Annotated in this window: 90 protein-coding genes and 1 rRNA gene (1 of these 91 running past the window's edge); 50 read left to right on the top strand and 41 right to left on the bottom strand. The window is 47.2% G+C overall.

What is annotated here, in order from left to right; all coding sequences use genetic code 11:
- Positions 1–4,946 carry the 5' portion of an alpha-2-macroglobulin family protein gene (locus tag HB364_RS18910; protein ID WP_167289858.1) on the bottom strand. 469 nt of this gene lie to the left of the window's left edge, so 4,946 of the gene's 5,415 nt are visible here — the first part of the coding sequence; it begins with the start codon at positions 4,944–4,946; its stop codon lies beyond the left edge, outside the window.
- 311 nt (positions 4,947–5,257) lie between these two features.
- Here HB364_RS18910 and pbpC point away from each other — a divergent pair, with 311 nt between their 5' ends.
- Entirely contained in the window at positions 5,258–7,579 is a 2,322-nt protein-coding gene (gene pbpC, locus HB364_RS18905; protein WP_208420019.1) for a penicillin-binding protein 1C, read from the top strand.
- Positions 7,580–7,593: 14 nt separating this feature from the next.
- Here pbpC and HB364_RS18900 read toward each other — a convergent pair whose 3' ends face one another.
- Entirely contained in the window at positions 7,594–8,313 is a 720-nt protein-coding gene (locus tag HB364_RS18900; RefSeq protein WP_167289856.1) for a head GIN domain-containing protein, read from the bottom strand.
- Positions 8,314–8,424: 111 nt separating this feature from the next.
- On the opposite strand from HB364_RS18900, the gene guaA reads away from it, so the two are divergent.
- From guaA to HB364_RS18865, 7 genes are all read left to right on the top strand, one after another.
- Entirely contained in the window at positions 8,425–9,957 is a 1,533-nt protein-coding gene (guaA, locus tag HB364_RS18895; protein WP_167289855.1) for a glutamine-hydrolyzing GMP synthase, read from the top strand.
- 114 nt (positions 9,958–10,071) lie between these two features.
- Positions 10,072–11,277, top strand: coding sequence for an amino acid ABC transporter substrate-binding protein (locus HB364_RS18890; protein WP_167289854.1), 1,206 nt, complete (start codon positions 10,072–10,074; stop codon positions 11,275–11,277).
- 102 nt (positions 11,278–11,379) lie between these two features.
- Entirely contained in the window at positions 11,380–12,744 is a 1,365-nt protein-coding gene (locus tag HB364_RS18885) for a c-type cytochrome (RefSeq protein WP_167289853.1), read from the top strand.
- A gap of 53 nt (positions 12,745–12,797) precedes the next feature.
- Positions 12,798–15,278, top strand: coding sequence for a ligase-associated DNA damage response DEXH box helicase (locus HB364_RS18880; RefSeq protein ID WP_317170716.1), 2,481 nt, complete (start codon positions 12,798–12,800; stop codon positions 15,276–15,278).
- 75 nt (positions 15,279–15,353) lie between these two features.
- Positions 15,354–15,812: a heme-binding domain-containing protein gene (locus HB364_RS18875; protein WP_167289852.1), complete on the top strand. Its 459-nt coding sequence runs from the start codon at positions 15,354–15,356 to the stop codon at positions 15,810–15,812.
- A gap of 31 nt (positions 15,813–15,843) precedes the next feature.
- Complete coding sequence (pdeM, locus tag HB364_RS18870) at positions 15,844–16,506, top strand: ligase-associated DNA damage response endonuclease PdeM (protein ID WP_167289851.1); 663 nt, start codon at positions 15,844–15,846, stop codon at positions 16,504–16,506.
- On the top strand, positions 16,503–17,417 hold the full coding sequence (locus HB364_RS18865) for a histone deacetylase family protein (protein WP_246228551.1): 915 nt from the start codon (positions 16,503–16,505) through the stop codon (positions 17,415–17,417). The genes pdeM and HB364_RS18865 overlap by 4 nt, the downstream gene beginning before the upstream one ends.
- Before the next feature lie 149 nt (positions 17,418–17,566).
- Here HB364_RS18865 and HB364_RS18860 read toward each other — a convergent pair whose 3' ends face one another.
- Positions 17,567–18,319 carry an XRE family transcriptional regulator gene (locus tag HB364_RS18860; RefSeq protein ID WP_167289850.1) on the bottom strand — a complete coding sequence of 251 codons (753 nt, stop codon included), beginning with the start codon at positions 18,317–18,319 and terminating at the stop codon, positions 17,567–17,569.
- Positions 18,320–18,556: 237 nt separating this feature from the next.
- On the opposite strand from HB364_RS18860, the gene HB364_RS18855 reads away from it, so the two are divergent.
- The 9 genes from HB364_RS18855 (at position 18,557) to HB364_RS18815 (ending at position 29,032) form a co-directional block, all read left to right on the top strand.
- Positions 18,557–19,531 (top strand): c-type cytochrome, encoded by a 975-nt coding sequence (locus HB364_RS18855; protein WP_167289849.1) that lies wholly within the window; start codon positions 18,557–18,559, stop codon positions 19,529–19,531.
- A 313-nt stretch (positions 19,532–19,844) separates the two neighbouring features.
- Positions 19,845–23,165 (top strand): preprotein translocase subunit SecA, encoded by a 3,321-nt coding sequence (secA, locus tag HB364_RS18850; protein WP_167289848.1) that lies wholly within the window; start codon positions 19,845–19,847, stop codon positions 23,163–23,165.
- A 137-nt stretch (positions 23,166–23,302) separates the two neighbouring features.
- Positions 23,303–24,253, top strand: coding sequence for a nitrilase family protein (locus tag HB364_RS18845; RefSeq protein ID WP_167289847.1), 951 nt, complete (start codon positions 23,303–23,305; stop codon positions 24,251–24,253).
- A 34-nt stretch (positions 24,254–24,287) separates the two neighbouring features.
- A complete protein-coding gene (gene bla, locus HB364_RS18840) occupies positions 24,288–25,025 on the top strand; it encodes a BlaB/IND/MUS family subclass B1 metallo-beta-lactamase (protein ID WP_167289846.1) in 738 nt (245 codons plus the stop codon).
- Positions 25,022–25,939 carry a UbiA prenyltransferase family protein gene (locus HB364_RS18835; RefSeq protein ID WP_167289845.1) on the top strand — a complete coding sequence of 306 codons (918 nt, stop codon included), beginning with the start codon at positions 25,022–25,024 and terminating at the stop codon, positions 25,937–25,939. Before bla ends, HB364_RS18835 begins: the two co-directional genes overlap by 4 nt.
- A 241-nt stretch (positions 25,940–26,180) precedes the next feature.
- Positions 26,181–26,804 carry a helix-turn-helix domain-containing protein gene (locus HB364_RS18830; protein ID WP_167289844.1) on the top strand — a complete coding sequence of 208 codons (624 nt, stop codon included), beginning with the start codon at positions 26,181–26,183 and terminating at the stop codon, positions 26,802–26,804.
- A 74-nt stretch (positions 26,805–26,878) separates the two neighbouring features.
- Entirely contained in the window at positions 26,879–27,826 is a 948-nt protein-coding gene (locus HB364_RS18825; RefSeq protein WP_167289843.1) for a hypothetical protein, read from the top strand.
- 54 nt (positions 27,827–27,880) lie between these two features.
- Entirely contained in the window at positions 27,881–28,555 is a 675-nt protein-coding gene (locus HB364_RS18820; RefSeq protein WP_167289842.1) for a hypothetical protein, read from the top strand.
- Positions 28,556–28,591: 36 nt separating this feature from the next.
- Entirely contained in the window at positions 28,592–29,032 is a 441-nt protein-coding gene (locus HB364_RS18815) for an NUDIX domain-containing protein (RefSeq protein ID WP_167289841.1), read from the top strand.
- 64 nt (positions 29,033–29,096) lie between these two features.
- Here HB364_RS18815 and HB364_RS18810 read toward each other — a convergent pair whose 3' ends face one another.
- Together HB364_RS18810 and HB364_RS18805 are read right to left on the bottom strand one after the other, a co-directional pair.
- Complete coding sequence (locus tag HB364_RS18810) at positions 29,097–30,410, bottom strand: amidohydrolase family protein (RefSeq protein ID WP_167289840.1); 1,314 nt, start codon at positions 30,408–30,410, stop codon at positions 29,097–29,099.
- 21 nt (positions 30,411–30,431) lie between these two features.
- Positions 30,432–33,491 (bottom strand): amidohydrolase family protein, encoded by a 3,060-nt coding sequence (locus HB364_RS18805; RefSeq protein ID WP_167289839.1) that lies wholly within the window; start codon positions 33,489–33,491, stop codon positions 30,432–30,434.
- Between the two features lie 162 nt (positions 33,492–33,653).
- On the opposite strand from HB364_RS18805, the gene deoC reads away from it, so the two are divergent.
- The 4 genes from deoC (at position 33,654) to HB364_RS18785 (ending at position 37,896) form a co-directional block, all read left to right on the top strand.
- On the top strand, positions 33,654–34,328 hold the full coding sequence (deoC, locus tag HB364_RS18800) for a deoxyribose-phosphate aldolase (protein ID WP_167289838.1): 675 nt from the start codon (positions 33,654–33,656) through the stop codon (positions 34,326–34,328).
- Between the two features lie 19 nt (positions 34,329–34,347).
- Positions 34,348–34,770: an SPOR domain-containing protein gene (locus tag HB364_RS18795; protein WP_167289837.1), complete on the top strand. Its 423-nt coding sequence runs from the start codon at positions 34,348–34,350 to the stop codon at positions 34,768–34,770.
- A 29-nt stretch (positions 34,771–34,799) separates the two neighbouring features.
- Positions 34,800–35,987 carry a M20 metallopeptidase family protein gene (locus tag HB364_RS18790; protein WP_167289836.1) on the top strand — a complete coding sequence of 396 codons (1,188 nt, stop codon included), beginning with the start codon at positions 34,800–34,802 and terminating at the stop codon, positions 35,985–35,987.
- Between the two features lie 94 nt (positions 35,988–36,081).
- On the top strand, positions 36,082–37,896 hold the full coding sequence (locus tag HB364_RS18785; RefSeq protein ID WP_167289835.1) for a CocE/NonD family hydrolase: 1,815 nt from the start codon (positions 36,082–36,084) through the stop codon (positions 37,894–37,896).
- A 126-nt stretch (positions 37,897–38,022) separates the two neighbouring features.
- Here the strand turns inward: HB364_RS18785 and HB364_RS18780 are convergent, their stop codons facing one another.
- The 10 genes from HB364_RS18780 to HB364_RS18735 all read right to left on the bottom strand — a co-directional run bounded on the left by HB364_RS18780 (position 38,023) and on the right by HB364_RS18735 (position 45,075).
- Positions 38,023–38,457 carry a hypothetical protein gene (locus HB364_RS18780; protein ID WP_167289834.1) on the bottom strand — a complete coding sequence of 145 codons (435 nt, stop codon included), beginning with the start codon at positions 38,455–38,457 and terminating at the stop codon, positions 38,023–38,025.
- 41 nt (positions 38,458–38,498) lie between these two features.
- Positions 38,499–38,927 carry a hypothetical protein gene (locus HB364_RS18775; protein WP_167289833.1) on the bottom strand — a complete coding sequence of 143 codons (429 nt, stop codon included), beginning with the start codon at positions 38,925–38,927 and terminating at the stop codon, positions 38,499–38,501.
- A gap of 200 nt (positions 38,928–39,127) precedes the next feature.
- Positions 39,128–40,273, bottom strand: a complete 1,146-nt coding sequence (locus HB364_RS18770; protein WP_167289832.1) for a TlpA disulfide reductase family protein — start codon at positions 40,271–40,273, stop codon at positions 39,128–39,130.
- A gap of 23 nt (positions 40,274–40,296) precedes the next feature.
- Positions 40,297–40,509, bottom strand: a complete 213-nt coding sequence (locus HB364_RS18765) for a hypothetical protein (protein ID WP_167289831.1) — start codon at positions 40,507–40,509, stop codon at positions 40,297–40,299.
- A gap of 29 nt (positions 40,510–40,538) precedes the next feature.
- On the bottom strand, positions 40,539–41,303 hold the full coding sequence (locus tag HB364_RS18760; protein ID WP_167289830.1) for an ABC transporter permease: 765 nt from the start codon (positions 41,301–41,303) through the stop codon (positions 40,539–40,541).
- A 2-nt stretch (positions 41,304–41,305) separates the two neighbouring features.
- Positions 41,306–42,217 carry an ABC transporter ATP-binding protein gene (locus HB364_RS18755; RefSeq protein WP_167289829.1) on the bottom strand — a complete coding sequence of 304 codons (912 nt, stop codon included), beginning with the start codon at positions 42,215–42,217 and terminating at the stop codon, positions 41,306–41,308.
- A 1-nt stretch (position 42,218) separates the two neighbouring features.
- Positions 42,219–42,950 (bottom strand): hypothetical protein, encoded by a 732-nt coding sequence (locus tag HB364_RS18750; protein ID WP_167289828.1) that lies wholly within the window; start codon positions 42,948–42,950, stop codon positions 42,219–42,221.
- 9 nt (positions 42,951–42,959) lie between these two features.
- A complete protein-coding gene (locus HB364_RS18745) occupies positions 42,960–43,340 on the bottom strand; it encodes a GntR family transcriptional regulator (protein WP_167289827.1) in 381 nt (126 codons plus the stop codon).
- Positions 43,341–43,359: 19 nt separating this feature from the next.
- Positions 43,360–44,232, bottom strand: coding sequence for a hypothetical protein (locus HB364_RS18740; protein WP_167289826.1), 873 nt, complete (start codon positions 44,230–44,232; stop codon positions 43,360–43,362).
- A 9-nt stretch (positions 44,233–44,241) separates the two neighbouring features.
- The gene (locus tag HB364_RS18735; RefSeq protein ID WP_167289825.1) at positions 44,242–45,075 is read right to left on the bottom strand and encodes an ABC transporter ATP-binding protein; all 834 of its coding nucleotides are present in this window, start codon (positions 45,073–45,075) and stop codon (positions 44,242–44,244) included.
- A 544-nt stretch (positions 45,076–45,619) separates the two neighbouring features.
- On the opposite strand from HB364_RS18735, the gene HB364_RS18730 reads away from it, so the two are divergent.
- The 4 genes from HB364_RS18730 (at position 45,620) to sucD (ending at position 50,601) form a co-directional block, all read left to right on the top strand.
- Positions 45,620–47,947: an NADP-dependent malic enzyme gene (locus HB364_RS18730; RefSeq protein WP_167289824.1), complete on the top strand. Its 2,328-nt coding sequence runs from the start codon at positions 45,620–45,622 to the stop codon at positions 47,945–47,947.
- Positions 47,948–47,988: 41 nt separating this feature from the next.
- Complete coding sequence (locus tag HB364_RS18725) at positions 47,989–48,732, top strand: MlaE family ABC transporter permease (protein ID WP_167289823.1); 744 nt, start codon at positions 47,989–47,991, stop codon at positions 48,730–48,732.
- A 74-nt stretch (positions 48,733–48,806) separates the two neighbouring features.
- The gene (locus HB364_RS18720) at positions 48,807–49,616 is read left to right on the top strand and encodes an ABC transporter ATP-binding protein (protein WP_167289822.1); all 810 of its coding nucleotides are present in this window, start codon (positions 48,807–48,809) and stop codon (positions 49,614–49,616) included.
- A gap of 109 nt (positions 49,617–49,725) precedes the next feature.
- Entirely contained in the window at positions 49,726–50,601 is an 876-nt protein-coding gene (gene sucD, locus HB364_RS18715) for a succinate--CoA ligase subunit alpha (RefSeq protein WP_167289821.1), read from the top strand.
- A 131-nt stretch (positions 50,602–50,732) separates the two neighbouring features.
- On the opposite strand, the gene HB364_RS18710 is transcribed toward sucD, so the two are convergent.
- Positions 50,733–51,527: a DUF4476 domain-containing protein gene (locus HB364_RS18710; protein WP_167289820.1), complete on the bottom strand. Its 795-nt coding sequence runs from the start codon at positions 51,525–51,527 to the stop codon at positions 50,733–50,735.
- 282 nt (positions 51,528–51,809) lie between these two features.
- On the opposite strand from HB364_RS18710, the gene HB364_RS18705 reads away from it, so the two are divergent.
- The 3 genes from HB364_RS18705 (at position 51,810) to HB364_RS18695 (ending at position 59,583) form a co-directional block, all read left to right on the top strand.
- Complete coding sequence (locus HB364_RS18705; protein ID WP_167289819.1) at positions 51,810–57,911, top strand: alpha-2-macroglobulin family protein; 6,102 nt, start codon at positions 51,810–51,812, stop codon at positions 57,909–57,911.
- 117 nt (positions 57,912–58,028) lie between these two features.
- Positions 58,029–59,084: an NAD(P)/FAD-dependent oxidoreductase gene (locus tag HB364_RS18700; RefSeq protein ID WP_167289818.1), complete on the top strand. Its 1,056-nt coding sequence runs from the start codon at positions 58,029–58,031 to the stop codon at positions 59,082–59,084.
- Between the two features lie 73 nt (positions 59,085–59,157).
- Positions 59,158–59,583, top strand: a complete 426-nt coding sequence (locus tag HB364_RS18695) for a hypothetical protein (RefSeq protein ID WP_208420018.1) — start codon at positions 59,158–59,160, stop codon at positions 59,581–59,583.
- An 11-nt stretch (positions 59,584–59,594) separates the two neighbouring features.
- Here the strand turns inward: HB364_RS18695 and HB364_RS18690 are convergent, their stop codons facing one another.
- Together HB364_RS18690 and HB364_RS18685 are read right to left on the bottom strand one after the other, a co-directional pair.
- A complete protein-coding gene (locus tag HB364_RS18690; protein WP_167289817.1) occupies positions 59,595–60,398 on the bottom strand; it encodes a zinc-dependent peptidase in 804 nt (267 codons plus the stop codon).
- A 217-nt stretch (positions 60,399–60,615) separates the two neighbouring features.
- Positions 60,616–61,446: a zinc-dependent peptidase gene (locus HB364_RS18685; RefSeq protein WP_167289816.1), complete on the bottom strand. Its 831-nt coding sequence runs from the start codon at positions 61,444–61,446 to the stop codon at positions 60,616–60,618.
- A 196-nt stretch (positions 61,447–61,642) separates the two neighbouring features.
- Here HB364_RS18685 and aspS point away from each other — a divergent pair, with 196 nt between their 5' ends.
- Positions 61,643–63,472, top strand: coding sequence for an aspartate--tRNA ligase (gene aspS, locus HB364_RS18680; protein WP_167289815.1), 1,830 nt, complete (start codon positions 61,643–61,645; stop codon positions 63,470–63,472).
- A 136-nt stretch (positions 63,473–63,608) separates the two neighbouring features.
- On the opposite strand, the gene HB364_RS18675 is transcribed toward aspS, so the two are convergent.
- Entirely contained in the window at positions 63,609–64,268 is a 660-nt protein-coding gene (locus HB364_RS18675) for a response regulator transcription factor (RefSeq protein ID WP_167289814.1), read from the bottom strand.
- Between the two features lie 901 nt (positions 64,269–65,169).
- Here HB364_RS18675 and HB364_RS18670 point away from each other — a divergent pair.
- From HB364_RS18670 to HB364_RS18650, 5 genes are all read left to right on the top strand, one after another.
- Positions 65,170–65,541 carry a hypothetical protein gene (locus tag HB364_RS18670; RefSeq protein WP_167289813.1) on the top strand — a complete coding sequence of 124 codons (372 nt, stop codon included), beginning with the start codon at positions 65,170–65,172 and terminating at the stop codon, positions 65,539–65,541.
- A gap of 182 nt (positions 65,542–65,723) precedes the next feature.
- Positions 65,724–66,308: a hypothetical protein gene (locus HB364_RS18665; protein ID WP_167289812.1), complete on the top strand. Its 585-nt coding sequence runs from the start codon at positions 65,724–65,726 to the stop codon at positions 66,306–66,308.
- Between the two features lie 34 nt (positions 66,309–66,342).
- Positions 66,343–67,182, top strand: a complete 840-nt coding sequence (locus tag HB364_RS18660; RefSeq protein ID WP_167289811.1) for a sensor histidine kinase — start codon at positions 66,343–66,345, stop codon at positions 67,180–67,182.
- 214 nt (positions 67,183–67,396) lie between these two features.
- Entirely contained in the window at positions 67,397–68,053 is a 657-nt protein-coding gene (locus tag HB364_RS18655) for a response regulator transcription factor (protein WP_119051708.1), read from the top strand.
- Positions 68,054–68,224: 171 nt separating this feature from the next.
- The gene (locus HB364_RS18650; protein ID WP_167289810.1) at positions 68,225–68,890 is read left to right on the top strand and encodes a hypothetical protein; all 666 of its coding nucleotides are present in this window, start codon (positions 68,225–68,227) and stop codon (positions 68,888–68,890) included.
- On the opposite strand, the gene HB364_RS18645 is transcribed toward HB364_RS18650, so the two are convergent.
- From HB364_RS18645 to HB364_RS18610, 8 genes are all read right to left on the bottom strand, one after another.
- On the bottom strand, positions 68,891–69,550 hold the full coding sequence (locus HB364_RS18645; RefSeq protein WP_167289809.1) for a 3-oxoacid CoA-transferase subunit B: 660 nt from the start codon (positions 69,548–69,550) through the stop codon (positions 68,891–68,893). It lies immediately after the preceding gene.
- 44 nt (positions 69,551–69,594) lie between these two features.
- Positions 69,595–70,293, bottom strand: coding sequence for a CoA transferase subunit A (locus HB364_RS18640; protein ID WP_167289808.1), 699 nt, complete (start codon positions 70,291–70,293; stop codon positions 69,595–69,597).
- Positions 70,294–70,325: 32 nt separating this feature from the next.
- Positions 70,326–70,757, bottom strand: a complete 432-nt coding sequence (locus HB364_RS18635) for a DUF4296 domain-containing protein (protein ID WP_167289807.1) — start codon at positions 70,755–70,757, stop codon at positions 70,326–70,328.
- The gene (gene porD / locus HB364_RS18630) at positions 70,754–71,677 is read right to left on the bottom strand and encodes a type IX secretion system protein PorD (RefSeq protein ID WP_167289806.1); all 924 of its coding nucleotides are present in this window, start codon (positions 71,675–71,677) and stop codon (positions 70,754–70,756) included. The genes HB364_RS18635 and porD overlap by 4 nt, the downstream gene beginning before the upstream one ends.
- The gene (gene coaBC, locus HB364_RS18625) at positions 71,667–72,866 is read right to left on the bottom strand and encodes a bifunctional phosphopantothenoylcysteine decarboxylase/phosphopantothenate--cysteine ligase CoaBC (protein WP_167289805.1); all 1,200 of its coding nucleotides are present in this window, start codon (positions 72,864–72,866) and stop codon (positions 71,667–71,669) included. Before coaBC ends, porD begins: the two co-directional genes overlap by 11 nt.
- A 77-nt stretch (positions 72,867–72,943) precedes the next feature.
- Positions 72,944–73,285: a DNA-directed RNA polymerase subunit omega gene (locus tag HB364_RS18620; protein ID WP_167289804.1), complete on the bottom strand. Its 342-nt coding sequence runs from the start codon at positions 73,283–73,285 to the stop codon at positions 72,944–72,946.
- A complete protein-coding gene (locus HB364_RS18615) occupies positions 73,260–74,087 on the bottom strand; it encodes an outer membrane protein assembly factor BamD (protein WP_167289803.1) in 828 nt (275 codons plus the stop codon). The genes HB364_RS18620 and HB364_RS18615 overlap by 26 nt, the downstream gene beginning before the upstream one ends.
- Positions 74,088–74,228: 141 nt before the next feature.
- Complete coding sequence (locus tag HB364_RS18610) at positions 74,229–75,887, bottom strand: OmpA family protein (protein ID WP_167289802.1); 1,659 nt, start codon at positions 75,885–75,887, stop codon at positions 74,229–74,231.
- A gap of 206 nt (positions 75,888–76,093) precedes the next feature.
- On the opposite strand from HB364_RS18610, the gene HB364_RS18605 reads away from it, so the two are divergent.
- The 5 genes from HB364_RS18605 to HB364_RS18585 all read left to right on the top strand — a co-directional run bounded on the left by HB364_RS18605 (position 76,094) and on the right by HB364_RS18585 (position 82,492).
- Complete coding sequence (locus HB364_RS18605; protein WP_167289801.1) at positions 76,094–77,056, top strand: polyprenyl synthetase family protein; 963 nt, start codon at positions 76,094–76,096, stop codon at positions 77,054–77,056.
- 15 nt (positions 77,057–77,071) lie between these two features.
- Complete coding sequence (gene recJ, locus HB364_RS18600; RefSeq protein ID WP_167289800.1) at positions 77,072–78,778, top strand: single-stranded-DNA-specific exonuclease RecJ; 1,707 nt, start codon at positions 77,072–77,074, stop codon at positions 78,776–78,778.
- Between the two features lie 93 nt (positions 78,779–78,871).
- Positions 78,872–80,032 (top strand): TlpA disulfide reductase family protein, encoded by a 1,161-nt coding sequence (locus HB364_RS18595; protein ID WP_167289799.1) that lies wholly within the window; start codon positions 78,872–78,874, stop codon positions 80,030–80,032.
- Between the two features lies 1 nt (position 80,033).
- Entirely contained in the window at positions 80,034–81,737 is a 1,704-nt protein-coding gene (locus tag HB364_RS18590) for a sensor histidine kinase (RefSeq protein ID WP_167289798.1), read from the top strand.
- Positions 81,737–82,492, top strand: a complete 756-nt coding sequence (locus HB364_RS18585; RefSeq protein WP_167289797.1) for a LytR/AlgR family response regulator transcription factor — start codon at positions 81,737–81,739, stop codon at positions 82,490–82,492. Before HB364_RS18590 ends, HB364_RS18585 begins: the two co-directional genes overlap by 1 nt.
- Before the next feature lie 150 nt (positions 82,493–82,642).
- Here the strand turns inward: HB364_RS18585 and htpG are convergent, their stop codons facing one another.
- On the bottom strand, positions 82,643–84,535 hold the full coding sequence (gene htpG, locus HB364_RS18580) for a molecular chaperone HtpG (protein ID WP_167289796.1): 1,893 nt from the start codon (positions 84,533–84,535) through the stop codon (positions 82,643–82,645).
- Positions 84,536–84,806: 271 nt separating this feature from the next.
- On the opposite strand from htpG, the gene HB364_RS18575 reads away from it, so the two are divergent.
- Positions 84,807–88,073 (top strand): Ig-like domain-containing protein, encoded by a 3,267-nt coding sequence (locus HB364_RS18575; protein WP_167289795.1) that lies wholly within the window; start codon positions 84,807–84,809, stop codon positions 88,071–88,073.
- Between the two features lie 80 nt (positions 88,074–88,153).
- Complete coding sequence (locus HB364_RS18570) at positions 88,154–89,002, top strand: alpha/beta hydrolase (RefSeq protein WP_167289794.1); 849 nt, start codon at positions 88,154–88,156, stop codon at positions 89,000–89,002.
- Positions 89,003–89,030: 28 nt separating this feature from the next.
- Here HB364_RS18570 and HB364_RS18565 read toward each other — a convergent pair whose 3' ends face one another.
- Entirely contained in the window at positions 89,031–91,742 is a 2,712-nt protein-coding gene (locus HB364_RS18565) for an alpha-L-rhamnosidase (protein ID WP_167289793.1), read from the bottom strand.
- Positions 91,743–92,114: 372 nt separating this feature from the next.
- On the opposite strand from HB364_RS18565, the gene rpsF reads away from it, so the two are divergent.
- The 7 genes from rpsF (at position 92,115) to HB364_RS18530 (ending at position 98,360) form a co-directional block, all read left to right on the top strand.
- Entirely contained in the window at positions 92,115–92,471 is a 357-nt protein-coding gene (gene rpsF / locus HB364_RS18560) for a 30S ribosomal protein S6 (protein ID WP_167289792.1), read from the top strand.
- A gap of 3 nt (positions 92,472–92,474) precedes the next feature.
- A complete protein-coding gene (rpsR, locus tag HB364_RS18555; protein WP_119051724.1) occupies positions 92,475–92,741 on the top strand; it encodes a 30S ribosomal protein S18 in 267 nt (88 codons plus the stop codon).
- 91 nt (positions 92,742–92,832) lie between these two features.
- Positions 92,833–93,279 carry a 50S ribosomal protein L9 gene (gene rplI / locus HB364_RS18550; protein ID WP_167289791.1) on the top strand — a complete coding sequence of 149 codons (447 nt, stop codon included), beginning with the start codon at positions 92,833–92,835 and terminating at the stop codon, positions 93,277–93,279.
- Between the two features lie 132 nt (positions 93,280–93,411).
- Positions 93,412–95,037, top strand: a complete 1,626-nt coding sequence (locus tag HB364_RS18545) for a L,D-transpeptidase family protein (protein ID WP_167289790.1) — start codon at positions 93,412–93,414, stop codon at positions 95,035–95,037.
- Between the two features lie 291 nt (positions 95,038–95,328).
- Positions 95,329–95,697, top strand: coding sequence for an RNA recognition motif domain-containing protein (locus HB364_RS18540; protein WP_167289789.1), 369 nt, complete (start codon positions 95,329–95,331; stop codon positions 95,695–95,697).
- A gap of 376 nt (positions 95,698–96,073) precedes the next feature.
- Positions 96,074–97,450 carry an HAD-IB family phosphatase gene (locus tag HB364_RS33555; protein WP_167289788.1) on the top strand — a complete coding sequence of 459 codons (1,377 nt, stop codon included), beginning with the start codon at positions 96,074–96,076 and terminating at the stop codon, positions 97,448–97,450.
- Between the two features lie 43 nt (positions 97,451–97,493).
- On the top strand, positions 97,494–98,360 hold the full coding sequence (locus HB364_RS18530; RefSeq protein WP_167289787.1) for a universal stress protein: 867 nt from the start codon (positions 97,494–97,496) through the stop codon (positions 98,358–98,360).
- 54 nt (positions 98,361–98,414) lie between these two features.
- Here HB364_RS18530 and HB364_RS18525 read toward each other — a convergent pair whose 3' ends face one another.
- Positions 98,415–99,275 (bottom strand): diacylglycerol/lipid kinase family protein, encoded by an 861-nt coding sequence (locus tag HB364_RS18525; RefSeq protein ID WP_167289786.1) that lies wholly within the window; start codon positions 99,273–99,275, stop codon positions 98,415–98,417.
- A gap of 93 nt (positions 99,276–99,368) precedes the next feature.
- On the opposite strand from HB364_RS18525, the gene HB364_RS18520 reads away from it, so the two are divergent.
- Entirely contained in the window at positions 99,369–100,682 is a 1,314-nt protein-coding gene (locus tag HB364_RS18520) for a Gfo/Idh/MocA family protein (RefSeq protein ID WP_167289785.1), read from the top strand.
- A 29-nt stretch (positions 100,683–100,711) separates the two neighbouring features.
- Here HB364_RS18520 and HB364_RS18515 read toward each other — a convergent pair whose 3' ends face one another.
- From HB364_RS18515 to HB364_RS18505, 3 genes are all read right to left on the bottom strand, one after another.
- On the bottom strand, positions 100,712–101,287 hold the full coding sequence (locus HB364_RS18515) for a hypothetical protein (RefSeq protein WP_167289784.1): 576 nt from the start codon (positions 101,285–101,287) through the stop codon (positions 100,712–100,714).
- Between the two features lie 82 nt (positions 101,288–101,369).
- The gene (locus HB364_RS18510) at positions 101,370–102,281 is read right to left on the bottom strand and encodes a hypothetical protein (RefSeq protein ID WP_167289783.1); all 912 of its coding nucleotides are present in this window, start codon (positions 102,279–102,281) and stop codon (positions 101,370–101,372) included.
- 42 nt (positions 102,282–102,323) lie between these two features.
- The gene (locus tag HB364_RS18505; RefSeq protein ID WP_167289782.1) at positions 102,324–102,755 is read right to left on the bottom strand and encodes a MarR family winged helix-turn-helix transcriptional regulator; all 432 of its coding nucleotides are present in this window, start codon (positions 102,753–102,755) and stop codon (positions 102,324–102,326) included.
- A gap of 285 nt (positions 102,756–103,040) precedes the next feature.
- Between HB364_RS18505 and HB364_RS18500 the strand changes: the two genes are divergently transcribed.
- The gene (locus HB364_RS18500; RefSeq protein ID WP_167289781.1) at positions 103,041–104,300 is read left to right on the top strand and encodes a DEAD/DEAH box helicase; all 1,260 of its coding nucleotides are present in this window, start codon (positions 103,041–103,043) and stop codon (positions 104,298–104,300) included.
- Positions 104,301–104,391: 91 nt separating this feature from the next.
- Here HB364_RS18500 and HB364_RS18495 read toward each other — a convergent pair whose 3' ends face one another.
- The 8 genes from HB364_RS18495 to rrf form a co-directional block, all read right to left on the bottom strand.
- A complete protein-coding gene (locus HB364_RS18495) occupies positions 104,392–105,270 on the bottom strand; it encodes a class I SAM-dependent methyltransferase (protein ID WP_167289780.1) in 879 nt (292 codons plus the stop codon).
- Between the two features lie 226 nt (positions 105,271–105,496).
- A complete protein-coding gene (locus tag HB364_RS18490; RefSeq protein WP_167289779.1) occupies positions 105,497–106,867 on the bottom strand; it encodes a 3-keto-disaccharide hydrolase in 1,371 nt (456 codons plus the stop codon).
- A gap of 23 nt (positions 106,868–106,890) precedes the next feature.
- Complete coding sequence (locus HB364_RS18485; RefSeq protein WP_167289778.1) at positions 106,891–108,093, bottom strand: Gfo/Idh/MocA family protein; 1,203 nt, start codon at positions 108,091–108,093, stop codon at positions 106,891–106,893.
- Positions 108,094–108,138: 45 nt separating this feature from the next.
- Positions 108,139–109,149 carry an FAD:protein FMN transferase gene (locus tag HB364_RS18480; protein WP_167289777.1) on the bottom strand — a complete coding sequence of 337 codons (1,011 nt, stop codon included), beginning with the start codon at positions 109,147–109,149 and terminating at the stop codon, positions 108,139–108,141.
- A gap of 80 nt (positions 109,150–109,229) precedes the next feature.
- Entirely contained in the window at positions 109,230–110,969 is a 1,740-nt protein-coding gene (locus tag HB364_RS18475; RefSeq protein ID WP_167289776.1) for a M23 family metallopeptidase, read from the bottom strand.
- A 251-nt stretch (positions 110,970–111,220) separates the two neighbouring features.
- Positions 111,221–111,964 (bottom strand): LytR/AlgR family response regulator transcription factor, encoded by a 744-nt coding sequence (locus HB364_RS18470; protein ID WP_167289775.1) that lies wholly within the window; start codon positions 111,962–111,964, stop codon positions 111,221–111,223.
- A gap of 2 nt (positions 111,965–111,966) precedes the next feature.
- A complete protein-coding gene (locus HB364_RS18465; protein ID WP_167289774.1) occupies positions 111,967–115,029 on the bottom strand; it encodes a sensor histidine kinase in 3,063 nt (1,020 codons plus the stop codon).
- Between the two features lie 191 nt (positions 115,030–115,220).
- A 5S ribosomal RNA gene (gene rrf / locus HB364_RS18460) occupies positions 115,221–115,332 on the bottom strand.
- Positions 115,333–115,343: the final 11 nt, after the last annotated feature.

The following is a 115,343-nucleotide window of genomic DNA, read 5'->3' as shown; positions in this document are numbered from 1 at the left end:
CAGTAATAATAAAGACGGCCTTCGCCTTTGGTTATAATCTCTACATTATTGTTGCCAAGCTGCTTCGCATTTAATTTCAGCACATTGGTACCGGCAGTACCTACTGTTTTACCATTCACTTTTACGTCGGCCGTTACCGTAGCATTATTGGCTGCCCGCGCCTGCTTGCCCAGCGCCAGGAAACTGAAAGAACATTCCTGGGTGCTGTACCAATACCGCTGTTTCAGCTTATCGGCTACATGCTTTGTCATAGTGGGTATCTGCGGATTACCGGGATCTACATCCAGTAAGGCATTCAATGCTACCGCCTCATCACGTATATCGGAATAGAAGCTGCCACCGGTCTGCGCCACCGATACCTCCCCGGTAAAGGAAGTGGGCAGCAATTCCCGGAACTTCGCTTTGTCACCCGCAATGGCATACGCCACACTCAGCAGGTATTTACCATCCAGGCTCAACAACTGCGGGTTGGCTTTATAATAGTTCATGGCCGACACATTGGGCTTCCCGGCCAGCGCCAGCACATACAAACTATAAGGCACTTCCTTGGGCGCAATCTTCTTTTGTTCCTTCTGGTTATAATAATAAAGGATCGTCTCTTTATTCTTCAGGCGGCTGTTGAGGAAATTGGTCAGTCCGTTCAGCACGCTCTTATCCACATCAAAACCCGCTTTCTGCGCTTCAATTAAGAAGTGAGCCGCATAAACAGAGGCCCACCACTGCTCCTCACCTTCGCCATCCCATAACGTAACGCCACCGGTGTATAACTGGCGCAGTTTGATCTTCCGGATAGCCTCCAGCACATTCCAGTTAGCGCCGCTGTTAGCCATTTGTTTTCCCTGCATTTGCTGCACCATATCTTCATAGTATAGTTGCGGGAAGGCAGCCGACACCGTTTGTTCTGTACAGCCATAAGGATATTGTACCAGGTAGCGCAACTGCTTGCCCAGCTCAAGGGCAGGACTGCGGCTTACGATCAACTGGTAATCGGAACTACCCGGCAGGAAATCATTCACCGGTATCGCAACACGTTGGGTATTGCTGCCGGTAATACTGCCGCCGCCCGTCAATACCTGTAAGGGGGAGGCCGGACGCACACTGATCTCGGTTTCATCACTGAACTTCTCGCCCAATCCCTGTACTTCTACTGCCACCTTACCCACATTCACTGCAGGGGTAGCTACCACCTGGAATACGGCTCGGTTCTCACTATTGGCATTCAGGGATACCGATTGCCTGCTATCACCTATTACTTTCAGCGGACCGCTTACATTCAAGGTAGCGGTAGCGGAGGTACTTTTTGCGGTGGTATTGGTAATGATCACCGGCACTGTAGCCGTATCACCCGGGCTCAGGAACCTGGGCAGGGCGGTGCTCAATACCAATGGGTCGGCCACGGTAATAGCGCTCTCACTGCTGCCAAAGCTTTCATCTTTATAAGCTACCGCCATCAGCCGTACTTCACCACTGAATTGGGGGATATCAAACTCAAAGCTGGCATTACCACTGCCATCGGCTTTGGCAATACCGCTCCAGTAAGAAACGATCTTAATGCGCTTGGCCGGCATGGGGTTGGTACGCTTGTTCATCTCCAGGTCGCCGTCACCACCCGTACTGCTCAGGCGCGCTTTCAATTCAGGGAACAGGAGGGGGTACATATCATACGCCGATACCTCCAAAGATTTAGGCGCATAGAAATAACCATAAGGATCGGGGGTCTGGAAATCGCTCACCTGCAGTACACCATTATCTACCGCGGCCAGCGTAACATAACTGCCGGGCGCCGCTTTTACCTTCACCGTTTGGCGGGTACGGGAACGCACTGCTTTCTGAGCTTCAATAGCAACTGCTATCTTACGGTCTTTCTCTTCCACGCGGATGCTCTGGAAGCCATGTGCCACGGTAAGCGGTATTTCACTTACATCATGCGGCTTGATCAGTGTAGCGGTAACATATACGTTGGGCAAATGTTCTGCCGTCAGTTTCAGGTCAACAGAGGCGCTGCGGTTCTCCACATTTACATACTGGTAAGAAACCACCTTATCTGTTTCCATCGTTACCAGCATACGTCCGCTGAAAGGTGTCTTGAACAATACTTTGGCGCTTTCGCCCGACTGGTAAGTAGACTTATCCAGCTCTATATCAATATTGCCTTCTGCATCCACTTCAAAAGAACTGTTATCGCCACCCCAGAAGCCATAACTATAGAAAGTACGGCTCACATAACTGGAAGCACCGGGAATAGCCACCCGCACCTCATAATTGCCCGGTGACCGTGGCACAAAGGAGAAGGCTGTATTCTCACCGCTTACCGCTACTACCTGCTGCGCCACTACCTTATCATCCTGCTGCGATTCATAACGGAAATAACTGCCTTCTTTCCGCAGAATGGTACGGTAATCATGCTTGATCACCTTTACTTCAGCTTTGGCGCCCGCAGCCAGGTTCTCATTCTTGTCCAGGGCGATGAGCGGAAAACGGATAGACTGGTTCAACGGGTAATACCAGTAACCATCACTGCCAATGCCAAAGAATACATTTTGCGTGAAAATATCGGCAGCGGCGGTACGGCTTACCGGCCGGCCTGTTTCATCAAATACGGTAGCATAGAATGTAGCCTGCAACAGTCCTTTATTGGCATATATATCCGGTACAGCATAACTCATGCTGGCATTACCATTGTCGTCGGTGCTGCCCTCTTTCACATCTTTCTCAAAGGAAATAGCCTGGTTCTGGATACCGAAATTGTAACGGTTGTACTTTTTAGGAGCAAAATACTTTTGTTTTACCTGTACCTCCGCTTCATAATTACGGTTCGCAGCAGGTGGGCCAAAGAAGTTAACAGCATTAATAGACAGGTTGCCTGTCTGTCCGGGTAACAGGAATGGCTTGTCCAGTTTGGCAGATACCTTGATCCTGTCGGGCACAAACTCTTCAATGCTGAAATTCTTGCTACCCAGTAATACATCATTGGAGGTATACACTTCCAGGGTATAGCTACCGGTAATAGCAGATACCGCTATATCTACATCGCCTTCCAATGAACCTTGCGCATTGAGGGTCTTACGGAAAGTCTTCAGCTCTTTACCATTCGGCAGCAGGAACTTCATCTTCACCGGCAGCTCACCGGGTGATTTCCATTGCCTGTCGCGCAGGATCACGGAGAAATTCACCTTTTCTCCCGGCCGGTAAATATCCCTTTCAGCATAAATAAAGGCATCGAGGCCGGTGCTATTGCTGCGTTTGCCGCCCACTTCAAAGCGGGAAGTATTGACCCGGGTATTATTAAAAGGCAGGTAATTGAAATCATCAGCCGTTTTGGCGATGATCATAGCCGGACGGAAACCGGCAAACTCCTTGCGCGTAAGCGTTAGTTCGGCCACACCATCGGCATTCGTAGTGCCCATGCCCAATACCTGGTTATTATTACCATAGGCAACCACATTCACGCCATTCACCGCTTCAGCCGTTTTAATAGAATTGGTAAATACAAAGATCTTGTCCTTGCCTTCTTTGGCAATTAACCCAAGATCTGATTTGGAGATAAAACGGCTATCCGTAACCCAGTAATCGGTAGTAGAGCGGATCTTGATATGATAAATACCCTTGAAGTCGGGCAGGCGGTCTTCCACATTAAACGTAAACAGGCGGCTATTGCCATACTTGGGCAGGGTGCGGGTCTCGATCTCCTTCTCATAGATCACATCACCTACCGACAGATCACCGCCACCACCATAATAATCCTCTTCATAATATTCACCATCCCCCTCCTCTGTTCCCCTCCGGGAATCCTGGGGATAATAACCATACCGTTGCGCAAACAACAGGTTGCTTTCATAGATCTTGGAAATGATCACCTTTACCTTGGGTATATTCGTGATCTTCACTTCAATATTCTGGCTGCCCTTGGATGACAAATAAACTCCTTTACTGTTGCCAAAACGAAGGGCAGGTTCCAGTTCACCAAAAGCTACATTGCCCTTGTACTCTTCCCTTAATACGCCGCCAATGCGGCCACGCAATCCCTTGGCAATCGTAACAGCGTAGGTTTTATCGGCATCGAAACTTTCACTGTTAATGCTGAACCCGTCTTCTGTTTGTTGTACCGTGAACTTTACAGCCGGGTCAAACTGCAGGCGGGAACTGATATTTTCCATCACCACCTGTTGACTGGTACGCACATACACAGTTCCGCCGGTGCCATCATGCTCAGCAGTCACGTCATTAATGCTGAGGTTAAATGGAGAAGGAATAACGAGCTTGTTTTCAATGGCCTCTTTGGTGCCATTGGAGCCGCCTTCCGGTACCAGTCCTTTATCCAGTGTTACCTGGGCATCGAGGTCTTTGTCTTCTGCTTTTATGCCCAATACACGCAGGGATATCTTGCTATCGTTGGAGAGGGTAAGCACGTCATAACTGGCTGTTTTGCCACCAATCTCCAGTTTCATCTTTTCCTTAATGGTGGCGGGGTTCACAGGATAATTGAAATAAAGGTCTACCTGTGGTACAGCCGAAGTGCTGCGCTCATCGGCCAGCGTCCAGGTAACGTTCGTATTATCCAGTTGCAGGTAAGGCGTGGCAAAAGTAATCTCATCGGCCTTGCCGATCTTACCATACTTACTGTGTTGAAGGATATCGCTGTTCAGCTTAGCCTTGAAACTGGTAGCGGGTGGTAAGGGCCGGGCAGGGGAGAATACCAGTTGGTCTGGCGACTCCCACCGGAAGCGGCCGGGTATCTTGGGTTCAAAAGAAATATAGTCGGTAGAGTCCCACTGGTTCAGCAGGGAATCGGCTACGAGGGATTTATCAAAACGGAATACCAGGTTGCCGAGGGATTGTACTTCCCCTTTGGCATTGGTATAATCAAGATTTACAATACTGCGGTTACAGGCAAGCAAAAAAATAACAACCACTACGGTTGTTACAGCTAACAGTTGTTTACGCATAAAGGGTTAATATTGACGTGATTGTAGGAAAAGCGGCGTTAAAATACAAAATATCGGTGATTCCCCAACGTTCGTTGAACATCAGGTAATAAATATCCCGGAATACCATGATAAATGTGCAGGAGAACTAAGGAGGAAGGCTGGACGAATCCATACAGGTTATTTCATATGAAAGATACATTACCGCCAATGCCATTTGCAAATAGCAGGAGATAAGGATTTGTTAATTCGTAGCGTAATTTATGGGACAGAGTCCCACAAATTCTCAGGAAGGGCAATATCTTTAACCCGTGAAAAATATCCGGCGTAAGTTGAAGTTAGGGTGTAAATGGTTGCTGATCACCAGCGGTGGCCTGTTCCTGCTTTTCCTCTTGCTGCAATGGATATTCCCCCTGCCCGACCAGGTGGAATATTCTACCATCATTACCGATCACAAAGGCGAGGTAATACATGCTTTTCTGACGAAAGATGAAAAGTGGCGCATGAAAACGACGCTGGAAGAGATATCACCCCTACTGCGCAAGACCATCATTGAAAAGGAAGATCAATACTTTTATTACCATCCCGGTGTAAATGTGCTGGCTATTGGCCGGGCAATGGCGAAGAATATCTTCCGGCTGAAACGTACATCCGGCGCCAGTACCATCACCATGCAGGTAGCCCGGGCCCTGGAGCCCAAACGGCGCACCTGGTTCAATAAGCTGGTAGAAATGTTCAGGGCCTTTGAGCTGGAATGGAGATACAGTAAAGACGAGATCTTACAACTGTACCTGAACCTGGTGCCTTATGGCGGCAATATTGAAGGGGTCAAGAGCGCATCCATCCTGTATTTCAAAAAGAATCCCGATCACCTTTCCCTGGCCGAGATCACAGCCCTGTCTATCATCCCCAACCGCCCTTCCTCCCTCGTCATGGGTAAGCACAATGACCTTATCGTACAGGAAAGGAACCGCTGGTTAAAGAAGTTTGCCGCCGGCAAAGTGTTTACGGAAAAAGAAATACAGGATGCCCTGAGCGAACCCCTGCATGCTACCCGGGGCGTTGTACCTAAACTGATCCCCCACCTCGCCTACCGGTTAAAGCGGCAGGGCGGTGATATCATCGCCACGAATATTGACATGAACACCCAATCCAAAGTGGAGAAACTGGTGGAGGATTATGCCCGCACACTACGCCTGAAGAACATCCGCAATGCAGCCGTAGTGATCATCAACAACCACACCCATAATGTGGTAACCTATGTAGGTTCTTCCGGCTTTTATGATACCCTCGATGCCGGGCAGGTGAATGGCGCCGCTGCGATCCGCCAGCCGGGCAGCACCTTAAAGCCGCTGCTGTATGGCTTGTGTATAGACGAAGGTTTGATGACCCCCAAAGCGGTGATCACCGATGTAGCGGTCAACTATGACGGCTATGCACCCGAAAACTATGACAAGCAATTCAACGGATATGTAACCATGGAATACGCGCTGGAGCATTCCCTCAATATACCAGCCGTTAAAGGATTAAGGATGCTGGGAAAAGATAAGCTGGTGCATAAGCTGGCCGCCTGCGATTTCCGGCAGATCAAAAAAGACCAAAAGAAACTGGGACTGTCGATGGTACTGGGAGGATGTGGCGCTACCCTCGAAGAACTGACGGGCTTGTACAGCTCCTTTGCGCATGAAGGAAAATACTTCAGGCCGAACTATACCAGGGCAATAGACGGAGCGCTTTCCACAGCCGAAGCAAATAACCGCAGCGACTATGCGGTCATCAGCCCTGCCGCCACCTTTATGATCAATGAAATGCTGTCGAAAGTTAACCGGCCCGACTTCCCCCTCAACTGGCAAAGCACGGAGCACATGCCCAAGATAGCCTGGAAAACAGGCACCTCTTATGGCCGCCGGGATGCCTGGAGTATTGGTTACAATAAGAACTACACGGTAGGTATATGGGTAGGCAATTTCTCGGCCCTCGGCATTCCGGAACTAAGCGGCGCCAATGTAGCCACTCCTCTCCTGTTCAGGGTATTCAATACCATAGATTATGACAGCGACCAGGAATGGTTTACTCAACCGAAGGATTGCGACAGCCGCCTCGTTTGTTCAGAGACCGGCATGGCGCCAACAGACCATTGCCACAACACGGTAACAGATTATTTCATTCCGCTCATCTCTTCTACGCAGGCCTGCAACAACATGCAGGAGGTAATGATTTCTCCAGATGCCAAACTATCTTATTGCAAGCTCTGTATGCCGGCAGCAGGTTACAAAAAACAATGGTATAAAACGGTGTCTGCAGAAATGCAGCAATACTATGATGAGCACCACATCGCCTATCAAAAAATACCGGAACACAATCCCAACTGTGAAAAGATCTTTGCCGGTGGAGCACCAGCCATCACCTCCCCCCGGAATGGCGCTGAATATCTTATCAGCAGCAAACATCCCGAACCCTTGCAGCTAACCTGTCAAACCGGTAATGACGTAAGCAAAGTCTACTGGTACATCAACAACCGCTTCTTTAAAGCAGCGGAAGTGAAGACCAAGCAATTCTTTATCCCTGAAGAAGGACCGGTCAAAATATCCTGCACGGATGATAAGGGCAGGAACAGGAATATATGGATCAGGGTGCGGTACGTGAATATGTGAGTAGTGATAACTCACTAATCAACTTTCCTGACATTTCCATTCCCGGTAATATGTGTGGAAGTCTGGGCATTGCCTTTATAGCGCACATTGCCATTGCCAGTGATCCGTACATCCAGCTTTACACTGGCCGTGACATTCGCATTACCATTACCCATAACCTCCATACTGGCTGATTCTGTTTGCAGATCAAAAGCTTCAATCTCTCCATTACCGGTTATTTTGCACTTGAAGTCGCGGGTCTGTCCTTTTATCTCAATACCACCATTGCCACCAAGGTCTGCATCAATTTCAGGAGCATCTACTTCCACCTTCATTTTGGCATTGCCACCTACATTCAGGTCAATCCTGGCAGAATCAGTAATCTTTGTAGTACTGAATACATTCCCGTTTCCTTCTGAGTTGATTTTGTTTAAGCGGGGAGCTGTAACATATACCTTCACGGTGCGGCGGGGTTTTAACCAGAAGCCATCTTTGGTATGGATCTTCAGCACCCCATTGTCTACAAAAGTTTCAATGTAAGGGATAATATTTTCTTCTGCTTCAATTTTTACTGCGTAAGGACCAATGCCTACATAAGTTTCAAAATTGATGCCTGAGACAACGCCGGTAAAACCGGTTTCTGAGCGTTCTTCTGTTTTCACATTACCATTTCCCTTGACCCGTTCGCCGGTCACAAAGTCACAGGAGGAAAATAAAATAGTAGCAGTGCAAAGAATAAGAAGGAGCTTTTTCATGTGTTGGGTTATTTGGCTTCAGCAAAAATGCTGAATTATTGGTGATTTTTCATAATTAGACGCAAGGGAGCCAAAAACGTTACCCAAAACTTTTCTTACCTTCGCACCACCATGACGGAAAAGATTCTCATTCTCGATTTCGGCAGTCAGTATACTCAATTGATTGCCAGGGCCGTCCGCGAGGCCAACGTATATTGTGAAATAGTCCCTTACCATCACAAAATTGAATTTGACGCCTCCCTGAAGGGCATTATCCTGTCGGGTTCTCCCTTCTCGGTAAATGATGCCAATGCCCCGATGGTTGACATAGCCAGCCTGCACCAGCAACTACCGCTGCTGGGCGTGTGTTATGGCGCCCAGCTTACCGCCAAGCAATTTGGCGGACGGGTAGCCAACAGCAATAAAAGGGAATATGGCCGCGCCCTGATGACCAAAACGAAAGAAGACATCCTGCTGAAGGATGTTACCGATAACAGCCAGGTGTGGATGAGCCACGCCGATTCCGTACTGGACCTTCCCTCCGGCTTTGAAGTACTGGCCACTACCGATACCATTCCCTATGCTGCCTTTAAAAAGAATGGTACAGAACTGCCCCTTTACTGTGTACAGTTCCACCCCGAAGTATACCACTCTATTGAAGGGAAAAAAATACTGAAGAACTTCCTCGTTAATATCTGCGGTTGTAAGCAGGACTGGACGCCCGCCCACTTTATTACCGATACCGTGAATGCCCTCAAAAAGCAGATCGGCGACCGTAAAGTGATCATGGCATTAAGTGGTGGTGTGGATTCCACAGTTGCCGCCACCCTCATCCACAAGGCCATCGGTGAACGCCTCTTTGGCATTTTTGTGGACAATGGCGTGCTGCGCAAGAATGAATTCCAACAAGTACTGGATACCTACGGCACTATCGGCCTCAATGTAAAAGGCGTGGATGCCAAAGAGCTTTTCTATAATGAACTGAAGGGGAAAACCGACCCCGAGGCCAAGCGCAAAACCATTGGCAAGTTATTTATAGATGTTTTCCAGGAAGAGGCTAAGAAAGTGGAAGGGATCGGATTACTGGGCCAGGGTACCATTTACCCCGATGTGATCGAGAGCGTATCTGTACATGGTCCTTCAGTCACCATCAAATCGCACCACAATGTGGGTGGTTTGCCCGATATTATGCACCTGGAGCTGGTAGAACCCCTGCGTACCCTCTTTAAAGATGAGGTACGCCGCGTGGGCGCCGAACTGGGAATCCCTGCTAATTTGTTAAATCGTCATCCTTTCCCCGGCCCCGGATTAGCCATCCGCATACTGGGAGAGATCACCCCGGATAGGGTACAGTTGCTGCAGGAAGCCGATGACCGCTACATACAAGGCTTAAAAGACCACCACCTGTACGACCAGGTATGGCAGGCCGGCGCTATCCTCCTGCCGGTGAAGAGTGTAGGCGTAATGGGTGATGAGCGCACCTATGAGTTCACAGTTGCCTTACGGGCAGTTACCTCTGTAGATGGTATGACGGCCGACTGGGCGCACCTCCCTTACGATTTCCTGGCACATATTTCGAATGATATTATCAATAATGTGAAGGGAATTAACCGGGTGGTGTACGATATCAGCAGTAAACCGCCTGCAACGATCGAGTGGGAGTAACCGTCTTGATCATAATCCCTGTAAAACAGTAAAATATCTGTACCTGGCAGAGCGTTATTGCCTGTGCGTGCTTACTGGTTTTGTGGAAGGGAGTCACCTCATATACGAACCATCATGAAAAAGAATAGGCGTTTTATTTTGCTCACCCTCTGTGCATTGATACAATGGACTATTTCTTTTTCGCAGACAGATTCCCTGGCTGCACGCCCCGATTCACTTCCCCAACGGCATCATGTAGCCATATTTGCTCCGCTTTACCTGGATTCTGCTTTTGATGCTGCCGGCCAATACCGGTATGCTAAAAACTTCCCCAAGTTCATCAATCCCGGTCTTGAATTTTGGGAGGGTGCCCAACTGGCAATAGACTCCATGAAAAAAGAAGGGTTGCAACTGGAAATACATGTTTATGATACCCGTTCTGCTTCCCGGCCACTCATGTCCCTGCTACGCAGTGAAGAGATAAAGCAAATGGACTTGCTCATAGGGCACGTAGTAAATGCGAATGAAGCCAACCTGTTGGTGCAGATGGCCGCCTCTTTAACCATACCCTTTATCAATGTAAACCTGCCCATTGAAGCGGGCGCCAGGAATAACCCCTACTATGTTATTCTGAACTCCACCCTCCCTACGCAGTGCGCGGGCATCTACAAATTCCTGCAAAAGAACTATTCCGTGTCTACCATTGTCGTTTTCCGTAAGAAAGGCGCCACAGAAGATTTATTAAGAAACTATTTTACAGAAGCTGAAAAATCTACCCTGGGCGTTCCGCTGAAAATGAAATACGTGACCCTGGAGAATAACTTCACGCAGGATGATATCACAGACTACCTGGACAGTAACAAAACCAATGTATGCCTGGTAGCCAGCCTCGATGCCTTCTTCGGTCAGCAGGTTTGCCAGCAACTGGCCGCTGTCAGCAGCAGCTACACCACCACCGTGATGGGCATGCCTACCTGGTGGCAGTTTGATTTTGAAAAACCAATATTCAAAGGCATTGAAATATATTACAGCACACCATTCTATATCAATCCGGCCGACTCACTGGCGCTTGGCGTGCAGGAACATTTCAGGACCAACTTTTACTCCCGCCCTTCTGATATGGTGTACAGGGGCTATGAAACCATTTACCACTTTGGCCACCTGCTTGCCTCCAATGGAAAAAATATAAGCTCCAGCCTGGGCGATAAAAAGTTCAAGCTCTTCACCCAATTCGACATTCAGCCTGTTATTGACAAACAAACCATGACGCTGGACTACTTCGAGAACAAAAAACTCTACTTTGTCAAGAAAGTGGATGGAATAGTCAAAGCAGTTTATTAAGTCTGTCTGAACGATGCCTCCAATCTTTTAACTTCCCAAAAGCAGAAGATATAGTAAATTAAGGTCTGAAAAGAGGGGGGATAAATGAGGAAATATTTTATTTTGTTGATATTGTTGGTGAGTGGTTTTGCCTTTACCACCTGGATACAGGAGTACAGTGAATATGATCCCGTACCCATTCCGGCCAGTCAGCAACGCCTCGGAGGTGATGCAAAGAAAGGGTTGGAATACCTCATTACCGGCGACTATGTGAAAGGAGGCATCCCTTACAGCGCCTTTGTAATGGGACTTGGTAAAGACAAACGCAACTTTCTGCAAAGGGAAGGAAAGAATGAAAAGCTACCTTTTGAATATACTGCCATTACAGCCTCCAATGGAGAAATACTGGTAGCACCCAATTGCCTGCAATGCCATGCCCAGGTATTTGAGGATAAACTATATATTGGCATGGGCAATACCTTTATTGATTTTACCCAGAATGATAAGCTGAACGTCAAGAACCTGAAAGCGCTGGAATCCTGGCTCAAACTCATGGCCCCTAAAAAATACCAGGCATCCAAAGCATTCATCCAGGTAGCCAAGGCCATTGGTCCTTACCTGCATACAGACGTACAGGGGGTGAATGCTGCCGACCGGTTGGCTGCCCTGCTCGTTGCACACCGTGATCCGGTTACTTTTCAATGGAATGATTCTGTCTTACTGGATATTCCGGAAGACGTGATCCCTACCGATGTACCTGCCTGGTGGTTATTGAAGAAGAAAAATGCCATGTTCTACAATGGCTTTGGCCGGGGTGATTTTGGTAAATTCCTCGGCGCCTCCAACCTACTCACGGTAGTGGATACGAGTGAGTCGAATGAAGTGGATACCCACATGCCCGATATGCTGGCTTATATCTATTCGCTCGAAGCACCCAAATATCCCGGTACCATAGACAATGCGCTGGCTGCCATGGGAGAAACCGTCTTTATCAACAACTGCTCCAAATGTCATGGCACCTATGATGCAGCAGGAACCTATCCCAACCTGCTGATACCATCAGCGGTCATCCAAACCGACTCCATGTTGTACAAAAGCAACTATTCCAATCCGCAGTTTGTGGAATGGTTCAACAAGAGCTGGTTTACCCGGGGCGATCATCCTGCCCGGCTGGAGCCTTTTAATGGGTATATTGCACCGCCACTGGATGGCATCTGGGCTACGGCCCCTTACCTGCACAATGGATCAGTACCCAGCCTGGAAGCTTTACTGAACAGCGACCTGCGGCCCGCCTACTGGTCAAGAAATTTTGACAAGCCGGCGTATGATTATGAAAAAGTGGGCTGGGTGTACAAGAAGCAGGAGCAGCCCGGTAAGAACGTGTACAACACAACCAAACCCGGCTATTCAAATGCCGGCCATACCTTTGGCGATCGCCTCACCGAAGCAGAAAAAAAAGCAGTGCTGGAATACCTGAAGAAGCTGTAGCCTTTTACTTCCCACGTCATTACTTTGCCAGATTATTCCCCTAAATTTACCGGGTGCAGGTGGAACTTCGTGAAACCATAGGATACAAGATCATCCAGCAATGGCTGGCTGACAAGGGCCACCGGCCATTTCCTTTCCAGGAAGAAACCTGGGGACATATCATCCATGGCAAGAGCGGCCTGGTCAATGCGCCGACGGGCTTTGGTAAAACCTTCTCGGTATTCCTCGGCGCCGTAATTGACTTCATCAACCAACATCCCAACAATTACAAAACGAAATCAAAGAATGGCCTGCAACTCCTGTGGGTAACACCCTTGCGTGCCCTGGGAAAAGACATTGCCCGCGCCATGGAAGAAGTCATTACCGAACTGGGTATGAGTTGGAAAGTAGGTATCCGCAATGGCGATACCGATGTGAATGAACGGCAGAAGCAGAAAAGGCAGATGCCGGAAGCACTCGTCATCACACCGGAAAGCCTGCACCTGCTGCTGGCGCAGAAAGGATACCCCGATGTATTCAAAGCCCTGAAGATAATTGCGGTGGATGAATGGCATGAACTCATCGGCAGTAAACGCGGTGTACAAATTGAACTCGCCGTTACCAGGATTGTGCATGTACAGCAATCGCTGTTCAATACCCATTGTGCCGTATGGGGTATCAGCGCCACCATTGGCAACCTTGACCAGGCGCAGGAAGTATTGCTGGCGTCCGTAGGAGGTAAAGGCGCCACTGTTAAAGCTCAACTGCGCAAAGAAGTATCCATCGAATCCATTATACCCGATGAAATAGAGCAATATCCCTGGGCCGGGCATTTGGGCATCAAGCTGGCGCATAAAGTAATTCCGATTATCCATAACAGTCGTACCACCCTCATCTTCATCAATACACGGGGTATGAGTGAGCGATGGTACCAAACCCTGCTCAATGAAGCGCCCGACCTCGCAGGCGCCATTGCTTTGCACCATGGCAGTATAGAACAGCAATTGCGTATTTGGGTGGAAGAGAACTTACACAGCGGTAAACTAAAAGCAGTAGTATGTACCGCCAGCCTTGACCTCGGTGTTGACTTCCGCCCGGTGGAAACAGTTATACAGGTAGGATCACCCAAAGGAGTGGCCCGTTTCCTGCAAAGGGCCGGCCGTAGTGGCCACCAGCCTGGTGAGGTAAGTAAAATATACTTTCTGCCTACACATTCACTGGAGCTGGTAGAAGCAGCCGCTTTAAAATCGGCCATTGAAGAAAACTTCATAGAAAGCCGTGAGCCCATGCTCCTGTGTTATGATGTGTTGATACAATTCCTTGGCACGCTGGCCATATCAGAAGGTTTCCGGCCTGATGAATTGTACCAGGAAATCACAGCCACTTACTGTTATCGTGATATGACGCCCGATGAATGGTCGGCCATCTTACATTTTGTAACAGCAGGAGGCACTGCCCTGCAGCAATATGATGACTATAAAAAAATAGAGGTCATTGATGACCTCTACCGTATTACCAGCCGCCGCATCGCCATGCGTCACCGGCTGCACATTGGCACCATCGTCAGTGAGTCTATGATGAAAGTAAAATTTGTCAGCGGCGGCTTCATCGGTGTTATTGAAGAATGGTTCATATCCAGGTTATCGCCGGGCGAAGTATTTACACTGGCCGGCAGGAACCTGGAGCTGGTCATGATCAAAGACATGACGGCCCTGGTACGAAAGTCCAGTGCTACCAAGTCCATCGTCCCCAGTTGGCAGGGCGGCCGGATGCCTTTATCGGCCAACCTCGGTAAGAAGTTGCGGGAGAAATTTAATGAAGCGGAGCATGCAGCACATAAGCGGGATATAGAACTGGAAGTATTACAACCATTATTCCAGTTGCAGGAAGCACTCTCCCATGTGCCCAAAGCCAATGAACTGCTCATTGAACAGATAGAGACCAAAGATGGCTTCCACCTTTTTGTATTCCCTTTTGAAGGAAGACTGGTACATGAAGCTATGGCAGCCATACTGGCTTGGCGCATCAGTAAAATACGCCCTATTACCTTCTCCTTCGCCATGAATGATTATGGGTTTGAATTATTGAGTGATCAGCCTATACCGGTGGATGACACCAATGTATACGAATTATTTACACCCGATGACCTGCTGGCCGATATTCAGCGCAGTGTAAATGCTACAGAAATGGCAAAGCGCAAGTTCCGGGATATAGCAGTCATTGGCGGACTCATTTTCCAGGGCTATCCGGGTGAGCAGAAAAAAGCCAGGCACCTGCAATCATCCGCGTCCCTCCTGTTCAATGTATTTTCCGAATATGAGCCTCATAACCTGCTCTTACGGCAAGCCTACCAGGAAGTGCTGGACCAGCAGATGGAAGAAGTACGGCTGCGCAACATGCTGGAACGTATTCAGCAATCAAATATCATACTCACCTTTCCACAAGCACTTACTCCCTTCTGCTTCCCCATCAAAGTAGACAGCATGCGGGAGAACCTCACTTCAGAAAAACTGGAAGACCGGGTGAAGAAGATGCAGGGGCAATTGAGCAAGTAATATCGCCGGTTGGTGTAAAACCATTTTCTTCTTTCATCATATTCAGTAAATTAGTGGGACCTTAAAACAGGCCGTATGAAAAAGAAAATATTACTGGTGATCCTTATCATCCTTGTGGGCATTCAGTTTATCCGCCCGGCGCGCAATGAATCTGCCGTTATTACGGCCAATGATATCAGTCAACATTACCATGTTCCCGTTCCCGTACAGGACATCCTCAAGCGGGCTTGCAATGACTGTCATACCAACAATACCAACTATCCATGGTATACTAGTATTCAGCCGGCAGGCTGGTGGATGCAACATCATGTGGATGAAGGCAAGCGTAGCCTGAACTTGAGCGAGTTTGGCACCTACAAACCCAAAGACCAGGACCATGCCATGGAAGAGATCATTGAAGTCATTGAAAAGAATGAAATGCCCCTGAACAGTTACCTCTGGATACACAGAGACGCTAAGCTCAACGAAGCAGACAAAAAAACACTCCTTGACTGGGCAAAGCAGCTAAAGGCAGAGATCGCGGCGGTGAAGTAACCCGCTTTTTCAATAACTTTGCCGTCCATTCATGCAGGTACCCATTGCACATAAATTATTACAGCACCAGTTCTGGCTTTCGCCCGACCGCTGTATTTTCTGGGAAGAAGAAAAAGCGCTGATCGTTTCAGACCTTCATTTCGGAAAATCGGGCCACTTCCGCAAACATGGTATCGCTATTCCGCAAACCGTTTACAAGAACGACCTGCAACGCCTCATCAGTCAGCTACAATATTTTCAGCCCAGGCAACTGATCGTGGTAGGCGACCTGTTTCACAGCCATGAAAATAAAGAACTGGAACTTTTCAAAAGATGGCGGCATGACCTCGCCGGCCTTCCCATCCGGCTGGTGAGGGGCAATCACGATATCCTGCATGAACAATGGTACCGCGAAGCCGCTATTGAAGTGATAGAAGACTCCCTGTGCATGAACCGGCATTTCCATTTTATTCATGACCTGCCCGAAGAAATAGATACCACGGAACAACAATATTATTTCTCCGGACACCTGCATCCCGGCATCTGTATCAGCGGAAAAGGAAAGCAGTCCCTGTCATTCCCTTGCTTCTACTTTACCAAAACATTTTGTGTATTACCTGCCTTTGGCCAATTTACCGGCCTGGCCATGATACGACCTGCTGATGATGAAAATGTTTTTGCCATTGTCAATAAACAGATCATCCAGTTACAATGAGCACGTCCCTATTAAAGATCGCCTACGATCCCATTTATGCGCATCCCCTGCCCGAAGGCCACCGCTTCCCGATGATAAAATATGAACTCATCCCGGAGCAGTTGCTCTATGAAGGCAGTATCACCACACAAAACCTGTTTGCGCCAGTACCTTGTCCGGATGAAGTAGTATTGTGGACGCATGATGCGGCCTACCTGGAAAAGCTACACCAGCAAACACTCTCCGCCAAAGAGCAGCGGCATATCGGCTTTCCGCAATCACCGGCGCTTATACAACGGGAACTGATGATCACCCAGGGCACGATTGATTGCTGCCATTATGCTTTTGAACATGGCGTAGCCATGAATGTGGCCGGTGGCACCCACCATGCTTTTGCCGACCGCGGCGAAGGCTTTTGCTTACTGAATGATTTTGCAGTAGCGGCCAATTACCTTTTGCACCATAAGCTGGCGCAAAAGATATTGATCATTGATCTCGATGTGCACCAGGGCAATGGCACTGCGCGCCTCTTTGAAAAAGAGCCGCGGGTATTTACCTTCAGCATGCATGGAGATCATAACTATCCCTTCCACAAAGAGAAGAGCGACCTGGACATTGCCCTGAAAGATGGCACCCATGATGCCATCTACCTGCCCCTGCTGGAAAATACCCTGCAAACATTGATCAATCAGTTGCGGCCAGATTTTGCATTCTTCCTGTCGGGCGTAGATATCCTGTCTACTGATAAGTTTGGCAAGCTGCAGGTTACATTACCCGGTTGCCGCAGAAGGGATGAGATTGTATTCACTATGTTACGCCGCCACCAGATTCCCTGCACCGTAGCCATGGGCGGCGGTTATTCGCCAGATGTAAAGACGATCGTAGACGCCCATTGTAATACCTTCCGGGCAGCTCTGGATGTTTATTTTTAGTTACTCTACAACTATAACGAACAACGTAATAATCAATAATTATTAATTAATAATTATTGATTATTACGTTGTAAAAAGATGACATGCGGCTTGTATGGTTACGAGGCAACCGGTACTGCCAACCTAATGTCAATATCCTCAATCCGTCCTTAATTCGCTTTCTTCTTCTTCAGCTTACTCACTTGTTCCTGCAGGTCGCTCACCACGCTGGCCAGTTGGTTCACATCCCAGCGTTGTTGTGTATTGACCTTACTGATGACCATAGTAGCCTTCCACAATTCAATCACATCTTCCTCGTTGATATTATAAGGCTGGTAAGCTACATTATCGCTGATGAGGGTAAGCTTGTTCTTAGTGCGTGTATTTTTCAACACCCGTTTGTACACAATACCTTCATTGCGGGAGATGACGATATAGGTATTATTGCTCTTCACGTCCTCCACATCATCTACTTTTTCCCCTACGATCACCGAGCCGCTGGGCGTGGGCAACATGGAATCACCCACAATTTCAAAAGCCCGGTAAGAGCCCGGTGCCAGCATCGGCAACGTGAACGTATTCAGTTCATCCAGGAACTCCGGGTCAGCATAACCAGCCAGGTAGCCAGCGGCGGCTTTCACCGGTACCAGTTGAATCTCATTGGTGCCGGCGGCCATTTTCTGCGCCCGTCGCTTAGCCAGGTAATTACCTTTGGTATCTCCAAGATCTTTCAGCAACAGTTCATCCAGGGTGAGCTTAAACATTTCCCCCACCAATTCCAGCACTTCAATACGCGGGTCCGCTCTTTCTTCCTCATAAGCGCCCAATAGAGATCGTTTGATGCCCAGCTTATTGGAGAACTCTTCCTGGGTCCACCCCCTCAACTTGCGGAGATACTTCAGGTTTTTACCAGCTATTGCCATAGACTAATAATTTTAGCAGTAAAAATACTAACTATTTTGTCACTCAACCAAATAATTTTTTGAGTAAAGTGTCTTATACACATTAAATTTTAAAAAAGCCACTCCCTCTTCCCCACTCACCATTCACAACTCACTACGCTCAATGCTCAATCCATCCGCTTTCATTTTTCGGCCTGCCTTTTAATAATAAGTTTTGTCCCCGGTAATATTTACCAGAACATAGAAAGCTTAAATCGAATGAAGACGTTAAAGAAGGTCCTGAAATGGACAGGTATAGTCATTGTTGCCCTGATCCTCATTTTAGTCATCACAGTAGCCTGCCGGCAAAACATGAAATATGAAGCGCCTTATCCCGATATCCAGGCTTCTGCCGACAGCAGTATTATTGCCCGGGGCAGGTACCTGGCCTATGGGCCGGGACATTGTGCCGACTGTCATGGCGCACCGGAATCCCGGGAACTGATGCTGAAAGGACAGGAAGTGCCGCTGTCCGGCGGTATGCCTTTTAAACTCCCCATTGCCAATATTTATGTCAGGAACATTACGCCTGATATGGAAACCGGCATTGGTAAGCGAACAGATAAAGAAATTGCCCGCCTATTGCGCTATGGCGTAAGGCCTGATGGCACAGCCGGGCTGGATTTTATGCCTTTCCACAATGTTACCGATGAAGACCTTACCGCTATCATCTCCTTTTTACGAACCCAAAAACCGGTAAAACACAAGGTGCCAGACCACGAGATCTTTGCCCTGGGCAAAGTGGTGAACGCCTTCCTCATAAAACCCGTTGGTCCCAGTGGTGAAGTGCCCAAAAGCATTCCCCGCGACACTTCGGTTGCTTATGGCCAATACCTCGCAAACAGTATTGCCAACTGCGCAGGTTGCCATACCAACCGCGATATGATGACCGGCGCCCCCATCGGTGAACTTTTTGCCGGCGGTCTTAAAATGGAATCGGCCATAGACCCCGAAAACTATTCCATCTTCACGCCCAACCTTACGCCCGATTCTACCGGCAGGCTCTTTGGCTGGTCACAGGAACAATTTATCAAACGCTTCCGCCAGGGAAGGCTCATCCCCCACAGCGTAATGCCATGGCCTTCTTACTCCCGTATGAGTGATGATGAGCTGAAAGCCCTGTATAAGTTCCTTCAGACCCTGAAACCAGTTAAAAATGTAGTTAAACCAGGGGTAATAGCCAATAAGGAGTAATTTCTAATATCTCTTACTCATTGATAATCAATAAAGGGGTTCAAAAGCCAGTTACTGATTGTTGAACCCTTTTTCTGCCTTTTTGCCCGGAATAAGAGTAACCTATTACCTTCATTCGTCAGCTTTCACTCCCATCGCTTTTCCTTACCTTTGACGTCCTGTCAAATTGGCTCGTTATCAAAGTATAGCACTTTTTTTGACAACAGTATTGGCTCACAGATCCCACAGATTTTCACAGAAACCCATGTCTCTGTGTTAATCAGCCAGATCTGCGGGAACTTTGTTACAATTAAATCATCAACCAGCTATAATCATGTTAGGTTTTTTATCTAAAATGTTCGGAGGCAGCAAGTCGGAGAAGGATATTAAAACTATCCAGCCCATCGTGCAGCAGATCAATCAGCACTTTGCTGCTTTCCAGTCCCTGAGCAATGACCAGTTAAGGAATAAAACACAGGAATTCCGTCAGCGCATAAAAGCCCACCTGCAAAAGATTGACGACGAAATTGCCGGGCTGAATAAGCAGGCTGAGGAACTCCCTTTCAGTGATATTAATGGCAAAGACGTTATTTACCAGGAGGTAGATAAGCTGATCAAAGACCGTGACAAGCAGATAGAAGTAGTATTGAAAGAATTGCTGCCCGAAGCTTTTGCTGTGGTCAAAGAAACCGCCCGCCGCTTCAAGGAGAATACAGAGCTCGTAGCCACCGCCACTCAGCTGGACCGCGACCTGAGCGTGAAGAAAGACTATATCCGTATTGAAGGCGATAAATCCATTTTCAACAATACCTGGAATGCCGGCGGCGCCCCCATTACCTGGAACATGGTGCACTATGATGTGCAGCTTATTGGTGGTACGGTATTGCATGAAGGGAAGATCTCCGAAATGGCCACCGGTGAAGGTAAGACCCTCGTATCTACCCTGCCTGCCTATGTAAATGCATTGGCCGGGGAAGGCGTGCACATTGTAACCGTGAACGATTACCTCGCCAAACGTGACTCCGAATGGAACGGGACCATTTTTGAATGGCTGGGCCTTACAGTAGATTGTATTGACAAGCACCAACCCAATAGTGCCGACAGGCGCAAGGCTTACCAGGCCGATATCACCTACGGTACCAATAACGAATTTGGTTTTGACTACCTGCGCGATAACATGGTGCATACACCGGAAGAAATGGTGCAGCGCAAACACCATTTCGCCATGGTGGATGAGGTGGATAGCGTATTGATCGACGATGCCCGTACGCCGCTGATCATTTCAGGTCCTGTACCCCGTGGCGATGATCAGCAATACCATATACTCAAGAGCCGGGTGGAAAGACTGGTAGACATGCAAAAGCAGGTAACCAACAAATACCTGAACGAGGCTAAAAAGTTATTCGCCGAGGGAGATGATGAACCCAAAAGCGGCGGTCTGGCCCTGATGCGCGCCTACCGTGGCTTACCCAAAAACAGCGCCCTGATCAAATTCCTGAGCGAGTCGGGTGTACGGGTGAAGCTGCAAAAATCAGAGAACTATTACCTGGCCGACCAGCAGAAGCAAATGCCTGTGGTAGACCAGGAATTGTATTTCCATATTGACGAAAAGAATAACCAGGTAGAATTGACCGACAAAGGTATCCAGGCAATCACCAAATCCGGTGAAGATCCTGAGTTCTTTGTACTGCCGGATATTGGTGTGCAACTGGCAGAGATCGAAAAAGAAGAGCTGGACAGTGAAGAAAAGCTGCAACGCAAGGAAGCTGTACTGAATGACTATACTATTAAGGCCGACCGTATCCATACGGTACAGCAGTTATTGAAAGCCTATACCCTGTTTGATAAAGATGTAGAATATGTGGTGATGGAAGGGGCGGTAAAGATCGTTGATGAACAAACGGGTCGTATACTGGATGGCCGCCGTTACAGCGACGGTTTACACCAGGCCATTGAAGCCAAGGAAAACGTGAAGATCGAAGCCGCTACACAAACCTACGCTACCATTACCTTACAGAACTACTTCCGTATGTACCATAAGCTGGCCGGTATGACCGGTACAGCGATCACAGAAGCCGGTGAGTTCTGGGATATTTACAAACTGGATGTGGTAACCATTCCTACCAACGTAACCGCCATCCGCAAAGACCATGAAGACCTGGTATATAAAACCAAGCGTGAAAAGTACAAAGCCGTTATTGATGAGATCGAACAACTGCGTAATGCAGGCCGCCCGGTACTGGTAGGTACCACTTCTGTAGAGGTGAGTGAATTGCTGAGTAAGATGATGGCGGGTAAAAAGATTCCCCACAACGTATTGAACGCAAAACAACACGCCCGTGAGGCGCAGGTAGTGGCCGAAGCTGGCCTGGCCGGCGCTATCACCATTGCCACCAACATGGCGGGTCGTGGTACGGATATCAAGCTGGGGCCTGGCGTGAAAGAAGCCGGTGGTTTGGCCATTATTGGTACCGAACGCCATGAAAGCCGTCGTGTAGACAGGCAGTTGCGTGGCCGTGCAGGCCGTCAGGGCGATCCCGGTACTTCCCAGTTCTATGTATCACTGGAAGATGAGCTCATGCGTTTATTTGGCAGTGAGCGCATCGCTTCCATCATGGACCGCTTTGGTTATAAGGAAGGCGAAGTGATCCAGCACAGCATGGTGACCAAGAGCATTGAACGCGCACAGAAGAAAGTAGAAGAGAACAACTTCGGTATCCGTAAGCGTTTGCTGGAATATGATGATGTGATGAACAAACAGCGGAACGTGATCTATAAGAAACGTAACCACGCCTTGTTTGGAGACCGCCTGGCGCTTGACCTTGATAACGCCTTCTATATTGTAGCAGAAGGATTGATCAGCTCATTCCAGGAGCAGGATGACTATGAGGGCTTCAAAATGGCAGCGATCGTCAACTTCGGTATAGACAGCGCCATCACAGAAGAAGAGTTCAAGAAAAGCAATCCCAACCAACTGGCCGACCAGCTTTACAATGAAGCCGTTACCCGCTACCAGCGGAAACTGGCCGAAGTACAGCAGCAGGCAGTACCGGTATTCAAAAATATCCGCACTACCCAGGGCAGCCACATCGAAAATGTGGTAGTACCCTTCACCGATGGCAAGAAAGGCATGCAGGTGCTGGCCAACCTGAATAAGACCGTTGAAACAAGTGGCCGCGAACTGACCAACGCCCTGGAACGCCAGATCACCTTAGCCATCATTGATGATGCCTGGAAAGAGCACCTGCGGGCCATGGACGATCTGAAACAAAGCGTACAGACAGCCTACCTGGAACAGAAAGACCCGCTGGTGATCTATAAGATCACGGCCTTTGACCTGTTCAAGCGTATGGACAGTGATGTAAATAAAGACATCATCAGCTTCCTGTGCCATGCCAACATACCTGTGGAGCAGCAGAACGGCCAGCAGATCAGGGAAGGACGTGAAGAGAAAACAGATATGAGCCGTATGCAGGCCAATAAGGAAGACATTGAGCGTCGTGGCGATGACTATGCAGCCAATGAAAATGATTATTATGATCCCTCCCCTGTTAAACAGGAGCCTGTACGTGTAGGCCCCAAGGTAGGACGTAATGATCCATGTCCCTGCGGCAGTGGCAAGAAGTTCAAGAACTGCCACGGTAAAGACGCATAAGTATTTAATGATAATATTTCAAAAAGCATCCACTTGTGTGGATGCTTTTTTTATTCGCAATTCCTTTGATTTTGCCATGCTAAAAGCCCTGTACATTTGCGTGTACAACCTATTACAGACAACTTATCCCGGGAACAATGAACAACCTAAAAATAGCAACCGCTCAATTTGAAAACAAAAGCGATGATAAAGCATACAACCTTTCCGTTATAGACCAGTTGGCACAGAAGGCAGTTTCACAAGGCGCCCATGTCATTGCTTTTCATGAATGCTCCATCACCGGCTATACCTTTGCCCGGCATCTTTCCAAAGAACAGATGCTGGCCATTGCAGAACCCATCCCTGATGGAGCAAGCATCAAAAAGCTGCAAGCCATTGCCGGCAAATACAATATAGCTATCCTGGCAGGACTTTTTGAAAAAGACCAGGAAGACAAATTATTTAAGGCCTATGTATGCGTTGATAAAAACGGATTGATTGCTAAGTACCGGAAACTACATCCTTTTATCAATCCCCATTTAACGCCCGGCGATCAATACTGTGTATTTGACCTGTATGGCTGGAAATGCGGCATCTTGATTTGCTATGACAACAATGTGATTGAAAACGTAAGGGCTACCACCCTGCTGGGCGCTCAGGTTATCTTCATGCCGCATGTTACCATGTGCACACCTTCTACCCGGCCCGGTGCAGGTTTTGTAGACCCTGTACTGTGGGAAAACCGGGAAACAGATCCCACCTCCCTGCGACTGGAATTTGAGGGCATGAAGGGGCGCGACTGGCTCCTGAAATGGTTACCGGCAAGGGCTTATGACAATGCCATATATGTTGTCTTCTCTAACCCCATCGGCATGGATGATGACCAGTTAAAAAATGGTTGTTCTATGATCATTGATCCCTTTGGAGATGTTATTGCGGAATGCCGCACGCTGGGAGATGATTTTGTAACTGCAACCCTCACACCGGAAAAACTCACCCAGGCAGGCGGTTACCGGTACATCAAAGCCCGCCGGCCAGATCTGTACCGCGATATTATCGGGCAGGAACATACCCCAGAACAGAAAGTAGTATGGCTTGATAAACAATAAATCATGTTTTTTAATAACTAACTTCCGTTGCACAATGAAAAGAACCTGCATATATAGTTGTACCATTCTGCTTTCATTAATCATAAGTCTGCGCTCACCCGCCCAGTCGCCATCCCCCAAACTGAAGATAACCCACCTCACCGGTGATTTTTATGTATACACCACCTATAACCTCTGGGGCAAAACGTATTTCCCTTCCAATAGCATGTATCTCGTTACCGGCAAAGGTATAGTAATGTTCGACACTCCCTGGGATACTACCCAGTTCCAGCCCCTGCTGGATAGCATCAAAGCCCGCCACCACAAAGAAGTGGTCCTTTGTATCCCCACCCATTTTCATGAAGACAGAACAGGCGGATTGGCATTCCTGCAGGCCAAAGGCATACCTACCTGGTCTACCCAACAAACCTATGAGCTATGCCGGCAAAAGGGAATGCCACAGGCACAATTCCGCTTCACCAAAGACACCACATTCCACATAGGCAACCACCAATTTCAAACTTTCTACCCCGGAGCAGGCCATGCGCCGGATAACATAGTCATTTGGTTTGTCAACGAAAAAATACTCTATGGCGGCTGCTTTGTCAAAAGCACAGAGGCTACCGGCCTGGGCAACCTGTCAGATGCCAACGTACGGGAATGGCCCAGGTCTATCAATAGGGTCATGAATAAATTTCCTGAGCCCCGTTATGTAATACCGGGACACGATGGCTGGACGGATAATCAATCTTTACAGCATACCTTGCAGTTGCTAAAGGCGCATAAAGAATGAAGCAGCCATTTCACAAAGCACTGATCAGTTTTATTTTCTTTGGTAATTACTTCTATGGATTGTGTGCGGTAGCTCTTTCCATTGAAGCCAGCCTGCAACAGCGGTACCCGCTGAACAGCCTGCTGTATTACACCATCGTATTCTGCGCCACTGTTCTCTACTATACCAGGGCCTACATCACAGATGTCAATGTAACTACCAATAACAAAAGAATACTTTGGTATGTGCAGTTCAGGCGATGGGTATTCTTTTCCCAGATCCTGTTCACCATCATCGTGATCCTATGTGCAGGGATCTTCCTGTACAAGAACTGGCAACACCTGAAATGGCTATCCTGGTGGCACTGGGCCCTCATATTTATTTTCCCCGTCACTGCAGCCCTGTACTATGGCATCAACAGTAAAAAGTTTGGCAGGTTTAACCTCCGGAATTCGGGCTGGCTCAAACCTTTTGTAATAGGGTTTGCCTGGGCCGGACTGGTAACCGTATACCCTGTATTGTTTTACAGCCTTGACTATGGGCTCATCTTTGAGCCTACGCTGGTAGGGCTCTTTCTCTTTATCAAGAACTTCATGTTCATCACCATACTGTGTATTATGTTCGACATTAAGGACTATGCAGTAGATTACAACCGCCAGCTCAAAACATTCGTGGTAGAGGTAGGCTTGCGCAACACCATCTTCTATATCATCATTCCTTTATGTATCATTGGCCTGGTCTCCTTTATCTCCTATGCCATCCTGCGCCATTTTCATGTCCTGAAAATAGGGCTGAATATCATTCCATTTGCAGCCCTTATTGCCGTAGCCTGGTCCATGCACCGGCGCAAATCCATCCTTTATTACCTTATTATCATTGACGGGCTCATGCTGGTGAAAGCCTTGTGCGGCACTGTCGCGATGCTCTATTTCTGATCATCCAAATGGGTAAATAATTGTTAAAAGCACAATTGTTGACATTTATTTAATCCTATAACTTATAGCTAGTTATACAGGTTTTTCAACCCCTGTGCTAAGTAAGAACCAGTACCGGCCGCCACAATATTTCCGGCATTAATGACTGCACATTATCTTTGCCTATGTTACACCTGAGTATCATATAAGCTGGTTGGCACCAGCTTTGCTTACGGAGTACCCTAATGTTAGTTCTACAACCATGAGTCTCGGAAACAAAGTATTAAGAGCCAGGAAGAGTAAAGGTCTTACGCAAGAGCAACTGGCAGAGAGAGCGACCGTCACCGTACGCACTATTCAACGTATTGAAAGTGATGATAGCATTCCACGCGATTATACCCTCAAGGCTATAGCTGCAGCGCTTAATATGCCCTTTGAAGAGTTCATCTCCGTAAGGTCATGCCTCCGGATCACCAATGATTGTTCCCTGTTAAATGGCGAACTCCCGACCACAAAACAGACACAGGAAAAATGCCGCCACTTCCTGCAATTGCTTAACCTTTCAGCTTTTTCTTACCTCGTGGTCCCCTTTGTACACTTCCTCATTCCCATCCTGCTCCTGAAAAAGTGGAAAGAAAAGAGCGATACCCTGCTCACTACCGGTCAGCGCATCATCCGCCAGCAGATATACTGGACCATCTCTACGCACTTCCTGTTGCTGCTGACGCTTGTTTACAACCTCATTCAAACCACCTGGTTCGATAAGAGCAACCTGCTGAACTACCTTTGGATCTTTGCCGGCATGTACATCCTCAACGCCTTCATCATCTTTTTTACGGCGCTCAGGATCAGGAATAACAACCGGGCTTCTTATATAAATGGCTGATTGTCATTCAATGTCAGGTAATTGTCGGGTGAATGTCAGGACTATCCGGGCAGGCTCCGCCCTATCTTCAGGGCATGAAAAAAATACTATTTGTCTTCATCTTCCTGCCCCTCCTGTTGATTGATCAGGCACTGGCGCAGCTTCCTCCATCCCTCCCTCCCAATCAGTTAACATTGCCTGCAGGCAACTATACCCTGCCCCTGCACTGGAAAGGCGATAGCCTCCGTGGGCGATGGGAACCTTATGTTGCCCTGCTGATCCCGGTCACCCTTCCCGGCTGTCCCCAAACATTTTACATGCAGTTCGATACAGGCGCTCCGTATTCGCTGTTTTATGGGAATAAGCTGCAGGCCATTCACCGGAAGTACCCGGCCACTACTGCGCCGGGTGATAGCCTGACCAACTACCGTTTTAAAGCCGGCCCGCTTCCTATTACCGCCCGGCAAATAGCCATACGCTCATTCGACAGTAGTGGCATTGATTGGAAAAACAAACGCGCTCCGCAGATCATTGGCACCCTGGGCGCCGATCTCCTGGAGAACAAGGTCATCATCATTGATTATCCCCGGAAAAGTTTATTCATTGGCGACAGTCTGCCTGCCCACCTGCAGCCAACCCAACTGACCAGCTTCCTGTTTGCCATGCGGCGCATATTATTACCGGCTACTATTAAGGGGAAAAATACCATCCTGTATTTTGATACAGGCTCCAGCGCCTTTGAATTGCTCACCGATAAAGCCACCTGTCATAAACTGGCGTCCGATAGTTCCGGGGCCGTACAATACCCTGTGCAGTCCTGGGGAAAAACATTAACGGCCAATACCATTGCCACCAATGACAGCATAACGGTAGGCGGACTTACTATTCCTGTTCGCCATGCCACCTGGATAGAAGGTGTTAGTGACGACCAGGTGAGCCAGATGATGAAAATGGGCATCGGTGGGATGACGGGCAACAAATTGTTTTTATCCTATATACTTGTATTAGATACCAAAAGCAAAAAGTTCGGCCTGCACCGGTGAGGCATAGGGTTCTACTCCGGCTAAAATTTTGTATATTTAGGTAAAGCCAGTCACATGAGAAAAATAATGGCAGCGCTCTTCCTGCTTTCAATAGCTGCGTTGGCCCGGGGGCAACAAAGTTTTGGCAGTGCCGCGGGCCGGCCGGTTGCTGTTGGCCGCCTGCCGGATATGGTGCCCGATGAATCGGTACGCACCAAATTCCTCAACCAGGAATGGACACCTGCAGTAGTTACTTTTAAAAATGGCGCCCCTGCCATGAAAGTCCCGGTACTCTTTGATGAGTTTGCCGAAAAAGCATACTACCAGGAAGGAACTACCACCATGGAGTTCAACCATCCCATTGCCTCTATTTCCATGTTACTGCTGATCAAAGGCGATACTGCCTATGTCACTTTCAGGAACTCCTATCCGCCAGTTCATAAAAACACAGGAGAAACATTCTATGAAGTACTGGTAGATGGTAAATTCCAGTTGCTTTCCTGCAAAGCAAAAACCATTGGCCTTTACAAAGAGGATGTACCGGAAGATCAGCGAAAAGACCAGATTAAGGAAATGATATATGCCTTCTTCCCCGACGGACAAATGGTAGAGATCAAAAAGGATAAAGACTACCTCTACACCCTGCCGAAATATGGTGAGGTGATTAAAAGCATGGCAGCCTCCAAAAAGCTGAAGCTGAAGAATGACAAGGCGCTCAAAGAATTGTTCCAGTACCTGAATGAACAATAATACAGTGATCAGTATCTTTATACAAACAGGATACTGATGGATACCAGGAAAGAGATCTTACCGGCCGTAGCGGCTATCATCTTCAACCAGGAAGGAGAAATACTATTGCAGCGTCGTAAAGATGTAGATCAATGGGGCATCATCTCCGGCCATGTGGAATTTGGTGAAAGTGTAACAGATGCTATACTGCGGGAAATACAGGAAGAAACTGATACCACGGCAGTCATCAAACGGTTTATAGGCATCTACTCTTCGCCCTTTTCACAAACCTACCGGTACAAAGACCGCACCGTTCAATATGTAACTTCCTACTTTGAGGCCAGCTTATTAAAAGAAATACCGGACAATTTTTCCAATGAAGAAACAGCCGAACTGCGTTTCTTTCCTAAAGAGGCACTACCACCGGCACTGGCGCAGGTAAATCCTTATTGGCTGCAGGACGCCCTGGACACACAGGCCCCTCCTTTCATGCGATAAAAAAAACGGCGGGCCATCTTTGTTAAGATAACCCACCGCTTACTATAGGGAACGGATTAAAATTTTACTTCAGTCCATATTTGTACTTGTAACGTTCGTACAATTGTTTGTGCTTATCTGTCAGGTTGATCTCCCGGCCCTGGATAAAAGCATGCAGGATAATATTGCTGCGCATATCCAGCAGGTCACCATCACACACCAGCAGGTTGGCATCCTTGCCGGCTTCTATAGAACCAGTCTTGTCCCCTACCCCTAATATTTTGGCAGCATTCAGGGACACAGCAGCCAGCGCCTCTTCTTTAGTAAGGCCATAGGCTGCCGCTGTACCGGCATTGAATGCCAGGTTGCGTTGGCGGGTGCTGCCATCATCGTCATTAATAGCAAAGAGCACACCAGCTTTTTGTAAAGCAGCCGGTGTTTTATAAGGCTGGTCCACATCATCGTCTACCATCGTAGGCAGGCTGTGCATCGAGCCCAGGATCACTGCGATATTATTTTGCTTCAGCAGATCGGCAATCTGGTAGCTCTCAGAGCCGCCCACGATCACCACATCAAAGCCAAACTCTTTGGCAAAGTCAACAGCCACCAGCATTTCCTTTACAATATTGCAATGCACAAACAGCTTTTGCTTCTTGCTGAACAGGCCTTTCACGGCTTCATACTTCAGGTTGGTTTCCCCATGGCTGGCCTCCTGGTAGTAGGCTTTGGCTTCGCGGAAAAATACTTTTATCCCTTCTATCTGGTCCAGCGCCCGCTTAATGGGATCACCGGCAGGTTGCTGTCCTTGCCCAAAACGGCCAAAACCACCACGGCCACCGCCGCGCAATAGCAGGGAGGGCATGCGGAAGTGCATCGCATTATCGGCCAGGTAAGCGGCATCTTCCCAGTTCCAGGCATCCAGTTGTACTACAGAAGAACTTCCCGACAGTACACCCCCCTCAGGTGTTACATTCGCCAGCAGGATGCCATTATTACGCAGGGTATTGATCACTTTTGAATCGGTATTGTACGCTATCAGTGAATGGATATTGGGGTTCATCTGCCCCAGCTCACTGACATCATCGGTAGCGCGCACACTCGATACCTCTACCAGGCCCACATTAGATTCAGATAAAATAAGACCGGGATAAATATGCTTGCCTTTGCAATCAATCACCTTTACATCGGCAATGGCGGCGGCAGGACGCACATCAACAATCTTTCCTTTGGAAAATACCACCATGCCGTTCTCGATCACCTGCCCGTTACCTACATGCACAGTGGCATTGGTGAGCGCAATAGTTTGTGACTGGGCGGTAGCAGGATATACTGTTTCCTGTGCGGAAACCTTGGCTACCATCCAGCTACCCATTAATATCGTGAAGAATATTCTTTTCATAATTCAGTTCGTTTACAGGGGTTATTTGTTTTCGTTAAGAGCTTCTGCTTCCTCTTCTGTAATGGCCAGCAATCCATGGCTGTGGTAGTGGTCCATACAAGTCTGGATCACCTCAAAACGTGGTCTGGGGCGCGTAAAGCCGCCGCCACCGTTGCCACCTCCTGCCGATGTACGTTTGGCTGCGGCCAGCTTCTGGATCAGCCTGGTTCTTTCCGCCTGTATCTGTGTACGAAGTTCTTTATCGCGGTCACGGTCAAAAAAGATAGTACCGTCTACAATCGTTTTTTCTGCTACGGCGTAAATGCTCAGCGGATTATTGCTCCACAGTACCAGGTCGGCATCCTTACCTGGTTTAATACTGCCCACCTTATCATCTACGTGCAGCATTTTGGCCGGGTTCAGCGTTACCATCTTCAAGGCTTCTTCTTCAGTAATGCCGCCATACTTCACAATCTTGCCGGCTTCCTGGTTCAGGCGGCGCGCCATTTCCGCATCGTCTGAGTTAATGGCCACATTCAAGCCCACCCTTTGCATAATAGCCGCATTATAGGGAATGGCATCCACCACTTCCATCTTATACTGCCACCAGTCGCTGAAAGTAGAAGCAGCCACACCATGCGCCTTCATCTTATCAGCCACTTTATAACCTTCCAGGATGTGCGTGAATGTGTTGATGGGGAAACCAAACTTCTCAGCCACGCGCATGGCAGCGGTGATCTCGCTCTGCACATATGAGTGGCAGGTAATGAAACGCTTTTTATTCATGATCTCTACCAGGGCATCCAGTTCCAGGTCGCGACGCACACCGGGCTTCTTTGCCTTCAGTGCCTGCTCATAATCCTTGGCACGCTGGAAAGCGTCTGTCAGCACCTGCTCCACACCCATACGGGTATCGGGGAAGCGGGTATTCGTTTGTGAGCCGCTGCGTTTTACATTCTCACCCAGGGCAAACTTGATAAAGGGATCAGCACCTTTAAACTTCAGCTCTTCATCATTGGCGCCCCAGCGCAGTTTGATCAACTGGGTCTGGCCGCCAATCGTATTGGCAGAGCCATGCAGGATATGGGAAGAAGTAACACCGCCGCTCAACTGGCGGTAAATATTAATATCCTCCGGGTTCAGGTTATCTGCAATACGCACTTCAGAACTTACGCTCTGGGCGCCTTCATTAATAGAGGCAGCAGCAATATGGGAATGTTCATCAATAACGCCGGGTGTTAAATGCTTGCCTGTGCCATCAATCACCTTAGCGCCGGAAGCAGGGAGGTTCTTGCCTATCCGGGATATCTTACCACCTGTTACCAGTACATCTGTTCCTTCCAGCTTGCCGTCTTTCTCATTTGTCCATACGGTAGCATTCTTAATCAGGATCGTTTCCTGCTTAGGCAGCTCTTCCGATCCATAAGCCAGGAAGGGGAAAGTAACCTTGCCCAGTTGCAAAGGTTGTTTGGGCTTTGTAGTGTCGGGTTTGGGAGCCCCTGCTTTTTCAAAAGTAGCCGTCCAGGTAAATGGGTTGCCTGCAGCATCGCGGCCGGTGCCATTCCATACCGTACCACTGGTTACGCCGCTGAATACAGTTTCTATCGCCCGGGGGCCACGGCCTTCTGTAAAGTTCAGCTTCACCAGCTTGCCGTCATATGTGTACTTACCCGTGAGCGTATCAAAAGAAGCAACACCGGCATCCTTCAACTCCACACTCCACGTTTTAGTACCGGCGGTTGTATTGGCAACCAATTTATACGTGCCCTTTACATCATACCAGCCATCTTCTTTCACCGCATACTTATTACCCTGTACCCAGTTGTGGAATACCACTGTTTTTTCCTGGAAAACAGGGCCTGAGGTGATCAGGAAATTGGCCAGCTTACCGGCGTCGAGGCTGCCGGCCTTATCATAAATACCCAGTAAAGTAGCGGGCGTTTTTGTCAATGCTTCCAGTGCTTTGGTTTCTGTAAGACCATATTCAATGGCCTTCCGCAGGTTGGCCATAAAATCGCCCACAGTGCCCAGGTCGGAAGTAGTAAGGCAAAAAGTAATGCCGGCTTTTTCAAAAGCAGCAGGATTGGTAGGCGCCAGTTCCCAGTGTTTCATATCATCCAGGCCGGTGAAGCGTACATCATTGGGATCATCCACATCCATGGCAGCAGGATAATTCAATGGCAGGATAAAGGCAGCCTTTGTTTCGGCCATTTCCCTGATGCGCTGGTATTCATTACCACCGCCTTTAATAATATATTGTACGCCAAATTCATCCCCCACACGATCGGCACGCAGTACATTCCACTTATCATTGGCTTCAAAGATCTGGGGCAGGCCCTGGTTATCATTCCAGGCTTTGAGGGTAAGGTTAATGCCTTCTTTGACCGGGTTGCTTTTGTACCAGGCAGCATCCATATAGCTTTGACGCAATAAGGCGACGGTACCCATCATCGAGACAGGATAGGTTTGCGTGGAGGAGCCTTTGTTCAGGGAGTAATGAGCCGAAGCTTTCTCTTTCACCATCACCAGGTTTTCTCTTTCATCGGCCAGTGTAACCACTACGCCGGTGCCGCGGGCAATGCCATCTTTCTGGTGGGTTAATACCGTACCAAAACCGATATCCCGCAATGTTTTGGCCTTCGTTTCATCGGCCGCGAACAGCTTAGCGGCTTCCACGTCGGAATGAATAGCCTGGTTCCAGCCAAAAGCGCCTTTCTGGTTGGAAATAAACTGGGGAGGCGCATTAAAATTAAAACCCGTTTGCCTGGCAGGCGCCGTAATACCGTAATCGGCATAGGCATCAATAAAAGAGGGATAAATATATTTACCGCTACAATCAATCACTATGGCATCTTTGGGAGCGGCCAGGTTGGCTCCTACCGAAATGATCTTCCCTTCCCTGATCACCAATGTAGCATTGGTAAGGGTGGTCTGGGCGTCTTTAACAATCGTTGCGTTGGTGAAAGCGTAATACCCGTTCTTAGGGTCGGCCACCCCATTTACCGGGAAAGTGACCTGGGACAGTGCAGAAAAACTAAATGCAAAGAAGAGCCCCATCAGGAAATGCATTCTTCCTGGCGGACGTAGCCTGAGTTTTCTCATATGCTTGGTTGGTTTTATGAATTTGATCCCGAAAAGGGTCCAATTTAACCAAATACACTAATTTAGACCCTGCAAAATTTGTCTGACCGGCAAATAACCTCCATGAGACGTTTTTAGCCCTTATTTCCTGCTCACGAATGATTAAAATCACTCATCTTTTCTATGAACATTGCTCAATATATTGATCATACGCTATTAAAGCCAACCACCACTTCAGATGAAATAAAAAAGCTATGTGAGGAAGCCGCCCGCTATGGATTTGCCGCTGTATGTGTGCCTCCGCCATTGGTAAGGCCGGCAAAGAAATATTTATCCGGCAGCAGCGTTAAAGTGGCCACGGTCATAGGATTTCCCTTTGGCTATTCGGTAGCCGCTGCCAAACAGGCAGAAGCGGAACAAGCCATTAAAGACGGGGCAGATGAGCTGGATGTAGTGATCAACCTGGTGGCCCTTAAAAGCGGGGATACCAGCTACCTTGAATCCGAGATCAAACCAATTGTAGCAGCGGCTCACCAAAACCAGCGGCTGGTGAAAGTGATCATAGAAAGTGGCATATTGTCTGCAGCCGAAATCATTCAATGTTGTACTTTGTATGCAGCCGCCCATGTTGATTTTGTTAAAACCTCTACCGGCTATGCAGAAAAAGGGGCTAGTGTAGAAGCGGTGCAACTCATGCGCGAACATTTACCGTCTTCTGTTCAGATCAAGGCGTCGGGCGGCATCCGGACCTATGCTTTTGCCAAAGAACTGGTAGATGCCGGCGCCACAAGGTTGGGTTGCAGTGCCAGTGTAGCCATTGTAACAGGAGAGAAAGAAAGCAGCACCGGAGGTTATTGATTATTGTAAAGAATGCAATATGAAAAGACTTATTATCATCCTTATTTCGTTGATCAGTGTCCAGGCCTTTGCACAAACCGACACCAGTTCCATTATTGTACACAAAGACCCCCGCATTGACCTGCTGATAAAAAAGCAGATAGAGATCAATGAGGTCACCACCCGCAATGCCAGGCGGTTTGTGCCGGGTTTCCGTATCCTGGTGATCAATACCAATGACCGGGCTAAAGCCCTTAATGCCAAAACCAGGTTGTATCAGGAATTTCCCAGCCTGAACTTATACCTCATGTACCAGGCTCCTTTCTATAAACTGAAAGCCGGCAACTTTAAAGACCGCCAGGAAGCAGATGACTACCTGCCCAATATCCAACGGCTCTTTCCTTCCGGTGTATATGTAGTAAGAGATACCATTGAAGTGAATCCTGAACCACCATCAAATTAAGTTTCGGTCAGATGCTTTACTTTTGAGCTATGAGCCTGAAAGAAAAAATACAAAGCCTGGCCAGTACCTATGCCCCGGTATTTATTGATATACGGCATCACCTGCACGCCCATCCCGAATTGAGCTACCAGGAAGTCGAGACCTCGCAATTCATACAACAAAAGCTTCAGGAATTTGGTATCCCTCACCAGGTAATGGCCACTACCGGTGTAGTGGGTCTTATCAAAGGAAAAAACCCGGATAAAAGGATTGTAGCCCTCCGCGCCGATATAGATGCCTTACCCATACTGGAAGAGAATAATGTACCTTATAAATCCACCCGCGATGGCGTGATGCATGCCTGCGGACATGATGTGCACACCACCTGCCTGCTGGGCGCCGCTAAAATATTACAGGAGCTGAAAGAAGAATGGGAAGGCACCGTGAAACTCATTTTCCAGCCCGGAGAAGAACGCAATCCCGGAGGCGCCAGCATACTCATCAAAGAAGGAGTGCTTGCCAATCCCGCACCGGAAGCCATCTTTGGCCTGCATGTACATCCGCAACTGGCCGTAGGGCAGCTCAGCTTCCGTGGCGGACAGGTAATGGCCAGCGCCGATGAAATTTACATCACCATCAAAGGCAAGGGCGGTCATGCGGCAGCACCACATTTAACGGTGGATACGATCCTCATCGCCTCGCACCTTATTGTAAGCCTGCAACAGATCATCAGCCGCAACCGCAATCCCTTATCTCCTTCTGTATTGTCTATTTGCTCCATACAGGGCGGCCATACCACCAATGTGATCCCCAGCGAAGTAAAGCTGATGGGCACCTTCCGGGCGCTGGATGAAGCATGGCGCTTTAAAGCGCATGAACTCATCCGTAACAATGTGGAACAACTGGTGCATGCCATGGGCGGGGAAGTAGACCTGCACATTGATGTAGGCTATCCCACCGTATACAACCATGAAGCCTTGAATGCAACAGCACGCAAGCTGGCAGAGGGATACATGGGTGCAGAGCATGTAGAAACGACCGAAATGCGTATGGGCGCAGAAGACTTTGGCTATTATACCCAACTGATCCCCGGTTGCTTTTACCGGCTGGGCGTGATGAATGAAGCCAAAGGCATTACTTCCGGCGTGCATACCCCCACCTTCAATATTGATGAAAGCGCTATTGAAACAGGAATGGGCATGATGGCCTGGCTGGGAAGCCAGGCGCGCATGGAGTAAGGTGAGTCGCCCTGCCGGGCGGCCCTTGCAGCGCTGCAGGGCGGCCCACCTTAGAGGCAGGACATTGAGCATTCATACAACCAATCCTATTTATATGCTACGATTAACTGCTTTATTGCTGCTCCTCACGTGCGCAGTACATGCACAAACCGCTACCGACAGCAAATACGAACGCCAGGAAGTAATGATCCCCATGCGCGATGGTATAAAGCTCAACACCGTGATCTTTACACCGAAGGCCGCCGCCGAAAAATATCCCTTCCTGCTCAGGCGCACCCCTTACGGTGTAAGTGGCGCCGGCGCACCGGATAAAAGTGGCTATACAAAAGACATGGCCGATGATGGCTATATCTTCGTATTCCAGGATATCCGTGGCCGCTACAAAAGTGAAGGCAAGTTTGAAATGCAGCGCTTCAGCCGCATTAAAAAAGATCTTAAAGCCATTGACGAAAGCACAGACACCTACGATACTTTTGAATGGTTATTAAAGAACATTCCCAACAACAATGGCAAAGGCGGCATGTATGGCATCTCCTATGATGGCTGGACCACCATGCAGGGCGCTATTGATCCCCACCCCGCGCTGGTAGCCGTATCGGAGCAGGCCACCCCTTCCGATATGTGGCTCGGCGACGACTTCCACCACAATGGCGCTTTCCGCCTCAGTTATGGTTTTGAATATGCCTTTATGGAGGAGGCCGGCAAAACCGACAGCCTGTTCCCTTTTGGCATGCATGATCTGTACGACTGGTACCTGCAATTAGGTCCGCTGAGTAATGTCAATAAAAAACACTTTCACAATCATATTCCTACCTGGAATGATTTTGCCAGCCATCCCAACTATGATGCCTTCTGGCAAAAGCAGTCACTGGCGTACAGGCTGGATTCACCCCGGGTGTATACTATGCACGTAGCCGGCTGGTGGGACCAGGAAGATTTTTACGGACCGCTGAAAGCATATGAAATACTGGAGAAAAAAGACCGCAGTCATAAGAACTACATCGTGGCAGGCCCCTGGAATCATGGCGGCTGGGCCGGCGGCGCCGGTAGCCATTTAGGCAATATCAGTTTTGATACGGCTACAGGTCCTGTGTTCCGGAAAGACATACAGGCACGCTGGTTTGCTTATCACCTCAAGGGTAAAGGGGACGGTAACTTTGCAGAAGCCATCACTTTCCAAACCGGCTCCAACGTTTGGCAGCATTACAACAACTGGCCACCGGCTGAAGCCCTACAACAAAACCTGTATTTCCATCCCAACGGGAAGCTCTCCTTTGAAAAACCTTCTGCAGCTAATGGGACTGACAGTTATATTTCTGATCCGGCCCGGCCGGTTCCCTACCGTACAAGGCCCATTGAGCAAACGTATGGACCGGGCTCGCGCTGGTTTACCTGGCTTACAGAAGACCAGCGGTTCGTTCATAACCGCCCCGATGTATTGAGTTGGGAAACGGATGTACTAACCGAAGACATTACGGTAACCGGTCAGTTATGGGCCAAACTCTTTGCGGCAACTACCGGTAGTGATGCCGACTGGGTGGTGAAGCTGATTGATGTATACCCGGCAGCCTATCCTAAAGACCGCAAGATGGGCGGCTATCAGTTCATGATAGCCAATGATGTATTCCGGGGCCGTTTCCGCAAGAGCTTTGAACACCCGGAACCTATTACACCCAATAAAGTGGAAAGCTATACGATTGACCTGCACAGCATCAATCACGTATTTAAGAAAGGACATAAGATCATGGTGCAGGTACAAAGCACCTGGTTCCCTATCATAGACCGTAACCCGCAGAAATATATACCCAATATCTTTGAAGCAAAGGAATCAGATTTCCAGAAAGCTACTCATACCATCCATCGCTCAACCCGGTTCCCTTCGCATATTGAATTATCAATCATCAAATAAAGGCAATAAGGTGGGTCGCCTTCAAAAGGCGGCTCACCTTATTGCTTTATACATGAGGGGCAGGTGAAAACCTGCCCCGTGTTAACTAAGGCTAACTTGCGTATAGAAAAAAAGTGTTTTGTAAAATCAGCAGATCTCAAACAGTACCTTGCTACGCTTCCCGGCTGCACTATCATTATCTTCATAGAACTTCACCCCATCTTCTTCGCACTGCAGGGTAAACAATAACCGGGGCCTTTCCCCACCAGCCTGCTCCCATTTCTCCGGCTCTGTTTCATATACAATACTACGAATGGTATAATCACTGTTCATCGTGTAATCCACCTGCTTCACCGCATTGGCAAAACGCACCTCCTGACCATCCGGCAATAAATAATGCAGGTAAATAGCTTCCTTACCCACCAGGATATCGGTCAGCACAGAAGCGGTGTTTTCCAGCCGGCCATCGGCCCCTACCCGGAACTGTCTTTCACTGTGCAGGTGCAATTGCCCGTCAATATTGTTCGTTTCGGGGTTACCGAACAACAGGCAACCGATATAATTGACAATCTCTTTCTTCATGTTGACTGATTTGATGGTGATACCTTAGGTTATTAGTTATTTTACTTCTCTTCGTATCTATTCACCAATAGCCTTATCTTCTTCCCATCAAGGCGCACCATTTCTATCAGGATATGCAGTTTCCCCTCTTTGGCTTCCACCGTCATAGTCCCTTCAGTAGTTTCACTGGTCTCAGGCTTTTGAAACTCCACTTTGTAAATCGCTTTACCTTCTTTGTAAATATCTTTCCACTGACAGGTGGTCTCTCTAATGGTGGCGGTCAAAACCCCTGCTTTCTCTGCATGGTTCACGGTAATTCTTTCTTTGGTAAATTCAAGGCTCAGCACGTCTGTCTTGGTATCCATCACAGAACCATCCTCACTGATCCTTTCCTGTTGGTCGGAGTGGTATACAACATTCTTATCGCATTGGGCAATACCGGCCGTGGCAGCCAGCAGGAGAACGGCAAATGAAAGCAGCATTTTTTTCATGGCTATACTTTTTTTTGGTTATAGTTTATTTGTTTATCTGGTCCTGCATAGCTCATCGGGAATCCGATTTACCTGCAGGTTACATTTATTTTAATAAAATCGGGTATCATTTCCACCAACCCCGCCAAATGGATGACAAACAGGCTTTCTAACGGGTCAAAAATAAAGTCCCCCCACCCTGTTCAACATACGAAGTATATCTACGGGGTGGCAAATAATTGCTCTACAAATCGGTGCAATTGTCCCCCATGTAAACCCATGGCCACGATCTTACCCGTGGGATCAATGAGAAAATTCCGGGGAATTGATCTCACGCCATACAGTTTGGACACCTTGCTCTCCCAGCCTTTCAGGTCACTCACCTGCGGCCAGGTCAACTGATCATCCTTAATGGCTTTCAGCCAGGCATCTTTTTCATCCGGCCTGTCCAGCGAAACACCGAGTATGATAAAGTTCTTATCCTTAAACTGGTTATACAGCTTTACCAGGTTGGGGTTATCCTGCCGGCAGGGCCCACACCAGGAAGCCCAGAAATCCAACAGGACATACTTTCCCCGGTACTGAGACAACGTTACCGGCTGTCCGGTTACATCCTTTTCAACAAATTCCGGCGCCATATTACCTACTTTCACCAGGCGGACAGCATTCAACATTTTCTGAAAAGCAATACCGGCAGGTGTTTCCCGCAAAGTGGGGGATAATAATTCAAATAGTGGTGCCAGTTCATCAGGATCGGGATAAGCGCCGGCTACATAATCTTTTAAGGCGGCCAGGCTTGCATAGCTGCCCGGATTTTTACGCACAAAGGATTCGGCGATCTGCCTGCGTTGCTGGCGAAAACTGGTCTGTAACCGCTCAATACTGTCTTTAAAGCCGGGCATTTCAGCCTGCTCCCGGGATACCTTCCTGATATTATTGGAAAATTCCTCATGCGCATGATCCACAGGGTCCATCAGCGCCAGTAACTGTTGATACTCCTGGTTGATCTTAGAGCCGCTGATAGCAGCTTTATGCACAGAATCCTTACCGGTAAGTACAATAGTCCCATCCACATACAATCGTACCGTCTCATTCATCGTCCGGCGGTCCATATTAAACAAACCAATACGATTCCGGTCAATCACCAGCCAGGCAAGGAATGGCTGATCAGTAGTGCCTTTAAACTCAAAGGCTCCATGACGTATAAAGACCGAATCAGCTATATTCCTTCCCTCTTTTTTATAAGCGAGGTAAGCAATGGCCGGGGTATCCAGGCCAACTATTTTTCCTTTAACGGAGTAAGGACTCTCCTGCGCCGCCAGCATAGCCGGCAATAGCATGACAACAAGCAATTGTTTTATTTTCATAACAACAGGTTTTAAGTGTACTATTAAAAATCAAGCAACTCCAGCCTGTTCAGCATGCCGGATGCTTCAATGATCTCATCATACTCCGCATTGGCTTCTGCGGCTTCGGCCGTCTCCGCTGTTTCAACAGTATACGCCGGCCATACCGTTTCCCCTTCCGCAGTGGGAGCCTGTGGTTCGCGCGACATCAAAATGGATGTCACCAGCAGCATAACGATCGGTACCAGGAATCTCATAATAAACAGTTTGCTGTCTAATAAAATGGTTACCCTCTTTCTTTACGCTTCACGGTATCCCAGAAAGCCAGCAGTATGATCCCTACAAACCATATCCAGGAATAGTTCAGGTGAACGAGACGGCCTTTATTCAGGTCCTTGAAATAAGTAAGTGCTGTATAAGCATAAGGATAATAAATGATCTTATCCCATTGTATGATCATCAGCCCGGTGATCAGCAATCCCAGTCCGATCCCAATCGGTGCAATAAAGTTTTTGAAACGCAGACTGATCCAGTATTGAATGGAAGTCATCGCCAGGATAGCTACATACATCTTACTGCTTACGGTCAACATATCTGTCCAGGGTACAGGATGGGAGAAAAATGTATAAACACCCAGTACTGTATTGACACTATAACCGGCAACCAGTATCGCCAGATTAAATAATACGATAGCCGTCAATATCAACCCTTGCACGACCAGGAATTTGGAAAAGAAAATATCTGCATAGCTACGGGGCGAGGCATACACCTGCTTCCACGTATTATTCCGGTACTCCACCTGCACTACCAGGCTCGTAACCAATATTACATAGCAAGGCATCAGAAAGGCCGCCATCGGTTGCCAGCAATTTCTTAACAGATAATGCCAGGGATCATTTTTCAATATATTGCCAAAATGATCGGACTTAAAAACCAACATCAACCAAAAAGTAAATGGAATAAATATCCCTGCCAGTATCGTGATCCAGTAAGCAGCCGTTTTGCGGCATTTCCACAACTCGGCTTTGGTATTAATAATAAAAGTGGCCATGATTATTCGGATGTGATTTGAATGAATAAGTTTTCCAGGTCATTTTGCGTATGCGCCAGTTGGTACACTTCCACCTCCTGTTGTACCAGTGTTCTGTTGAGCAGGGCGGCCCTTTCTTTGCCTTCGAAATGCACCAGCAGTTTGGCGCCATTCACTTCCTTCACCGGGAAATGCCCGTTCAGTACCCGTTGTGCTTTGGCCACATCACTCACTTCAATTTCTAAGGCCGTTTGCTTCGATTTCAATTGCTGCAATTCGGGCAACGATCCCTGGAACAATAACTTTCCTTTATTGATAATGCCTACATGGGTAGCCATCTTTTCCACTTCTGCCAGCATATGGCTCGATACCAGGACTGTTTTCCCATGTTCCCGGTTCAGTGTTTTGAGCAGTTCCCGGGTTTCGATGATACCACTGGGATCGAGGCCATTGGTAGGCTCATCCAGGATCAATAATTCCGGATCATGCAATAGGGCCATGGCAATAGACAGCCTTTGTTTCATACCCAGTGAATAGGTTTTCACTTTTTTGCCGGCCGCGTCTTTGAGCCGTACAATCTCCAGCACCTCATTGATCCTCTTTTTAGGGCACTGATAAGTAAGACGGAATATTTCCAGGTTCTCCCTGCCCGTGAGGTGCAGGTACAGCGAAGGCTGCTCGATCAATGATCCCAGCCGGCGCAGGATCTCCAGCCGGTGGGCCGTCAGCTCTTTGCCAAACAAGGTGATCGTTCCCTCCTGCTTCTTCAGCAGGCTCAGTATCAGGCGCAGCGTGGTTGTTTTACCCGCGCCGTTTGGGCCAAGAAAGCCGTAGATACTGCCGGCAGGCACCTGCAGGCTCAATTGTTGAAGGATGGGTTGTCCGGACCGGAACAAAAAGTCCAGTCGCTTGGTCTCAATAATATGGTTGCTCATGTTAGTCTGTTGAAGTGATCGTTGCTTTACGAAGGTTATATCCTTTTAATTTAATAGAAGAAAGACTGTCTGCCTGTATGCTCAGTTTATCAAAGCGGGCATCCATGTCGTCAAATTTTGCACCTTTCAGTTTTATAGAAGCACTGCCTATGTTCGTATGCCCGTTAAAAAATACTTCAGAGGATGGCCCGGCATTTATACGGATTGAATCATAGAAGGTGGGACTTGTATTACGATAATCTTGCTCCACAGTCAATGTCGTATTTTTCAGCTCAAAATTATAAACAGGTTTTATCGGAGCAGATGTCATTACCCTCCTAAATTGTAACCTGCTATTGGCCACATGAATGCTATCCACATTGGGTAGGAAAAGCTCAATATGATTGAAGACCACCACCGTTTCCCCATTTTGGTTAGGATGTATCTTTGCTGTATCCATATCAATCACTAATACGCCATCCTTTATCCGGTACCTGACCAGGCTATCGCCCATTTTCCCAATTACAATCTTGACTGAATCGGAAGGAATGATGACCATATCCATCTGTCCTGATATAGAAACACTTTTTATTTCCTCCTTTATCTTGTATTCATCACTCCAGGGATTGACAACGTCTTTTCTTTCCACCATATTCCCATTGGCAAATTTTACACGGACCGCGAGGAAAAGACTGGCAAAAAGAAGGATCGTGGTAAGGAGCAGGCTTAATAAAATTTTATTACTCGTTCTCATGTTACTGAGTTATGCAGGGTTAGCGAAATGTTGTTGTTTATATTTTTCATACCAGGGCTTCAGGTCATCCGGCGACATGCCCAGGAGGTACATATTGCGGAATACCTGTGGCAGGTCTTTTTCCGTAAACTCCACCTTACGGTATTTCACTGCCTGCTGCAAGGCGCCGGGTGATACAAAGTAACCAATGCCCCGCTGGTTATAAATGATCTCCTGTTGTTGCAGGAATTCAAACGTGCGCATCACGGTATTGGGATTTACTTCCAGTTGTACTGCCAGTTCCCGTACAGAAGGCACCCTTTCCTCCGGCTTCCATTCCTGCAGCAATATCTTTTCGCAGACATAATCTGCGATCTGTAAGTATATAGCTTGCGATTCTCTGAATTGCATAATAATAAGTTTACGATCTTTATACCTCTTTTTCCTTCAGCCTGAAATAAGTAGCCAACCAGAACACGGGCGCTAACACGAATTTGAAAAAACCGAAAAACACATCGTCTGTCCAGGAAGGCAATTGGATCACCCGCCAGCCCCATTCCTGACGCGGTCCCAGGAGGTTGAACTCTGTCAGGGAGCCACTAAAACCTCCCTCTGGCAAGATCGGAGACAGCACCTTGGCACACAGGAAAATAAAGAACAGGATCAGCAGCAGCAGGGTAATGGTTGTTTTAATAAAACTATAAGCGGGAAAATAAATGGACCCTAATGCATAAGCCCCCTGTACCCCAAAGAAGAGCAACAATATAAATGAAAGCATATTTAACGGATTACTGCCAGGATGAGGATGTTCATCAAACATATAAAACACATTGGCTATTGTTTCCGGCTTAAACACGCTGCCTGGCGCATGAAGAAAAGGCGCCTTCTCCCATTTGGCCAGTTGAACGGCGTTATACACTTTCAACATGATAAAATCAACGGCATAGAAAATAACCGTGTAGCAAACAAAATAGATCAATACGCAATACAGCGCCATACAAAGCACCTTTTCCAGGTGTGAAGCAGGCACCGAAAGAAAGTTAATGGCTTTGGGTTTATTGGCAAGATCGCCGAACAGCAAGCTGGCATATAAAGATCCGGTAAGGAAAAGGCCTACATAATAAGTGACGATCTGTCCTTCGCGTTCCATAGGCCCACGGCCATCCACCAGTAGCAGGAAGCCGTACCAAAGCAACAGCAAGGAGGCTACGGCTATCAATGACAAAGTATATTTATTCCGGTTATCGCCCCAATGCTTGCGCACCAGCAGCCCCCAGCGGTTAAAGTCAAAAGCCTGGTTCATGTACATTGTTTAAGAATTAAAAGCGGATTGAATGGGTTGACGGTTAGTGACGATGGCTTTATACAACAGCTCCAGGTCTATCTTGCTTTCTTCACCATCGGTATTTTTAGTAATGATCGCGCTGCCACGCAGGGATGATTCATTATACAAAGCCTGTTTGATCTCTTCGCTGTCGAATGAGATACGGAAAGACAGCTTGCGGGCAATGTCTTCTATCGTTTGGTCAAACAGGATAGTGCCTTCATCAATAATGGTAATACGGTCTATCAGGTTTTCCAGGTCTTTCACCTGGTGCGTACTGATGATCACACATTTGTTTTCATCCACGGCGCCCGCCATCACCTTGCGGAACTGACTTTTGCTCATAATGTCCAACCCATTGGTAGGTTCATCCATCAGCAACAGGGAAGTATTGCAGGCAAGGCCAAAACTGATGAGCACCTTTTTCTTTTGCCCGTAACTCATGCTCTCCAGTTTGTGATCTACCGGCACCTCAAACTCCTGTACATATTTATCAAACTGCTGCTGGTTAAAGCGGGGATAAAAAGGCGACAGGCTGTTGACCAATTGCTGCAAGGGTATATTGGGAAGATAAAATTCCTCCGGCACCATAAATACTTCCTGCAAAAAGGCCGGCTGGCGCTTGCCGGGGGTAAAGCCCATCACGTTGATGGTACCCTGGTCGGGGAACAGGAGGCCGGCTATATTACGCAACAGGGTAGATTTTCCCGTACCGTTCTTGCCCAGCAACCCATAAATATGGCCGGGTTGTAGCTGCAGGCTCAGTCCCGTAAAGACCTTTTTCTTCCGGTAGCCAAAGTGCAATTGTTGAATATTGACCATGCTTGGTGTTTTAGTGTACTACTTAAATAGTACACAAACATAGCAATACTCCTGTATCCGCCAAATCTTTTAAGCGAATTTTTCTTACCGTTCATGTAGAAATAGACTACAACGCCTAATATTCAACTACTTATAAACCCAGGAAAGTCCGGGCCTTCCCTGCTTATACTAAGGAGAACGTAAGTAGAAGCTTTGGCCAACAAAAGATGATACAGCATTGATACAGTATAGATACAGCATATACCCAGCATAGATGCAGCATATTTATATAGATATGCTGTATCTATGCTGGATAGTAGTTGGTTCATAGCTGATAAAAAGTTGGGTAAGGTAAGTATGCTCTATCCATACTATTATCATCCCAATAGTACCCTCAAAGTAAGCCTACCTGAAACCTTACCTATATTACCCTTCTTTTTACCTAACTGGCAGATTAGCACCCGGATAGTATAATTCCCTTAAATTGCACGCCTGTTTTATGGCGGGGAAAGCGCTCAACCAAATATCCAATCAGCCTTCCCAGCCCTCTGATTAAAAAAATAGTATGAAAAAAGAATTTATTAGAGAACAGGCGCTGGAGTACCATGCCAAAGGAAGACCCGGAAAGATTGAAGTAATACCCACCAAAGAGACCAAAACCCAAAGAGACCTCTCCCTTGCCTACTCGCCCGGCGTAGCCGAACCTTGCAGAGAAATTGAAGCCAACCCTGAAGCAGTTTATAAATACACCGCCAAGGGCAACCTCGTTGCAGTGATCAGTAATGGCACCGCCGTACTGGGGCTCGGCGATATTGGCCCCGAAGCCGGCAAGCCGGTGATGGAAGGGAAAGGAGTATTATTCAAAATATTCGCTGACATTGATGTATTTGACATAGAGATCAATGAGAAGGACCCGGTAAAGTTTGTACAGATCGTAAAAGCACTGGAGCCTACTTTCGGCGGTATTAACCTGGAAGATATTAAGGCCCCTGAATGCTTTTATATTGAGCAGCAACTGAAGGAGCAGATGAAGATACCGGTGATGCATGACGACCAGCATGGTACCGCCATCATCAGCGCTGCCGCCCTGCTGAATGCGGTAGAGATCCAAAAGAAGAAGATGGAGAAGGCAAGGTTTGTCGTGAATGGCGCCGGCGCTTCGGCCATGGCCTGTACCCGGTTGTATGTAGCCCTGGGCGCCCGGAAGGAAAACATTATGATGTTTGACAGCAAGGGCCTTATTCATGAAAGCCGTACCGACCTGGATGATATGAAGAAAGAATTCCTGTCGACCGGTAAAAACCTCACCCTTGCCCAGGCGCTGGAAGGCGCCGATGTATTCATCGGTCTCAGTAAAGGCAATGTGCTGACGCCTGAGATGGTGAAAGGAATGGCCAAGAATCCCATCGTATTTGCAATGGCCAACCCCGATCCGGAGATCTCGTACGAAGCAGCTACAGAAGCCCGTAAAGATATTATCATGGCTACCGGCCGCAGTGATTATCCCAACCAGGTAAACAATGTACTGGGCTTCCCCTTCATTTTCCGCGGCGCTTTGGATGTACGCGCCACCCAGATCAACGAAGCCATGAAATTGGCAGCCGTTAAAGCCCTGGCCGAACTGGCACGCACACCTGTACCCGATATTGTGAACCTGGCCTATAACCAGAATAACCTTGCTTTTGGTCCGGAATATATTATACCCAAACCGGTTGACCCGCGCCTGCTCAGCACCGTAGCCCCTGCTGTAGCCAAAGCTGCTATTGAAAGTGGTGTGGCGCAAAAACAGATCGAGAATTGGGAAGCATATGCCATTGAACTGGAAAAACGACTGGGCCAGGACAACCAGGTCATGCGCATCCTGGGCAACAGGGCCCGCCGCGACCCAAAACGCGTAGTATTTGCTGAAGCCGATAACCAGAAGATCTTAAAGGCAGCCCAGATCGCTTTCGAAGAAGGCATCTGCTACCCCATCCTGCTGGGTGATGAAAAGAAGATACGCGCCATTGCCCAAGCCAATAAGATCGACATTGATGATATGCCCATCATTGACCCGCGCAGTGATGATTATGAAGACCGCCGGAAGATCTATGGCGACCTGTTCTTTGAAAAAAGAAAACGCCGCGGCTTCAACCGCTATGAGGCCACCAAGATCATGAAAGACCGTAACTATTTCGGTACGATGATGGTGGAAACCGGCGATGCCGACGGTATGATCTCCGGCCTTACCCGCAATTACCCGGAAACCATCCGCCCGGCCCTGCAGGTGATTGGCACCGAGCCGGGGGTAAAGAAGATTGCCGGCATGTACCTGTTGCTCACCAAGCGCGGCCCGATCTTCATGGCCGATACAACTGTCAATTTCAATCCTACGGCCGAAGAGCTGGCCGATATTACGCTGATGGCAGCGCAGGAAGTGCGCAATTTCAACCTTACGCCCCGCATTGCCATGCTGAGCTATTCCAACTTCGGCAGCAGCGATTCGCCCGAAGCAAAGCTGGTATCACAGGCACGTGAGATCGTGAAGCAAAAAGATCCTACCCTGATCGTGGATGGTGAGATGCAGGCCAGCACTGCCTTCAACCAGGAACTCCTGAAAGAAAGCTATCCTTTCAGCGAACTGGTAGACCAGGAAGTGAATACACTGATCTTCCCCAACCTGGCCGCCGGTAACGTGGCCTATAATTTATTGAAAGAAGTAGGCGGCGCCGACGCTATTGGCCCCATCCTGCTGGGCCTGAAGAAGCCGGTGCATATCCTGCAACTGGGCAGTTCGGTAAGGAGTATCTACAATATGGCGCTGATCACGGTCATTGATGCACAACTGAAATGCAAAGGCAACGGAGCAGAAGCCGTGAGAACGCATTGGTGGAAGAAAGAGAAAAAGAAGTGACCAATACTCAGTTAGTTGGCTTATTATTGTAGTACGATTTTATGACATTATTTACCGAATTTGGCCGTTACCTGCTGATGATTAAGGGCATGTTCTCCAAACCGGAGAACGGCAAGATGTATTGGAAGGAATTCATGCACCAATGCGGGGAAATAGGTATTGGCTCACTGGGCATCGTTGCCCTGATCTCTTTCTTTATAGGGGCCGTATCTACCCTGCAAACCGCTTACCAGTTGGTAAGTCCCATCATTCCCAAAAGCACTATTGCACAGATCGTGCGCGACACGATCATCCTGGAGTTTGCGCCTACACTGGTATGTATTGTACTGGCCGGTGTGATCGGCAGTAAAATTGCCAGTGAATTGGGAAATATGCGGGTAAGCGAACAGATAGACGCCCTGGAGATCATGGGCATCAATACCAAGACCTACCTGATATTGCCCAAGATACTGGCCGCCTTACTGACCATACCCATGCTGATCATTATTGCAGGTGGATTGGGCATCTGGGGCGGACGGCTGGCAGGCACCCTGTCGGGCATTCTTTCACCCGAGGAATTCGATACCGGGTTATTAAGTGCCTTTGTGCCTTACAACGTATTCTTTGCCTTGATAAAGGCCTACACGTTTGCGTTTATCATTTCCAGCATATCCGCTTTTTATGGTTATTACGTAAACGGTGGCGCCCTGGAGATTGGCAGGTCCAGTACCAAATCGGTAGTAGTGAGTTGTATCGCTATATTATTTGCTGATTATATTTTGTCGCAATTGTTGTTAAGTTCTTAGTAATTGCCGGGAAGACGGGAAGACGGGAATTTACTTACCGCCTTCCCGCCTTTCCGGCTCCTAGCTTCTACGTTATGATTGAAGTAAAAGATATCAGGAAGGGTTTCGACGAAAAGCAAGTGCTCAGGGGCGTGAGCGCGAAAATGGAATCGGGCAAATGTAACCTGATCATTGGCGCGAGCGGCAGCGGCAAAACGGTACTCATGAAATGCCTGGTAGGCCTTTTTGAACCCGATGAGGGAGAGATCCTGTACAACGGGATCAATTTCCTTACCATGGACGATGAGCAGCGAACAGATATCCGTAAGCAGATCGGGATGCTGTTCCAGGGCTCTGCTTTATTCGACAGCTTAACAGTTGAGCAGAATATTATGTTCCCGCTGGACATGTTCACCAACGACAATTTCAGTACCAAGCTGAAGCGGGTGAATGAGGTGCTGGAACGTGTGAAGCTGAAAGATGTAAATAAAAAATTCCCTGCCGAGCTGAGTGGCGGTATGAAGAAACGGGTAGGCATTGCCCGCGCCATTGTACTCAATCCAAAATACCTCTTTTGCGATGAGCCCAACTCCGGCCTCGATCCGCAAACCTCCCTCGTTATTGATAAGCTGATCAAAGAGATCACGATGGAATATGATATTACCACCATCGTGAATACGCATGATATGAACAGCGTAATGGAAGTTGGCGATCATATCATTTACATGCACCAGGGTCAGAAGGAATGGGAAGGCAATAACAAGGAGATCATCTTTAGTAAGAATGAACTGCTGAATGAATTCATCTTCGCTTCTGAGTTCTTAAAAGACGCCAAAGACATGCGCATGCTGGAGCAAACCGGCAAGATCGACAATGACAGGAATATGGAAGACCTGATGAAGTAACCCGCGCTCATTTATTTCATATTCATAGACTTACAGCCCCAGATTTTACCGCTGCAATTATGCAGTTTATGCCTTACTTTTGCCGCACCTGAATTTATAAATCACAGCTATGAGCATATTAGTTAACAAACAATCAAAGATACTGGTGCAAGGCTTTACCGGTACGGAAGGCACTTTTCATGCTACCCAAATGATCGAATATGGTACCAATGTGGTTGGCGGTGTTACGCCCAATAAAGGCGGTACTACCCACCTGGACCGCCCGGTTTTCAATACCGTGTCTGAGGCCGTAAAAGCAACCGGCGCCGATGTATCCATCATCTTCGTACCCCCTCCCTTTGCAGCCGACGCTATTATGGAAGCCGCTGAAGCGGGCATTGGCCTCGTGGTTTGTATTACAGAGGGCATCCCTGTGCAGGATATGGTGAAAGCCAAATTATTCCTCCAGGGTACCAAAACAAGGCTGATAGGCCCCAACTGCCCCGGTGTGATCACTGCCGGAGAATGTAAAGTGGGCATCATGCCCGGATTCGTATTCAAAAAAGGTAATATCGGTATCGTTTCCAAATCCGGTACCCTTACCTACGAAGCCTCTGACCAGGTAGCTAAAGCCGGACTGGGTGTTTCTACCGCTGTAGGCATTGGTGGCGACCCCATCATTGGCACTACTACAAAAGAAGCCCTGGAACTGTTCATGAATGATCCTGAAACAGCCGGTATCGTCATGATCGGAGAGATTGGTGGCGGTATGGAAGCAGAAGCTGCCCGCTGGTATAAAGAACAACCGAATAAAAAACCGGTAGTAGGTTTTATTGCCGGCCAGACAGCGCCTCCCGGACGCCGTATGGGTCACGCAGGCGCCATCATTGGCGGTGCAGATGATACAGCAGAAGCCAAAATGAAGATCATGACAGAATGCGGTATCAACGTGGTATCAAGCCCTGCGGATATCGGTGCTACCATGGCGAAGATTATCAAGAAGTAATTGTATATTATACAACCAGTCAAAGAGGCGGCACTTTCCGGAAAGTGCCGCCTCTTTGCTTATAAAAGAAAACGCCCCGGTATCAGCGGGGCTTATTTTCTTAATCCATCACTTCAAAACACGTGAGACAGTTATTTGTATTGCCTGATATAATTGGCAAGGTCTTCTTTACTGCTGCTGAATGAGAAGATATCATACAGGGTGAAATAATCCGGTTTGTTCACGGTATTCTTATAAGCATACTTCACCAGGTCGAGCTTATAATTGTCAAAAGAATACATCTGGGCCAGTTGCTTCACCTGGTCGGTGGTGAAATAGTTCTGATCAATGACCTGCTTGGCTATTACCAGCCTTGAATTATCAAAACGCTCTTTGGTAAGGGTTTCTTTCAGGGCTGCAAAAGACTGCTCATTCATGGCCTTGTTGGTATACCGGTCATCATTGTAGCGGTCATCACGGTCATTATTGCGGTCCCTGTCCCTATCTCTATCCCTATAGCGATCATCATCCCGGTCGTTGTTATTACGATCGTACCAGCTATAACCATCGCTGTCTTCATATTTTCGATCACTCATAGACAGCTCATCGAGCCACACTTTACCAAAACGGTTGATCACAATGTCAACATGGTATTTTGCTTTTACGTTCACGCTTTTCTGAAAGATCAGGGTTTGCTTCACCATTTCATTACGGCTCACACCCCGGCGGGTAGCCGTATATACTTTCAATGTATGATAGCCGGTAGACAAGGCCGATATCAATACAATGTTCTCATTGTTGTTAACCCGGTTATTGTATTTTTTGCCATCCACCTCCACAATGATACGATCATTGCTCAGGTTGGTGATGCTCAGCTTTCCATCATTGGGACCAGCAAAAGTGGTATAGGTAATGACCAGTAAAACAAGGGTAAAAATGGGTTTCATATAAGACCTCCTGTTGATTGTTTAGAGTTTGATGCCAGATGGTATAGATCGTTTAGCAAGAATATGTTAAAGGATTGCTATTTCGGTCATACGGATCATCGGCATGTGAAAAAGGGATAAAAACTGCATCATAACAGGGTAGCACTATTTTAAAACGCCCAAGGAGGTAAAATATTGCAGATTATATAACTTGTACTAAATTTTGACAATATGCTTGTTAGAAAGGTCCTTATCTTAACAATATCCGTCTTATCTCTGATCACCGCAACCGCACAGCAAAAAATGAATACCTATGACGCAGCATGGAAGAAGGTTGACAGCCTGATGAATAAAAAAGGGTTGACAGCTTCTGCCCTTACCCAGGTGAATAAGATCTACGCACTGGCGCAGAAAGAGAAAAATGATCCGCAGTTGATAAAAGCCCTGCTGTTCAAGATGGGCCTGCAATCGGTAAAAGAAGAGAATGCCCTGCAGAAAAATATACTACTGCTTGAAAAGGAAATACAGGCCGCCGCTGAACCTGCCCGCTCCATATTGCAAAGTATGACAGCAGGACAGTATCACATTTATTTTACACAGCACCGCTGGCAATTATATGACCGAACTGCTACCCAAAATTTTGTTAAAGAGGACCTGGCGACCTGGGGACCGGATGACTTTCATACCAGGATCAGTACGCTTTACCTGGCCTCCTTAAAAAATGAAAAGCTGTTGCAGCAAACCAGGCTGGATACTTATGATCCCATCATATTTAAAGGCAATGTACGTTACCTGCGCCCTACCCTGTTTGACCTGCTGGCGCACCGGGCGCTGGACTACTTTCAATCAGATGAACGCAATATCAAAAAAGCGGCAGATGCTTTTGAGATCGATGATCCTGCCGCTTTTGGGGAGGCCGCCATTTTTGCCACCCACCCATTCCCGGTTGACGACAGCAGCTCCTTACACGTAAAAGCATTGCAGTTGTTCCAGCGCCTGATCCGGGCGCACCTGACCGATGCGAAACCGGATGCCCTGATAGATGTAGATATTAAACGCCTTGTTTTTGCAGAGAGCTATGCTGTTATGGACAATAAGCAGGCCCTGTACCGGAAAGCCCTTGAACAACTTATTGCCCGCCATGGCAACTTACCCATTGCGGCACAAGCCTCCTACCTGCTGGCAGCTTCCTATGCAGAAGATGCACGGACCTACGATCCGCTAAAGGATACCGCAAACCAGTATGCCTGGATAAAAGCCAAAGCCCTTTGTGAGAAGATAATACAACAAAAAGATTCCAGTGAAGGGAAAGCCAATTGCATCAACCTGCTGACAGAGATACAACGTAAAGAGATCGCCCTGCAGGCAGAAGCAGTCAATGTGCCGGAACAACCCTTCAGGGTATTGGTCACTTACCGCAATGTAACCCAGTTGTATATGCGGGTGGTGAAGATGGACAAAAAAACAAAGGCTCAACTGAGCAGTAACCGGTGGGAAGATGAGTACTGGATTCAGTTGACAAAATTGCCCGTGTTTAAATCCTTCACACAAAACCTGCCGGATACCAGGGACCACCAGCAGCACCGCACCGAGATCAAAGCCGAAGGATTACCTGTAGGTGAATACGCCTTCCTCATCAGTGCGAATAAAGAATTCAGCCTGGAGAAAAATCCGCTGGCCATACAATCATTCCATGTATCCAACCTGGCCTATATTAACAATGGGCAGGATTATTATGTGCTGAACCGTGAAACAGGCGCGCCGGTATACCGGGCTGCCATACAGGTATGGTACCGCAATTATGATTATAGTACACAAAAGAATGTAGACCGACAGGGAGAGAATATGGTAACAGACAAAAATGGCCACTTTGTGCTGTATCCTTCCAAAACGCGTACCGATCGTGAATACCGCCTTGAGGTAACCACCAAAGACGACCATTTATTGCTGGACAATTACGTGTATAATTATCAACGCGCAGAAACAACACCGGTAAAGGCCCTGAACCAGACCTTTCTTTTTGCCGACCGCAGCATTTACCGCCCAGGGCAAACCCTGTATTTCAAAGGTATTGTGATCAACCGCCGGGATGACCAAAATGCCGTGGTAACCAATTTCCCTACCACCGTTATCCTCTATGATGTAAACGGACAAGTAGTAGATTCCGTAAAAGTAACGACCAATGCTTACGGCTCCTATTCCGGTAAGTTTACTTTACCGTCTAATGTATTGAATGGTCAATTCTCTATACAGGATAAAAAGACCAGTCATTCCATTTATTTCTCCGTAGAAGAATACAAACGTCCTAAGTTTTATACAGAGATCGCCAAACCTGCCGGCACGTACAAGCTGAATGACAGCATTACGGTGACCGGCACCGCCAAAGCCTATGCCGGCAATAATATTGACGGCGCTGCCGTAAAATACCGGGTAGTGCGCAGAACCATTATACCCTTATGGTATTATGGCTGGGGCAAAATGATATGGCCTCCGCGGGGCGGGAAGGAAGTGGAGATTGCCCACGGCACCACCACTACGAAAGCCGATGGCAGCTTTACCGTTACCTTCAAGGCATTGCCCGATCTGAGCATTGATAAAAAAGGCCAGCCGACCTTCCACTACGAGGTAAGCGCCGATGTGACAGACATTAACGGCGAAACGAGGAGCGGCAACACATCCGTAGCCGTGGCTTACCAGGCGCTACAATTGAAAGTAAATACGCCAGGCGAGCTGCATACGGATAGTCTTCAACAAATTAGAGTATCCACCACCAACCTGAATGACCTGTTTGAGCAGGCTTCCGTAACGCTCACTATACACAAGCTGAAAACGCCGGAACGCATTTTCCGTAACCGCTACTGGGAGCAGCCAGACCAGTTTGTGATGACCCGGCAGGAATATTATGCAGCATTCCCGTATGATGTATATGGGAATGAAAGTGAAGTAAGTACCTGGGAAAAGCTGGAAAAAGTACTGGAAGTGACAGACACCACTACTGCCAGCGGACAATTTACCCTGCGTAAAACTTCCCTGCCGGTTGGGTGGTATATGATAGAAGCAGTTACCAAAGACAAATATGGTGAAGCCGTAAGGGATATACAATACGTTCAACTGGATAATAAAAACCGCGGCTATAATCCAGTGGTATTTGGCAACATTAAACCGGGCAAGCCCTCGTATGAGCCTGGCGAAATTGCCAGCTACCAGCTTACCAGCAACCTGGACAGTGTGTTTATGGTCCATGATATTGGCCGGAAGAATACCAAAGACGAAAGAAAGTTCACGATCGTGAACAGGAACAGTCCTTCCTTTGAAATACCCATCACAGAAAATGACCGCGGAGGACTGGGTGTACAGATCGCTTTTATAAAGCATAACCGGGCGTACAGCGATAACCTGACGCTGCAGGTGCCTTATACCAATAAGGAACTGACGATCTCCTATACTACCTACCGCGATAAGACCCTGCCAGGCAGTGCAGAGAAATGGAAGGTAAAGATCAGTGGCTATAAGGGCGACCAGGTGGCAGCCGAAGTGCTGACCTCTATGTATGATGCTTCCCTGGACCAGTTCCAACCGCATAGCTGGTCAAAACCTGATCTATGGAATAACTTTTTCTTCAATAGCATGTGGACCATGCACCACGGTTTCCAGGCCGTCAGATCAGAAGAAAAGCCAAGGAACGATGAAGAGTCAGCACACTTTCCCAAAGATTATGATCAGTTGTATATAGCCTCCAGGCCGATACATAATGAAGATGGCTCTCTCCGGGACCTGAGTTTTGTAACCAGCGACAATAATTGGGATGTTCAAAGGTATCTACGAGTACCTGACCTAAAATCAGATCCTGACGGCTCAAAAGGGATTATGAGAGATCAGGTTGTTGTTACGGGAGAGATGACAGCCGGACTGGTTGCTGCGCCTGCGGCCAGGCAAGCAAAAGAAGGGTCATACGCTTTCAGTGCTAATAAAATGGCGTTGAAAGAAAAGCAGGAAGAAGCTGCTGTACAGGAGGCGCCTCCTGCCGTTCAGCCACGCAAGAACTTCAATGAAACCGCCTTCTTCTTCCCCGACCTCCATACAGATGCGGCCGGTAATGTTGAATTGTCTTTCACCATGCCCGAAGCGCTTACCCAATGGAAATGGCAGCTACTGGCCCATACCAAAGAGTTGGCTTTTGGCGCCGGGGAAAAAAGCATTATCACCCAAAAAGAACTGATGGTGCAACCCAATGCACCCCGCTTTATGCGGGAGGGCGACCGGATGGACTTCAGCGGCAAGATCGTAAACCTGAGCAATAAGGAACTGACCGGCCAGGTAGAATTGCAACTGATTGACCCTGCTACCAACCAATCGGTGGATGGCTGGTTTCGGAATGTATTCCCCAACCAGTTCTTTACCGTAGCAGCCGGCCAAAGCATCCCGGTAAGCTTTTCGCTGGAGATCCCTTACCAGTACAATAAACCGGTTACTTACCGCATTGTTGCCGCTACCAAAGCCGGCGCCAATGAGCAGGTACTTAGCGATGGTGAAGAAAATATGCTGCCGGTGGTAAGCAACCGCATGCTGGTAACAGAAAGCCTGCCTTTACCAGTACGGGGAAGCGGTACTAAAACTTTCACGTTCGACAAACTGCTGAAGAGCGGGGAGAGTGAAACGCTGAACCAACATGCAGTAACTGTAGAGTTCACCAGCAACCCGGCCTGGTATGCCGTACAGGCCCTGCCCTACCTGATGGAATACCCCTATGAGTGTGCAGAACAGGTATTCAATCGCTATTATGCCAATACACTGGCCACTTCCATTGCCAATGCATCTCCCCGTATCAAAGCCATTTTTGAACGGTGGAAAACCGCCGATACCGCCGCCCTGCTCAGCAACCTGCAGAAGAATGAAGAACTGAAATCAGTATTGCTGCAGGAAACGCCCTGGGTATTACAGGCGAAATCAGAAGCACAACAAAAGAAAAATATTGCCTTGCTGTTTGATATGGTGCGGATGGCCAAAGAACAGCAATCCGCCCTGGGCCAGTTGCAGGATATGCAAAGCCCCAATGGAGGTTTTGTATGGTTTGAAGGCGGCCCCGACGACCGGTATATCACCCAGTATATTGTTACCGGTATAGCTCACCTGAAAAAGCTGAAGGCCGCCAAAGAAGAGACAAAGATCACCGCCATATTAAACGGCGCCATCCCCTACCTGGATAAGGCGCTGAAAAAAGATTATGATGATTTATTAAAGAACAATAAACAGAAAGAACCGGTTGACGGGCTCAGCAGTATACAGATCCAATACCTGTACATGCGCAGCTTCTTCCCGGCAACGCCTATACCGGCCACTGTGACCAAAGCCTACAATTATTTCCGTAAACAGGCGCAACAGCATTGGTTAAAACAAAGCAGGTATATGCAAGGCCTGATCGCTTTGGCCCTGCACCGCACGGGAGACGGTAAAACGCCCAAAGACATTGTAGCCTCCCTGAAAGAAAACGCCCTCACCAGCGAAGAGATGGGCATGTACTGGAAGGACATGACCGGTGGCTATTACTGGTACCAAAGCCCCATTGAAAGCCAGGCATTACTGATAGAAACCTTTACTGAGGTAACCAAAGATGCCAAGGCCGTAGCCGGTATGAAAGCCTGGCTGCTGAAGCAAAAGCAAACGCAACACTGGAAAACAACGAAGGCTACCGCCGATGCCTGCTATGCATTGCTGCTGCAAGGCACCGACTGGTTGACCGCCACACCGGAAGTGCAGATCAGTTTGGGCAATTATACCATCAACAGCACCAGTGAAGCACAGGAAGCCGGCACCAGCTATCTTAAAAAGGTAATTGATGGTAAGGATGTAAAACCCGAGATGGGTAATATTAAAGTATCCGTTTCCTCCACAGCTCCTGCCGCCGGTGAATCAGTAGCCTGGGGCGCTGTGTATTGGCAATATTTTGAGAACCTGGACAAGATCACTACGGCCTCCACACCATTGAAGCTGAGCAAGAAACTATTTGTAGAAAAAAATACAGCCCGTGGTCCTGTATTAACGCCGGTGAATGAGGGCGATGCCCTGAATGTAGGCGATAAAGTAAAAGTGCGTATTGAACTGCGCGTGGACCGCAATATGGAATATGTACACATGAAAGATACGCGGGCGGCCTGCATGGAACCGGTGAATGTATTAAGCAACTACAAATGGCAGGGTGGCCTGGGTTATTATGAAAGCACCAAAGATGCCAGCACCAACTTCTTCTTTGGTTACCTGCCCAAGGGCACCTGGGTATTTGAATACCCGCTGTTTGTAACCCATACCGGCACCTTCAGCAATGGTGTTACCAGCATTCAGTGTATGTATGCACCTGAATTTACCAGTCATTCAGAAGGTATTAAAGTGAATGTAGAAGCGAAATAAAAAGTTAAAGGTGAGTCGCCCTTGCAGCGCGGCAAAGCAGCCCTGCAGGGCGGCCCACCTTTTAACAGTTTTTCCGCCGGCCACTCTTTGAAAGGGTGGCCGGCTTATTTTTGCAGTATGCACAAAGATTTTCTGCTCGTAGGTCAGGGTATCTGCGGAACTTTTTTAAGCTGGTATCTTCAACAGGCCGGTTATTCCTGTATCGTTATAGATCATCCCCAGTCCAACACCGCTTCCAAAGTAGCTGCCGGCATCATCAACCCTGTTACGGGCAGGCGCATTGTCAAAACCTGGCTTATTGATACCGTAATGCCTTTTGCCCATGAAGCCTATGCCGCATTGAGTGCTGCCCTGAACATCACGGCTCTTGAAGAGAAAAGCATCGTAGACTTTTTTGCTACCCCACAAATGAAGATCGCTTTTGAAAAGCGCTATGGAGAGGATACGCAATATTTATCACTGCCGGCAGACATCTACCACTGGCATAGTTTATTCCAGTATGATTTTGGTTATGGCGAGATCAATCCCTGTTACCTCATCAGGTTGCAGGATATTTTACCAGCTTACCGTACCCGGCTCCAGCAACAGGCCTTGTTAAGGGAAGAGCTGTTTGAAGTAGCCCATTTACAGGTAGCGCCGGATGGCATCAGGTATAAAGACATTACTGCTTCCCGCATTATTTTCTGTGATGGCATTGCTTCCGCACAAAATCCTTATTTCAAAAACCTGCCCTTTGCTCCCAATAAAGGCGAAGCAGTGTGGGTAGAGATCAATGACCTGCCCACCACCCATATTTTTAAGAAGGGATTTAACCTGGTGCCCTGGAAAGACAATATTTTCTGGCTGGGTTCTACTTACCTATGGGAGTTTGATAATGACCTGCCCACCCCCGGCTTCCGGCAATTTGCCCATAACTGGCTGTTACAAACAGTCAAACTCCCCTTTACGATCATTGACCATAAGGCAGCAGTACGCCCTGCCACGCTTGAGCGCCGCCCCTTTGTTGGCTTCCACCCCCAGCACCCGGCGGTAGGCATTTTCAATGGCATGGGTACCAAGGGCTGTTCACTGGCCCCGTATTTTGCCCACCAGTGGGTACAATCCCTCCAGGGGAAGGTGGCCTTATTACCGGAAGCCGATGTCAAAAGATTTCAGAAAGTACTGGCAAGATAGACCAGTGGCAAAATGGCGAGTGTTTTATATTTTTGCACCGTTCACAACCCTCCGTCATTTAAACTTTATTGCCGTGTCACAGGATTCTAAGGAGCTGTATGTAGTTCCGGCTAAGTTCCGTAAAATGGAAAACCTGCACATCCTATTCTGGCTGGTGAAAGACTTATGCTGGTGCCTCGTGTTCAAACCATTGGGCATGGTTATGATAGCGCCTACCCTGCTGGTAGCCATCTGGATTGCCTGGAAAAACCGGCATATCGCCGCTGAGCTGGCACATAACCTCGCCATTGCCATCTGGATACTGGCCAACTCTATGTGGATGGTGGCGGAATTCTATGCAGTAGATGACCAGGTAAAGCCTTATTGCATTATTCCTTTCTCGCTGGGCATCGTGATCCTGTTGTATTACTATCTCATCTATGCACCGTTGCAACGCAAAAAAGAAAATGCTACGGAACTGAAAGTATCCGTAGCACCTGTATCAGAAGAAGTAGTGTAAAGATCAATCTGCTAAGCAGCAATTTTATTGGCTGTATTAACAATTACAGAAGGGTCCTGGCGCAACAGGAGGCTCATGGCCTTGAACAGCTCAGGCAATTCATGACGCATCCGGATGGGGTTCTCAAAGAACACCTCTACACTCACTGCCCAGAACTCATGGTAGTTGCTGCCTGCATATTCACCCAGTATGTTCTTAGCGCCATGCTGCATGGATTCAAAGATGGGACGTGCTACTTTGGAGAAGTTCTTGAACTCCTTTTTAAAATGCTTGTCTTCCTCTGTTTGCGTAATGAAATTAACCCAAGCCAATGCGTGGCTCATTTCATGCAATCCTACATTACAATTAGGAGATTCACCTTTAATGCCTTTCAGGAAATTATCCCAGGATAAATAGATACCGCTCAGGTCTACATGCCCCATGAAAGGACGTGAATAAAAGCCATAATGATAATCGTCCTTGATCACATAGATATCCTTGAAGTAATTCAGTTGGTATTTATCCAATCCAAAGGTAAGCTGCACAGCAGCGGCACTGATCAGAATGGGCATCTCAGCGCTTTCGCTCACTTCTATATAATGGAACCGTTTAGCCTTACGGAACAGGTAGGTGCGAAAAAGGAATTTTCGTTGTTCTTCCAGATTGAGCCTGTTATAGTAACGTATATAACGGGAGACGATGGTGTGATAAAAGGTTTCCTGGGCGAGAAAAGACTTGTACTGACGTTTAACATACAGGCGGTTGATCCACTCACTCACCGGATTATGGAGGATGAGGATGCTACAAACCACCAGGAAAATGATCAAAATTTCCATAAGGGTCCATTTTTTCTTTTTGTGAATAGGCAAACGAGCAACGGATTGGTTTCACAAAGTTTGGATTAGAAAAAACGGTCTTTCGGGAGATGGAATTCAAATAGAAACAGGGGGATCTTGTAAGCTGGGCATATAACCCGGATACAAAATAAAAACAATAGTTCATAAATGAAAGCCCCGGTGGATAATTTTAGCAACATATTATAACATACTGACGTTAAATATCTTCCACTGGAGTCAGCAATACATTGGGTGTTAAAATATCCTGGTTCAGCAGCAGGCACATAGCTGCATATAGCTCAGGCAATTGTATTTTAAAAGAAGTAGGACGCTCAAAAAAATTCTCCACGCAAACCGCCCAGAATTCTTCGTACCGGGTGGCTGCATACCGGCCCAGGAAACCACCGGAGAAATCGGCCTGCATGTTTTCAAATACAGTCCGGCCGGTTTTCGAAAAACGGATAAACCGGTCGTGAAAACCGTCATCGCGTCCATCGCTCACGTTGAAATTTACGTAAGCAAGCGCATGTGCCATCTCGTGAAGTCCCACATTGTCGCCATCCTGGTAATCGTTATAACCTTTCAGGAAATTGCTCCAGGAAAGATAGATACCTTCATGGGTCACATGGCCCTGGAAAGGAACACTGTTAAAACCGTAATGATAGTCATGATGCATCACATAGATCTTTTCAAAATGTTCCATCAGGTAATTCTCCAGTCCGAAAGTGAGCTGCACCGCCGTACCACTGATCAGCAGGGGCATCAGTTCTTCCGGCTGTAGCTCCACATATTCAAATTGCTTGGTAGTCATGAATACGACCGTGCGCCGCACAAACCGTTGCTGCTCGGACGGTGGCAGGTTGCGGTAATAAGGCAGGTTTTGGTGTAGCATCGCATGGTAATCGGGCTGCCTGTCTTCATAAACAGTCTGCGCCTTACGGGAGTAAAAAAAGAGGCGCAGGCGGCGGATCATGCCCGGGAAAAGCAGGTATCCCAGCAATACCAGCATAATAATAAAAAATAATATGTAGGCAGTATCCAGGGACATAGTTTATAAAATAATCATTTTCGGTCGCCTCACCCGGCAGCGAAAGGATGCCTGTTTTCTGTTACCTTTGCCGCTCACTGATCAAAAGGGATCTGGCAAATTTTGAATATTGACTATTAACCGGTTACAGTACAGATAACGTCCAATTTCAATATTCATTATAAACAGCATAAACATAAAATAAACCATAATAGGCATGTACAGAACGCATACCTGTGGCGAACTGCGGTTAGCACAGGCCGGCCAGGAAGTAACTCTCGCCGGTTGGATACAGACGGTCAGGAAATTCGGCAGCATCACTTTTGCCGATCTGCGCGACCGGTACGGCATTACTCAACTGTTATTCGCGGAAGAATTAAACCCCCAATTAGACCAGCAAGCATTGGGCCGCGAATTCGTGATACAGGTAAAAGGGCTGGTGGCAGAACGTACCAATAAAAATCCCAACCTGGCTACCGGCGATATTGAGATCAAAGTAAAGACTTTCACTATCCTCAATAAAGCAGTAACCCCTCCTTTCACCATACAGGATGATACGGATGGCGGCGATGACCTGCGGATGAAGTTCCGGTATCTCGACCTGCGCCGTAATGCAGTGAAAAAGAACCTGGAGTTGCGCTATGCGGTAAACCGTGCTGCCAGGAATTACCTGCATGAACAGCAGTTCATGGACTTAGAAACGCCTTTCCTCATCAAGAGCACTCCCGAAGGTGCGCGCGACTTTGTAGTGCCATCACGCATGAACCCCGGTCAGTTCTATGCATTGCCCCAATCGCCGCAAACTTTTAAGCAACTATTAATGGTTAGCGGCTATGACCGTTACTACCAGGTAGTAAAGTGCTTCCGTGATGAAGACCTGCGGGCCGACCGTCAACCTGAATTTACGCAGATTGACTGTGAAATGAGCTTTGTAGAGCAGGAGGATATCCTGAACATGTTTGAAGGCATGATCAGGCATATCTTCAAAGCAGTGAAGGGCATTGATTATACAGACAAGATCCAGCGCATGAGCTGGGAACAGGCCATGTGGCAATATGGTAATGACAAACCGGATATCCGTTTTGGCATGCCATTGCTGAATATTAAATCGGCTTTCTCTGAAGAATATGAACAACTGGCGAAGAAAGAACTGATCGCAGGAGTCGATTTTAAAGTGTTTAATGAGGCAGAAACAGTTGTAGCCATTGCCGTGCCCGGCTGCGCAGAATATACCCGTAAGCAAACGGATGAGCTGACAGATTGGGTAAAACGTCCGCAGATTGGTATGCAGGGGCTGGTATTCATCAAATGCAATGCAGATGGTACTTACAAAAGCAGTGTAGATAGATTCTTTACGGAAGATAAACTGAAAGCCATTGCAGATGCTGCCGGCGCCAAAGCCGGCGACCTGGTATTGATACTGGCAGGCTTTGAAGAAAGAACGCGTAAGGCTATCAGTGAGTTGCGCCTGGAAATGGGAGAAAGGTTGGGCATGCGTAAGAAAGATGAGTTCAGGTTATTATGGGTGCTCGACTTTCCGCTGTTTGAATACAGTGAAGAAGACAATCGCTGGGTAGCCCGTCACCATCCGTTTACAGCACCTAAGCCTGATCAGATCCAGATCATGATCAACAATAACCCGGTCATTGAGAATGCAGCGGAATACCTCAAGCATCCGTATGCCAATATCAAGGCCAATGCTTACGACATGGTACTAAACGGTAATGAGATCGGCGGAGGTTCTATCCGGATCTTCCAGCGTGACCTGCAGGAAAAAATGTTTACAGCCCTGGGCATGAGCAAGGAAGAGGCATTGCATAAGTTTGGCTTCCTGTTAGGCGCTTTTGAATATGGCGCTCCACCTCATGGTGGTATTGCCTTCGGTTTTGACCGCCTTTGTGCTATCCTGGGCGGCAGTGAAAGCATCCGTGATTTTATCGCGTTCCCCAAGAACAACAGTGGCCGGGATGTGATGCTGGATGCTCCGTCAACCGTTGATAATAAGCAGTTGGATGAATTGCAGATCAAACTGAATCCAAAGGGCTGAACCGGGATGTAGAGGGATTAGGAGGATTGAGCGGAAAATAACAGGGTAAAAATATACAGGGTACAGTTACACACCGTGTGACTTGTACCCTTTGCTTTTAATAGTAAGAACAGGAAGTGTAGATAGTATCTATAGCTTAATCAATTAGTTTGTTACGCATGCCGTACATAATAAGGCCGGCAATGGTTTTGGCCCCTACTTTGGATTTCATGTTCTGCCGGATGGTCTCTACGGTGCGGGGACTTAAAAAGATCTCTTTGGATATTTCTTCCGTGGTTTTGTCTTCGGCCAGCAACTTCAGAATACGGATCTCTTTTTCAGAGAATTTGACAGGATTGGGGTAAAACTGGCGTACCTGTTTTTTAGTCTGCAGTTTGGATAATACGGCTTTGTTTACCAGGTCATTGAAATAAAAATCATCATTCATGCAGGTCAGGATGGCCTGGTATATCTCGTCGGGGTCCGATGTTTTGGTGAGATAGGCATTAGCGCCCATTTCCATCATTTTGGTGATCATCTCCTGATCATCGTACATGGTAAGGACAATGATCTTAACATCGCTGTATTCCTTGCGCAGGATACCGATTGCATTGACCCCATCTACTTCAGGCATGCGGATATCCATCAGCAGAACATCGGGTTTTTTGAGTTGCATTTTGTGCATCAGGTCTTTGCCATCCTCGGCTTCCCAGAGGATTTTCAGGTATTCCTTCCCTTTCAGAGCCATTTTGATACCATCACGGAAGATTTTATGGTCATCCGCGAGTGAAACTTTAATTACCAGTTCAGCACTCATAATTGTAGGCGGGTTTGGCTTGTTAAACGGTTATAAGGCTACATAATTATTCAGGTATGGTTACGAGAACTATAATTGTCAGGGGTAAAGTTAATACCGCTACAAACTCACGAGGCTACCCTGTGCAGGCAATTTCGCATAAAAAAACTACCTGATATGCACAACAATAGTTAGTTGATTATTATCAATCGGAGTTTTTCGAACCGGGATATTGAACTTATACGTCCGACCCTGTAAATACTGAACGTATAAAAATGAGCAAAAGTGCTCTTGCTATTTATTATGTATCCGGCTATTTTTGTTTTGAAGTTGATTGATTGATGGATAGGCAACCTCTCTAACATCCAATGTCCTGAGTTACCGTCCAGAAATAATTTCCATTTATCTTATGAAAACCAACGTCAAATCCAATATCAGTCAACTTCTTCTTTCTACCGTTTGTTGATTCCTACCGCTTTATCGTTATACAGAAGCTTGCTTCCCTTCAGATCCCTTGTCCCAATCCCTTCAATAGTGGCTTCCAGAAGGCCAGGGAGTAAAAAACAGCACAGTATTTGTAGATTATCTGACCGGTAGTCCCGTTTTTAAAATCCATCCGTTCGCTAAGTATATTTACTTATCCACATTTTAGCCCCGGTTGTTAATAACTCCCCTCTGATTAGTAAGTCTACCTGCCCTTCTTGCGTCAACTACGTTAGTAGAAATACTAAGTTTATCTCGCGCTTTTACTCGTTTTTCCCTCGTACAGTTACGAGGCAAATCCTCGCAAATCCACGACCCTATTGAATTGCAGGCAATTTAATCCATTTTGCCCATGAATACTACCCGTTGTCTACCTTTTTTTTTTAGAGGTTTTTTGGGCCTCCAAACTACTATTCTAAACCTCTAAAAACTTACTACTATGATGCAAAATGAACTCATCACCAAGCGTCCAACTGCTGCTATCGGTGAGGAAATTGGCTATCAACTGGGTACTGAATTTATCTCTAACTACCGGAATGCCAACCCCAATGACACACTTTCTTACGCAATTGGCAAAAACATCATTGAGCAGATCCTGGCTCAGCCTGGTTGCGAAGGCATCCGTTTCTACAACGCTATCGACGAAAACGGTAAAAAAACATTGGTTTACGTAGGTATCGACAAAGACGGCAAGAACATTTTCGAGTACACTGCCGTAAATAGGGATGGTAATATTACGAACGAAGAAGGCATTGTTGGCGACAGAACAGACGGAGAAGGATCCTGGTGGAAATGGATCTTCGGCCTATAAAAAAGCTCTTTTTTCCTGATTACTTGACTATTACGCAAATGCCTTTTATATTTGAGAAACTTTAAAGGGCTTTGTTCAAAAGTGTACTTAATATATTAAGTGGAGTATCAGGTCTACTGCCCATAGTTTTTTTTCTTTTCTTCTTAAAGAGAAACAATGAAAAAAAACTATGGGTAATTTTTGTGTATGTAGTCCTATCCCTTCTTACGGATTTTACGAATGGCTCCTTTCCGGACAATTCCCAAACCAAGTTCTATTTTTTTAGCTTTTTCACCGTAGTCGAATATACCCTGTTCTCCATATTTCTATCCTTCAATTTTAAATCAAAGAAAATTAAAAAACTTATCCTATTTGCTCTTCCTCTTTTTTACATCATAGTACTCTACTACATATTTAATAGGGATCAGTCCAACAACTTTGATGCTATTCCTGCTTCGCTGGAATCTATACTGATCATTATTTTTTGCGTTATCTTTTTCTTTGAGCAGATCAGGGATATGGAAGTTTCCTTTATTTATTCATCCAAAACTTTCTGGATCATTGTAGCCATCCTCATTTACATGGCGGCCACCTTCTTTTTATTTATCTCAGCCGAGTTCGTTTCACAGCAGGAAAGACGCTCTTACTGGTTTATCAACTCGATTTCCAACATACTTAAAAATGTATTATTAGCGATTGCCTTTATCATACCGAACTATAAGCCGCGCCCTTTAGAAGAGCGGCCGTTCAGTGACGAATTATTTGAGTATGATAAGACAGCCACTTAACCCATAAAAACCAACCCCGCCCCAGGCACTACCCATGTTCTTCTTGCAAATCAATAACCCCGACAGCCCCGTTTCCCTTGTACTATTTTTCGGTACAGTAGGCATGTTGGCGCTTACCATCGGGCTTATTGTTTTCATCATTTTCCACCAGCGGAAGGTCATCCGGTACCAGATGCGTTTACAACGCCTGGAACAGGAGCAGCAAAAGATGTTGCTGAATGCCTCTATACGCCTGCAGGAAGAGGAACGCCAGCGTATTGCGGCCGACCTGCATGACGACGCAGGGCCCTTGCTGGCTACCGCCCGCCTTTACCTGAATGAGAACCTGGTGAACCTAGACAAAACCACGCAACTGCAAAGCATTTATAACGCCAAACAGATCATAGACGACACCATACAGCTCATCCGCAATATCTCCCATAGCCTGATGCCCCCCACACTCAAGAACTTCGGGCTGGAATCGGCTGTTAACGATCTTTTCCAGAAGATCAGCGGCTCCGGCAGCATGAATGCCAGTTGCCGCTTCCACGACTACCGCGAACGCCTTCATCCCGACCAGGAACTGATCATTTTCCGCGTTATACAGGAGCTTGTCAATAATATCCTGAAGCACAGTAATGCCAGTTTCATTCATCTTACCCAGAACCTAGGCGGTAATAAATTATACATCCGGCTGCACCACGATGGGCGGGGTATTACACAAAACGACTTCGAGAAATTGAATAAAAGTAATGTTGGCCTGGGATTAAAAAACATCCAGAGCCGGCTGAAATTATTACAGGGCCGTATCTTTTTTGAGAAGGATATGTCCCAGACCTATTATAAGGTTACCATCGAAATACCGAAGCTGGAGGAAGAGCCTGCGGCCGAATAGTTGTGATTTGTTTTCGGTCATGCGATAAGACTTAAACGCTGTTTACATAATAATATTCAGTCACTGAAGCATTAAAACTAATTACATTTGTGCTCCGTCACTCAGTAATAGTGAATAATTGAAAGTCAATACGATCGTATGACTTTTAATGGAGCACAGAAGTAGTGATAACGGAAGTTTTTCAGTAAATTGAGTTGCCAATATCATAAAAACAATGGGACCCATTAAAGTTGCTATCGCTGATGACCACAAGATTTTCCGGAAGGGTGTTATATTATCATTGCGGCCCTACACTAATATCAAGTTTGTTTTTGAAGCAGAAAATGGTCAGGAGTTATTGGATACCCTTCCTTCAGCCCCTGAGCAACCCGATGTTATCCTCATGGACCTGCGTATGCCCCAAAAAGATGGCATAGAAACTACCAAAGTGGTAGCCAAACAATACCCTCAAATACATGTCATAGCACTTACCATGTATGAGGATGAACGTTTTGTGAGCCATATGATGGAAATTGGCGCCAATGGGTACCTGCTCAAAAGTGCTGATCCTGCCGAGATCAAGAAGGCCATTATGGAAGTAATGAGCAAGGGATATTATCTTAACAACTTCGTTAACAGGATCTTATTAAAAAAATCACATGCACGCCAAAAGGTAGTACCTACCCTTAATAGTGAGATCACCCTTAGCGACCGGGAGCGGGATGTTATCAAATACATCTGTATGGAATTCACTGCGCATGAAATTGCGCAAAAACTGGAAGTAAGCCCCCGTACGGTGGAAGCTATCAAAGACCGGCTTATGGAGCGCTTTGGTGCAAAAAATACAGCCGGCCTGGTATTCTTTGCCGTGAAAAACAACTTAATTGATTAATTTTATTCTCCACTGCTGACATATATCAAACTACAGATCGTTTAGCCCACTGGTATATACAGCTACGAAATCTCAATAACATTAAACCGAAACTTTATTCTTCACCCAACAGAATAATGGGTCAGGAAGAAAGTTTTCCGCTATGGAAAACCGGTTTCCGAACCTACTGCAATGGTAAAAACCGGTATCAGCATACCTGAAGTATTCTCTATAATGGCAATCCTGTTGCCTGTTATCCCTATTTTAATCATTTTTATCCGGCGTACCTGGCAGCAGGATATCATGATCTTTCTGGGCGCCATCTGCCTGTTGTCCTTCCTGCAACACCTGATGATCTATATTCCCAGGCTGATACCCGCCAACAATAATTCCATCAACAGCGTATTCGGCCTCGGTGAGTTTGCTGTGCTGCTTTACCTGTTTAAAATGATCATTACCACCGGCTGGCTGAGGGAGATCATGAACACTGTACTCATCGCCTTTTTATCTGTGGCCATTACCGCCTATGCACTCCGGGGTACTGAAACGCACTCCTTTGCCCTGGCCATCGCAGCAGCTTTCATCCTGCTGGTGGCAGCAGTCATCGCTTTATTACAACTGATCAGGGATAAGCAATTATTCATTTTCCAGTCGCCTGTATTCTGGATAGCCGGGGGAAATATCTGTTATTTCAGCATGTTCATTCTTACCGGTTTTGTGGGAGCGCAGGGGAAAGGCACACTGGCCCTGCAACAGGAAAAAATGATCCTGCTGTCTGTGATCAACGGTATCCGCTTCATCTTTTTTATAGTGGCAGCTAATATGGCCAGGAAGGAAAAGGAACAGGCCAATAACTAATTACACATTCATTTCGGGAATTTCACCTTCAATAATCAGCTTGCCCAACGTTTTGGAACGTATTTCCTCTACAGTTATTCCCGGTGCCCTTTCAACCAGTTTAAAGCCTCCCTGCGGCAATACATCTATTACAGCAAGGTCTGACACAATACGTTTTACGCAACGTACACCGGTGAGCGGCAAGGTACAGGCAGGCAATACCTTCGATTCTCCCTTCGGATTGGTATGCATCATAGCCACAATGATGTTCTTGGCGCTGGCCACCAGGTCCATCGCTCCTCCCATGCCCTTTACCATCTTACCAGGAATTTTCCAGTTGGCAATATCTCCCTGCTCCGATACTTCCATAGCGCCCAGCACCGTAAGGTCCACCTTACCGGCACGGATCATCCCAAAACTCTCTGCACTATCGAAAAAAACACCACCCGGCAAAATGGTTACGGTTTCTTTACCGGCATTGATCAGATCAGCATCTATCTCCTCTGCAACCGGGTATGGGCCTATGCCCAACATACCATTTTCCGATTGCAGCATAATAGAAATACCGGCAGGAATATAGTTAGATACCAGGGTAGGAATACCTATTCCCAGATTTACATACATCCCATCGCGCAACTCCTGCGCAATACGTTTTGCAATACCGAATTTATCTAAGGCCATAAGTCTTTATGGTTTGCGGTTATTGTTTGTCGCAGCTACTAGCGCTATGAACTCATCTGTACCGTTCTGCGTTCAATTCTTTTTTCATAATCCTTACCTTCAAAAATGCGGTGCACATAGATCCCGGCCACATGAATATGGTCCGGATCAAGTGTGCCGGGCGGCACCAGGTGTTCTACTTCTGCAATGGTAATAGTACCCGCTTTAGCCATTGAAGTGGAGAAATTGCGGGTGGTTTTCCGGAATACCAGGTTGCCGGAATGATCGCCTTTCCAGGCTTTTACAATGGCAAAATCGGCATGCAATGCCTGTTCCATCAGGTACATCTTGCCATTAAATTCACGTACTTCTTTGCCGGCGGCAATCTCTGTTCCGTAGCCGGCGGGTGTAAAAAAGGCGGGAATACCCATACCGGCCATTTGTATGCGGGTGGCCAGGGTTCCCTGGGGAATGAGGTCTACTTCCAGTTCGCCACTCAGCAGTTGACGTTCAAATTCTGCATTTTCCCCTACATAGGAACTCATCATCTTCCTGATCTGCCGGGTCTTTAAAAGCATCCCCAACCCAAAATCATCTACCCCTGCATTATTGGAAATACAGGTGAGGTCTTTAATACCCTTCCTTACAAGCGCCGCAATACAATTTTCGGGAATCCCGCACAAGCCAAATCCACCCAGCATAATGGTGGCACTATCGGGAATATCATGGATGGCAGCATCAGCGTTAGCGACAACTTTATTCATAAAAGTTATGGTTCGTAATACATTGGTCTCTGCTACTGTACCTGTTGGGCACCCGGGAACCGGGCCTTTCTTCCGCTTGTGTCATTTCTTCCGCTGGTGTCAGGATTCGTATACATCTCTGCGCGCCGGTTGTTGGCATGGGCAGACAATGAATCAAACAGTTCCCTGTTAATGTCGGGACGACTAAGATAGAACTTAAAGCTGTGTACAAACTCATCCCTCGTGATCTTATGAAGCAGGAACACCTTCTCGTACAGCTTAAAGGTTTCTGTTTTGACATTCAGTTTGGCAGAATCCTTCTCCAGGAACTGGGAAGAAAAGCGGTCGGCCTGGATCATATCCCACATTACTTTTTCCATCTTCTCGCGGGGCAGAACATCCGAAGGCACTTTATTCTTATTGGTGCAGGCGGCCAGTAATACGATGAGCAGGCAGCCTGCTATTCGAGGTAGGAGGTCTGTCATTTCAATTCCTGTTTATACGTATTGGCGTTGGAGAGATCTACCTTCATGAGTATTTCACGCGCCTTTTGTTTCTCTTCCGGTGTGGCTTTTTTGAACACACGTACCAGCTCATTGGTTTTACCCTGAAAGAAAAAGGGAATAATCATCGTATTGGAAATATCTGTGTTCAGGGTATTCAGGATATTCAGGGTGTTCAGGATGCCATTCCGGCCTTCCTTTTCATTTTCATACATCGCATCCATGCCCAGCCTGTAATAACTGTAAATGGCATCATGCACCAGGGTGTACCGGTTATTCGTAAGGTTTTCCATCAGCCAGTAACGGTTACGCAATCCGTCAAAAGCCTTCCAACCGGCGATATCCCTGTTTTCAGGGGCATTGTTGACAATCGCCTGGGCCTTCTGAAAATAAGGATCACCGCCCCGCAAAGCAAATGAATCAAAGTCGAGCCCCAGGATTACATACACATAATAGGCAAGTGTGGCCGTCAGATTGGATACCAGGGGATCTGAACCTGATACACGGTTTTCGTTGAATTCAATGGGCTGGTACTCCACGTACTTGAAGTTAAACGACTCATCCTGGAAATTGATCAGGGGCGTTTCATAGCTGGCATTAAATACCGGCCTTGCCGCCTGCACAGTGATGGATGCCTGGTAAACATTCCCGGGAAGCGCTGCCCTGATAACGATGAGGAAATGGCAAACGATCTTTTCATTCGCCTGGAAAGTTTCATTCGTCCATTTACGGTTATTCAGGAATGTATTCAGGGAGTTCTGAAGCGTCGAAAAGATCTTCTTATCTGTTTGTGAGCTTACCTGGCTGGCATTAATGTTAATACGTGCCTGCAATTCCTGGGCTGTCACAGTTGCCTGCAGCCCGGAAAATACCAGCACCAACAAAAAAAGTTTATTGCGCATACAACATGTTTACAATTCTATCAACGATATCATGGGCCACTTGTTGTTTGGGTTTTCGCTCGTAGGGGATTTCGTTTCCGCTTCTTTCAAAAATAGTGATCTTATTCGTATCATAACCAAAGCCGGCCCCCTCGTCATTCAGGGAATTTAAGACAATTATATCAGCATTTTTGCTGGCCAGCTTACCCAGTGCATATTCCTTTTCATTCGTGGTTTCGAGGGCGAAGCCTACCAATAACTGTCCTTTACGCTTTTCCTGTCCCAGGGCCTTCAGGATATCCTTTGTTTTGGTAAGTTCTACGGTTATGGAACCAGACGATTTCTTGATCTTTTCCGGCTCGGTAACGGCGGGCGTATAATCGGCTACAGCGGCCGACATCACAGCGATACCTGCGGTAGCAAATTCCTTCATGCAGGCCTCGTACATCTGTTCAGCCGTTTGCACCCTATGCACCTTTATACCCGGTATATCGGTATGCACAGCCGAAGGCCCTAATACCAGGTGAACGCTGGCGCCTCTTTTAGCCAGTTCTTCCGCAATGGCCAGTCCCATCTTCCCGGAGGAATGATTGCCAATAAAGCGCACAGGGTCAATCGGTTCATACGTGGGGCCTGCGGTAACCAATGCCTTCTTACCGGCCAGGTCCTGCTTCAAAAAAAAATGCTCCTGTATAAACTGCACGATCGCTTCCGGCTCGGCCATCCTGCCATCGCCATAGAGACCGCTGGCCAGCTCTCCCCTGCCTACCGGGATGATCTTATTGCCAAAAGACTCCAGTTTCTGCAAATTGGCCTTGGTGGTGGGGTGGTGCCACATATCTTCATCCATGGCCGGAGCTATCACTACCGGACAGGTAGCTGATAAGTAAGTGGCCAGTAGCATATTATCGCACAGTCCATGCGCCATTTTAGCCAGCGTATTACAGCTTAGCGGGGCTATGACCATAATATCGGCCCAGCGGCCCAATTGCACGTGATTGGACCAGGATTCATTACTGGCGAGGTCCATAACTACAGGGTTCCTGGAAAGCGTGGAAAGTGTTAAGGGCGAAACAAAGTCGCGGGCGGCAGGCGTCATTACAATTTTTACTTCGGCGCCGGCCTTTACCAGTAACCTGGTGAGCAGGATAGATTTATAGGCAGCAATACTTCCCGTAACGGCGAGCAAGATCTTTTTGTCCTGGAACATGATTAAAAGTTTCTTGTTCAAAACAAAAAGCGACAGGATATCGCCCCATCGCTTACTATTTTTACTGAGAGAAAAGCTTAGCTGAACAGATCATCTTCATTCTTACGATAATAGATCTTATCGTCCAGGAATTCCTGGGTAGCCAGCAAAGCAGGATTGGGCATACGCTCATAGGCCCTGGATATTTCTATCTGCTCCTTGTTCTCATGGATTTCCTCCAGGCTATCTGTATGACTGGCAAATTCCTCCAGCTTGTTGTGCAACTCCTCTTTCAGGGAAATATTGATCTGGTTGGCGCGCTTGGCAATGATGGCAATGGATTCATACACATTACCGGTTTTGCCTTTGATCACATTCAGATCCTTGGTTTCCGCTGTGTTAGCGGTGTTAGCGCTAATTTGTCTTCTTAACTTGCTCATTATTGAGGGCTTTACTGGTTTCTTTAATATTGTTTTGCGATAAGTTGGAATAACGCTCCACCTCTTTTAATAATTTGCTTTCCGGGAAACGGTCAGCAAAATCATTGCATTCAGTCACTACCTGCTCAAAACGGGCGGGTTTCTTTTCCTCCACACTGTTTGATGCAAACAGGTAATAGGATTTAATGATCTGGAACTTATATTCATCGCTTCTTTGAGAATCCGGGAAATCGTTCATCAAACTGTTATAAGCAATAGCCGCTGCCCGGTATTTGCCCATATTGTAATACAGCTCTGCGCTCAGGTGCTCTTTCTCTTCCAGTTTCAGGCGACATTTATCAATAATCTCAGTAGCCTCTTTTATTCTGGCCGAACCGGGGTGCGTATTGATGAAAGTTTGCATTAGCCCGATCGTTTTTTGCGTATTGGTTTGATCCAATGGCGTTTTGGGTGATTGCCGGTAGTAGGTATAAGCCCGCATATACTCCATTTCTTCGGCACGGGGGCTGTTGGGGAATACCTCTACAAATTGCTTGAACAGGTTTTCAGCATTCATCCAATCGCGCAGGTAATAAGCGCAATAGGCAAACTTATAGAAAAGATCTTCAAACTGGGGTTGCCCTTTCAGCAGCGGAAACAGCTCTTCGTAAAGCTGCTTGGCATAATTGTATTTTTTTGCTACGTAATACTTTTCAGCCATCCGCAGCTTGTAATCATAGTCATTACTTTTCTGCACTTTGGCAAACTTGGAACAGGATGCGAGCCCTAAGGCGAAAAATACAATTAAAAACGCTGACTTCATAAAGGTGGGCAAAGTTAAGGTATTAGCCGCAAAATAGGAAAGGATTGTAAAATGGGGGCAAACCAGTAGTTAAGATAAACATAAAACCCCTCCTTGAGACAAGGAGGGGTTATTATATTTATAATGCTGACAGCAAAAGTATTATCCTCTGCGGCGTAAGTTCGGGTGCGGAGCAGGTACCGTGTTCGGACCTTCTTCACCAGTTCCGTCGCGCAGATCAACAGTAGTACATTCGCCACCTGTTTCACCATATTTGAAGATGAAACGATCAGAGCTAATGCCTTCTTTTTCAACCAGGTAGTTGATTACTGCATTTACACGGTCCCAGCTTAATTGCTGTTCAGACTTGTTGGTAGAGCAATAACCTACTACAGCGATCTTACAATTGGGGTTAGCCTTGATTTGTTGAGCAGCGCTGGACAACAGAGCCTTGGCGTCGTTGCTCAGGGTGATTGATTTACCCTTGAAGTTAACGCTGGGCAGTTCACCGATACCGCAACCTTTCTTAACCAGGTCGAAGCTATCGAGCCTTCTGTTGAGCTCATCGCAGCATGCAGGAGGCGGACATTTACCAACACCATCAGCATCAACAGGCTGGCACTGAGTAGGTGTGATAAGTTCTTTATCCTTGTAATCAGGAACACCATCACCATCTGTATCGCGGCTTACGCCATGAGCGTCAACCGGAGCACCGGCTGGTGTATTGGGTTCATTATCAAACTGATCTGTTACACCATCGCCATCTGCGTCATCCAGTACAGGCTTCGGCAGTTTCATGTGGCGGGGCTTGTTGATCTCGTTGTAAGCATAATCCAGTGGGTTCAGCCACCAGAGGGGCTCTGTAGACTTGCCGCCTACAGAAAGGTTCAAACCAACTGATAAGAAGTTATAGGTATCAAAATCCCTGGATTGTGCAGTAGCAGCAAGAGGACCATTATCCTGCCATTGCTGACCATCCAGCAGGTCAGTCTTGGGAACAGTAACCTTGTCTTCAATAGCCAGGCTCAGTTTCTTGCTGAGTTTGAATTGCACACCCGCACCGAAGTTAAACATAGGCTTGAAAGACTCGCCAAACAGCTTGGGTTGGCTCTTATCTTCTTCGCCTTCTGTTTCATACTTTCCGTCCAGCACATCTTTCAGGTCCTTGCGGATATCCTTGCGATCTTTGTACTGGAACCCGTTTGCAACATAATTGTTATATACTGTCGTGAAACCGGCAGTATACGGATTACCATTACCATCCAGGGCGTCAACCTTGACGTCATACACCGTACCACCTATACCTAAAAAGGCATACACGTTAAAGCCGCTTTTAGCCCGGTGGAAACGAATATTGTTCAGGGTAAATACACCCTGGATACTCGCATCATAGATGTTTGTCTTGTAATTGTAGAATACAGGGGAGTTTGAACCAAAATAAGGATCCCATGCACTGTTCTTTGAATAATTGGAAGAAGGCTGGAAATTAAGCCCTTTTGTAGACATGAAACCCAATTCACCACGTAAAGAGAACACATAACCCAGTGCTTTACGAACGTGCAGACCAGCGCCAAAGCCCAAACGGGAGCGTACGTCGCCGGCTATTGTTCCGAGGCCGCCTTTAATACCAATTTCCCACTGGTTCCTGGGTTTAGCAGGAAAGGGGTAATTGTTAGCCATAAATTCACTGTGCTGAGGTAATCTTTTTGATGGTATTACAGAGGAATCCTGTACATCATAGCTGCCGCCTATTTGCGCAAACGAGCCAGACGCGAGCAGGCATAGTAAGCCAAACAGACCTGTGTACTTTTTGCTTGCCATAACTAAAGTTTATGTGAAGGATTAAGAAAACCAATGTCCAAATTAGTCACAAAAATATTAATTGAAAACTAAATACCAAATTTTTTTAGCCAACAGGAGCTGTATTATCTTGCTGTCAATCATTCAATAAGACTCCTATATGTACGGCTATTATTACTGCTATACTTACAAAGTAAAATAGTAATTTGCCGTTCCTTTTGGCATAAATGAAACTATCACAGGCAATATTACGCGATGAACTGGTTGAATTTGAGAAACAATTCCGGGAAGCCGTTAAAAGCCAAACACCTTTGCTGGACCGCATTATGCGGTTCATTGTAAACCGTAAAGGCAAACAACTGAGACCCATGTTTGTATTGCTCTCAGCCAAGCTATGCGGGCCTGTAACAGCCTCTTCCTATCGCGCTGCATCCCTGGTAGAACTACTCCATACTGCCTCCCTGATCCATGATGATGTGGTAGATGAATCCCTGGAACGCCGGGGCTTTTTTTCGACCTATGCCCTCTGGAAATCCAAGATCTCTGTACTCGTAGGCGACTATCTCCTGGCCAAAGGCATGCTCTTATCCCTGGATCATAATGATTTCCGGATCCTGCAGATCATGTCCGATGCGGTACGGAAAATGAGTGAAGGAGAACTGCTGCAACTGGAAAAATCCCGTTCCCTGAACCTGAAAGAGGACGTCTATTTTGAGATCATCACCGGCAAAACAGCTTCTCTGCTGGCCTCTGCCTGTGCTGCCGGCGCCTTTTCCACTACCCATGATGAAAGTCTGACAGAAAAGATGCGTCTTTTTGGCGAAAAAGTAGGGATTGCTTTCCAGATCAAAGACGATTTGTTCGACTATGGCAACGACTCCATCGGAAAACCTACCGGCAATGATATCAAGGAAAAGAAACTCACCTTACCATTAATATATACCCTTAACAATTCTGATGCCACTACCCGCCGCGGGCTGATTTACATTATAAAAAATCACAATAAGGATGTGGCTAAAGTACAGGAAGTCATTGATACGGTAAAGCATGCCGGGGGTATTGAGTACACTGAACAAAAGATGTTTGCCTATCGTGACGAGGCATTGAGTATCTTACAGGAATTTGATAACCCGGAGGTACAAAAGGGCCTGGAAGAACTTGTGCGGTTTACAACAGACCGAAAGTTTTAACGCCCAAAAACTATCATGCAGAAACGATGGAACATACTGGCGGCTGATGAGAAAAAGGTCAACGAGTTATACGAATCCCTTAAAATACATCCTGCTCTCTGTAAAATACTGGTACAACGCGGTATTGATAATTATACCAGTGCCAAGCAATACTTCCGCCCCCAGCTTTCCGATCTTCATGATCCCTGGCTCATGAAGGATATGGAAAAAGCGGTTGCCCGGATCCTCACGGCCTTTGACCGGCACGAGAAAATACTTGTCTTTGGAGACTATGATGTGGATGGGATCACCTCTGTATCCTGCCTGTTCAGCTTCCTGAAAAAACATTATAACCCTGAGAAACTGGATTTTTATATCCCCCACCGCTACCGGGAAGGGTATGGCATCTCCCAACAGGGCATTGATTTCGCGGTAGATAATGGATTTACCCTCATTGTTTCCTTAGACTGTGGCATCAAATCCGTTGACCTCATCGGTTATGCCAGGGAACGGGGAATTGATTTTGTGGTTTGCGATCACCATACACCAGATACCATTCTTCCCCCGGCAGTGGCTATCCTCAATCCCAAACAACCGGATTGCCCCTACCCTTATAAAGAGCTTTGCGGCTGCGGCGTAGGCTTTAAACTGATCACCGCCCTGGCACAACGCCTGAATCTTCCCGCTGCAGAAGCGGAAGAATACCTGGACCTGGTGGCCACAGCTATTGCAGCCGATATAGTGCCCATCAATGGCGAAAACCGCACGATGGCCTTCTTTGGATTGAAGAAAGCCAATGAAACGCCCAACTATGGCATCAGCGCCCTGAAACAACTGAGCAAGCTGGAATCGGCCCTGTTTATCAATAGCCTCATCTTTATGATCGCGCCCCGGGTGAATGCCGCCGGACGTATGGATGACGCCCGTAAGGCCGTACAAATGTTCATTGCCAATAGCTTCGAAGAGGCCCATCAATACGGCGAAATGCTGCATTCCGATAATACAACCCGGAAAGAGGCCGATAAAAATATTACCGACGAAGCCCTGGCGCTTATTGAAGGCAACCTTGAATTCCTGGAACGTAAGTCTACCGTAATTTACCAGCCCCACTGGCATAAAGGTGTGGTAGGTATTGTAGCTTCCCGCCTCATTGATCATTATTACCGGCCAACCATCGTATTAACGCAATCCGGTGAATATGTAGCAGGGTCCGCGCGCAGCGTGGCAGGTTTTAATGTATACGAGGCCATTCACCAGTGCAAAGACCTACTGCTGGGATATGGTGGCCACTTTTATGCCGCCGGCATGACGCTGGAACCCGGCAATGTAGATGCTTTTCGCACCCGCTTTGAAGAAGTGGTAGCAGCTACCATCACGCCCGATCTGCTGATTCCCGAAATCATTATTGACGGAGAAATACCCTTTAAAGACCTGAAACCCGCTTTCTACAATATCATCTGCCAGATGGAGCCTTTCGGGCCTGACAACCTGAAGCCGGTATGGGTAACCCGGAAAGTGATGAACAGCGGCTACTCAAGAGTCGTGAAAGACAACCACATCAAGTTCTCCCTGCGGCAGGAAAACATCCTGTTCAACGGGATCGGCTTCAATATGGCCCGCAAATTTCACCTGCTGCAGGAACAGAAACCCATTGACATCGTTTTCACCCTTGATGAAAACGTATGGAATGAGGAAAAACATTTGCAGCTAAAAGTGATTGACTTCATGTTATCCGAGGCATAATCCTGCGCCGGATTCACAGCTATCCCTGCCATATTCTCAGTGATGTACATCGCTACCTGCCGCTTAACAGACATTAGCAGCAAATTATTGATTATGTCACTACCCAAATGCTTTATCGCTTTTCTCCTGACCACTCATTTAATGACAATCCATGCGCAGGCACAAGCCCGGTTCCGGTTATCGGGTACAGCCCCTGCTTCCTTCGAAGGGAAGATGATCTATATAGCTACTATAGACTATTCCGACCTCAAACAGAATTTCAAAGATTCCACCCGCATCGAACAGGGCCGGTTTGTGTTTACCGGCCGGCTGCCACAAACCGCTTTGCTGGCCACGCTGCATGTTCCCAGACCTGGCTTTGGCATACATCAGTTCTTTCTTGAAAACAGGGATATAACCGTAACTATACATGCTACCGGCGCCCGTAACACACTGGATAGTTGCACATTCAGCAATGCCCCGGTAAACGAACAATTCCTGTTGCTGAAAAAGAAACAAAAACCTGTAGACAACCTTATCGTTGGTCAATACCAGAAAATGGACACGACCATGGCCAAAGCAGATGAAGCGGGAAAACAAAAAATGAACGATGAATTAAACGCCCTGCATAGGAAAAACAAACAGGTAACGGTGGAGTTCATCAAAGAAAATCCTGCCAGCTACCTGTCCCTGTACCAGTTGTGCTATTTTATTGCCAGTACCAAAATGGAATATGCAGACAGCATGCATCATTTACTAACGGGCCTTTCAAAGGATTTACAGCAACAGCCTGAAGCAACTGCCTTACTAAAAAGGATACAACAGGTAAAAGCTACCAGCATTGGCCAACCGGCTCTATGGGCAATAATCCCTACCGATCAGAACAAGCCCTTGTCCCTTAGCAGTTATAAAGGTAAGTATGTACTGCTCGATTTCTGGGCTTCCTGGTGTGGCCCCTGCCTGCAGAACCTGCCCGCTGTAAAAGAGCTGTATACTACCTACCGTAAAGAGAACTTTGATGTCATAGGCGTATCGCTTGATGAAGACAGGGACAGATGGACAGACGCCATAAAAAAACATAACTTACCCTGGGTGCAAGCATCAGATCTTAAAGGCTGGAAAAATGCCGTAGCTGTTTTATACGATATCAGGTCTATTCCTCAGTATATCCTGGTAGACCCGGCAGGAAAGATCATTGCCAACGCCAATGATATGGAATCTATTAAACAGCAACTGGCCAAATCACTGAAACAAACCGCTACCCTAAAACAATAACATGTCTACCACAAAAAAAGCCCTATACTGGAACGTGATAATATGCCTTTCGTTGTTGGCTGGACAGTTTCATGCCATAGCGCAACCCGTCAAAGGTGCTATTTCACTGGCACATGCCTGGCCTTATAAAGATGGAGTACTTGTCCTTTGCAATGCCTATGCACCTGACAAAAAAAGAGACAACAATATATTGACCGACGCCTACAGGCCCCGGGGAATTTATGTTTATTCAGTATATGGAAAACGTACCCTACTGTTCGCTATGCCCTATTCTGCCGACCTTAAGATACCAGACACCTTTCGCTTCCCGCCTTTTTATGAAGGTAACCGGCAAACATACCTTACGCCGGCCCACCTGCTCACAAGGGTCAGGAAGAACGGCACGACTATACAGGATTGGAAACCAGGTCACCTTTCCACACCTTCAATAGACAGTTTCCTTCTTAATTACCCAAAGAAAACCCGCCGGGAAATAATTGTACTGGCCGATGATACCCTGCACACAGATGATGTAATGGTCGTGGACGGGAGGTTACCAACAGATACCACTATCCTGTTTACTTATTACATACGCAGGGTGCCAAGACCTATTCGCCCACGCCTGCTCGCGTGGTCACACGAATGGCGGGGAAAAGAAAGCCGTATCAGTCCGGAAATGATCAACCGGCATATTGTAGGAAGGAACATTGTAGAAGATAAATTTGAGAACGGTAAACTGGAAGGAGGTGATGGAGCTGTTTTCCACAACGAACGCACTGCCCCCACCTCCAGCTACATCTTTTATTTCGGCAAGGCAGATGACAGCTTTGCAGATTCCACCATGGAATACCGCATACTGGGTGGACGTTATACCGATAGCAACTGGATCAAGACAGGCCATGTGATCATGATGGATGGCCTCACAGGCGATGAGCGCTACAGTCTTGAAGTACGCTATGCCGGATACCCCGAAAACACCGTCCTGCACACCTTTGTTACCAAACCTTACTGGTACCAGCGCAATTGGTTCAGGTGGTCAACGGCTGGAGCCTTGTTCCTGTTGGCCCTGCTGCTGATCATTACCAGCTATCGCCGCAGACTGGTGAAAGAAAAAGCGAAAAAAGCAGCATTGGCAGATAAGCTCCGGAATATGCAAACCCAGCTAAACCCACATTTTATTTTCAATGCCTTAGGTTCCATACAGGCCCTGATGAGCAAACAGGAAAATGATAAAGCCCATCAATACCTGTCGGCCTTCGGCAGCCTGCTCCGGAATGTATTGGCCAACAGCAACCAGGATAATACCACCCTCGACCAGGAAATAAAGTCACTCAGAAGCTATCTGCAACTGGAACAATTGCGCTTTCAGTTTCAATATACCGTCAATGTTGGGGAAGATGTACAGACCTCGGTAGTACCACTGCCCGTTATGCTGTTACAGCCCCTCGTGGAAAATGCCATCAAACACGGTATAGCTGGTATGGAAGAAAAAGGAAATATCCGGCTCTCCTTTTCAAAAGGGGGAGCCAGCCTGTTGGCCCTTGTTGAAGACAATGGAAAAGGGTTTGATGCCACGCAATCCACTGCTGGTTATGGTTTAAAACTGGTAAAGGAAAAGATACAGCTCATTAATACCTTACAGGAAGAACAGGCTATAGCAATGGACCTGCATTCAAGCAATGCCGGAACTACCGTACTTTTAACCTTCAAAAACTGGCTGGCATAATGATCAGGACGGTACTCATAGATGATGAACAAAATAATATTGACAACCTTCAATACCTGCTCCACCGGCATTGTCCGGAGGTGCAGGTATTGGCAACGGCCCGCAATGCTATCGATGGCAAGACCAGTATACTACAGTATCAGCCAGACCTTGTATTCCTGGATATCCAGATGCCGGAAAAGAATGGGTTTGAACTATTGCAATCTTTACCCGGTTACCGGTTTGAAGTGATCTTCGTCACTGCTTTTGATCAATATGGCATACAGGCTGTGAAATTTGCTGCTATTGATTACCTGCTCAAACCCATTAATACGGAAGAATTAAAAACAGCCGTCAACAAAGTAGCGGAAAAGAACAGACAGCAAAAGCAAAACGGGCAAATTGAGTATCTCCTGCAGCTATTACAACACCAGCAACAAAAAGAAGAACACCGGATAGCCTTGCCCACCACCAAAGAAACAAGGTTTGTACGTTTGCAGGACATCACCAGGTGTGAGTCGGTCAATAACTACACCACCTTTCATTTTAATAATGGCGAAAAGCTTATGGTGTCTAAACCCATCTATGAATACGAAGAGTTATTGGGAGATTATGGGTTTATACGCTGTCATCAATCTCACCTTGTCAATAAGAAATATGTCAAAAGCTGGATCAGGGAAGAGGGGAGTTACCTGTCATTGGAAGATGGATCACAGGTCCCTGTATCCCGGCAGAAAAAAGATAGCATCAAACAGGAGCTGGAACGCCTGAAATAACAAAGCCGGGACCTATAAGAAGTCCCGGCTTCATTTTTTTATGCAAAAATTATCATTACTAAGCTACACTGTTAATTTCAAAATCCATCCTTTACTCCCAGCGTTAACAATTCCTTCACCATGCATTAACAGCTAACTGGAGGCTCACGCTTACGCCTCCACAATAACGCTTCCCTTCTTTTCTCCACCCATCAGTTCTACACTGCGGTTGATGAAATTGGTGAGGTTATTGCCCTTCAGCAGGCCTTGCGACAGCAGGGCCAGATCGGCCAGGTTAAGCACTGTTTTTTGCTGCTTTTCTGCATTGCTTTCAGCCAGTACTCCCTGGAATATGGAGTGATTACCATTTACAGTAAGCGTTACTTCATCGGGCATATTAGCATAGAAAGCACCCATAGGCCCCTGCATGGCTGCCATATCTTTCATACGGCGCATAAATTCAGGGCGGGTAGCTACTACAGGAGGCGCATCCGCACTCAGGCCTTTCACCTCCACTGTTACATGCAGGTTGGCAGGCTGAATATTGAACAGATCTTTCAGTTTTCCTTCCTCTTCCTTGCTCAATACAGATTCAGTGTTCTCCTGTTTGTCAATCAGGTTATCAGCAATATCTGCATCTACGCGGTTAAAATGTACATCGCTCCATTTATGTTCCATCTGGTTCAGGAAGGCGGCATCTACCATCGTATCCAGTTTCACTACAATATACCCCTTGCCTTCTGCCGCTTTGATGTAAGCATCCTGCTGTACCGGATCGGTGGTATACAGGATCACCAGCTTGCCATCCTTATTCTTCTGGAGCGTTTCTGTTGCCAGGCGTAACTCTTCCAACGTGAAGAATTTCTTCTCTCCCGAAGCCGCCTCAAAAATGTGGAACTTATTGGCTTTCTCCAGGAACTTATCGTCTGTCATCATACCATACTTCACAAAGAGGCCCAGGCTATCCCATTTCTCTTCGAAAGATGCACGTTCCTTATTGAAAATCTCTTCCAGCTTGTCGGCTACTTTCTTTGTAATGTGGTTATTGATCTTCTTCACATTGGGATCACCCTGCAGGTAGCTGCGGCTTACGTTGAGCGGAATATCCGGTGAATCAATAACGCCATGCAGCAACATCAGGAACTCGGGCACAATATCTTTTACCTCATCTGTTACAAATACCTGGTTGCTGTATAACTGTATTTTATCCTTCTGGATCTCGTAGCTCTGTTTGATCTTCGGGAAATACAGGATGCCCGTAAGGTTAAACGGATAATCCACATTCACATGGATCCAGAACAGGGGAGCCTCATGATAGGGATATAATTCCTTATAGAAATTCTGATAATCTTCGGCAGTAAGCTCGGAAGGCTTGCGGGTCCAGGCAGGCTGGGTATTATTGATCTGCTCAGGCTTGGGGGAATCTTCTTTCTTTTCTTCTCCGGCTTTGGGATCATAGAAAATAGGCACCGGCAGGAAGCGGCAGAAACGACGCAATACATTTTCTACCCTGTCGGCTTCCAGGAACTCTTTGCTTTCATCATTGATATGCAGCACAATATCAGTTCCGCGATCAGCCTTTTCTGTATCTTCTAAAGTATATTCCGGGCTGCCATCACATTCCCAGCGTACAGCGGTAGCTCCTTCACGGAAGCTTCTGGTAAAGATCTCCACCTTATCACTCACCATAAAGGCAGAGTAAAAGCCGAGGCCAAACTTACCGATGATATTGTTTTCGTTCTGTCCTTTGTATTTCTTGACAAACTCTTCGGCGCCACTGAAAGCCACCTGGTTAATATACTTCTCCACTTCTTCCGCTGTCATGCCCACGCCTCTGTCCGAAATGGTGATCGTTTTTTTCTCTGCATCCAGCTTCACCTCAATTTTCAGTTCACCCAGTTCTCCTTTTGCTTCGCCAATGGAAGAAAGGGTTTTCAGCTTTTGGGTGGCATCAACGGCATTACTGATCAGCTCACGCAGGAAAATATCGTGATCGCTGTACAGGAATTTCTTAATGATGGGGAAAATGTTTTCCGTTTGTACCCGTATAGTTCCTTTTTGCATATAAAAAGCAGGTTTTGTTCACAAGCTACCAAAGAAAATGCCAGCCGCCATCAACCGGTAAAAATGTCAGGTCGGCCCGGTTCGCCTTCCTCCTACCCACTCACCCGCAAAAAAGGCTTTGTTGAAAACTTCCGTTTAACCATAACATTGAGGTAACCTTGCCCCTTTTATCTTTGGGCACTCAACCCACCCTCTAACTCCTGTCCAATCCTTTGTAACAGCCGCATTATCCGCGCCTTGTGGCTCAACCACATCAACCAAAAACAATTTCATGAGACAAAGCTACTTTCTCATCCTGGCATTGCTATGCCTGGGAATCAAACCTTTACAGGCACAGGTGGACATCACTGGCACCACTTACACACAGGACTTTAACAGCCTCCTTTCTACTGGTATCTCCAACACCTGGACCGACAACAGTACCATCACAGGATGGTACACTAATCGCACCACGTACCGGGCAGGTACCGGCTCAGACAATGCAGGAGGATTATACAGTTATGGCTCTTCGGCCTCAGCCGAACGTGCGCTGGGTTCCGTAGGCTCGGGCAGCGCTGCCCTTGTTTATTATGGCGTTCGCCTGAAAAACAATACCGCGCAAAGCATTAGCTCCATCCAGGTAAAGTACCGCGGCGAACAATGGCGCAATGGCGGCAATACGGCTGCGCAATCCCTCAGTTTCGCCTGGCTTTCAGGCGCTACAGTTACCAATATCAGCGGAAGTGGCTATACTGTAGTCCCCCAATTAGCCTTTACCAGCCCGGTAACCGGCGCTTCCGCAGCAACATTGGTTGGCAATGACAGCCCCAATTTCACCGGCATTGACTTTACCATTACCGGCCTGGCGGTAGCTTCCGGCCAGGAGATCATGCTGCGCTGGGAAGATATCAATGATGGCGGGAATGATCATGGGCTGTCCATTGACGACCTGGAGCTGACCTTTACCTACGCAGCAGATACAGCCCCGCCCACAGTAACGAGGTTAACGCCACTGAATAATTCAGTAGGCGTAGCCCAAAGCGGCCTGTTTACCATTGCCTTTACTGAAAATGTGAATGCCGGCGCCGGCAATATGTATGTAAAACTGGCAGCAGATAACAGTACTGTGCAAACCATTGCAGCCGGAACAGCCACCATTGCCGGCAATGAAGCCTCTTTCAATGTAACCGGTCTGCAGCCACTTACCGATTATTATGTACAGGTAGACAACGGCGCCTTTGAAGACCTGGCAGGCAATGATTTTGCCGGTATTGCCACCACCACCACCTGGAAATTCCAGACGCAGGGACCGGGTGGCAGTTTTAGCTGGAACTTCAACACCTGCGCCAATCCCAACCTCGATGGCGGCTTTACCCAATACAGTTATGAAACCGGTAATGCGCAGGATTCCGTATGGCAATGTTCCGATTTTGGCAGAGGTACCGGAAAGGCGCTGCAAATGAATGCCGGAACTACCGGCCTGGCCAACCAGGACTGGCTGATCTCGCCTGCACTTGACCTCACGGCTTATACTGTTCCTTTGCTGCGCTTTTACACCCGCACCCGCTTTGAAGGGCCTGGTCTGCAACTAAAAATATCTACCAACTATACCGGCACCGGTGCCCCTGCAGCAGCCACCTGGACCAACCTCGTTGGCAAGTTTCCCAATGAGAACAGCGATGTATGGACATTGTCAGACAGTATTAATCTTTCCGCTTATAAACAGACAGGCGTATACCTCGCCTGGGTATACACCTCCACTTCATTGGAAGGACCGCGCTGGAGCCTTGAAGATGTACAGGTATTTAATGCCGCTGCTGCTGCCGCGCCTTATACCAAAGCATTCAACTATTATAAGAACCTTGGGGTAGCATCTGCCGGTAGTCCTTCTGCCTGGAGAAAGATCACTTATGATGCGGCAGATATTACCACCAATCTCACCATTACAGCGCCGGCCAGTTTTGAGGTATCGGCCGATGGAGTAACAGGTTCTTCCGCTATTGTATTAACACCTGCACAGGCCAATGGCGCCGGCAAGGAATTTTATACCCGCCTGGCGCCGGCTACTGATAATGCCGACTTTTCAGGAGTGATCAGTTTTGAGGCCACCGGACTTTCCCGCACCTATCCTGTATTCGGAAGCTCTCAAACCGGTACCAATACGCTGGATATTATTTGCTGGAATGTAGAATGGTTTGGCGGATCACAAGGCCCTGTGGACAATGATCTTCAGCAAACCAATGTGCAACAGGCTTTGCAAAACCTCGGTGCTGATGTATATGCACTGGAAGAAGTGGTAGACACCTTACGCCTGAAAACAGTGGTAGATAACCTGCCCGGATATGCCTATAAGGTGTCTTATTACTCCTCACTGGCAGCCGATGCCACCAGCCCCAATTATGCCACAGGCCAGAAGCTGGCACTGGTTTATAAAACATCAGTGCTTAGCAATGTCACTGCCCGGGGATTGATGCAATCCAGCGCTTCCGCCAGTTCGAATTGGGCCAGTGGCCGGTTCCCTTTCCTGGTCAATGCAGATGCTACCATCAATGGTATCACACGCAATATCAACTTCGTGGTATTGCACGGAAAGTCGGGCGATGCGCTCAGTGATTACAATTCACGCAAGGCAGGCGCAGATGAATTGAAAGACACCCTCGATGCCCAATTCAGCAATGCCAACATTATCCTGCTTGGTGACTATAACGATGACCTGGATATCTCTATCTCGGCTCCTGCAGGCGGTGGCCCTGTTACTTCTTACACCACCATCATCAGTGATTCAACAGATGCAGACAGTTATAAATCACTCTCCCTGCCTTTGAGCAATGCAGGACTGCGAAGCACCAAGGCCAATTCGGATGTGATTGATCATGTTGTTGTATCCAATGAGCTGCAGGCTTTGTTTGTGCCGGGTTCTGTACAATTACGCAAGGATATAGAAGATGCCATTGCAGATTATGCCATGACCACCTCAGACCATTATCCCGTTATCGCACGTTTTGACTTCAGTGCCACCTTGCCGGTTAAACTGTCAGGCTTTACAGCAGTGAAGAAAAACGACCAGGTAGCACTGAACTGGAAAACAACACAGGAAAATAACAGCCAGGAATTTATTGTGGAAAGAAGTGCCGATGGTGTTCACTTCATCCCTATCGGAAAAGTAAAAGCAGCCGGTAATACATCGGTAACCACCCGTTACACATTTACAGATGTACAGCCCTTGGCAGGCAACAACTTTTATCGCCTTAACCAGATAGACCTTGATGGCCGCTCAGAATGGTCCGCCATCGTTAAAGTGGTGATGGGCAAAAGCTTCTCCTTTAATTTGGGGCCCAATCCTGTAACCAATACCCTCACGATTAATATACTGAACAATAGTGGACCACTAACTATTCAACTTACAGACCTCAATGGCCGTTTACGCAAACAGCGCAACCTGCCTGCCGCCGTGAGCCAAACGGTTGACTTCAGGGTAAGTGACCTGTCCAAAGGCATTTACTTGTTGAAGATCAGTGGCACTGACGGCATACATACAGAGAAAATTATGGTGAAATAAAATAATGAGTGGTAAATGACGGTAGTGGGTACCTGTCATTTACCACTCTCCTTTTGCCAAATAAAAGCGTATAAGTATATTTGATAAAACCCACTGCTATTCCCCGCCCTGTATATTATATTGTTTTTTTAGTGCTGATATTATTTGGTTGCGCTGCTGAAAGAAAAGCAGGCTCATCACTATTATCAAAACGCATAAGCTATTCTTCACAACAGGTAGGCGATAGTTTTGATATACACATCACCCTGCCGCCGGGTTATGATAGATCACAGGAAAGCTACCCTGTGATCTATTACATGGATGCCAACCTGAAATCGGGTAAAAAGCTGCGGACCATCATAGACGGGTTCAATAAAAAAGACAGCCCCATCAAAGCAATCTTTGTAGGTGTTGGACATTTTAGCAATTACAGGGTATTACGCCGCCGGGATTTTATTACGCCTTTTGTTAAGGACAAGAACGATTCATTGATCAGCGATGACAAGTATTTTGGCCAGTCAGAGCATTTCTATTTTTTCATGAAACAGGAACTCATTCCCTACATGGAAAAGCATTACCGGGTTACGGCCAATCGTTCTTATATAGGTCACTCTCTGGGAGGATTATTTGCTTTCTATTGCCTGTTCCGGAAGGAGCGGCTGTTTAATAATATTGTTTCCCTTAGCCCTGCTTTATGGATCAATCATGGCAACATCTATGAGTTTGAGAAAAGATATTACCAGGACTCATCTTCCCTGCATGCCAACCTGTACTTATGTGTAGGCAGCCAGGAGCGGTTCAACTTTATCCTGAGCGGTTCGCGGGATATGCATAGCTTCCTGCAACAAAGGAACTACCGTGGATTACAATTTACCTACCATGAATTTGAAGGAGAAAGTCACAACAGCGAAGTCCCACTGGCCCTTAGCATGATCCTACCCCAATTATAAGCAGACAAAATATGCTGTTATCATCTCCTTACCTGATCTCAAACCGGTAAGTGCCAGACTGCACATGATACACCTGCTTACCGCCAGCAGTTTTACCGGCCGTACGGATTGAGCCAGTGACACCAGTAACCAGCTTACCATTTTCGTACAATTGCTGTCCGCGGGCCATGGGAAGATAGATGGTAGCCGTTGAGTTGGCAGGAACAGTAACAGCATAAGTGATCATGCCGGCATTTTTCTTCCACGCGGCAATGATATTGCCATACGGCCCTTCATGTACTGCTTCAAAATGATCCAGTCCTTCTACAAAATGAGGTTCCAGTAATACATGCTTAAACCCGGCAGCAGCTTCATCGGGTTTAATGCCTCCAATGCCTTTGTAGAACCATCCGCCTATTTCTCCAAACATGATATGGTTACGGGAAAGATCAGATCCGGCATTAATATCCCAGTTCTCATAAAGGGTAGTAGCGCCATTCACAATCCACCACCCCCAGGAAGGGAATGTTTCCTGGGCAGCTAATTTATAGGCAACGTCTGCATAACCATTTTCGCTCAGCGCATTCAAAATGGCTTTCGTTCCAAGCAGCCCTACATCCAAATGAAAATTATCCTGCTCCACCCGCTTAGCCAGGTTAGCCGCTACTTTACTTTTCAGTTCAGCCGGCACAAGCCCCCAGTACAGTGCCACACTCAGCTCAGTTTGCCATCCCGATCCATAAACATTGGTTTGCTTATTGAGGTATTTGGCATTAAAGGCATCCCTGATCTTTGCTGCCAACGCGGTATATTTCTTATGATCACCTTCTTTACCCAATAGCTTCGCTGCTTTAGCCAAAATAGTAGCATCGGCAAAGTAGTAGGCAGTGGAAGTGAGTTCTACCGGGCTTTTTGATTTTACCGGCACCCAGTCACCCAGGCCCCAGGTAGTAAGCCCCGAAGGATACAACTCATTGATATGATCTACGTACAATTTGATGTTGTCATAACAATCGGCCAGCAGTTTCTTGTCACCATAAAACAGGTAAATATTCCAGGGAATGATCGCAATAGTGCTTGTCCAGTCAGGTCCGTTGCCCCATTCATAGCCCCATCCGCCAGTAGGAATAATCGAAGGAAGTACGCCGTTCGGTTGCTGTTCATCCCGGTGATCGGCCAGCCATTTTTCGTATACCGTAATGCCATCAAAACTGTATAACCCGGTTTCTATGGCGATCTGCGCATCACCTGTCCAGCCATTCTTTTCCCGTTGCGGACAATCGGTAGGGTAACCAAACAGGTTACTCAGGTAGGCATTATTGGTAGCCGACCATATTTTATCAATGGTGGTATTGGAAGATTTGATGTTGCCCACCGGTGGCACATTGCTGTGCATGAAATAACCGGTCAGGCTTTCTTTTGTAAGCGTTAGGGGTCTATCGCTGGTTACTTCCACATACTGGAAGCCTTTGTAATTAAAGCGGGGCATAAAGGTTTCTTCGGCTTTTCCTGAAAGGATAAAAATATCTGTCTGGAAAGGGTCTTTATCATCCGTAGGCCGGTAGTGCACATCAATGTTTGATTGGTCGGCCCGGCCATTGGCATATACCTGCTCGGCATGTTTCAGGCGGATAGTAGTACCTGCTTCACCGCTAACCTTCAGCCGGCTTACCCCGGCAATATTCCTGCCCAGGTCAAATACATATACCGTATCACTGATCCTGTTGACCGTTTTAGCGGCAATTTCTTCTACCGCCTGGATAGGGTGCAGGGCCTGCGCCACGATATTGTTGGAAGGAGCAGCCCGGTAGGTAACAGGCTTCCATTTACTATCGTCAAAGTTCACGGTATTCCATCCCGGTTGTTCAAGGCGGGCGTCGTAATGCTCAGCGGTATAAATGCTGTTGAAGATAACAGGGCCGAGGGCCGTTTTCCAGTCTTTGCCTGAGGTAATGGTTTCCGCAGTCCCATCTTCGTAAGTAATGCGCAGGTCCAAACAAAAAGCGGGTCTTGCCCGCCAGGGCGCTTTATGAAAATACCATACAGCAGTAGATTGATGATTATACCAGCCATTTCCCAATAAAACGCCGATGGCATTTTTACCGGCCTGCAGTTGGGCCGTCACATCATACGTTACATACAGGGTGCGCCGGTCAAAACGGGTATACATGGGATCGAGCCGGTGATCCCCGATCCGTTGCCCGTTGATGTACAGTTCATATAAACCGGCCACTGCTATGTAAGCCCTGGCGCTACGTATTTTTTTAGCGGCTTCAAATACCTTCCTGAATTGCCCGGCAGGTTTTACTGTCACCTCACTTATATCACTGATCCAGGCGCCCTTCCAGTTGCGCCTGTCCATCATGCCTGTTTCAAAGCTGGCAATAGCCGAACCGGCTTTTATACCATCCTTGTCCCATACATCCACCCGCCAGTAGTATTTGGTGAATGGCTGCAAAGCGCTACCTGCATAGGTGACCAAACTGGCAGAGCCATTTATTTTGACCGATTGCCACACCATCCCTTTTTGCATATCCAGTGAATCGGTAGACAGGAATAGCTGGTAAGCTGTTTGCCGGGCCCCTGTGCGTTCATCTGCCAGGCGCCAGGAAAGGCGGGGATGGGAAGCGTCAATGCCTATAGGATTTACCAGGTGTTCACATTTCAGGGCGGCGGGTTTGGCCGGCATGTAGGCATGAACAATCCCTGTGAATAATAAAAAAAGCAAGGTCAGGTAGCAAAATGGCAGCAAGACTCTCATAAACGGTAATTTATCAATTGATTAGGCTTGTGAAAATAAAGCTTAATTGAACAACTAAAAGGTTATAGCAAATGCGATTATCCGCCATTTCCGGCCTTTAACTGTTCTGTACTGACCTGTGCTGATAAGCATCTTTAGGAGATGTCCGGTTTGACAAAGACCGTAACTTTGTTCCCCTTGTCACATAATTGACTGACAATCAATTCAACTTATAGATGCCGTCGCCATTGTAAAACTTTGCCTTTCCTCTTTGTCACTTGCCTGTAACATTGTATCTTTGCAGCCCCTTAGCAAAAAATTACAGTCTTTCCGGCTGAAATCCAGTAGCGACGGGACTTAAATCAATTTTTTCAAAACAATTAAACAGGGATCATGAACAATTACGAATTGATGGTGATTTTTACCCCTGTGCTTTCTGAAGACGACTTCAAAGCCGCTCAGAAGAAATTTACCGCCTTCATTACTGAAAATGGTGGTCAAATTGTGCACACCAATCCCTGGGGTCTGAAATCACTGGCGTATCCCATCCAGAAAAAAACCACTGGTTTGTACTGGGTGTTGGAATATACTGCGCCATCCACCTTCAATGAGCAATTGAAAATTCAATTGCTTCGTGACGAGAATGTGCTCCGTCACATGTTCACTGCACTCGATAAATACGCCGTCGAGTACAATGGAAGAAAGAGAAGTGGTGTACCTACAGGAGTTGAAAAAGCAGTGGAGGGATAAGACATGGCAAAAGCAAATGAGATTAAGTACCTGACCGCCATTAAAACCGAGAAACCCCGGAAGAAATTCTGCCGTTTCAAGAAATATGGCATTAAGTACATTGATTACAAGGACGGAGAATTTCTGAAGAAATTCCTGAACGACCAGGGCAAAATGCTCCCCCGCCGCATTACCGGTAACTCCCTGAAGTACCAGCGTAAAGTAGCGCAGGCAGTAAAGAAAGCCCGCCAGATGGCATTATTGCCTTATGTAACGGATCTATTAAAGTAAACCTCACCCTAATCCCGTGATGAACGGGTAGACAGTCATCATCCAGGCAATAACCTGGATAGATTGGGAAACGGTGAACAAAAACAGCATCATGGAAATTATCCTGATAAAAGACGTAGACAACCTGGGTGGCGCTCACGAAGTAGTGAAAGTGCGCAACGGTTATGCCCGTAACTACCTCATTCCTCAGAAATTTGCGGTAGAAGCCAATCCTTCCAACCTGAAACAACTGGAAGAAAGGATGAAGCAGATCCGCAAAAAAGAAGAGATCATGCTTAAAGAAGTAAATGCCGTAATCGCCAAGCTGAAAGATGGTGCACTGAAAATCGGCGCCAAGACCGGTACCAGTGGCAAGATCTTCGGTAGCGTTACTTCTTTACAGATCAGCCGCGCTATCCGTGAGCAGAAAGGTTACGAGATTGATCGTAAGAAGATCAGCATCGTAGATGAAGTAAAAGAACTGGGTACTTACAAAGCAACCGTTGATTTCGGTAATGGCAACAGTACTGAAGTTGAATTTGAAGTGGTAGCTGAGTAATCCGCGTCTTATTCAAATTACTAAGAACCTTCCCCCACCGGGAAGGTTTTTTATTTTCCTGTACATCGGTACATCGTTGCTTTTATGCCTCGTTGCCTCTTTTCCCTTAAATTTATATTATAAACCTTCTCTATGCATAATTATCGGCCATTATGCCTGGCATTTATTATGCTCCTGGCTTGGGCCTGCCAGGATGCCGGCAAACAGCCCTATGTAAGAACCTCCAAAGACACCCTTCCTGCCAAAAGTAATATTGACCCCTCAATTCCCGGTAATTTCAGTCCCCAGCAGGTACTTCATTTCGACAGCCTGCAAATAGATAGTTTCCTGACCCGGTATCCCGGCCTTAAGGATTATGGTAATGATATACGCCAGTTTTACAGCAACCTCCGCTATGCTTTTGCCTGGTTCGATAGTCTTGGTATTATTGAACAGGCCGGCAACCTGCTGAACCGGGTAGAGAATATTGCCGATGAAGGGTTGCCCCAAAAAGTAGCGTATAAAGGCGCTTTTGATACCCTTGTATCGGAAGAAAGGAATAAGACCCTTGATAAAACAACCCCGCCTTCTGTAGATGTGTACACAGAGCTGATGCTTACTGCCCAATATTTTTACTATGCGCGCCACGTATGGCAGGGTATCCCGGAAAAAGACACCAGGGCTATGGATTGGTTCCTGCCCCGCAAGAAGCTGGAGCAGGAAGCGCTGCTGGATTCCCTGCTACGCTCTCCTACCGATTCTTTCCTGGCTGATGAGCCGCTGTATTACCAATATTACCTGCTGAAAGACCAGCTCAAACAATACCGCACGATAGCATCGCAGGGAGGATGGCCTGTCATTAAAGCTGATAAGAAGAAGTACCAGGCAGGAGATTCGGGGACAGTGATCAGGCAGATCAGGCAATACCTGCATAAAGCCGGCGACCTGCCGGCAGATGATGGCAGCTCTTATTTCGATTCCACCCTTGTGCAGGGCGTAAAGCGTTTTCAGCAACGCTATGGCATGCGTGATGACGGCGTTGCAGGACCAGCCGTGATAAAAGAGCTGAATGTGCCTGTAGACAAACGCCTTGAACAGATTATGGTGAATATGGAACGTTGCCGCTGGGTACCTGCCAAACTGGACAGGGAATACCTGGTGATCAATATCCCTGATTATAAGCTACATGTCTTCAACAAGGACTCCTTATTGTGGAGCATGAACGTGGTAGTGGGGCAAGCTGTACACAAAACCGTTATTTTTTATGGGGAAATGAAATACGTTGTGTTCAGCCCGTACTGGAATGTGCCACCCGGCATACTAAAAAATGAAGTACTGCCTGGTATACGGCGCAATCCCAATTACCTGGCCCAGCATAGAATGGAAAAAGTGGGAAATACTTATCGCCAGAAACCGGGACCACAGAATTCCCTGGGACTCGTCAAGTTCCTTTTTCCCAACAGTTATAATATCTACCTGCACGATACGCCTTCCAAAAGCCTGTTTGACCGCGATAACCGGGCCTTTAGCCACGGATGTATCAGGCTGGCTGAGCCTAAAAAACTGGCTCAATACCTCTTAAAAAACGATCCTGCGTGGACGAGTGACAAGATCACCCAGGCCATGAATGCCGGCAAAGAAAAATATGTGACCCTCAAAAATCCAGTCCCTGTATTCATAGCCTATCTCACGTCATGGGTTAGTAAAGATGGCAGGCTCAATTTCCGACAGGATGTATATGACCGGGATAACCGGCTGGCAAAGACCATGATGCAATAACAGGATGGATGATATGAGTATTCCCATGGTATTTACCCCAATAGTCTGTTGGAGACAATTTCTGCACATTTACAACGTTTTGAATGAACCCAAGCGCCCAAATCCGCCCCAGTAAAGGGAAAGCGGAATATTTTTGTTGTTTACATAATTATTTTACTATCTTCACAGTTGATTAATGTACTTAGTTCTCTTGTTCTGAAGTGTCTTACCTAATATCCTGGTTTCCTCAGTTCATAGCAGTAACTATTGTCATTTATCGGTTTTTTCAGCACTTTAAAAATTTTAGTTACAATGAACATTTACGTAGGGAACCTCTCCTGGCAAATGACCGACGAGGATCTGAGAACCTTATTTGAACAATATGGTTCTGTTACTTCCGCAAAAATCGTTAAGGACAAAGTAAGCGGCCGCAGCAAAGGCTTCGGTTTCGTAGAAATGCCCGAAGATGGTGAAGCTCAAAATGCTTTGAGCAGCCTGTACGAGTCTGAAGTACTTGGCAGAAAAATCATCGTTAACGAAGCGCAACCAAAACCTCAGGGTGGCGGCGGCGGAGGCTTCAAGAAGAGAAGCTTCGGCGGCGGTAGCGGCGGTGGCGGCGGCTACAAAAAAGGTGGCTTCAACCGCGGTGGCGGTGGCGGCGGTTACAACAGGGATTATTAATCAAATTTGATCTCTTTGTATACACAAATCCTTCTGAGTAATCAGAAGGATTTTTTTATTTATACCCATGCTGCTCATACTCACTCATCCACACATCCTCGCCGCCTTGATGCCTTAATGCCTCGTTGCCTTATCACCTATCTTAATCCTCTTTTAATATCGTTTTAATGCCCCGTAAAGGCCCGGAAGGGATATTATTCAACATTTGAAATCCAATCCGGACGAGACAGGGAGAACCCGCTTAAACACAGAAATTTAATTTGACCGCTGCAGTCGAGGCACGGCTTTTGTCAATATAAGTTGACCCTGTTCGATATGGGGAATAAAGGCTGCAGTTTTATCAATCTAAAACGTAGAAAAACAAAAGGAGGTACGCGTGCTAACTGTTATAATACCCGTTTTGAATGAAGAAAAAACAATTGCCCGCGTTGTTGATTTTTGTCGTCAACACCCGCAGGTGACAGAGGTAATTGTGGTAGATGATAAATCAGAAGATAATACAGCACAGGTTGCTACAGCAGCCGGCGCCAAAGTCATTACCAGCCAGGTACGTGGCAAGGGTATTTCCATGAAAGATGGTATCCAGCACGCTACCAATGAAATTATTATTTTTCTCGATGGCGATATTGATCCTTATCCCGAAGGCACTATAACAGGCTTATCAGAACCACTGATCAATGAGGAAGCAGATTTTGTGAAAGGAAGTTTTGCCCGCAATGCAGGCAGGGTAACTGAACTGGTGGCAAAGCCTTTATTAAATATTTTCTATCCCGGCCTGTCTTATTTCTCCCAGCCACTCAGTGGTATGATCGCCGGGAAGAAATCTTATTTTAAAAAGATTGATTTCTTCAATGATTACGGTGTAGACATCGGTATCCTGATAGATATGTACCTGATGAAAGCCCGCATTAAGGAAGTCAATATTGGCTATATAGAGAACAAGAGCAAGCCCTGGCAGGCATTGGGTAAGATGAGCAAGGAAGTATCCCGCGCCATTATCAGCAAGGCCCAGCGCCAACATCCCGAAGAGATCAGCGAAGAAGAGATCCACTCACTGGAAACAATTAACCGTGAGATGAACAAAACACTCCGGGAGAAGCTGAGCGGCTTTCACAAGATGGTGATCTTTGATATGGATGATACGATCCTGCGTGGAAGGACCATTGATGTTTTTGCAAAGGAATTCGGATTTACCGGCAAGCTGGAAGACCTGCGGGCAGACGAGAAAGACTCCATTATCCTTACCAAACGCATTGGCTTGCTGCTGAAAGGCCGCACGATGGATGATATGCTGAATGTAGCCAGTAAGATAGAGATGGTGCCGGATATTAAAACGGTCGTAAAGGCACTCAAGGAAAAAGGCTATATCGTAGGCATTATCAGTAATAGCTACACGCTTATCACCAATTATGTACGCCAGCAGATAGATGCTGATTTCTCTTATGCCAACCAACTGGAATTCTTTGAAGGAAAAGCCACCGGAGAAGTAAACCTGCCTTTCTATTTCTTCGGATCGCCCGACAGTATCTGCGGGCATTCGTATTGTAAGACCAATGCCCTGCAATATGCCTGTGAAAAGTACAGTGTACAACTCAGGAACTGCATGGCAGTGGGCGACAGCCGCGATGACCGTTGTATTATTGGCCATGCTGGCAAAGGAGTGGCTTTCTGCACAAAGGATGAACTGCTGGAAACAATCGCTACGAAAAACATCCGGGAAAACAGCTTTGAACCATTGCTGTCATTAGCCTGACGAATGATGCTCATTAATTGTAAACCTTTAAAAAACACTGCGTATGCCTAAAGCTTTTTACAATATTCTGGTGCCGGTAGACTTCACCGGGAAGAACAAATGGGCCATTTCCAAAGCCATTGAACTGGCCAATACCTTCCACTGCAATATTCACCTGGTGCATGTGGTATCCAACAACCTGCTGCCCTTATTGCCGATAGAGACCAGCCTGAACATGCCAGGCCGTGCTTCAGAAATGAATAATGCCAGCAGAAAACTGGAAGCATTAAAAGATACGTACCGCCAGCATCTCTGCGGAGGCGGCAATATAGAGATCAGCCTGCTGCAAGGCAATACCAGCCAGCAGCTATCCAAATACATTGAACAGTATGATATGGACCTTGTGGTGGTAGGACTGGCCAAGTTTAATCTTATACACCGCATCCTTTCATCTGTGTCCATCAGCAGACTGGCACGCAAAACCAATGTGCCGGTACTGGCCATCCGCGCCAGTGGTTTGATCAGTCACTTCAAGAAGATCGTGCTGCCATTGAGCGATGAATTGCCGATGCACCGCATTAAGCTGGCTACGATGATGGCCCGCTCCTTTAAATCGACGGTGTACCTGGTTTCATTGCGTAATGACAAGGATGGGAATGCTGCCGAAATTATTATGAATAAAGCCCTGGAGGTAGTACAAAGCCTGTCTACCATACCTGTTCAATCTTTCCTGCTGGAAGGTAAGAACCTGGCCCAGAGCACGCTTGAATTTTCCAGGCGTATCAATGCCGACCTGATTATGGCCAATCCGTTTAAAGAATTTCATTTACCGGGCTGGTGGAGTCGCATTACTAAAAAGATTTTGTCTTATGGTTCAAATATTCCCGTAATCACGGTAGACCAAAAGAATGAAACAGTTTCAGCATCATAAGTAGTTTTTTAGAGGTTTAGGAGCCCTACCTGTTGAGGTGGGGCTTTTTTGTTGTCATACATTCGCCCCTCTGAACAGGAACCTGCCTGGTAATATTTCAATGTTAAACTCCTTGTCTTCTATGAGCTCGCCATCTACGTGGGCAGGCAGCGTCTGGCCGGCACGGATTGCGATGTGTTTGACTTTATCCGTTTTAATAACAGATAATGACAGGTGTTTTCCTTTTTCTACCCGGGGCAGGTACAGGAATCTTTTTAATGGATGGATCTTCCGGATGATCACCAGGTCGAGCCACCCGTCATTGACCACTGCCTGCGGTGCTACCAGGAAGCCGCCACCATAGCGGGAACCATTGGCCACACTGATCATAAAGTATTTATCCCGCTCTATACGCCCATTATACTCCAGTTCCAGCACTTTCTCCCGGAAAAAGAAGATCTTCCTGATCACAGTCGCCAGGTAGGCCAGGTGGCCAGCTATGATACGCTTACGGCCCATAGAACGCACCACTTCTCCATCAAAACCTATCCCTACCCCGTTGAGAAAAAGACGACCATTACAGTTGCCCGCATCTACCGGCCTGGGAGCGGCCGCCAGCACTTTCCGTACCTGTGCCTCAAAAGAGAGGTTGCCATACAGTTTCCATCCGAAATCGTTTCCGGAACCACCTTTAAAAACTGACAGGGGAATGGATATATTTGGATAGCGGTTGATGAAATGATTCAACGTGCCATCACCGCCCAGGATAAAAATGTCGGAAAAACCGCTGAAGCGTTCGGGCCAGTCGTCCAGGAAAGCTGTGCAGGGAATTTGTTGTCTTTCCAGCAGTTCCTGTAATTGACGGGTAAGATGTTCAGAATAACCATTACCGGCCAAGGTATTACAAACGATGGCAATGTTGAAAGAATGGATCATAAGGCGCAATCAATCATAATAAATACACATAAAAGGTAAGGTATTTTGATTGTACAGCATAACAAGTTTAGTTTATCATAAAACGATTTGTACATGAAAAGAAGGGACTTTATCAAAAACACTTCCCTGGCAACAGCAGGCATTACGATACTTAATTTCCCGGTATTTGGTAAGCAGGCACCCAGCAATAAAGTGGTATTGAGCGTAATGGGCGTCAACAGCCGGGGTGCATACCTGGCAGAATGCTTCTCCAAATTACCCAATGTAGAGATCGCCTATCTGTGTGATGTGGAAGAAAAGGCCATACAGAATGGCCTTAAACCATTTGCCAGGGCCGACAGGAAACCCACGGTGGTGAAAGATATCCGTGAGTTGGTGAAGAAGACGGATTTTGATGCGCTGGTCATCGCAGCACCCGATCACTGGCATGCGCCTGCTTCCATTCTTGGCGTAACACATGGCAAACACGTGTATGTAGAAAAGCCCTGTGCCCATAATCCTTATGAAGGGGAGTTGCTGGTACAGGCCATGAATAAATACGGCAAGCTGATTCAGATGGGCAACCAGCGCCGCTCCTTCCCTACCCTGATCAATGCAGTAAAGGAAGTACGGGAAGGCATTATCGGCAATGTGTATTTGGGAAAAGGTTGGTATGCCAATAACCGGAAGTCTATCGGTAAAGGCAATAAGGTGGCGGTGCCTGCTACGCTTGACTTTGACCTGTGGCAGGGCCCTGCGCCACGCAGGGATTATATGGATAACCTGGTGCATTATAACTGGCATTGGTTCTGGCACTGGGGCACTTCCGAAACCTGTAACAACGGCACTCATGAGATTGACTGCTGCCGCTGGTTCCTGGGAGTAGACTTTCCCACGAAGGTTACTTCTGCCGGCGGACGTTATGCTTTTAAAGATGATTGGGAAACGCCCGATACCCAGGTAGCCACTTTTGAATTTGGTCCTGAGAAGGCCATTACCTGGGAAAGCAGGAGCTGTAATGATTACCCGGTAGAAGGCGCCGGCCGTGGCTTTATTATTTACGGCGATAAAGGCACCCTGGTTAATTTCGGATCAGATAACTATAAGATATTTGACAACAATAATAAGCTGATCAAAGAAGTAAAATCAGCAGCAAAAGCGGATTCCGGCAACCTGGTCAGCTCTACCGGCAATCTTGATTTTTATCACTTCAACAATTTTATCAACAGCATCCGGGGAGAAGCAAAACTCAACTCACCTGTTGATGAAGGACATAAGAGCGTGTTACTTTGCCTGCTGGCCAATATCGCCCAACGCACCGGAAGAACACTGCACACGAATCCTGCCAATGGGCATATCCTTGGCGATAAGAAAGCGATGAAGCTGTGGAGAAGGGATTATGAAAAAGGCTGGGAACCGAAAGTATAGTCAGCATACCTACATGCAGGCATTGGTTATTACAGCCGCAGACTAATGCCTGCATGTATCAATCCTTCAAAACCGAAACCGGCCTCAACAAAGGTATTGAACACCCCACCTGCCCGCACGCCTATTGCGGTGACCTGGAAAGCGAAGATATTATCGTTGGTATTGCCACCTCCGGTCTGGTTAAAGTTACAGATGCCTGCTCCCAGCCGGGAATAGAGATCAAACCGTGGTTTCATGATGTAATTGAACTGCCCATTGACCAGCATGGCAAATGTATTGAAGGTACTTTTGGCAGCGGGGTTTGTATAATGTACATCAATTTTTTCAAATACGCCGGTAATGCCTATGCCCCATTGCCGGTTGGGAAAATAACGGTAAGAAAGGCTGTAAGCGCCTGATGACCTTACTTCGTCCACGTCCTGTCCCACTGCATCAGAAGCAATAACTGATATATCGGTCAACACATCCGGTATTGTTAAAAGCCCAACGCCAACAGCTATCTGATGTTTCTTTGATACAGGTTCCTCCTTTTGCGCAAGAGCAACCTTACTCATTAAGATGGTAAGTAGTAAACAACTGATACATAGAAAGCAGTTCTTTCTCATAAGTATAGTTTTAATGGTGGGGAACTATACTAATATAACAAACTTTATTTATTTCAATTATTAAATCAGCCCGGATACACGTTTATAGCAATTCCAGCTTCAGGTTCCGCTGAATATGAAAGGGCGCTTCCATCTGGCAGTTTTTATAATCCCCGGTGCAATTCATACGCATGGTCAGGTGCAATGTATTGGACATATCCGCCGCCATTATTTTCCCATCTTTCCGGCTTACCACACTGTTGATGGTAAATTCCTCATTCCCGAAAAGGACATTGTATTTATCCGGTGCTGCAGGTTGCACCATCTGGAAGTTGTTGGGTATACCTGCTGTTACCGGCTTGCTCATATCATCGAGTAAAAAAGTGAGGCAGGACCGGGCAGGAGGCATGAACTTCGTGCGCAATTTTACCGCTTTGGAAGTAAGATCTGTTACATAACCTGTTATCGCCAGGCAATCTTCACCATAGGGAATGGTTGTTCCATTGGTAAAATTACCTTTCGCGGGTTCCTTTACTACCAGGCTATCCCCTTTCTTCTGTAAGGTAGTGATCAGCGACTGCGGGCTTATGGCCACAAAGAAGGTAATGAAGTCAGTAACAGGCCCGGTCATTGCGGCTACTTCCAGTTTCGGTATCTCAATTTTTCCATGCGGTTGCAGGGTAATACGATAAGGTTTAACTGCCTGCGCTTCCTTGTCCATGTTGGTAGTATCATTGGGTGTATACATTATTTTGGACAGGTTGCGCACCTCGTCCCAAAGGACACCGGCACTATCCGCCACTACTGTACATTCAATGATCACCACAGAAGTGCTGTTCCAGTTTTTATTGTAATACTGTTCCGTGGTTAAACGATAGCGGTATTTCTCGCCCACTTTATATTTCCGGGGAAAGAGTGCTCCTGCAACAGGCGCCACCTGTGCTTCGGATAACACGACAGCCATGATGCCTGCCAATAGTAATGATGCTTTGATAAGATAAGATGGGGTTCTCATATTTGGTTGTTTAAATAAGTTGTATATACATCTATTTTTAGTTTATAAAGCCTGCAGCATTTTTTGCAATACATTAATTCCTGTGTGTAACTGGTCCTGCGGTATGCCTTTTAATACCTTCATGTATAGCTGGCCGGATACTTGAACACCCGCTTTCTGTATTTCTTTTCCTTTGGCGGTAAGGTATATGAGGTTGGAACGGTTGTCCTCAGCATCCGTTACCTGCTTAATGAGTTTATTTTTCTTCATGTTCATCAGTACGCGCGTAATGGTTGTTTTATCCCGGTTGAGTTGCTCACTGATCTCTTTTTGGCTTATCCCATCCCGGTACCACAGTACTACCAATATGGAAAACTGCTCGGCTGTAATATCAATATTGTGTTGTTTAAATGCTGCTGCCAGCACCTGGCTGAACCGGTGAGCAAACTCCGCACTTAGATAGATGATATTCTGGTTTAGTCCTTCCGGCTTCATGTTAGTTGTATCTACAACTAAAGTAGTAAGATTATCATTAATTGCAAAACTGTTTAGGCGTATAGGCTGTTAACCAGCCCGTTGGAGCCTTAACAATATCTTATCCTTACATATAAAAAATTATAGTACCTTTGCGCATCATTCTCACTCTTAGCAGACCCGATGTCTTTTTCCCTCACAGAAAGCTCATCAAGTCATAGGTTGATGAGGACAGATAGTTAACTCTCCCTCCGTTTTAATCTACGTAGCTGATAGTTAACACTTTATTTATTTAAAACTATCATTTTGACATTTGATCAACTGAATCTTCAGGAGCCTTTATTAAAGGCGCTGAAAGAAACAGGGTATAGTACGCCTACTCCCATCCAGGAGCAGTCTATCCCCGTCGTATTACAACAAAAAGACCTGTTGGGCTGCGCCCAGACAGGCACCGGCAAAACAGCCGCTTTTGCCATTCCGGTATTGCAGTTATTGCACCGGCAACAACCTGTATCCAAAGGTCCTCGCGCTATTAAGGCGCTGGTGCTTACCCCTACCCGTGAACTGGCCATCCAGATAGAAGAAAGTTTCAGGGCTTATGGTAAATATACCGGCCTTACCAAAATGGTTATTTTCGGTGGTGTATCACAGGGAAACCAGGTGAATGCACTACGCAATGGCGTTGATATCCTGATCGCCACACCGGGCCGCCTGCTCGACCTGATCAACCAGGGATTTATCAGCCTGCAACAGTTACAAATATTTGTACTGGACGAAGCAGACCGTATGCTGGATATGGGATTCATTCACGATGTGAAAAGGATCATAGCCCGTATTCCAGTTAACCGCCAAACCCTGTTCTTTTCGGCTACCATGCCGTCGGAGATCGCTGGCCTGGCCAATACTATTTTAAAGGCACCGGTAAAAGTAGAAGTTACCCCTGTATCTTCTACCGCAGAAAAGATAGAACAGCAGATCTATTTTGCGGATAAGGATAATAAACGCTCCCTGCTGATCCATGTACTGGAAAACCCGGCTATTGAACGCGCCCTGGTATTTGCCCGTACCAAATATGGATCGGATAAGATTGCACGGGCATTGAACCGGGCAGGTATTAAAGCTGACGCCATTCATGGCGATAAATCACAAAATGCACGTCAGCATGCCCTTACGAATTTCAAGAACGGTAAGATCCGCATTCTGGTAGCTACAGATATTGCAGCACGTGGTATAGATGTAGACAATCTCACGCACGTGATCAATTATGAGCTGCCCAATGTCCCGGAAACATACGTGCACCGGATTGGCCGTACAGGCCGTGCGGGCGCCAGTGGTATTGCCATTTCCTTCTGTGATGCAGAAGAAAGGGCTTACCTGAAAGATATTCAGAAGGTAACGAAACAATCCATTCCTGTAGTGGAAGATCATCCTTACCATTCTACCCAAACCGTTATTAAACCACAGCCTGCTATTCAACAGAAAACAGCCGGTGGTGCTGGTAACAGGAATAACGGTCACGGTAATAAGTTTAAGAAGCGTTGGAATAATCATTCTGTGAACAGGTAATATATTTACTCCGCAGAGTCCTCCCGCAAAGCGGGACAAGCTCTTCGGGAGACTCTGCGGGGAAATAAGTGTCAGGCTTAGCCTGACATTTTTATTTTCTCTTCTTGGCAAAAGCTACGCGGTAGAACTCATACCCTTTCTCTGTATTCTTCGGCAGGTATTTTTGGCGGTATTCGGTGGCGCCTTTGTCTTCGAGTAAGGCGAGGTTAAAGCGATTGAGGTATTCTTTCAATTCTTCCGGCCTGAACCCAAAGGTCCAGCGTTCATGAATTTTATCGAGGTCATTGAGTAGTTTCTCTGCACCATGAAAGAACTCCGGGTTGTCCAGCACCATTTTGTGTACATAGGTGAAGATGATGTAAGAACCACCGGTAAAGCGGCTTACAAAACGAAAGACGCTTTCAATGGCCGAAGCCGTCAGGTAGTTGGTAACCCCCTCCCAAATGATAGTAGTAGGCTTTGTGAAATCTATCGGGTTCCAGGAAACCATATCATCCAGGCTCTCCTTATTAAAATCAAGTTGGTGATATTCGATATTACCGGGCAATTTCCCCAGTTGCTCTTTTAAGATATTCAGTTTCAGGTTTGCTGTACTGGGATGGTCTATTTCTATTACTGGAATATTCCGGAGAAAGCCTAACCGGAGTCCACGCGTATCAAAACCTGCCCCTAAGATAAGCACCTGCTGTATGTCGCCATTGCTGATGCTGTATTGCAGCAGGTCATCAATGTATTTTGTGCGGGCCCTGCCGGAAGAGAAAGCGCCTGGTATTTTGTGCTGAATGATCCTCTCCACCAGGTTCCTGAAAAAAGGCAGTTTCGAAAGCCGGGTAGCATTCCTGAGCCCTTTATCCAGAAAGGAAATAGCATAGGGATCACCAAACAATCGTGCTCCCGGCGGACGGGTTGTTTCGAGCGCCCTGAATAAGGCCATGTATTGTGCAGTTCTGCTGGCTTTACCTTCCTTCATAACTGGTCCAAAATGGCCGTTAAACTACACAAGATTCCACGATTATGCAATGATCGTTAACAATATGCCCGAAAATAAAAAACTGTGTCAGGGTGAGCCGCCCTTTAGAGGGCGACCCACCCTGACACAGCGTTTACCCCACTCTGCGGGGCTCAACTGGCAGTAACACCCTTCGACAACCCTTCGACAAGCTCAGGGTGACAATACTCAGGGTGACAGTAATTAATTATTTCAGTTCCTTAATCCGGATGCTGCGGAAGCTTACTGCATCGCCGTGGTCCTGCAGCAGGATGCGGCCTTGTTTGGCTTCTCCGAAGTTGGGCCATATTTTGTATTTACTGATGGCTACAAGGTCACGGAATGCCTGGGAGCCGCGCTCATATTCCAATACTTTTACGCCATTCAGGTAATGCTCTACGTGGTTATTAGGATATACCACTACCCGGCCTATGTTCCATTGGCCCGGAGGACGCGTAAAACGCTCTGTTTTCTTTGCTGTGATGAGGTCGTATAAGGATGCCATGGTGCGGTTGCCATCGCGGCCCATTTTGGCATCAGGATGCATTTTATCATCCAGCACCTGGAATTCCAGCCCGATCGCTGAACCGGGATTGTTTTCTTTCAGGGTAACAAAGTATTTAAGACCGCTGTTAGCACCCGTGGTGAGCCTGAATTCAAAGGTAAGATCGAAGGCGCTGTATTCTTTTACGGTTACGATGTCACCACCGTTAGTAGATTCTGCACCATTGGAAGAGAGTACACTGAGCGTACCATCTTTTATTTCCCATCCTTTTTCAGGGAAGCCAGGCTTGTACGCACCTTTCCATCCTTTGGAGCTTACGCCATCAAATAAGAGTACAGTGCCTGATTTTTTCTCTGCATCAGTCAATGTATTCGGAATGTTGTTGACGATATAGGTTTCTTTTAAGTGCGGTGAAGGCACCAGGCCGGTTGTTTTGATGCGAATGTTCTTCCAATAGATCTTTTTACCTGCCTGTTCCGGATTTTTGATGCTGTGTACCTGTAGGGCAATGAAACCAGCAGCATCCAGGCTATCTACTACATACGCAGCTTCCACATTGTTTACAAAGGTGCGCAGGTTGTGCCCGATGCACTCGATACGAACTTTGTTGAACTGGCCATTTTTAAACGCCGGTTGCGCTGCAGGATTGAGCCCAAGCGGGTATAACCAGTCCCTTCTTGCTTCATCATAGATGCCACCAGACCAGCGGCGGGCAGATGGATCAATTTCATATTGGTAACCATATACACGTCCTGTGCCATTGTTACCTGCGGGATTGAGGTGACTTCTGAACTGGATACCTGAATTGGAGGTGGTATCTTCCATCATTACTTCCAGCTCCAGTATAAAGTCGCCGTATTCTTTTTCTGTTACAAGGAAGGTATTGGGTGTATTAAGAGAGGTGATGCCCGTAATAGCGCCATTCTCTACGGTGTACTCAGCGTTGCCCGATAATTTTTTCCAACCATTGAGTGTTTTGCCATCAAATAAGTTTGTCCATCCTTTGCCTGATTTCTGGGCGAAGATGCCCTGCCCTGCTGCTGTAATTACCAAAAGGAAAAGTACTTTTTTCATATAGCCTGTTATCTAATTATAATTTAAGAAAAGTTATACGCTGATTTCCATTGTTGGGTAGTATGGGTATAGGCGGCTGTATTGCCCAGGTGCACGCATACGGCAGTAGTAGCGCCGGTAATGACATTGGATACCGGTTGCTGCTTTTCCGTAATGCATTTGTGAAAGTCCTGCAGGGCATACCAGGTACCGTCTTTCATGGGCTCTTTAATGATGGGGATACCGCCATCTTTATTCCATTCTATTTTAGTAGCGCTGCTCACACCATCCACTACTTCCAGGTCTTTTTTGGCAGCCGCTTCAGGATAGAAGACGCCTTCATTCACCAACAGGGCTACGGTCCCCTTGGTCCCTTTTAGTTTGAAGATGTATCCTTCCCGGGCATTGGCACAGGTAGCGCCAAAGTTGCCGATCATGTTCTCTCTGTTGTACCGCAATACGACCTGTACATTGTCGTAGGTTTCCCTTCCGTCTTTGTAGTTGTCAATGCCGCCTGTACCGATGATCTCATCGGGATGCGTATTGAATGCCCAGTTAATAAAATCAATCTGGTGGGATAACAGTTCTGCAATAAGGCCGCCTGAATAGGCTTTGTACATGCGCCAGTTTACTTCTTTATCGGTATAGCCTGCGGGAACAGGGCGACGCCAGTTCCAGTTGCGGTCCCAGCGGCAATCGATATGGGTGATCTTTCCGAGATACCCCTTTTCGATCATTTCTTTTACCTTAAAGTAGAGCGGTACATAACGGTACTGATGCCCCACCTGCAATACCTGTTTGGGATATCGCTTTACCTGCTGCACCAGCTTCATGGCCTGCGGAATGTTGTAGGTCATGGTCTTTTCCAGGAATACATGCTTACCCGCCGCCAATGCATCAGCCGCAATGGGATAGTGCATGTTCAATGGCGTAGCGATGATCACCGCATGGAGGCTTTTATCTTCCAGCAACTTCCGGTAGTCTTTGTATTCTTTCGGGGAGGCAGCCACTATTTTCCGGGCATTGTCCAATCGGAAGTCCAGTATATCACAAAGAGCTGCTATGTTGAAGAGATCGGGCAGTTGGCGCATGACAGACATGATGCCGGTGCCACGGTCGCCACAACCGATGATGCCCACATTTATTTTTTCCTGGAATTTACTACCAACGGCCTGTAGTAACTGGTTGTGCAGGATTAACCCTCCTGTCAGTACCCCGGCCTGTTGTATAAATTTTCTTCTGCTCATATAATAGAATTCAACGCCTTAAGAGCGAATTTTCAATGTTCAATTTCAATGTTCAGTGATAAAATGATAGAACCTGCTGGTGGCAGTGTCGGCTATTTTCCCTTGTTTGTCCCGGTAAATAAAGTAAGCCGCCATATCCTTTCTTTTTTCTATAAATGTGATGGCCTTTTGCAGTCCCATCACCATTAATGCATTATCATAGGCGTCGGCTGTAATGGCGTCCGGTGCATAGACGGTTACACTGATGAGGCTTCCCTGCATGGAATAGCCGGTTGCCGGATCAATGATGTGTGATATTTTCTTTCCTCCACTCTCGTAAAATTTACGGTAGCTACCCGATGTGGTGATGGCCCCGCTGTCCAGTGATATGATCTTTTGTAAAAGGGAAAGCTGGAACTCATCTTCACCGGGCGCTTCAATGCCCACTTTCATTTTCACATTGCCGGGCTGCCGCCGGCCTTTTATTCTTATTTCACCGCCAATTTCGACGATGTAGTTGCTGATGTGTTGGCTATCCAAAAAAGCGGCCACCACATCCACGCTGTAGCCTTGGGCAATGCCATTTACATCAATTTTAACACAAGGTTTTGATTTGGTGAGCCTGTTGCCCTGTACAGCGAGAAAACGGGTATCAACGCATTGCTTCAGTAAACGTATGGTAGCTGAGTCGGGCAGCTTTTCTATTTTCTTTGCGCCAAAACCCCAGGCTTGTACCAATGGTTGGACGGTAATATCAAAGATTCCTTCTGTTTGCCGGTAAGTTTCTATGGATTTATTGATGACGAAGGCCATGTGGCCATCCATATTTACAGTGGATTCCGCCTGATTGAAGCGACTGATGAGGGAGTAAGACTTGTAGATAGAGAGCGAACTGTCTATCTGGTCGAGGATACTATCTATTTGAGACTTGATCACAAGACTATCTGCAGCATAGTATGTTACCTGCCAGGTGGTGCCTTGCGCAAACCCGGTTATACGATATGCTCTTATGGGTTCTGCCTGATGGCCAACAGCTCCGCACAAAAAAAGGGGTAGGAAAAAAAGCAGGTTCCTCATCCGGACAAATATAAATAAAGCCCGGGTGCCGAATGAGTAAACCTGCTTAAATTTATGCAAACGATTCCGTTGCCGTGGCCCTACTGCGCAGATGCTGGCCGACCATTTTTCCAGGCAACGGGGTATCGTGCACAGGGGGTATTAATGGCCCCATCCACCGCCTGAGGATAACAATCCGGAGTGGCGTATATACCATACGGATCAAAGAAGTACCAGCGCTTATCGCCCGGGTCGCGGTGTGCAAAGAAGATGTGCAGATGGTTGGCAGCAGAGCCTCCGGGGCCTGTACTACCTGCCCAGCCTATTACATCACCCGCCTGCACTGTTTTTCCCAGTAAATTACTGCTGATCTTTTGTGCGTTGGTACCCCACCAGCCAACGTCGGGATTGCGATCCGACACTTTAAGCGGACAACCTGTATTTTTTAGATGTGTTTCATATTTAACCCTGGTGGGGTCATTGGCAGCCTGGTTGAGCGTGGGCTGGCTTTTACTCCAGGCTACCGAACAGTCATTATCGGCCCCATTGCGTACATGCATGTAGATGGTCCTGTATACATCTTTTTTTCCGCCTGCATCATGGCTGATGATGATGGTGTTGCCCGACCACTCATCATATCCCACATAAATGACTTTTCCTGTTGCGGCGGCGGCTATTTCGAATGTTTTGCCGCCGCTTTTTGAATAGTCAAGGGCATGGTGCCAGGCGCCCGGACTGTAGAGCCAGCCATTTTTTGACATGTCGGAAGCTTTCTCGTTGAAAGGAAGGGTAAATATTTTGTCCTTCGCGTCAAAAAGCACTGAATTCCGTGCGTAGTAATCATTGCCCAGTTTCAGGTTGGGCCAGCGGTAGTATACCCTGCTGCTTGCAGAAGGGTTGGCAGGACAGCTTCCGGGCTCACCTTCACAATGTTGGGAGGTGGCATAGATGCCGTAATCATAACTATCCCGTCCGGAAGTGGCAGGATTATCGGCCATTAAAGCCTGATTAAGACATTTTCCAGGACAATCGCCATCAAAGGTTTCCAGGTCAATTAAGCGCAGGTCGGTATTGTTGTTTAGTTCTGCCCATTTGGAGGTTAAGCTCTGCCAGTCTACCCCATGCCAGAGGTAATATCCATCTGTTCCCTGGCGCCATACTCCCAGGAAGATACGCTTGCCCCCTTCTTCATAAGATTCAATGTCTGTTAAGCGCAGGTTTTCTTTGGCCCGGTCTGCCCAATAATCGGAGAACTGCCCCCAGTTCATCCCGTAAGGTGATAGTACGTATCCACCACTGCCCTGCTCGAACACGCCGAGGAAGTATCTTTTGCTTCCTTCTGTGTAGGTTTCAATATCTGTGAGCCGCATGGTTTTACTGGCATTGCTCCAGAATGTGTTGAAGGCGGCCCAGTCGAGGCCTGCAGGTGTAAGCGCATAGCCGCCACCGCCCTGCCTGAACACACCGAGAAAGTATCTCTTGCTTCCTTCTGTGTAGGTTTCAATGTCTATGAGCCGCATGGTTTTACTGGCATCACTCCAGAACTTGTTGAAGGCCGCCCAATCGAGCCCTGCAGGCGTCAATGCATAGCCATCACTGCCTCCCTCCCATACGCCGGAGAAGTAACGCTGCCCGCCTGTAACATAGGTTTCAATGTCAATTAACCGGAGGTTTTGTTTTCCGAGATCGGACCATTTTTTATTGAAGTCGGCCCAGTTTACTCCTGACCACAGGTAGGTACCGCCGTTGCCTTTGCGCCACACACCTGTATACAGGTCCTGGGCCATTGCCTGGAAGAAAAGTGTTGCCAATAGTAGCAGGCAACCAATTTTTAATTTCATGGTTGAAATTTTAAGGTTATGGTATGATGATGTAGTATGCTACAACCAGTGTGCTGACTTTAACCAAAGAGAGGATATAAAAAGGATTTTCCCGGGCTTATGATAACAACCTAAAGTAAGCACAAGTAAAGCAGTGAAACCTAATCAGGCGAGTGAGTGGAAGGTGAGTGAGTAAACGGTGCCTTAGACTAGGGTGAGCCGCCCCTTTGGAGGGCGACCCACCCTTCGACACGCTCAGGCTGACAACAAGGTTATTTATTGAATAAGGCATTGATGACGGCTTCTTTTTTACGGCGTGAAACTTCCAATGCGGTATAGTCTTCCATGATGAGTGTTGAATTGGCTTTTGAAAATTTGACTGCGAATTTCAGGTTCACCAACCAGGATTTGTGAATACGCAGAAATCCTTGCCCGGTCAGCATTTCCTCATATTCTTTTAATGTTTTGGCACTGACGAGCTTTCTTCCTTTGGTGAGGTGAAAGTGCGTATAGTTGTCGCTGCCTTCGCAATACATGATCTCATCGGGCAGCAGGAAGTAGTTGCCTTCCAATGTGGCAATGATGAGCCTGAAATCATGCTGCGCTGTATCACTCATGTTGTTAACTACCTGCTGTACTTTCGCTTTCTCCATTTTATCGTGGGGGCGGCTACTGATCCGCTCCACGGCTGTTTTCAATTCCTCTGCATCTATGGGTTTCAACAGGTAGTCCAAAGCGCTGCACTTGATGGCGCGGATGGCGTATTGATCATAGGCTGTGGTGAAGATGATCTCAAAGTTGATGGCGTCAAGCTGTTGCAGCAGGTCAAAAGCATTCATCCTGGGCATTTCAATATCCAGGAACAGGATATCGGGCTTGTGTGTTTCAATAGCCGTGAGGGCCGACAGTCCATCGGCACAGGTAGCCATGACCTGGATGCCAGGGCAATACATTTGTAACATGGATTGCAATGATTCCCTACAGTGTTTTTCATCGTCTACTATGATGGCTTTCATGATCAAACCATTTTGTTCTGAATGTAATTGAGGGTGATGAGCACGCTTGTTCCACAGGCATGCTGGTTATGATCGTACAGGTCTCCCACTTCGATGCTGGTATTGGCATCATAGGTCATGTTCACTATTTCCAGCCGCTCCCCTGTTATTTTCATGCCATGGCTTTTCTTTTTAAGGGCTGATTTACTGCGCATTTCAGCCGATGCAACTCGCCCTATGCCATTGTCGGCTACTTTTATCCTGAGCTGATCTTTAACACGTTTTATTTCCAGCAGCAAGGTACCACCCGGTTGCTCACGGTACAGCAGCCCGTGCCAGATGGCATTTTCCACGTAGGGCTGGATGATGAGAGGCGGAATGATAACCCGGGCAGGATCAATTTCTTCATCGAGGTGTAAGCGGTATTGGAAAAGGTTGTCGAACCGTATTGACTCCAGTTGTATGTAGAGGTCCAGTGCGTTGAGTTCATTTTCCAATGTTACCCACTCGGTGCGGGAATTATCCAGGATCATGCGCATGAGGCGGGAGAACTTGGTCAGGTAGCCGGAAGCGTTCTGCGGATCGTTCTTTAAGATAAAGTTATTGATGGAATTGAGACTGTTGAAGATGAAGTGCGGGTTCATTTGCGCCCTGAGCATGTTCATTTTTACACGCGCTATCTGGCGTTCAAAATCCCTCTGGGTGGCTGATTTTTTCCGCAGCGCGGCTATACGCTGCCGCACCAGGAAGTATATAGCTATTGCTATGGCAGCTATGAGGAGTGTTATAAACCATATTGTTTGCCAGAAAGGAGCCTGCACGGTGAAAGGCCAGACAACTGTATTACTCCACTGATTGGACCCTGCAGCAGCCCTTACCTGCAGGGTATAATCGCCCGGCGGAATGTTCCTGAGCGTTAGCTGCCTTGTATGACGCAATTTTATCCAGTTGCTATCCTGTCCCAGTAAGCGATATTCATATTGCACTGCAGCAGGGTTGCTGTAGTTAATACCTGTAAAGAGGAATTCCAGCGAGTTATGTTTATGGGAGAGGGAGACTGGGGTGAAATGATCATTCTCGTTGGGCAGGCTGGTACGTTTTTCATCCTGCAGGATGGCCATGTTCTCTATGTGCAGACTGGGCGCTGTGATGGCTTTTGCATATACTGCCGGATCAAAGGAGAGTAAGCCCGAAGAGGTGGCCATCCAGATGATACCCTTATCATCCTGCATGATGTCTACGCTCTGGTAATCGCCTTTGAGCAATTCCCTGTCAATTTCTTTGGTAGCGATGTTGTAGTCATTGCCCGTTTGTTCTACCCGGTTAACGCCATTGTATGCCACTGCCCAGAGTACGTTGTTTTTGTCTACCAATGTTTTCAACAGGATGTCTGACGACAGACCATCGCTGGTGGTGAATTGTTTTTCTATGACGAGGCTGTCCTGCAGAAAGTGGCACAACAGGAGGCCATTGCCCTGTGTTGCGATCCATATTTTCTCATCTCGGGTGGCGCTCATGCCGGTGATGGCAAAGGATTGTTCCTGCTGCAGGGGGATGAGTTCGAGGTGCTTGTCGCGAACAACCGCCAGTCCCCAGGTACTGCCTGCATATATTTTACCGCCCGGACTCTCTATTATACTGCGGATAACGGGATTGTCGGTTATTTCCTGCCTGTAGGTATATTGCGTAAACTCCAGTGAGTCGGTGTTATGTTTTCGTATACGGGTGAGGTTTTTATCGCCAGCCGTCCACAGATCACCCTTTTTATCCTGGTGAAAATACAGGAAGGTTTTATCGCCGCTGCCCTGGTTGTAAAAGTATTGCCATTGATTGTTGTTTTTCCTGGCCAGGCCTTCATAACCACTACCGAACCATTGATCCCCATCAGACGACTGCCAGATGCTTTTCAGCTCAGCATGCGGGAAGATGGTTTTATTGTTGGGGTAAGCCATTTGAAACTGATCACCTGCTTTTTTAAAGAGCCTGCCCCGGTTGCCGCCAGTTATGATGGAACCATCCTTTAGCTGACGGATGCTATATAGTTCATTAAAGCCTGCCGGGGTGTCCTGCAGGTGGCTTTTAAATATCTCCGGTTTGGCGTAGAGTATTCCTTCATGCGTGGCAATCCAGAAGTTGCCTTCTTTGTCGCAGGTAAATACAGATCCCCATTCCCTGTAATCATAAGGAATGGTAAGCACAGGCCGGTATTGTTTGGAAACGATATCTACTTCGTAGATGGCCTCAGCATTGTAATAGTACCAGTTGTTGCCTTCCTTATGGAAGTCCATGCCAGTGATGACCGGTATGGGCAGGCTTTTCCATTGCGCTCCCTGTTTGTAACTGACGCCACTGAAGTTGGCGCAGATGAATGTTTCGCCCTGCTCCGTAGAAACGATACCATTTAAGACGTCGGAGTTATGGTTCATTCCCCAGATCTTCTGCAGTGATTGTCCGTTCCATTGATAGACGTTGTAAAAGTTGCCGAATAAGAGTTGACCGTTTTTCTGCAGGGCCATTTTCTTTACGCGCCTGTCATTATTTAAGTTGCGCCAGGCAGGGAGTATGCGTTGGCTAATATCAACGGTCCCTTTTTGCAGCGCCTGCTGCCAGGCGAGGCTATCGAGGTAAGCGGGGCCATTGCCGGTACCTATCCATAATCCTTTATTGGAGTCCATGAGCAGGCTGTATACGGGCAGCCTGCCATTACTGAAGTGTACGGGAATGATCCGGTTATTGGCCTGGTAAAAGAGGCCGGTAGCGGCGCCTATCCAGAGGATGCTGCGGGTAGTGTCTTCGAGGAAGCAGAAGACGCGACCAATCCTTTTGTTATGGGCGAAGAGGTAGTTGGTAAAGGTATAGCCATCAAAGCGGCTGAGGCCGGCGGTATGACCGATCCACAGTAGCTGCCGGGCGTCGAGGTGGAGGGAAAGTATTTCGGAGGAAGGGAGGCCATTGCGGGCGGTGAACCCGGTAAACCGGAAGTTACCCCAGGTGGTGGGGGCGCCTGCATGCTGTGATATTACCTGCTGGTGGAACAGGAGTACCAGGAGCAGGGACAGGAGGCTGCGTGTGCGGGTCCTTTGCAAGGCAATGGTTTGGTAATGTATGATCTACTAAAATTAATTAATCGGGGCGGGAAAACGGGCAGGAATGAGGCAGGGGGTGGTGGGCGAGGCAGTGGTCAGTGGTGAATGGTGAGTTCGTTGTCTTCGATAGCGGTGTAGGGGGAGGTATGGCAACAAAAAAGCCCCGTAGTTGGAACTACGAGGCTCAATAAATATGGCAGCTACCTACTCTCCCGCATTTTGGTGCAGTACCATCGGCCATGAGGGGCTTAACTACTCTGTTCGGTATGGGAAGAGGTGAACACCCTCGGTATAACCACCATAAGAAGGTAATA

It is taken from the genome of Paraflavitalea devenefica, from assembly GCF_011759375.1.
GTDB lineage: Bacteria > Bacteroidota > Bacteroidia > Chitinophagales > Chitinophagaceae > Paraflavitalea > Paraflavitalea devenefica.
Note: the sequence above shows the minus strand (reverse complement) of the source record. Positions and strands in the feature narration are given on the sequence as shown.

Bases quoted from the DNA above. Each gene is read 5' to 3' on its own strand.
- HB364_RS18900 (WP_167289856.1), bottom strand. From the start codon at position 8,313: ATGAAAAAGCTCCTTCTTATTCTTTGCACTGCTACTATTTTATTTTCC.
- guaA (WP_167289855.1), top strand. From the start codon at position 8,425: ATGACGGAAAAGATTCTCATTCTCGATTTCGGCAGTCAGTATACTCAA.
- HB364_RS18890 (WP_167289854.1), top strand. From the start codon at position 10,072: ATGAAAAAGAATAGGCGTTTTATTTTGCTCACCCTCTGTGCATTGATA.
- HB364_RS18875 (WP_167289852.1), top strand. From the start codon at position 15,354: ATGAAAAAGAAAATATTACTGGTGATCCTTATCATCCTTGTGGGCATT.
- pdeM (WP_167289851.1), top strand. From the start codon at position 15,844: ATGCAGGTACCCATTGCACATAAATTATTACAGCACCAGTTCTGGCTT.
- HB364_RS18865 (WP_246228551.1), top strand. From the start codon at position 16,503: ATGAGCACGTCCCTATTAAAGATCGCCTACGATCCCATTTATGCGCAT.
- HB364_RS18860 (WP_167289850.1), bottom strand. From the start codon at position 18,319: ATGGCAATAGCTGGTAAAAACCTGAAGTATCTCCGCAAGTTGAGGGGG.
- HB364_RS18855 (WP_167289849.1), top strand. From the start codon at position 18,557: ATGAAGACGTTAAAGAAGGTCCTGAAATGGACAGGTATAGTCATTGTT.
- secA (WP_167289848.1), top strand. From the start codon at position 19,845: ATGTTAGGTTTTTTATCTAAAATGTTCGGAGGCAGCAAGTCGGAGAAG.
- HB364_RS18845 (WP_167289847.1), top strand. From the start codon at position 23,303: ATGAACAACCTAAAAATAGCAACCGCTCAATTTGAAAACAAAAGCGAT.
- bla (WP_167289846.1), top strand. From the start codon at position 24,288: ATGAAAAGAACCTGCATATATAGTTGTACCATTCTGCTTTCATTAATC.
- HB364_RS18835 (WP_167289845.1), top strand. From the start codon at position 25,022: ATGAAGCAGCCATTTCACAAAGCACTGATCAGTTTTATTTTCTTTGGT.
- HB364_RS18830 (WP_167289844.1), top strand. From the start codon at position 26,181: ATGAGTCTCGGAAACAAAGTATTAAGAGCCAGGAAGAGTAAAGGTCTT.
- HB364_RS18825 (WP_167289843.1), top strand. From the start codon at position 26,879: ATGAAAAAAATACTATTTGTCTTCATCTTCCTGCCCCTCCTGTTGATT.
- HB364_RS18820 (WP_167289842.1), top strand. From the start codon at position 27,881: ATGAGAAAAATAATGGCAGCGCTCTTCCTGCTTTCAATAGCTGCGTTG.
- HB364_RS18815 (WP_167289841.1), top strand. From the start codon at position 28,592: ATGGATACCAGGAAAGAGATCTTACCGGCCGTAGCGGCTATCATCTTC.
- HB364_RS18810 (WP_167289840.1), bottom strand. From the start codon at position 30,410: ATGAAAAGAATATTCTTCACGATATTAATGGGTAGCTGGATGGTAGCC.
- HB364_RS18805 (WP_167289839.1), bottom strand. From the start codon at position 33,491: ATGAGAAAACTCAGGCTACGTCCGCCAGGAAGAATGCATTTCCTGATG.
- deoC (WP_167289838.1), top strand. From the start codon at position 33,654: ATGAACATTGCTCAATATATTGATCATACGCTATTAAAGCCAACCACC.
- HB364_RS18795 (WP_167289837.1), top strand. From the start codon at position 34,348: ATGAAAAGACTTATTATCATCCTTATTTCGTTGATCAGTGTCCAGGCC.
- HB364_RS18790 (WP_167289836.1), top strand. From the start codon at position 34,800: ATGAGCCTGAAAGAAAAAATACAAAGCCTGGCCAGTACCTATGCCCCG.
- HB364_RS18785 (WP_167289835.1), top strand. From the start codon at position 36,082: ATGCTACGATTAACTGCTTTATTGCTGCTCCTCACGTGCGCAGTACAT.
- HB364_RS18780 (WP_167289834.1), bottom strand. From the start codon at position 38,457: ATGAAGAAAGAGATTGTCAATTATATCGGTTGCCTGTTGTTCGGTAAC.
- HB364_RS18775 (WP_167289833.1), bottom strand. From the start codon at position 38,927: ATGAAAAAAATGCTGCTTTCATTTGCCGTTCTCCTGCTGGCTGCCACG.
- HB364_RS18770 (WP_167289832.1), bottom strand. From the start codon at position 40,273: ATGAAAATAAAACAATTGCTTGTTGTCATGCTATTGCCGGCTATGCTG.
- HB364_RS18765 (WP_167289831.1), bottom strand. From the start codon at position 40,509: ATGAGATTCCTGGTACCGATCGTTATGCTGCTGGTGACATCCATTTTG.
- HB364_RS18760 (WP_167289830.1), bottom strand. From the start codon at position 41,303: ATGGCCACTTTTATTATTAATACCAAAGCCGAGTTGTGGAAATGCCGC.
- HB364_RS18755 (WP_167289829.1), bottom strand. From the start codon at position 42,217: ATGAGCAACCATATTATTGAGACCAAGCGACTGGACTTTTTGTTCCGG.
- HB364_RS18750 (WP_167289828.1), bottom strand. From the start codon at position 42,950: ATGAGAACGAGTAATAAAATTTTATTAAGCCTGCTCCTTACCACGATC.
- HB364_RS18745 (WP_167289827.1), bottom strand. From the start codon at position 43,340: ATGCAATTCAGAGAATCGCAAGCTATATACTTACAGATCGCAGATTAT.
- HB364_RS18740 (WP_167289826.1), bottom strand. From the start codon at position 44,232: ATGAACCAGGCTTTTGACTTTAACCGCTGGGGGCTGCTGGTGCGCAAG.
- HB364_RS18735 (WP_167289825.1), bottom strand. From the start codon at position 45,075: ATGGTCAATATTCAACAATTGCACTTTGGCTACCGGAAGAAAAAGGTC.
- HB364_RS18730 (WP_167289824.1), top strand. From the start codon at position 45,620: ATGAAAAAAGAATTTATTAGAGAACAGGCGCTGGAGTACCATGCCAAA.
- HB364_RS18725 (WP_167289823.1), top strand. From the start codon at position 47,989: ATGACATTATTTACCGAATTTGGCCGTTACCTGCTGATGATTAAGGGC.
- HB364_RS18720 (WP_167289822.1), top strand. From the start codon at position 48,807: ATGATTGAAGTAAAAGATATCAGGAAGGGTTTCGACGAAAAGCAAGTG.
- sucD (WP_167289821.1), top strand. From the start codon at position 49,726: ATGAGCATATTAGTTAACAAACAATCAAAGATACTGGTGCAAGGCTTT.
- HB364_RS18710 (WP_167289820.1), bottom strand. From the start codon at position 51,527: ATGAAACCCATTTTTACCCTTGTTTTACTGGTCATTACCTATACCACT.
- HB364_RS18705 (WP_167289819.1), top strand. From the start codon at position 51,810: ATGAATACCTATGACGCAGCATGGAAGAAGGTTGACAGCCTGATGAAT.
- HB364_RS18700 (WP_167289818.1), top strand. From the start codon at position 58,029: ATGCACAAAGATTTTCTGCTCGTAGGTCAGGGTATCTGCGGAACTTTT.
- HB364_RS18690 (WP_167289817.1), bottom strand. From the start codon at position 60,398: ATGGAAATTTTGATCATTTTCCTGGTGGTTTGTAGCATCCTCATCCTC.
- HB364_RS18685 (WP_167289816.1), bottom strand. From the start codon at position 61,446: ATGTCCCTGGATACTGCCTACATATTATTTTTTATTATTATGCTGGTA.
- aspS (WP_167289815.1), top strand. From the start codon at position 61,643: ATGTACAGAACGCATACCTGTGGCGAACTGCGGTTAGCACAGGCCGGC.
- HB364_RS18675 (WP_167289814.1), bottom strand. From the start codon at position 64,268: ATGAGTGCTGAACTGGTAATTAAAGTTTCACTCGCGGATGACCATAAA.
- HB364_RS18670 (WP_167289813.1), top strand. From the start codon at position 65,170: ATGATGCAAAATGAACTCATCACCAAGCGTCCAACTGCTGCTATCGGT.
- HB364_RS18660 (WP_167289811.1), top strand. From the start codon at position 66,343: ATGTTCTTCTTGCAAATCAATAACCCCGACAGCCCCGTTTCCCTTGTA.
- HB364_RS18655 (WP_119051708.1), top strand. From the start codon at position 67,397: ATGGGACCCATTAAAGTTGCTATCGCTGATGACCACAAGATTTTCCGG.
- HB364_RS18650 (WP_167289810.1), top strand. From the start codon at position 68,225: ATGGTAAAAACCGGTATCAGCATACCTGAAGTATTCTCTATAATGGCA.
- HB364_RS18645 (WP_167289809.1), bottom strand. From the start codon at position 69,550: ATGGCCTTAGATAAATTCGGTATTGCAAAACGTATTGCGCAGGAGTTG.
- HB364_RS18640 (WP_167289808.1), bottom strand. From the start codon at position 70,293: ATGAATAAAGTTGTCGCTAACGCTGATGCTGCCATCCATGATATTCCC.
- HB364_RS18635 (WP_167289807.1), bottom strand. From the start codon at position 70,757: ATGACAGACCTCCTACCTCGAATAGCAGGCTGCCTGCTCATCGTATTA.
- porD (WP_167289806.1), bottom strand. From the start codon at position 71,677: ATGCGCAATAAACTTTTTTTGTTGGTGCTGGTATTTTCCGGGCTGCAG.
- coaBC (WP_167289805.1), bottom strand. From the start codon at position 72,866: ATGTTCCAGGACAAAAAGATCTTGCTCGCCGTTACGGGAAGTATTGCT.
- HB364_RS18620 (WP_167289804.1), bottom strand. From the start codon at position 73,285: ATGAGCAAGTTAAGAAGACAAATTAGCGCTAACACCGCTAACACAGCG.
- HB364_RS18615 (WP_167289803.1), bottom strand. From the start codon at position 74,087: ATGAAGTCAGCGTTTTTAATTGTATTTTTCGCCTTAGGGCTCGCATCC.
- HB364_RS18610 (WP_167289802.1), bottom strand. From the start codon at position 75,887: ATGGCAAGCAAAAAGTACACAGGTCTGTTTGGCTTACTATGCCTGCTC.
- HB364_RS18605 (WP_167289801.1), top strand. From the start codon at position 76,094: ATGAAACTATCACAGGCAATATTACGCGATGAACTGGTTGAATTTGAG.
- recJ (WP_167289800.1), top strand. From the start codon at position 77,072: ATGCAGAAACGATGGAACATACTGGCGGCTGATGAGAAAAAGGTCAAC.
- HB364_RS18595 (WP_167289799.1), top strand. From the start codon at position 78,872: ATGTCACTACCCAAATGCTTTATCGCTTTTCTCCTGACCACTCATTTA.
- HB364_RS18590 (WP_167289798.1), top strand. From the start codon at position 80,034: ATGTCTACCACAAAAAAAGCCCTATACTGGAACGTGATAATATGCCTT.
- HB364_RS18585 (WP_167289797.1), top strand. From the start codon at position 81,737: ATGATCAGGACGGTACTCATAGATGATGAACAAAATAATATTGACAAC.
- htpG (WP_167289796.1), bottom strand. From the start codon at position 84,535: ATGCAAAAAGGAACTATACGGGTACAAACGGAAAACATTTTCCCCATC.
- HB364_RS18575 (WP_167289795.1), top strand. From the start codon at position 84,807: ATGAGACAAAGCTACTTTCTCATCCTGGCATTGCTATGCCTGGGAATC.
- HB364_RS18565 (WP_167289793.1), bottom strand. From the start codon at position 91,742: ATGAGAGTCTTGCTGCCATTTTGCTACCTGACCTTGCTTTTTTTATTA.
- rpsF (WP_167289792.1), top strand. From the start codon at position 92,115: ATGAACAATTACGAATTGATGGTGATTTTTACCCCTGTGCTTTCTGAA.
- rpsR (WP_119051724.1), top strand. From the start codon at position 92,475: ATGGCAAAAGCAAATGAGATTAAGTACCTGACCGCCATTAAAACCGAG.
- rplI (WP_167289791.1), top strand. From the start codon at position 92,833: ATGGAAATTATCCTGATAAAAGACGTAGACAACCTGGGTGGCGCTCAC.
- HB364_RS18545 (WP_167289790.1), top strand. From the start codon at position 93,412: ATGCATAATTATCGGCCATTATGCCTGGCATTTATTATGCTCCTGGCT.
- HB364_RS18540 (WP_167289789.1), top strand. From the start codon at position 95,329: ATGAACATTTACGTAGGGAACCTCTCCTGGCAAATGACCGACGAGGAT.
- HB364_RS18530 (WP_167289787.1), top strand. From the start codon at position 97,494: ATGCCTAAAGCTTTTTACAATATTCTGGTGCCGGTAGACTTCACCGGG.
- HB364_RS18525 (WP_167289786.1), bottom strand. From the start codon at position 99,275: ATGATCCATTCTTTCAACATTGCCATCGTTTGTAATACCTTGGCCGGT.
- HB364_RS18520 (WP_167289785.1), top strand. From the start codon at position 99,369: ATGAAAAGAAGGGACTTTATCAAAAACACTTCCCTGGCAACAGCAGGC.
- HB364_RS18515 (WP_167289784.1), bottom strand. From the start codon at position 101,287: ATGAGAAAGAACTGCTTTCTATGTATCAGTTGTTTACTACTTACCATC.
- HB364_RS18510 (WP_167289783.1), bottom strand. From the start codon at position 102,281: ATGAGAACCCCATCTTATCTTATCAAAGCATCATTACTATTGGCAGGC.
- HB364_RS18505 (WP_167289782.1), bottom strand. From the start codon at position 102,755: ATGAAGCCGGAAGGACTAAACCAGAATATCATCTATCTAAGTGCGGAG.
- HB364_RS18495 (WP_167289780.1), bottom strand. From the start codon at position 105,270: ATGAAGGAAGGTAAAGCCAGCAGAACTGCACAATACATGGCCTTATTC.
- HB364_RS18490 (WP_167289779.1), bottom strand. From the start codon at position 106,867: ATGAAAAAAGTACTTTTCCTTTTGGTAATTACAGCAGCAGGGCAGGGC.
- HB364_RS18485 (WP_167289778.1), bottom strand. From the start codon at position 108,093: ATGAGCAGAAGAAAATTTATACAACAGGCCGGGGTACTGACAGGAGGG.
- HB364_RS18480 (WP_167289777.1), bottom strand. From the start codon at position 109,149: ATGAGGAACCTGCTTTTTTTCCTACCCCTTTTTTTGTGCGGAGCTGTT.
- HB364_RS18475 (WP_167289776.1), bottom strand. From the start codon at position 110,969: ATGAAATTAAAAATTGGTTGCCTGCTACTATTGGCAACACTTTTCTTC.
- HB364_RS18470 (WP_167289775.1), bottom strand. From the start codon at position 111,964: ATGAAAGCCATCATAGTAGACGATGAAAAACACTGTAGGGAATCATTG.